The sequence below is a fragment of the Acetobacter suratthaniensis genome, from assembly GCF_017377745.1.
Lineage (GTDB): Bacteria > Pseudomonadota > Alphaproteobacteria > Acetobacterales > Acetobacteraceae > Acetobacter > Acetobacter suratthaniensis.
On record NZ_JAFVMG010000010.1, the window covers coordinates 1 to 95,952 of the forward strand.

The following is a 95,952-nucleotide window of genomic DNA, read 5'->3' on the forward strand; positions in this document are numbered from 1 at the left end:
TGGCTTCGACATCGTGACGGGTGGCACGGACTCGCACCTGCTTCTGGTTGATCTGCGGCCCAAGAAGGTGACGGGCAAGGCAGCGGAACACGCGCTGGAACGTGCTGGCATTACGGCCAACAAGAACGCTATTCCGTTTGACCCGGAAAAGCCCGCGATTACGTCTGGCGTGCGCCTTGGCAGCCCGGCGGCGACAGCTCGTGGTTTCCGTGAAGCCGAGTTCCGCCAGATTGGCGAGATGATTGATGAAGTGCTGAGCGCACTCGCCGCCTCCGGTGGTGAAGGCGATGCGAGCGTGGAGCAGGCGGTGCATGCCCGCGTCAAAGCTCTTTGCGCGCAGTTCCCGATCTATAAACGATAAGAACTCCGCATTTCAGAGTGAGGAAAAGGCGTGGGGGAAACCCCGCGCCTTTTCTGTTTGCAACCTGTGCAAAGCGTGAGGTTGGCGCTGCGCTGCGGCCATAAGGCGGTAGAGGGTGTTCTGTGCACGCCATATTTCAGAGCGACATCTGACGCCGCAGCCTGTTCTTCCGTTATGAGTTTGTGCGCTGTTTCGGCTTCATGGGGCTTGAGCTTGGCAGGGCAGCCCATATGAATGCCTCGCCCGCGCGCCAGTCTGCGCCTTTCGGCGGTGCGTTCACGAAGAAGCGCGCGCTCAAATTCGGCAAAAATGGTCAGGATCATGCGGCCTGCGGCGGATGTCGTATCGGCCCTGTGGACGGGGCGCCTCAGGCTGGCAGTTTTTTGCTGATCAGCCCTGTCGGGCTTGAAGCGGTTAATGGTCTGGGCGGGTGCCATGTCGGGGGAGAGGTGATCTTTCAGGTGGCGGAGCAGTTGCGCCGGGCCTGTCAGGAGCAGGTAAGCCATGTCGGGCGGCTGGAAATCGAAATAACCGGGGCAGCCGCCCTATCTCAGGATGAGGATGTTCTGGCTGATCTGCATCAGGTGCATGCAATGGTGGTGCGCCTTTCGTTAGATGATTTTGGTTCGGGTTACTGGTCTTTTTCGCACCTGCGGGCATTTTTTGTTGGTAAGATCAAGATTGATGCTGCCTTCGTGCGCGATGTCGCAGCAAGGCACGGAATGGGCCGCCGTGGTGAAAGCTGCGGCCGACATTGGTCTACGGCTTGGTATTCCCGTTGTGGCCGAGTGCGTCGAAACAGAAGAACAGTTTCATAGCATTGTATTGGAAGGACGCACGGAGGCGCAGGGGTATTTTATTTCAACCCTGAAGCCCTCTGCCCGTGCTCTGGATACTATAAACATCCTTAATGGAAATGAAAGCAGCGCTTCCTTTGTTAAAGGGGATGAAATGGATATTTATATTTCAGGTTCTGGCAGGTTAAAAGAAATTTACAGCAGGTAAACGTTTGCATTTTGTTTTGAACATGATTAACGTTTTCGTGAAGCAGGAGTGCATATCATGATTGATCTCAAAAAGGCGCTTCCTACGTGGAATAGCGCGGATCAGAAAATCGGCCAAAGTGTATGGAGCGCCGTTAACGGCGATCTGGAAAAAATTCTCCTGCGTGCCTACAGGGCATCAGATTCCAGTCTTCAGGTCATGAAAAGTGATGTTCTGGCCGAAGAAGTGAAGAAATTTTCCTATATCAGTCAGGGGAATTTCTGCGATGATTATTTTGCCGTGCAGGAACATATTGCCAACCGTCTGGCGGGAGAGGTGGATTATATCCGCTATCTCAGTCAGGTTTATGCACAGTATGTGAGCGGCCTTGTTGAGAGTCTTGTAAAGAAAAAGTCCCTGTTTAGTGGTAACAGGAACCAGCTTATCGAGTCACTTATAAAGTCCGTTATGTCAGATATATCCGTTGTGATGTATCATTACTTCATTCAGCTTAATAAAGCGGCGGATGAAGCCCGTGCGGCGGCTCAGGCGGAACGTGAGCAGCGCGCAGCGGAAGACCGTAACGTGATTGCGGTTATTACCGAAGCGCTGGCGGCCCTGTCCGATGGGGATCTGACCTACCGGATCGATAGCGGTATGCCAGAGCGGGTTGAGGTGTTGAAGGAAAATTTCAATGCCATGGCCGAGCGTCTTGAAGATACCATGAAGCGGATTTCTGGCAATACGCAGGATGTCATGGCTAATGCCGATGGCATCCGTCAGAGTAGTGATGATCTGTCCCGCAGGACAGAGCAGCAGGCCGCAACACTGGAAGAGACTTCTGCTGCTCTGGCATTGGTCACGCGCAGAATCCGCCAGACCACGGAAGAAACGCAGCAGGCCCATAAACTGGCCGACGCCGCACGGAGCGATGCCATACAGTCTGCCACGGTTGTGCAGAACACGGTTGACGCGATTAACAAGATTGAGAAATCATCCGAGGAAATCGCGAGTATTGTCGATATCATCGGCAATCTGTCCTTCCAGACTAATATTCTTGCACTGAACGCCAGTGTTGAGGCGGCGCGTGCGGGTGAGGTGGGGCGTGGTTTTGCTGTTGTGGCAAGCGAAGTGCGTGTTCTGGCCCAGCGTTCAGCCGAGGCGGGGAAAGATATTTCCGCTCTTGTCAGCCGGTCTGGTACGCATGTGGCGGCAGGCGTTTCGCTGGTGCGCGAAACGGGAGAACTGTTGCAGCGGATTGTGGCGCAGATTCAGGATATTAATGTGCTGGTCTCGAATATCGCTTCAGCCGCGCAGGAGCAGTCATCCAGTATGAGCCAGATTGGCATTGCCATGACGGACATGGAGCAGACGACACAGCAGAATGCAGCGGTGGCTGAGGAAAGTGCTGCCGCCAGCCATAATCTTGCTACCATGTCCGATGAGCTTGCGCGTCTGGTTGCGCAGTTTAGGCTTGATGGACTTTCGTCGCAGCCCGCCCGCCAGATTGGCAGAGCGGCTTCGCGCAATGGTAATCTGCGATTGCGTTAAATATCCTGCATAGTGCGGGGTGTTGAGATAAAAATCGTTTTGTGACCGGGTGTTTTTCTCTCGGTCACATACGGTTTTCCTGTGCGCCTCAGTCGCTATCGTCAGCGGTTGTGCCGGGAAGCGGCTGGCCTGAAAGCTCGCGCAGGCACATATCAACAAAAGCGGAAACCCTGAGCGGTAGCCTTTGCTCCGTAATGGTAAACAGCCCATAGACAAGGGGTGCGCAACTATCGGTTAACGCCAGATAGGATAATGGCTTGTCATCAAGGGCGCGCTGGTTGCGCGGGCGGGCATTGCCCATGCCAAAGCCAACCCCGCGGGCAGCCAGACTGCGGATAACATCCATGCTCGGATAATGGCCCGCGATCCGGGGCGTGATGCCAGCACTGGAAAAAAGCTGTAAAAAATAATCGCGCGAAAAAGGCAGATCGAGCAGTAGAAAAGGCTCTCCCGCCAGATCCCGCAGGTGAATACGCTTTTTTCGGGCGAAAGGATGATCGGCCGAGGTAAAGACGTAAGGCGGCAAGGCGGAGAGTGGCTGAAAGCTGATGGCGGGCGGCACGGTCATATTATAACTGATCATGACCGAAATTTCGCCCCCACGGAGCTTGTCGCTCAGTTCCTCATGATCTCCCGCGACAACGTGCAGGCGCGCTTCTGGGTAGGTGGAACTGAAACGCTGAATAAGATCAGGGGCCAGAAGCGGGAAAAGCGTGGTCATGCAGCCTACGGTCACATCACCCTGCACACGGCCCAGCATACCATTGAGCGAACTGCCCAGTTCCTGCGCCTGAAGCAGCAGGGTGCGGGCTTCTTCCAGCACAACACGGCCTTCGGGCGTGAGGGCCAGCCCCTGCGCATGGTGCCGGATAAAGAGCGATACCCCGAATACGCTTTCCAGATGGGCAATGGCGGCTGATATGGCGGGCTGCGAAATCGGGATCAGCCGGGAGGCCTGTACGATGGAGCCTGTTTCGGCTGTGGCGACGAAATATTCGATCTGCCGCAGGGAAAACTTCACGTGTGGCACTCCATGCTGAAACCGGGCGCAGAAGGTTTTTTCGCAGAATCCAGAGATTTTTTCAACAGAATTGCCATTTTTGATCTGTGCGGGCAGCGGGAGCGGAGGGGCAATAAAGATCATATCTCGATATATCTTGACGTACGATATATCGAGATATACGTATTGCGATATGAAACACAGAAACAGACATGACAGCGGTCGTAACCGCTGGTTTTTCTCTCCCGAAGGGCATGCGGGTTCCGCGCCCGATGGGCGGCATGGTGGCAGGGGCGGCCGAGGTGGTGGCCGTCATAGGCACAGATTGTTCGATTATGGCGAGATGCGTCTGCTCGTTCTGAGCCTGATTTCGGAAAAACCTACATATGGATACGAACTGATCCGAACCATAGAAGAGCGTTTTGCAGGCAGTTATACGCCAAGCCCCGGCGTAATCTATCCGACACTGACCTGGCTGGAAGAGGCCGGTTACGCAACACCGGTGGAGGAAGATGGGCGCAAGCACTATCACATTACCCCGCAGGGTACAGCGTTTCTTGAGGGTAGCCGTGCGGCAGTGGAGGAAATTCTCTCCCGTGTGGCGCGTGGTGCGCCAGAAGGACGGGGCGGGCGACATGCACCTGTGCCGGTCGTGCGGGCCATGGAAAATCTCAAAACTTCATTGCGCCTGCGCTTTCGCAACGGGGGGATGGATGCACAGACCGAAGAAAAAATCGCTGCACTGATTGACGAAGCCGCAGGCGCGATTTCCCGCCTTTGAAGGCGTGGGTATTCAGGGAAAAGGAGTGCGATGATGCAAAAACAGGTAGACCCGTCTGGGTGCAATGCCCCTGAAATCCACCGTGTGCGGCATGAACTGCGGCGTCGTTGTCTTGAGGTTGTTTCGGTCATTCGGTTGACCCCCCATATGATCCGGGTGACGCTCAGCGGGCCGGATTTGCAGGGTTTTGTCAGTGCTTCTCCTGATGATCACATCAAGATTTTTATTCCCGGTCTCGATGGAGCGCCAGTGCGCAGGGACTATACGCCACGGCGGTATGATCCTGTTGCGGGTACGCTGGTGCTGGATTTCGTCAATCATGAGGGTGGCCCTGCCGCTACGTGGGCGCGTGCTGCCCGCCCCGGAGACCGGCTGGATATAGGCGGGCCAAAAGGGTCGCAGGTCATTGCCGGGCCGGTGGATCGCTGGTTGCTGATTGGCGATGAAACAGCGCTGCCTGCCATTGGCCGCCGGGTGGAGGAACTGCCCGGACAAGCCCATGTCACCACGGTTGTGACAGTGCCGGGCGTGGAGGATGAGCAGGTTTTTGCAACGGCGGCCCATCATCATGCGCACTGGGTACACAGGCCTATAGAACGGGCAGATGAGGCGGATTCAATTCTGGCAGCCCTTGAAAAACTTCCTATCCCAGAAAGCTGTTTTATCTGGGTCGGGGCTGAGGCACAGGTCGCCCGTGCGGTGCGGCTGTATCTTGTGCAGCAGCGGGGCGTGCCAGTGCAATGGATCAAGGCTTCAGGCTACTGGGTCAAAGGCCGCGCTGATTCTTCGGTCAAGGATCTGACGGCAGAAGGTTGAGCGGGCTGCCGTGGTAGTGGTGACGTACCGTCCGGCATGGCCTGCGGGGGGCAAAGCATGATATGCAGCGCACATGGCCATTCCTATTTCCCCCGGACTGTTTCTGGCAGAGAGCGAGCTTGAGTTCAGCTACATTCTGGCTTCTGGCCCCGGTGGGCAGAATGTCAACAAGGTTGCGACAGCCGCCCAGCTGCGTTTTGATGCCGCGCGCTCTCCGTCTCTCCCTGAGAGGGTACGTGTCCGCCTGCTGGAACTGGCAGGGAGCCGTGCCACGCGTGATGGGGTGATTGTGATTACCGCGCGGCGTTTTCGCACACAGCAGCGTAATCGTGAGGATGCGATAGAGCGGCTTGCCGCCTTGCTGCGTGAGGCAACGCATCGTCCGACATTTCGTGTGGCAACCCGCCCAAGCCGGGCGGCTCGCCAGCGCAGGCTTGATGGTAAAAGCCACCGCTCTGCCATCAAACGGGGGCGTTCGGCCTCCTATGATGACTAAATTGAAAAAATTTCTTTGTATGGAATGAGCTTTTAACGGCTCTGCAGCTCCGGGCGGGGTGTGGGGCAACACCGCCGCCGCGGATGGTCTGCTTTTATGCCCTAGAGCAGGGTTTCCACAATGCGTTTGACAAAACATTCGCCTGCATCAAGCTCTTCAGGCAGGATATATTCATCTGCTTTATGGGCGCGATCAATGGAGCCGGGGCCACAGACAACAACCGGCATGTTCAGATATTCATTGAACAGGCCACCTTCTGTTCCAAATCCGATGCGCGATGCCCTGTTGTCGCCCGTAATGCGCATGATGTCGCGCAGGAAGGATTCCTCCTCTGAGGTATCGAGACCGGGATAGGCGTTGAGCGTCTCGATTTCGATGCGGGCATGAGGCCGCTCAACACAGAGCTGTGTGGCGTGCTCTTGCAGGCGGTCAAGCCATGGTTGGGGATCAGCGCCGGGGAGCAGGCGCATTTCAAACTGTACATCGCACAGGTCAGGCACGATATTGAGAGCAACCCCACCCCGGATCAGGCCGACCTGCATGGTGCTGTAAGGTACTTCGAAATGGTCGTCTGCAGCACCATTGGTTTTGAGGTCTTCCTGCAAGTGCTCAATGGTTTTGATCATATCCGCTGCAAGGGAAATGGCATTGCACCCACGATCAGGATTGGCGGAATGGGCGGCAAGGCCGTGGCAGCTAATTTTAGCCGCCAGCTTGCCTTTATGCCCGGAAATGACATGCAGGCTTGTCGGTTCACCAATAACGCAGCCCCGCGCCTTGAAACCCTGCGCCGCCAGGTCCCGTAGCATGGAGTGAACACCCACACAGCCGATTTCCTCATCATGGGAAAAGGCAAGATGCAGCGGTGCGCGCAGGGTTGTGCGGTGGGCGGCATGGTGGGCGGCTGTGAGCATACAGGCCAGAAAGCCTTTCATGTCGCTGGTGCCGCGTCCATACAGCTTGCCGTCACGCTCGGTCATGGCAAAGGGGTCTGTCGTCCATGGCTGGCCTTCGACAGGCACCACATCGCTATGGCCAGACAGCACGATGCCGTCATCCGTTTCTGGCCCGATACTGGCAAACAGGTTGAACCGGCCGGTCTGCTCCCCCGGCACCCGCAGGCAGCGAGCACCAAGGTTGCGTAGAAATGCCTCGATCCAGTCAATCAGTTCCACATTTTCCGTGCGGCACAGTGTTGGAAATGCAATCAGCTTTTCCAAAATGGCACGGGTGGACAGGGGGGCGGGCGCGTTCATGCCAGTTCCGACAGGATCATGTCGGCGGCCTTGTCACCGATCATCATGGTCGGGGCGTTGGTGTTGCCACTGATCAGGGTTGGCATGATGGAGGTATCTGCTACGCGTAGCCCTTTCAGGCCCCGCACTTTCAGGTCAGGGGTCAGCACGCTGGCATCATCCGATCCCATGCGGCATGTACCCGAGGGGTGGAATACCGTGCTGGCGGTGGCACGCAGATATGCCATGAGTTCGGCATCGGTCTGGAGTGCGGCGACAGGCGCCATTTCCTTGCCGCGAATACCATCAAAAGCAGAAGCCCGCAGGATACGCCGCGCCAGCTTGATGCCTTCGAGCAGCACCAGCGCATCGCGCTCATCAGACAGGAAGTTGAAGTCGATTTCCGGCGCACGGCTGCCATCGCGTGTCAGGCGAATACTGCCACGGCTCTGGGGGCGCAGTACGCAGGTATGCAGGGCAAAACCGTGGCCCCACTCAAACAGCCGCCCGCGATGGCTGCGGTAGCCGGGCACGAAGTGGAACTGCACATCCGGCACGCCCTGAGCGTAGCGGGTAGAGGCAAAACCCCCTGCCTCCACGTAGTTTGTTGTCAGCCAGCCCTTGCGCTTGAGCAGGAACTGAAGCGGCGCAGGCAGCACGGAACCCAGAGAGGCGCGTGAAAAACCCAGTGTTGTGGCTGAGCCTGAACGCAGGGTTACAAGCCCGTCGATATGGTCTTGCAGGTTGCAACCGACCTGCGGCAGATCAGCTACCACAGGCACGCCGGATTCCAGCAGTTGCGCGGCATTGCCAATGCCCGAGGCCATAAGCAGGTGGGGCGAGCCAATGGCCCCGGCAGACAGAATGGTTTCGCGGTGAGCACGCAGGACATGAAACTGCCCGTTATGTTCTACGGTTACACCCTGCACACTCTGCCCGTCCGTTACCAGAGAGGCTACCCGGCAGTTGGTCAGCACATGCAGGTTGGGGCGTGAGCGTACGGGCGCTACAAAAGCACGGTAGGCGCTCAGGCGTTTTCCATCTTTCTGGGTAACATTGTAAATGCCAACCCCTTCAAGCTGTGCACCGTTGAAATCGGCGTTTTCTTTCAACCCGACTTCTTCAGCGGCCTGAATGAACAGGCGCGACACACCAAGTGGGTCTCGAGGCTGATCGACAATCAGTTCGCCTCCCGTGCCGTGAAAATGCGGGTCTTGATGCAGGCGGTTGTCTTCCTCACGCATGAAGTATTTCAGCACGGAGTCATAACCCCAACCGGTACAGCCAAGGCTTTCCCAGTGATCGTAATCCGAGCGTGCGCCACGGATATAGATCATGCTGTTCATGGAGGATGAGCCACCGAGCATCCGCCCGCGAGGTACATGAATGCGCCGGTTATCCAGATGTGCCTGTGGGGTGGAATAATACTGATAGGTGTATTTCTGGCTCTTGTAGAGCGAAATGGTGCCTGCCGGTACATGAATGCGCGGCGTGTTGTCTGGCCCGCCCGCTTCAATCAGCGCCACACGCAGGGTGCTGCGTGCACTCAGGCGGTTGGCGAGCACACAGCCCGCAGCGCCCCCGCCCACGATGATGTAGTCGAATTCTGTAGGAAAATCGGCCTGGGTGGTGTGTTTGTTCATTATTCGGCACTCCCGATGGCAGGCTGTCCGGCGCGTTCATGACGCATCATCCAGACATAGAACACGGTGACAAAGATCAGCCCCACGATCCAGGAAATATCGGCTCCCCCCAGCATGTTAGCCACAGGCCCGGTATACAGACCGTTGGAAACAAAGGGGATCTGGATCACGATACCAAATACGTAAGCAATCAGTGCTGGCCAGCAGTAGCGGCCATACACGCCGCCATCGGCCCGGAAGAAGGAGGCCACATCATACTGCCCATGACGGATCAGGTAGAAATCGGCCAGATTGATTGCGGTCCACGGTACCATCACATACAGCAGCAGCAGGATAAAGTTGGTGTATTCTTCCATAAAGTTTGCAGCCGCCCCCAGTGCAATCACCAGCGAGAGACTGGCCAGCACAATGGCCGTGCCAGCACGGCCCATATGGGTTGCTTTCCATGAAGGAATGAGTGTCTGCACAACCGTAATGGCCGAGAGCGCACCACAATACAGGTTCATGGCGTTGGTGCAGGCAATACCCAGTGAAAGCACGGGAATAATGAACAGCGCCAGAGAGCCAACCTGTGTTGTCAGGGTGCTGACAACATCACCCCCGGCGGCGATCACGCCCAGAAGTGCGCCGAGGATCATGGGAAAGAGCGAGCCGAGTACGCAGCCCCAGTAGCTGGCCAGAAAAGCCTGACGGCTGCCTGTGCCGGGCGGCAGATAGCGCGAATAATCCGAAACATAGGGTGCATAGGCGATCTGCCACAGAGCCGCTGTGGAAAGCCCGCCCAGAAAGCCCGAAATGGTGAATGTACCGTGCGAAAGCGTTGCGGAAGAAACCCCATTCACACCCAAAATCCAGATAAAGCACAGAGCGAGCGCCAGACCGGAAATGATGGTCATCAACCGTGTGTAGGCGTGGATCAGATCATGGCCGTAAATGGTGGCCACAAGGCTGATCAGCCCCAGCAGCACGATACAGGCTTTTTCGGGCAGGAAGGTTGCTACCGTGTGGAGCGACTGCCCGCCCAGCACAAGGTTGGAAGCAAAGAAACCGACATACATCACCACCACAAGGCAGATAACCGCCATAGCCCCAATGGAGCCGAACTGGCCGCGGGTCTGCACCATCTGCGGCACACCAAGCTGAGGCCCCTGCGCGGCATGCAGCGCCATGAACAGGCCACCAATCATGTTGCCCAGCACGGCGGACAGCATGGCAGGCCAGAACGGCTGGTCGAACACCGTGGTGGATAGCGCACCGGTGATGATGGTCAGCATCATGATGTTGGAGCCGAACCATACGGTAAACAGGTCGCGCGGGCGGCCGTGCCGCTGGTCGAGCGGAATCTGGTAAATGGTGTGGGCTTCAGGCCCGCGTGCCGTCGCGGTGTCGGTCATGTAGTGGTTCCTTCCAGTGGCGTCGGGCGACGGAGTTCTGTTTGTGGTGATATCGAAACATTTGGCGCCAAAAGAAACCCCGCAGCCGGTCGGGCGGCGGGGCTGTGTGGCAGTTATTCGCGTTCGGCTATGACATCGACTTCAATCAGCCATTCCGGTCGGGCAAGTGCAACAACCACAAGGCCGGTAAAGACGGGAAAAACGCCTTTCATACGGCGGCCCAGCACGCGGTAGGTTGCTTCGCGGTGGCGGATGTCGGTCAGATACACCGTGACCTTGCAGATATCGGTCAGCTTGGCGCCTGCTTCGGTTAGCAGCAGGGTGATGTTGTCCATGACCTTTTCGGCCTGTGCGATCGGGTCGCCCACGCCAATATTTTCACGGGTATCCAGATCCTGCGGCACCTGACCGCGCAGATAAATGGTGTTGCGCGTGATAACGGCCTGACACAGATCGTTGTCGAGCGCCTGTTCGGGATAGGTGTCCTTGGTGTTGAAAGGACGGAGACGTGTATGGGCCATGGTCTTGTGTTCCCTGTATGAGTTGCTGCGGTGTGGCAGGGGTTGGTATGCCATGCCGCGCTACGCGAACGGGGGCGGGCTGGCAGACACCGGTTGAGGGTACCGGAACCTGCATGACAGCCCGCATGATCCTGTTGCGAGTGTGGAATGTTTTATGGGTTCAGAAAAAGAAGTTATTTCTGATGTTCTGCATCCATAAAGCTGAGGTTAGTACTGAATCCATACGGTTTTCAGCGCCGTGTATTTGTCAAAGCTGTGCAAAGAGAGATCCCGCCCGAAACCAGACTGCTTGACCCCGCCAAATGGCGTCATGACGGAGAGCGCATCCACCGTATTGACCGACACGGTGCCCACCTGCAGGCGCTCGGACAGGTCAAGGGCTCGCCCGATGTCACGCGTCCAGACAGAGGCGGCCAGACCGTAAGGTGTATCATGCGCCAGTGCCAGCGCTTCGTCCTCGGTGCGGAAAGTCTGAATGGCCAGAACCGGGCCAAAGATTTCCTCCCGCGCGATCGGGGCGTCGTGCGGGACATCGGCAAAGACACTCGGCTGGATAAACGCATCCGATGCGCCAATGCGCACCCGTTCACCCCCGGCCACAAGGCGCGAGGTGGCCCGGCCAGAGGCCAGAAATTCCGCCACCCGTCCGGCATGGCGGGCATCAACCATCGCCCCCATGCGCGTTGCGGGGTCGAGCGGGTTGCCGGGTACAATGGCCTCGGCGTGCTGGCGCATCCGCTCAATCATCTCTTCGGCACTATCCGCATGCACCAGCATGCGCGAATTGGCTGAACAGACTTCGCCCTGATTGAAGAAAATACCAAAGGCGGCCTTGTTGGCTGCTGCCTCCAGATCGGCATCAGGAAAAATGATGTTGGGGCTTTTGCCACCGGTTTCCAACCAGACCGGCTTCATGTTGCTCTCGCCCGCATAGCGCATGAACAGCTTGCCCACATCGGTCGATCCGGTGAACACGAGGCAGTCCACATCGTTATGGCGGCCCAGAGCCTGCCCGGCTTCCTCGCCAAAGCCCGGCACGACGTTCAGTACACCATCGGGCAGGCCAGCTTTTGAGGCCAGTTCGGCCAGAAGCAGCGCTGAAAGCGGGGACTGTTCAGCCGGTTTGAGCACCACCGAGTTACCGGCAGCCAGTGCTGGCGCCAGTTTCCAGATTGCCATATCCAGCGGGAAGTTCCACGGAACAACGGCCCCCACAACCCCAAGCGGCATACGGCGGATCATGGCGACATCCCGCCCGCCGGTGGGGGCGATTTCGTCATAGATCTTGTCGATGGCCTCGGCATGCCATTGCAGGAAATGGGCCGAACCCGGCACATCCACTGTCATGGTTTCCGTAATGGGTTTGCCCATGTCGAGCGTATCGAGCAGGGCAAATTCCTCGTGATGCTCATGAATAAGGGCGACAAGGCGTAGCAGCGTATCCTTGCGGGCCGTGGGGGTGAGGCGCGACCAGCGGCCATCGGCAAAGGCGTTCCGGGCCGCTTTTACCGCCCGGTCGATATCCTCTGCCCCACCGCGTGCAACCTGTGTCAGCACCTGCGCCGTAGCGGGGTTGATGCTGTCGAAGCACGCACCGGAGGCGGCATCCACAAACCGCCCGTTGATCCAGCAGCGGTTGCGCAGGGTCAGGCGTGCGGCCTGATCAGTATAGTGGGACAGGCTTTGCATCATGCGTCCTTATCGGCTGGTTGATAGGCCATGTAGCCGCGCTGCTTGGCAATGTGATCGGCAATGTATTTCGCATCATGCCACACACCCCAGATAAAGGAGGAGCCACGCCGTGTCTGCCAGGGCAGACCCAGAAAATACACGCCCGGTTCGGTGGAGACACCGCGCTGGTGGCGCGGGCGGCCGGTATCATCCAGCGCTTCAACCTTCAGCCAGCCATAATCCACGCCAAAACCCGTGGCCCAGATAACGGTGCCAATACCGGCTTCCTTCAGGTTCAGTTCCAGCAGCGGGTTTGTCACGCAGGCGGGATCAGGCAGGAAGGTGTGGGCTTCGGGTTCGGGCGGCAGGTCGAGGCCGTTGCGGGTGACATAAGCATCGGCCTCGCCCAGCAGGGACAGGTAGTTGGCATCGCCCCGGGCGATGTTCTGTGCCAGATCGGGGGCAAAGCTCAGCACGCCATCGCGGCAGGTTTCCGTCCGGCCAAGCAGGGTCATGCCTTCAGCCGCAAGGCGGCGGAAATCAACCGTATGCCCGCCATTGGCACCGCTGACGGCAATGGTGGTGTGTTCAACACCCGGCGTTGCTTCTGCATCCCATTTGTTCAGAACACCCAGCCACCAGACAAAATCGCGCCCACGGTAGCTGCGCGGCGGACGGTCATGCGGGCCAACGGACAGGTAGACCTTGCGGCCAGCGCGCATGAGTTCTTCAGCGATCTGCACGCCAGAAGACCCTGCCCCCACAACCAGAACAGCCCCTTCGGGCAACTGTTCGGGGTTACGGTAACTGGCTGAGTGGATCTGAATAAAATCGGAGGTCTCAGGAATAAGGGGCGGAATGACAGGAATCTGAAATGGCCCCGTAGCCGCCACAACGGCTTCGGCTTCGATGATCCCTTGTGAGGTTTCAACCGTAAAGCCCGTGCGTCCGGCATTGCGGCGGACATCCTTGACATCCACACCACAGCGGATCGGCGCCTGAATAACGCTGGCGTAATCGGCCAGATAGTCGGCCACGCGCTCTTTGGGTACGAAATCATCCGGGCCATCATTGGAAAATTCAAGACCGGGAAAGCGATCATGCCATGCCGGGCCGTTGGCCACCAGCGAATCCCAACGGCAGCTCCGCCAGCGTTCGGCAATGCGGTCGCGCTCAAGCACAAGATGGTCGATACCGTAAGCGCGCAGGTGTTCGCTCATGGCAATTCCGGCCTGACCGGCGCCCACAACGAGGACTTCGGTTTTTTCGACGGACATGACCGTCTCCTTTTGCAGGGCTGCGTTTGTATTCAAAAGCAGCTTATTGATGTCATATCGAAACGAATTAGAGCGGGCGGGCGCTTATCCGTTTCACAGGTCAGTGGAGCCGGGGGCTATTCGTCGCCCGGCACACCATAGGAAGGAGCCGCTTCAGGGTTGAGGCAGCGCGTGACGTAGTCGTGCATCTGCGGTGCCCAGACATCCCACAGGGTGTTCAGGCGTGTAATGGGGTCTTCATCCCAATCCACACGCAGGTCGGCCAACGGCCATTTTTCACGATCAACCACCAGCAGTCCGGCTGATTTCACAGGGCCAGCCTCTCCTCCGGCGGCAATACCCGCCTGCATGGCGCGGATCACACGCAGGCCGAGTTCCGCCTGCGGGTCGGACTGGGTAAAGCTGTCTGCAATGGCCTGTGGTACGGCGGTGCTGGCCAGCAGGTTGCCCGCGCAGGCCACGTCCGCGCCATTGAAATGGGCATTAAGCCCCAGCGCTTTTTCACCAGACCACAGGGCGGTGCGTCCATCCCGGTCGATCAGGCTCATCTGGCGATAGGCCGGATAGGTGCAGCGGCGGCTGATGATGTCACGCGCCTGCTCGGCGGAAGCGCCAGCCTCCATCAGATCCAGCGCCCAAGGGCCAAGGCGGGGGTCTGTAACGTTCTGCGTAGTGACAGCCCCAACACCCGCGCGGGCAAAGGCGCAGCGTGCTGCCACAGCCGGAGAGGAGGATGAAACAGCGACAGCAAACTGGCCGGTGCGAGAACAGCGCGCAACAATGGAAAAGGTCATGGTTTCGGTGTCTCTTTAATAAGAAAACAAAGGCTGTCAGGGCAGGAAGCTCCGGCAACAGATAAAACGTAACACCATTATTTTGACACCGGAACATTGACTTTCCGGGGCGCTGGTTCTGTTTTTCTGATGCTAATAAGCGCAAGACATCAGGGAATTATGGGGTGCAGAAAAGGGGCTAAAGTGTTTGCTCGGCAGGCTGTGCCAGACGCACGGCCGTATGCCCACGGCGCACCCGGAAATTGGGCATGACCAGCATGCAGTTATCGTACGGGGTGCGGATTTCATCCGGCCCATCCAGAGCAATGACCGTGCCAGCAGAAGGAATGATCTCGGCGCTGTCATAGGGGCGTACAAAAGCGAAGGCCGCCGTATGGGCCTGAACGCAATCTGTAACGGTTGCTGTTTTCACAACTGTTTTTTTAGACAGAGCATTTTTCATGTCCTGTGTATTGGTGCTTGTGGCATCTGTCAGGCCGGTGAACTGCCGTACGGCCAGCAGCGCCATCTGGGCTGCACTCTGGCTCCAGTGCTGGCCGGTTTCCAGCAGGCAGGCGCGGGCCTGCCCACCTTGCGTGGAAAACCGTTCATAATCAATCAGCCTGCTGCCATCCTGATGGCCGTCATCACGGATCACAAGAGGGGAGGGGGTGAGCGTGTTTGCCAGATGGCAGGCCATGCTGTGGTTACGTTCCTGTCCGCTGTGCAGGAAAAGCGGCGGGCCGGGCCAGAGCATGGAATGCAGATCCAGCAGCAGGTCGGCGGTTTCGATAACGGGCAGCACTTCGCGCAGGCGGCGCATTTCAAGGGAATCATGGTGGGAGTGGATCAGTTCGGGCCGCCACAGGCGGTTCATGTCTTCTTCCACATAGCGTGCGCGGGTGGGGTGCGCGGGGTTGTAGCGTGCATAGGCATCGGGGTTGAGAAAAATCAGACTGAGCCGTCCCTGCCGGGGCTGCGGGCCTTTTTTCAGCAGCGTGTTCAGGGCATAGGCGCCGGAGGGTTCGTTGCCGTGCATCAGGGCGGTTACGACCGTGTGCGGGCCGGGCTGACCGCTTTCAAAGTGATGCACACCGCGCAGGCCACAGTTTCCGGCAAGCCACGGGGTCAGGTCAGGGGGGGGGTATTGGGGAGGGGCTGCGGGGGGTGCGGGCAGGGGCAGGGGCAGGGCGTCTGAGACAGTGCGCACACGCACGCGCCGCCGCCCCGCATGACGGCGTTTGGACGCGCAACTCATATTTTCCCCCTGACGCTAGTCTGCGCACTACCGTCCGGGCCTGTTGGCTTGGGACGTAAGGGGAACAGGGAAAAAGGTCTGGCCCGCATGGGGCGGAAGTATGGTTCGGGTTATGATTCCCTGCAATCCCCCAACCTCTGCCCATGGGCTTTCAGCGGTGATCCTGCTCGGGTTGTTAGCGTGCGCGGCGGGTTTTGGGGGTGTCCTGTTCGGTGGGTAGGGCCTGTTCGGGGCTGAGAATCCGCAGTTTTACTCCCGCTCCGACTTCCACCTGCCGCAGGCGCTTGCGCTCGGTGCCCGCACATAATGTCAGGGCGGAGCCTTTCTGCCCCCCGCGCCCGGTGCGGCCAATGCGGTGCAGATAGGTCTCGGGCTGTTCGGGTACATCGTAATTGATGACCTGCGCTACCGAGGCAATGTCCAGCCCGCGGGCCGCTACATCGGTTGCGACCAGAATGAACAGGCGGCCCGAGCCAAAGCTGGCCAGCGTGGCGGTGCGGCGTTCCTGTGTCAGATCGGCATGCAGGGGGGCTGCGGCAAACCCTGCCTTACGGAGCGTGGCGGCCAGCTGGTCGGCTTCGGCCTTGGTGCGGACAAAAACAATGCTGCGCGTTTTGGGCGCACGGCTGAAGAAGGCTTTGAGAAAAACGGCTTTCTGCGCGTCTTCCATGAACAGGGCGCCCTGACGGATCGGCCCGCGTTTGAGCGGTTCGCGCTCCACGGTAATATCCTGCGGCTTGTACAGAAGGCTGGCCATAAGTCCGGCCTGTTCATCCGGGCGGGTGGCCGAGAAAACAAGGGTCTGGCGTGGTTTGGGCAGATGGTCGAGCAGGGCCGAGGTTTCATCCAGAAACTCGGCGGAGAGCAGGCGATCGCCTTCATCCAGCACAAGGCTTGCACAGTCATCAAGATTGCACTCACCAGCCAGAACAAGGTCCAGCAGGCGTCCGGGGGTTGCAATCAGGATCTGGGTGCAGGGGCGGGTCAGGTCTGATGTCGCATCCACCAGTGCCTGTGCCTGCTCGCTGCGGTCTGTGCCGCCGATAATGGGCACAACCGGCACCGGCGGTTGGGTGGTGGGCTTGCCCCGGCCTGTCGCGACCCCCATGCAGTGCAGGAAGACTTTTGCCGTCTGGAGCACCAGATCGCGCGTGGGCAGCAGCACCAGAACCATGCGCGCCTTGCGGGTTTCGAGCAGGGTCTGGATCAGGGGCAGCGCGTAGGCGGCGGTTTTGCCCGTGCCAGTGGGGGCGGTGGCCAGAATGTCGCGCCCCTGTAGAACGACGGGAATAGCCTGTGCCTGTATGGGGGTGGGCTGTGACAGCCCCGCTTTGGCGGCCATGGCGCACAGAACGGGGGACAGGCCGGTATTTTCGAAGCTGTCAGCCATGCTGTTGCCTTTCTTGTGCTCTCGAATACGGTGTGTAGTTTGGTGGTAAGGCGCAGACTGCCCATATAAAAATAACGGCGCGGCAGACGCGCCAGACGGGGTGTAGCAAAGGAAGGCGCGTGATGGCGAGTGTTGACTATGCCGCGTACAGCAATGACACGCGACCGCCACCGGTAAAGGTGGACCAGCCTGCGGGGCAAACCGCGTCTCCAACCGTGGTTACGGAGGGGCGCTCCTGTCAGGCATTTGTCATGGGGGAAGACTTCGCGGGCATGCGTTCGCAGGCGCTGGGGCTGGCGGCACGGGCAGGATGGAACGGGGTTTTTTGCCCCATCTGTCCCGACCGTGTTGCGCGGTTGGCATTGTCTGGCCCGCGCTGGCTCAGCCATGCTTTTTTGCGCGGCGCAGATGGCCGCCACCTGCATGAGCATGAAGACCTAGCAACATCGGATGTGGTTATCAGCATTGGCGGTAAGGGCGGTGCTTTGGGGGCGGCTCTGGGAGAGCATCCGCTACCAAAGCGCAGGGAGCGCCTGCCAGTTGTGCAGGTGCAGCACCCCCGGCTTGATCTGGGGCGGTTTGATCTGGTGGTCGCCTGCCGACATGATGAAATAAGCGGTGCCAACGTGCTGGTGGGGCGTACGGCCCTGCATGGTCTCACGCGCGAAAGTCTGGAAGAGGCACGGGCACTCTGGGCGCCGCGTCTGGCCCATCTGCCGCGCCCGTTGGTGGCGGTTCTGGTGGGTGGTTCCAACGGGCGTTACACCTTTGGCGTGGCCGAGGCGACACGTCTGGGTCAGGTTCTGGTGGAAACCATGCGCGCGGAAGGCGGTAGCCTGCTGGTAACACCCTCGCGCCGGACAGATCCCGCCGCGCTGCGCGTGCTGGGCGATGCGGTCAAGCAGGTGGATGGTTTTGTGTGGGATGGCGAGGGGGAAAACCCCTATGTGGGTTTGATCGCCTGCGCGGACAGCCTCGTGGTGACGATGGACAGCGTTTCCATGATGTCCGAGGCTGTGGCGGGCTTTGCCCCCGTGACGATCTTTCCGCTGCCCGGCCGTTCACGGCGTATCAGCACTTTTGTTGAGGAAATGGAACTGACCGGACGGGTGAGGGTGCTGGAGGCGGATGAAACCCGTCTGCAACGCCCGTGGGCGGTCACACCACTGGATGATACGCCCGAGTTGGTGGACGAAATGCACCGCAGGCTCGGATTCTGATTAGGCGATTCTGATCAGGCACGGGGCGGGTGTGATGGAGCTTTGAGAGACCCCGCCCCATCGTGGCTGAATGTGGTTGTTCAGATCCAGATTGTACCCAGCAGCAATAGCGTGCCGACAATCAGCGCTGCGATATGGCGCATGACAAACTCGGGCGAGCCGGGGGGCAGCGTCATGGCAAAGTTCAGGCAGTAGCCGACCAGAAAAATGCCCAGTATGACGCATGATGCGCGGATGAACGGATAGGTTGAAACGTCACGCGGGTCGAACTGCATGGTCATGCCTTTCCATTGTGGCACAGGGCTGGTGCCAGTGGGGCTTCAGGCCCAGCCCCGATTCGCTTTGCACAGCCTGACCATTATCTGCCCCGCCTGCACTCAGTCGCTTACGAAAGCCGAAGCCGGATAGCCCTGCGCGAACAGTGCTGCACGCAGCGAAGCATGGTTGATCTGGGCGGGAATGGCCTGCCGCACCACAGGTTTTGCATGGAACGCCAGACCAAGGCCAGCCCTGCGCAGCATGGGCAGGTCATTGGCTCCATCTCCGATAGCCAGAGCGGCATCTTCGGGCAGGTCGTGGCTTTTCTGGAGGGTTTCGAGCAGGTGCAGTTTGGCATCCGGGCCAAGCACGGGCTGGGCGGTCTCGCCTGTCAGGCTTTCGGTTGTCTTGTCCATCAGCAGCACGTTGGCGTGGTGTTCATCAAACCCGCACAGGGCGGCAACCCGCGCCGTAAAAAAGGTGAAACCACCAGAAACCAGTGCCGTTCTGGCGCCAAAGGCGCTCATGGTGCGCACCATTTCAAGTGCGCCGGGGTTAAGGGTGACATCTTTCCATGCGGTTTCCAGCAGGGATGTCGGCAGGCCGCGTAGCAGGGCCACCCGCTCACGCAGCGAGGTGGCGAAATCCAGTTCACCATTCATTGAGCGCGCGGTAATGGCGGCAACTTTTTCGCCCAGACCGGCATGGGCCGCCAGATCGTCCAGCGTTTCATTGGCGACAATGGTGCTGTCCATGTCGGAAATCAAAAGTCGCTTGCGGCGGTTGTCGGCCGGGGTCAGCAGGATGTCTATGGCCTGTCCGTCCAGTGCCGCGCGCAGGGAGGGCAGACTGTCGCGTGCCGTATCCGGGCAGGGAATGTCCACGGCTTCTGCCGGGCTGAGTACGACCGTTTCTCCCTGCGTGCGAACAATATCGCGGGCAAGGGCAATGGACTGGGCGGCGAGTGAGGTTTCCTCACGCCGGGCGACAAGGGTCAGAACAAGGCTCGTCATGGCAGCAGGGTGTGTGGCAGGAATGCGGGCATGAAGCAAGCGGAACACCCCATGACATTTTCTGAAAGCCGTCCTGCCCCTTCGGGTGCGCCGGGCCAGTGCGCACCGTCGGATGCCCGGCCTGTTGCTCTTGTGGTGGCGGGGCCGACCTGCTCGGGTAAATCAGCCTTGGCCCTGTCAGTGGCGGAAGCATTGGCCGCTCTGCCTGCAGGTGGAGGCGGCGGCTGGGTGGGGGCCACCATTATCAACGCGGATTCCATGCAGGTTTACCAAGACCTGCGGATACTGACCGCCCGCCCGAGTATTGCGGAGGAGCAGGTGGTGCCCCACCGTCTTTATGGTGTGCTGCCTGCGGCCAGTACGGGCAGCGTGGCCTGGTGGCGGAGCCATGCATTGAATGCAATGGACGAAGCCTGGCAAGCGGGTCGCCTGCCGATCCTGTGCGGCGGAACGGGCCTGTATTTCCGTGCGCTGACGCATGGTCTGGCAGCGATTCCCGATTGCCCGCCTGCCGTGCGGGATGAGGCACGGCAGGCCGTGGCGCAGGATGGTGCGCCTGCTTTGCACGCCCGGCTTGCCAGTGTGGACCCCCAAACCGCTGCCCGCCTGCAACCTGCGGATTCCCAACGTATTACCCGTGCATGGGAAGTCTGGTGTGCAACCGGGCGCAGTCTGAGCTGGTGGCAGACCCAGCCGGGCTTGCCACCAGCGGCGTGCCGGTTTGTGGCGGTGAGGCTCTCGCCAGAGCGTGCCGCCCTACGCGCCCGTATACAGGCCCGTTTTGAGGCCATGCTGGCCACGGGTGCTGTGGATGAAGTCCGTACGCTGTTGGCTCAGGGGCTTGATCCGGCCCTGCCTGCCATGCGCGCCCACGGTGTGCCGGAACTGATGGCCATGCTGGAAGGCCGTATGACACAGGAAGAAGCCATGCGGCTCGCAGTTCAGGCAACGGGACGCTATACTAAACGGCAGGCGACGTGGTTTGCCCACCATGCTCTGGCTGAGCCAGACCGTACATGCAATGTTGATACGTGTTTTGAGAATGTTGCGCAATTTTCGGAAAGAAAATTGTGTGAAATCATCTCTTTTATTCTGCGTGCAGCTTGACGCCTGTAATCACAAGGCATAAACAAACCCCCTGATCCCACTTCAGGGGCTATTGAGGATACCATGATGTCAACCACCGCCCAGTTCCCAACGGACGCCCAGACCACCACCGCCCTGACCGGCGCGGAAGTGCTCATGCGCGCGCTGGTCGAGCAGGGGGTGGAAGTCATTTTCGGCTATCCGGGCGGCGCGGTGCTGCCCATTTACGATGCCCTGTTCAAGCAGAACCATATCCGCCACGTTCTGGTGCGGCATGAGCAGGCAGCGGTTCACGCAGCCGAGGCCTATGCCCGTTCTACCGGCAAGGTGGGCGTGGTGCTGGTTACAAGTGGCCCCGGTGCGACCAATGCCGTGACCGGCCTGCTGGATGCGATGATGGATTCCATCCCGCTGGTCTGTCTGTCCGGGCAGGTGCCCACGGCGCTGATCGGCAACGATGCCTTTCAGGAGGCCGACACGACCGGCATTACCCGGCCTGTGACCAAGTACAATTATCTGGTGCGTCGTCCTGAGGATCTGGCTCCCGCCGTGCATGAGGCTTTTGCCATTGCGTGTTCGGGCCGCCCCGGCCCGGTGCTGGTGGATCTGCCCAAGAACATCACGGTGGGCGAAGCGCCCTATGTCAGTGCGCAGGATATTCGTCCCCGCACGGCCAAGGTGCAGAGACAGCCTGATCGTGAAAGCGTTGCCCGCGCGGTTGCCGCGATGAAGGGGGCGCGTCGTCCGCTGTTCTATACAGGGGGCGGTATCATCAACGCAGGCCCGCAGGCCAGCGAAGCCCTGCGCAGGCTGGTGGATATTACGGGTTTTCCCATCACCTCCACGCTGATGGGGCTTGGGGCTTTCCCCGGCACGGATAAGCGTTTTCTGGGCATGCTGGGCATGCACGGCACATACGAGGCCAATCTGGCCACGCATGGTTGCGATGTGCTGATTGCGCTGGGTAGCCGGTTTGATGACCGTGTGACCGGTCGCGTCAATGCGTTCTCGCCCGATTCATTCAAGATCCACGTTGATATCGATCCCTCGCAGATCAACAAGATCGTGCGGGTGGATGAAGCGATCGTGGGTGATGTGGGCGTGGTCATTGATATGATGATCGAGGAATGGGAGCGCCAGTCCGCCCCCCCGCAGACGGCCGACCTTGCCGCATGGTGGGCGCAGATCGAAGGCTGGCGCGCGCTCGATTGCCTGCGCTTCACCCAGGATGGTGCGGATGATGCCGTGATCAAGCCGCAGCAGGCGATCAGCCGGATTTACGAACTGGCGCGTGAAACCGGGCGGGATACCTATGTCTCCACCGAGGTCGGGCAGCACCAGATGTGGGCTGCGCAGTTTTTCCGGTTTGATAGCCCCAATCGCTGGCTGACCTCCGGCGGTCTGGGTACGATGGGCTATGGCCTGCCCGCAGCCGTGGGAGCGCAGATTGCCCACCCCGATGCGCTGGTTATGGATATTGCGGGTGAAGCGTCCACCCTGATGAATATTCAGGAACTCGGGACAATCGCTCAGTACCGTCTGCCGGTGAAGATTTTCATCATCAACAATCACTATATGGGCATGGTGCGCCAGTGGCAGGAACTGCTGCATGGTTCGCGTTATTCCGAAAGTTATAGTGATGCCCTGCCTGACTTTGTGAAGCTGGCGGAAAGCTTCCATGCGCGTGGTCTGCGCGTGACCCGGTTGGCTGACCTGGATGACACCATCCGTCAGGCGCTTGCGCATGACGGGCCGGTGATGGTCGATATCTGTGTGGCGGAAGGGGAAAACTGTTTCCCCATGATTCCGTCGGGTGCCGCTCATAATGAAATGATTCTGGGGCCTGAGCAGGAAAGCAGCGGGGCCGAAATCAGCACGGAAGGGCGCATGCTGGTCTGATCTGGCATGTTTTCCATTTTGCGTATTCTGGTCTGTCGTCAGGGAAACTGAACAATGCAGCAGGAAATTTCCGGTTCCGCCGTCATCTCGCTTCTGGTGGACAATGAAAGCGGTGCGCTGGCGCGTATTGTGGAGCTGTTCTCGGGCCGTGGTTATAATATCCAGAGCCTGACCGTGGCCCCGGTTGATGAGCAGGGCAACATCTCGCGCGTTAATATCGTAACCACGGGTACAGCTTCGGCCATTCGACAGGTAAAAGTGCAGATCGAACGTCTGGTGCCGGTCTCGCGCGTGGTCAACCTGTCGGATGCCGGGCCGTACGTTGCGCGGGAAATGGCGTTGGTCAAGGTGGTGTCCTCGGGTGAATCCCGCACCGAGGCGCTGCGGATCGCTGAGGCGTTCCGGGCCAGAGCGGTGGACACAACCGCCACGTCTTTTGTGTTTGAACTGACCGGCTCATCCGACAAGCTGGACAGTTTCATTGATCTGATGCGTCCGCTCGGCCTGGCCGAGGTGTCCCGTACCGGGGTGGCGTCTATTTGCCGCGGACCGAAGACAATTCAGAACTTCTGAAGTATAGCAGGCAGCAACGCCGGAGGGAGTCTCCGGTCTGAAGGAGAAGTAAGAATGGCTATGCGCGTGTATTATGATCGTGACGCCGATGTGAATCTGATCAAATCCAAGAAGGTCGCCGTTATCGGTTATGGCAGCCAGGGCCATGCCCACGCCAACAACCTCAAGGACAGCGGCGTTTCCGAAATCGTGATCGGTCTGCGTGAAGGTTCTGCTGCGGCTGAAAAGGCCCGCAATGCAGGCTTTACCGTCATGACGCCGGACAAGGCTGCCGCCTGGGCCGATGTTGTCATGGTGCTGACGCCTGACGAAGGTCAGGGCGCGCTGTACAAGGAATCGCTGGAAAAGAACCTGAAGCAGGGTGCCGCTCTGGCGTTCGCGCATGGTCTTTCCATCCATTTCCGCCTGATCGAAGCCCGTCCTGATCTGGACGTGTTCCTGATCGCCCCCAAGGGCCCCGGCCACACCGTTCGTTCTGAATATCAGCGTGGCGGCGGCGTGCCCTGCCTCGTGGCTATTGCACAGGACAAGTCCGGCAAGGCTCTGGACATTGCTCTGTCCTATGCTTCCGCTATCGGTGGTGGCCGTGCAGGCACGATCGAAACCTCCTTCAAGGAAGAGGTCGAAACCGACCTGTTTGGCGAACAGGCCGTGCTGTGCGGTGGTGTTGCCGAGCTGATCCGCGCTGGTTTCGAAACGCTGGTTGAAGCCGGCTACGCTCCTGAAATGGCGTATTTCGAATGTCTGCACGAAATGAAGCTGATCGTGGATCTGATCTACGAAGGCGGCATTGCCAACATGAACTACTCCATCTCCAACACCGCGGAGTATGGTGAGTATGTGTCCGGCCCGCGCGTGATCACGGCCGAAAGCAAGAAGGCCATGAAGGACATCCTGACGGATATCCAGAACGGCACCTTCGTGCGTAACTTCGTGCTGGAAAACCAGTCTGGCAACGTGTTCTTCAAGGCCACGCGTGCGCGTAACGACGCCCACCAGATTGAAGCCGTTGGCGACAAGCTCCGTGGCATGATGCCCTGGATATCCAAGTCCCGTCTGGTTGACAAGACCAAGAACTGAGTTCGGTTCATGTTCCGGCCCGCAAGGGCTGGAATGGTTCCGCCAGTTTATGGCATGGCCCCTTCCTGTTTTTTAACGGGAAGGGGTTTTTTTATGGTGCGCGCAGGTGTGCGCAGGCATAAGGCCCAAACAGGATAAGCCCGCCACAGGACATGCAGGAAAAGCCATGAATGTTTCGCCAACAATCGTGTGGTTCCGCGAGGATTTTCGTCTGGCGGACAATCAGGCCTTGCATGAAGCCGTCCGCCACGCGCAGCCGTTGATCTGTCTCGTTATTCTAGATGATGCACAGCCGACAGGCTCTGCGGCGCAATGGTGGCTGGATGGGGCTATCCATGCGCTTGCGGCAGATCTGCGCACAAAAGGGGGAGACCTGCTCGTGCTACGTGGGCCTGCCCGGCGTGTGATGGAACAGGTGGTGTCTGCAACGGGTGCGGGGGCCGTCTTCTGGAATCGGCGCTACGATCCGCAGGGGCGTGAGACGGATACGGCCATCAAGGCGAGCTTGCAGGCGCAGGGCATTACGGTGCGCAGCTTTGCCGGAGCGTTACTGCATGAACCGTGGACTGTGCGTACGCAGTCAGGGTCGCCCTACAAGATTTTTACCGCTTTCTGGCGTGCCGCCTGCACGGTGCCGGTACAGGCTTTTCTGCGTCCGGCCCCTGAGCAAATGGTTTTTGCCGAACCGGGCCCGGCACTGGAAGCCCTACGTCTGGCGCCCGGACAGTATGGCCTGCTCCCCACAACACCGGACTGGGCCGGTGGCCTGCGTGAGACATGGGTGCCGGGCGAGGCGGAGGCCCGTGCGCGGCTTGCGGATTTCTGCCGACATGATCAGGTAGATTATGCCCAGACCCGCGATTTTCCGGCGAAAGAAAGCACCAGCGGTCTTTCGCCCTTTCTGCGTTTTGGCCATGTCAGCCCCGCCCGTGTGTGGGAGGAGGCGCAGAACAGCCCAAGCTCCGAAAAATTTCTGACCGAGCTGGGCTGGCGGGATTTTGCCTGGTCTTTGCTGTTCGAAACGCCAGACCTTGCACAGCGGAACCTCCGGCCCGAGTTCGACGCCATGCCGTGGCGTGCAGACCCCAAAGGGCTGGCAGCGTGGCAGCGTGGGCAAACGGGTTATCCGCTGGTGGATGCCGGTATGCGCGAGTTATGGCATACGGGGATCATGCATAATCGCGTGCGTATGGTGGTGGCATCGTTTCTGGTTAAACACCTGCTGATAGACTGGCGTGAGGGCGAACGCTGGTTTGCGGATACGCTGGTCGATTATGACCCGGCCAGCAACCCGATGAACTGGCAGTGGGGGGCAGGCACAGGTGTGGATGCGGCCCCTTATTTCCGCATCATGAATCCCATTCTGCAGTCACAGAAATTCGACCCACAGGGGGTCTATATCCGCCGTTGGGTGCCCGAAATCGCGCATCTGTCTGACAAGGCCATCCATACACCGTGGGAGACAGGCTGCCGGGGCTATGCTGCGCCGATTGTAGAACACACGCTGGCGCGCACGCGAGCACTGGCGGCGTGGAAGGCTCTGTAGGGGGTTTTTAGCGAATCATCTTGCGGATGATACCCATGAGTTCTTCAAGGGTTTCATCGCCGCCATTATCCTGTACAGCACGGCGCACACAGCCTCTGGCGTGGCTTTCGAGCAGGCGGATGCTCAGTGAATCAATGGCAGAGCGCACGGCGGAAAGCTGGGTGAGAATATCCACGCAGTAACGGTCTTCGCGTACCATGCCCGCAATGCCGCCAATCTGCCCTTCAATCCTGCGTAGGCGGTTGATCAGGGCCGTTTTGTCGGGTTGTACGACCTGTCTGGACGCGGCCTGATCCGGTGTGGAGCAGGTCGCGCATCCGCCAGTGTCGGGTTGGGTGGTGGTGCCGGGCTGTTGAGCGTTCATACCCATCAGTTTAAGCGATCCTGACAGGAATGACAGCCTTCTTGTGCCGTCTGCTTGGGCGGTTGTCCGGTTTAATCTGAGGCAGCTTATCCCTCATTTGGCCCGCTGTGCGGGCGTTTCTTGTAGAGGCGTATCCTGACGCCCAAAGAGGGAGACCTCTTGAGGCTTATGGAAAAGGCTCTCTTGCCAAGGGAGCAGGTTTCTATAATTAAGAACTATTCTTATTTTGACGGGCAGGCGTCATGACGAATGGGCGTGTAAGTGTGGAAAGGTGTTTTTGTGGCGGGCAACAGTGACCTGCTGACATGCTATCTTGCCAATCGCGGTGATCTGCTGAAATACGCAGCCGGGATAACGGGCGACTATGTGCATGCCGAAGACCTTCTTCAGGAGGTCTGGATACGGTGTCAGTCTTCCGAAAAACCTGAAAATCCTTTGCATTTTCTGTACCGGGTTGTGCGTAATCTGGCAGTAGACAAGTATCGTGCGCAGGGCCGTGAACGGCAATGCTTTGTCCAGGCGGATGAGGGCATAGCCATTGCTGTTCCAGCCCCAACAGCCGATGCCGAGACAAATATGTCTGATCGTCAGGAGCTGGATGCGATCATGGCGGCTCTTGATGAACTACCCGAAAAAACAAAACAGGCGGTGCTGTTGTGCCGGTTCGAAGGGTGGAAACTGCGCGAAATTGCGGCCGAACTTGATATTCCCATAGGCTCTGTGCATCGCATTATCGCGCAAGGGCTGGAGCATTGCCGTAAGCACCTTTATGCGTCTGAATGACTGTTTATTACACACGGATTATCCATAACCTGTTCTTTTTGGGGCCTGTTGCAACGCTCCAAGGCGCAACGGCTACCGAGAAGGAAATGGCACATGAACGGGCATGATGGGGTTGAAGATTTTCAGCCTTCCAATGCAGCGGAATGGCTTCTGGTATTGCGCGATGACCCGGATGATACGCACCTTCAGGCGCGTTTTAAAATATGGCTTGAGGACAGGCCCGAGCACCAGCGCGAATGGGCGCAGATTTCGCATACCCTGTCGGTTCTGCAGCGTGTGGAGCCAACACAGGATGCCCGTTCTGCTGTTGTTCTGAAGTATCGGACTACGGCCGCTCGCCGGTGGTTTGCGGCGTCCTTGTCGCTTGCTGCGGCTGTGGCGGGCATTATCTGGGGGCCGGACGTACTCTTGCGTTTGCAGGCAGACCGTGTGACCGGCTGGGCGGAAACGCGCACGGTTACTCTGGCAGATGGCAGTCAGGTGGTGATGGCCCCAGAAAGCGCCATTGCAACAGATTATACAAACGGACAGCGGGTGGTGCGCCTGTTAAAGGGCGAGGCGTTGTTTACCGTCCGGCATGATCCGGCCCATCCTTTTAGGGTGATGGTTGGACACCTGACGATTAAAGATGTGGGCACGGTGTTTGACGTGAAGGCGGACGGAACGGCAATGGACACCATTGCGGTGCGAGAAGGCCGCGTCTCGGTAGAAAATGCGACGGCTCACAATGCGCCTGTGCTGCTGGATGCCGGGCAGGTGTTTCAGGTAACGGCTGGGCAGGGTGTTACAGGGGATATGGCTTCACAGGAAGTCGGCCTATGGGCGCAGGGCTTCTATGTTGCCCATAGCCAGCCTGTTTCTGAGGTGATTGGCACCTTAAGCCACTATATGCGCGGGACAGTGCTCGTGCATGGGCGGGGTTTGAGCACCGAGAAAGTGAGCGGGCTGTATAAGCTGTCTGATGCGCGATCCGCCCTTCAGACACTGGCAGATGGCCAGAATGCGCGTGTCTGGAATGTCACACCCTGGCTGACTATTCTTAATCGTTAATTTTTTTCGATTTTGCGCGATTAAAAACGACCCTTCGTTCGTGTTCACTGTAACGAGGAAAATGCGTATCATTCTCATATTGTGAATCGCAGCCTCAACAGGATGAACATGGCCGAAGGGGCACGCGAATTATGGTGCGGACAGACTGGACGTTTTCTTACTCTCATGCGCGCTGGGTACGCAGAGTTTTACTGCTTGTTTCATCCACTATGCTCGGAGGGGGCGGTATCGGAGCTGTGTCCGCTACGGCAGCGCCTGCTATAGCCTTTGCCGCAAAGTCGTTTCAGATCAGTCCGCAGCCCTTGTCCAATGCGTTGACCACGTTTGGTATCCAAAGTGGCTGGCAAATCTCCGTGCCGGATGCGCTGACTGCCACAATGAACAGTCCGGGTGTTGTTGGAAGCCTTACCCCTGATGTCGCTCTCTCGCGCCTGCTGGCAGGCACGGGGCTGACCTACCAGCTTTCAGGCGCTCATAGCGTTATTATTAAAAAGCCATCCGCCAATATTACGCTCGATCCTGTTCGGGTAAGAGGTGAGAGTGCCGATGCATCAGCAGAACAGGTGATCGTGCATGGCGAAAAAGCATCGACCATTGCTTCATCCGCTACAAAAACCAGCACGCCTTTGATTGAAACGGCTCAATCCGTTACGGTTATTTCGCGTCAGGAAATGGATGTGCGTGGGGTTCTCAACCTCAATCAGGCTGTTCGATATACAGCCGGTATTACGGCAGATCTGCGCGGCGGTGGTGTGGGTACGCGTTATGATCAGTTCCTGCTTAGAGGGTTTCAGGCTCCGACATTTCTTGATGGGCTTAAGCTTCAGTCTGGCCTTCGGTATGGCACATCGCAGACAGATACATCGCGTTTGTCACGTATCGAAATATTGAAAGGCCCAGCATCGGCTCTTTATGGGCAATCAAGTCCGGGTGGGCTTGTGGCATTGTCCAGCAAACTGCCAACAGACCAGAAGTTTTATGGCAGCATCAATACGACCGGCGGTATGTTTGATCTCTATCGGGTTGATGCGGATGTGGGCGGCTTTGCTACAAAAAACGGCATGATACGCTATCGTCTGTATGGCACGGCCAACGGCCAGCATAGTCAGTTGAGCGAAACAGGCAGCAGGCGTTTTAGTATCAGTCCATCCATCATGTTTGGTGGCGATGGGCCGACAACGCTGACACTGTTGGGTAACTATCAGTACGATCCTGAAAATGGCGCTTACGGTGGCGTGCCAATGGTGGGTTCGCTCACGCGGGCTTCTTTTGGATATTTGCCGCGTAATTTTTATGATGGTGATGCCTCTTACGAAAAATATAATCGCCGACAGGGGGCTATTACCTATATTTTTAATCACCGGTTTGACAAAAACTGGAGTTTTTCAACCCGTGGCCGCTATGACGATACGAAAGTTGTCATGCGCAATGTGTATGATTCCGGTTTTTATAGCAGTGCGGACACCTTGGCCCGATCGGCCTATGCCACCAACGAACACACGCACAACCTCGCTTTTGACAGCCAGTTCAAGGGGCATGTGAGTACTGGGCCGGTCAAGCATATGATGATGTTCGGTTTTGATTACATGCAGCAAAATGGCAGTGTAAACGGAACGTTCGGGACTGCTCCCGGCCTGAATGTTTTGCATCCAGATTATCATATGAGCATTCCAAGCCTGAGTCCGTGGTTGGATTACAGTCAGGATTCGCATCAGATCGGTGTCTATGCTCAGGATGAAATCAGATTTGGTAATCTGATCCTGACAGGGAGCCTGCGTAACGACTGGTATAGTTCACATCAGATCAATTACCGGAATGGATCAACGACGGATCAGGATCAAAGCCAGATAACGTGGCGTGCATCAGGTCTGTATCATTTCAAATTTGGGCTTGCGCCTTACATTAGCTATTCAACATCGTTCCAGCCGCAGTCTGGAACATTATGGAATGGTGGTGGCGCGCATCCTCAGGCCAGTCCTTCAATTGGCAAACAGTTGGAAGGGGGCCTAAAGTATCAGATTCCGGGTACATCTGTGCTGTTCAGCGTGGCAGGCTTTCATATTGAGCAGAGTAATGTTTTGGTCTCCTTCGGGAATACGGGTTACTATACCCAGAGTGGTTTGGTGCATTCTGATGGCTTTGAGTTTGAAGCCCATGCTGAACCGTATAAGAATCTTATGCTGACTGCGGCTGTCAGTGTTCAGAATGTACATGATGATTCAACCGGCAAGCCGCTGCTTCAGTCCGGGAAAGGGAATGCGGCCCTGTTTGCGTTCTATACAATTCCTCAAGGACGTATGAAGGGCTTTGGTTTTGGTGGCGGTATGCGTTATTCGGCCAAGGCTTACGGCGGGGATACGACGTCAGGGAGCGTTTGGGTGCCACAATACGCTGTCTTTGATGGTTCCATACGTTACGATCTTGCGAATGCTTCGGCTTCCCTGAAAGGGTGGAAAGTTTCTGCCAGTGTACGTAATATTTTTGATAATGACTATGTCGCCAACTGCCTGAGCTATGCTTCGTATGGCCAGTCATGGTGCTATTACGGAGAAAGAAGAAACGCGCAGGCCAGCATCGGATACTCGTGGTAATTTTAAAAAAATAGTTTTATTCGTTTGTATTTTTGCATTGGTGCCAGTTCTGACACCAATGCAATCCTGCCTTCTTCGTGCCTAGTACCAGGTACGAAGCCCGAAGGTGAAGCGCAGGTCCTCCGGCCCATTGGCAGCGGTTGTGCGCGAAACGGACGGGGTATTTGCCGCAGCGCCGTAATTGCCCGAATAAGTTACGGCAATATAAGGGGCCAGCTTGCGTTTGAACTCATAACGCAGGCGCAACCCGGTATCGATGGACGAAAATCCCTGACTGTCGCCGCGCGCCGGATCAGTGCGGGAATAGAAATTAAGCTCCGCTTGAGGTTGCAGGATCAGCCGGTTGGTAATCAGCAGGTCGTATGATCCTTCGAGCTTGCCTGCCACGCCATCGGCATTGAAATAGGCCGTGGCCGACACATCAAAGAAATACAGCGCCAACCCTTGCACCCCCACGGCCCCCCATGCCCGCACCGGCCCGCTGTCGAGATCCAGCCGGGTGCCTGCCTGCAGGTCAAAATAGGTGGAAATGGCGTGGTCGTAGAGTAGTTCATGATCGCCATCGCTCATGGTGTTGTGGCTGTCTACCGTTCCTTCGGATTTGATCCACAGCTTGTCATGATCGGTGCCGAACCACGCCTGACCGGAGTAGCGGAACAGGCTGCCATCGGCGGCATAACGTCCTTCAAGCTGTTCCATGAGAATATGAAAATAGGTGTTGTGGTCCATCACCGGCGGCATGTTGTGGATATAATGCACTCTGGGCACAGGGGGCGGTGTGGCGGGCCAGCGCGCACTGGGGCTGAGCGGGGGCAGGCTGACATGGGCCGCGCCTGCCATAGCATTGTCGTGCGGCATGGGGGCAGAGGTTTTAGTTATGCCAGAAGGTGCGGCCTGTACGGTTTTTGGCGGATGAGAGAGGGACGGGGTGGGTTTGCCCATATCCTCCATGCCGTCCATTCCATCCATGTCATCCATATCGTCCATATCGGACATTGCATGGCCTGATATGGTTTTTTTAGGCATAGCATGGGTATGTGTGCCTGCCTCTGCCGTCTGTGCATACGGGGGGACGAGTGTTGTGGGCAGGCAGGCCAGCAACCCGGCCAGCAGCCGGGCGGTATGGGTGTAAGGTTTGTTCATGACACCACCACCGTGCGGAACATGCCCAGATCCATGTGGTAGAGCAGGTGGCAATGATAGGCCCATAGTCCCGGTGTGTCAGCGGAAACAAGGTAGCTTAGGCGGCTGCCGGGCTGCACGATCAGGGTGTGTTTGACCGGGTTGTAAGCACCCTGACCATTTTCCAGTTCGCTCCACAGGCCGTGCAGATGTACGGGGTGTTCCATCATGGTATCGTTGATCAGTACAAACCGTACACGTTCGCCCAGACGCAGGGGAATAGGTTCGGCTTCTGAAAACTTACGTCCGTCAAAACCCCAGATATAGCGTTCCATGTTGCCAGTCAGGTGCAGGGTGATCTCGCGCGAGGGCGGGCGTGGGTCACTGGCCGGGCGGGTGGCGCGCAGGTCTGCGTAGGTGAGTACGCGGCGGCCATTATTCCGTAGGCCGTCTCCGGGGTCTGCCAGACGGTTGACGGGCATGGCTGCTATATTCTGGTTTTCAACATTCAGCGGCGGGGTGTCAGCTTTTTTCGTATGGGACATGGCTTTCATGTCCATGCCGCCCATTTTTGCATCAGACCCCATACCCATATCCAGCATGGTGCGTACCGGGCGCGGGTCCATGGGGGGAATGGCGGCACTCATGCCTGAACGGGGGGCCAGCGTGCCGCGCGCATAGCCCGTACGATCTTCGCTCTGGGCGAAAATCGTGTAAGCCTGCGGGGCTGTGGGCGTTACGATACAGTCATAGGTTTCCGCAACCCCGATACGGAATTCGTCCACCAGAACCGGCTCTACGTCATTGCCGTCTGACTGGATAATGGTCATGGGCAGACCGGGAATGCGAATGTCGTAAAATGTCATGGCTGACGCATTGATAAACCGCAGCCTGACACGTTCACCCGGCGTAAACAGGCCCGTCCAGTTGGCATGTGGGGTCTGTCCGTTCATCAGATAGGTGTAGATAATACCGCTTACATCAGAAATATCGGTGGCGGACATGTTCATGCCTGCCCATTGCAGGCGGTTTTTGAGCACGGGCAGTATGCCATCACGTCGCGCATCGGGAAAAAAGGATGCCGCCGTGCGCTGGCGGAAGGTGTAATAATCGCTCTGGAATTTGAGATTTTTAATGATGTCCGATGGCTCCACATCCGACCAGTCAGACAGCACAATCACGTAATCACGGTCGTAAGACCGGGTTTCCCCCTCTTTTGGGTCGATAACGATTGCGCCGTACAGCCCCTTGGCTTCCTGCATGTTGGAGTGGCTGTGGTACCAGTAGGTGCCGCTCTGCCGGAGCGGGAAACGGTAGGTGAAGGTCTGCCCCGGTGCGATGCCGCCAAAACTCAGGCCCGGCACGCCATCCATGTCGGCAGGGCAGCGCAGTCCGTGCCAGTGGATGGAGGTTTCCTCATCCATCGTGTTGTGAACGTGCAGGCTGACTTCATCACCTTCGCGCCAGCGCAGGGTTGGCGCGGGCATGCTGCCGTTGACCGTGGGGGCCATCTGCGGTTTGCCCAATACATGCACGGGGGTATGGCCGACATTCAGCATGAAGGTGCTGGCGGAGTGTGCGGGAATATGCCCAGCGGGCAGGAGAGGGGGCGTATCCACTGCGCTGGCTGCGTGTGTGGGGTTGCGGAGGGCGCACAGGCCCGCCAGCGCACCGGCGCCGGTTATGAACCGACGGCGCGACAGCCCACCGGTAGGGGTGGCGAAAGGTGAAGGCATGGTATCCATCCATCAGGGCCGCCATGCCTGAAGGCACGGCAGAAACCGGAAAAAACGCGAAAGCCATGTCGTGAACACAGCTTCCTGATTCTGATCAGGCGTTGGACGGTCTGGGTGGGGGGAGCAGGGGCGCTACATCTGGCCCGGCAGGCAGGGCGTTTATACGGTGCGGCTGTATGATAACAGCAGACAGGAGCAGCAGCGCCGCAGGTTGGCCAGCATTGATTGTGGCAACAAAGCTCTGTCCGGATTCCGTGCAGCAGGGCATGGCGTGTTCATGGACGGAATGCGCTGCATGTAGGCAGGTTTCTGCCCGGTTTGGCCCGAATATGAGCGGTATTGCCATGGCTGGGTGAGGGAGAGCGCTGACACCAGCGGGCAGGGTGTTGCCCTGATCAGGCTGGTAGGCTGGCTGCATGCCTTCATGGCACGGCAGAGCCATGTGTGCGTTGTGCATGAACATGGCGTGTTCGGCCCGCATGGGCGAGGCATGGGCAATAGCCGGGCCGACTGCTGTAAACAGCAGGCCCAGAATGCTCACGACAAGGCTGATCACAAGGCGGGACATGGGTTGAATATACCCCATGGGGGCATATATAGCAAATGAAAGCGCGCCATAGTTCAAGGCGCTGGCGATTATAGGGAGCGCGGGCAATCATGGAGCACACCATCAGTTTTCCGGTGGAGGGAATGTCCTGCGCCAGTTGTGCCGCCCGGCTTGAAAAAGTGCTCGATCGGCTTGAGGGCGTGCAGGCCTCGGTCAATTTTGCCACGACACGTGCGCAGGTTTCATTGTCTGAGGGGCAGGCAGGCATGGCCGATGTGCTGGCAGCCGTCCGGCAGGCAGGGTTTGCCCCGACCACCCGCAGCCTTGACCTGAGCCTGAGCGGCCTGTCCTGCGCGTCCTGCGTGGGGCGGGTGGAAAAGGTGCTGAATGCGCTCCCATCCGTGCAGGCCAGTGTCAATCTGGCGACAGAGCGTGCGCATGTCACCTTCGTACCGGGGGTGGTGGACGTGCCCACCCTGATCGCCGCCGTGGAAAAAGCAGGCTACGGCGCAAGGCTTTATGAGGAGCAGAGCAGTCAGGACGAAGCCCGCGCCCAGCAGCATCTCTGGCGGCGGGCCGTGTGGGAGTTTGGGCTGGCCGCTGTGCTGAGCCTGCCTTTTGTAGGGCAGATGATTGTCATGATGGTAGGCCTGCCCATGATGGACATGCCCCGCCTGTTGCAGCTTGTTCTGGCAGGGGTGGTGCTGTTCGGGTGTGGGCGCGGTCTGTTTCGGGCCGCGTGGCATGCCGTGCGTGGCGGTTCCGCCAATATGGATGTGCTGGTGGTCATGGGCACAGGGGTTGCGTGGGTTTTCAGCGCGGCTGTAACGCTCATGCAGCTTGATAGTCAGCCGGTCTATTTCGAGGCCAGCGCTCTGGTGGTGACACTCGTGCTGCTGGGCCGCCTGCTGGAAGCCCGTGCCAAGGCCAGTGCCGGGGCAGGTATGGCCAGTCTGCTCCGGCTCCAGCCCCGTATTGCTCATGTAGAGCGTTCCGGTGGTGTTGTGGATGAAAGTGTAGACCAGCTTGCCATTGGTGATGTGTTTGTTGTGCGCCCCGGCGAGAGTGTGCCGGTGGATGGCGAGGTGCTGGAAGGCGCGTCCGAAGTTAACGAAGCCATGCTGACAGGCGAGAGCAATCTGGTGTCCAAGGCGGAAGGTGCGGGTGTTTTTGCCGGAACGCTAAACCAGACCGGAGCCTTGCGCGTGCGGGCAACCAAGGTGGGAGCGCAGACGGTGCTGGCCAGCATCGTGCAGATGGTGCAGCAGGCACAGGGTAGCAAAGCCAGTGTGCAGCGTCTTGCGGACAGGGTATCCGCTGTGTTTGTACCGGCGGTGCTGGCGCTGGCGGTACTGACCTTTTGTGGCACATGGGTGGTGAGCGGCTCTGCCACCACCAGCCTTGTTCATGCTGTATCGGTTCTGGTTATTGCCTGCCCCTGTGCGCTGGGGCTGGCGACACCTACTGCCATTATGGTGGGTACAGGTTTGGGCGCGCGGGCGGGTATCCTGTTCCGTAATGCCGATGCGCTGGAGCAGGCCCGCAGGCTGACCCTGCTCGTAACCGACAAAACAGGTACGCTGACGCGTGGCCAGCCCGGTGTTGTGGCCAGTCAGGTGGCCAAAGGTGTTCAGCCTGACGACTTCCTGCGTCTGGCCTGTTCGCTTGAGCAGAATTCAGAGCACCCTCTGGCCCGCGCGGTTATGGAGCATGCCCGCGCTGCCGGGGTTTCCCCTGTGGCGGTAGAGGCATTCAGGGCTGTGCCGGGGCGCGGTGTGAGTGCGCATGTAGCGGGTCAGGCGGTTTTTCTGGGGTCTCCTGATTTTTTGAGCCAGAGTGGCTGCGCGGTGGATAGCGCACTGGTGCAGGCGTGGCAGGCAGAGGGGCGCACGGTTATTGGCGTTGCGCGTGCGCAGGCGGTGCTGGGGTATCTTGCTATTGCGGATGAAATCCGCCCAGAAGCCCGCACGGCTATTGCTGCCCTGCGCGCGCGGGGGCTGCGCATTGTCATGTTGACAGGCGATAACGAGCGCGCGGCACAGGCTGTGGCCCGTCAGGTCGGGATTGACGAGGTGGTGGCTGGCGTTCTGCCCGATGGCAAGGCTGCTGAAATTGCTCGGCTCAAAGGGGCAGACCAGTGCGTGGGCATGGTAGGAGACGGGATTAACGATGCTCCTGCGCTGGCTTCGGCCGATGTCAGTTTTGCCATAGGGGCAGGGGCCGATGTGGCGCTGGAAACAGCGGATGTTGTGCTGGTACGCAGCGACCTGATGGCCGTGGTGGACGCCATAACCCTCTCGCATGCCACGGTGGGTAAAATCCGCCAGAACCTGTTTTTTGCGTTTATCTACAATCTCTTGGGGTTGCCACTGGCGGCACTTGGTGCGCTCAATCCGGTGCTGGCCGGAGCGGCTATGGCCATGAGTTCTGTCTCGGTAGTCAGTAATTCCCTGCTGCTCAACCGCTGGAAACCGGCCCGGCGTGCGGCCTTGGGCAGAACCCCGGAGGCTTGAGGCGCACGGGCCGGATATGGCGTTCAGCTACGGCAGAGTGTCACACCGGCATCATTCAGGGCATGCAGGGTGGGTGCGGGTGAAGAGTCCAGCCCACGGGTGGCATCTGTCAGAATAAAGGTGCTGAAGCCTTCTGACAGCGCATCCTGCAACGTGTTGCGCACACAGTATTCAAGGGCAAGACCGCAGACAAAAACCCGTTCGATCCCGTTTTGGCGGAGTGTTTCGGCCAGCCTGTTACCATTTTGGGTTTGCCCTTCAAAGGCGGAGTAGGCATCGCGCCCGGCCTCCTGCCCTTTCAGGACCAGCAGCGCAGCCTCGGGCAGGGTCAGGGCATCGGACAGCGCGGCCCCTGGTGTCTGCGCGACACAATGGCGGGGCCACGGCCCTTCGGGGGCAAAGGAGCTGTGCTCATCCGGGTGCCAGTCAAGGCTTGCCACCACCATGCCAAAAGGCTCCTGCGCCAGCGCGTTCACCACAGGCAGAATGGTATCGCCTTCCGGCACGGCCAGTGCGCCACCGGGTAGGAAGTCATTCTGCACATCCACGATAATCAGCGCGTCCTTGGGGCCAATGACGGGCAGTTTTACCGTGGAGAGCGATGTTTGCAGGGCTGTGGCGCTTTGGGTCATGACGAGGCCTTTCCGGTCGTTATGGGGTGGCTGCTCCCGCTGGTGGTGTTGGAAAAAACCGGCGCTTCAGGCGCCGGGGGTAAGGCGCAGGAGCACACGTGCCCGCCCCATGAGGGGCAGCAGGTCGCGCAGTTCAGGCCCCTGTTCCTCGCCCGTCAGGGCCAGACGCAGTGGGTGGAACAGTGCCTTGCCGGAACGGCCGGTACGGTCGCGCAGGGCGATCGTCCAGCTTTTCCATGTTGTCGTATCCCACGGCTCGGGCGGGAGCAGGCTTGCGGCTTCGGCCAGAAATGCGTCCTCACCTTCCTGCACGGGGGGGATAATGTCTTCCATGACCACCTGAAACCACAGCCGCGCTTCGGACAGCAGTTCGATATTGCCACGGATAGCCAGCCAGAAGGCTTCTGTAGAACCCTGCGGCAGGCGGTCGGCCACGGCGCTGAACGGCAGGGTGGCCAGCAGCTTGTGGTTGATGGCCAGAAGCTGGCGGGTATCAAACCGGGCCGCCGAACGGGAGATACGTGCGAGGTCGTACACTGCAGCCTGCTCATCAAACGGCAGCAGAACGGGGTCTTCCGATGAGCCTAGGCGGGCCAGATAGGCCACCAGTGCGTCAGCTTCCACACCGTCCTGACGCAGGGTGCGCAGCGAGCAGGCATCGAAACGCTTGGACAGCTTGCCGCCATTTTCATCCAGCAGCAGCGGCAGATGGGCAAAGCGGAAATGATCCGGCCGCGCACCCAGCGCCTGCGCGATGTCGATCTGCACACCTGTGTTGGTCACGTGGTCTTCACCACGGATGATGTGTGTCACGCCGGTTTCAAGGTCGTCCACCACCGAGGCGAGCGTGTACAGCACCGTGCCATCGGCCCGCACCAGCACCGGGTCGGAAATGGAGGGCAGTTTTACCTGACAGTCCCCCATAACCATATCGCGCCAGCGGATAATGGTGTTTTCCGACAGCTTGAAGCGCCAGTAAGGCGTTTTGCCGTTGGCCAGAGCCTGTGCAAGCTGGGTGGGGGTCATTTTGAGCATTGCCCGGTCATAGATCGGGGCACGGCGCTGGCGAATCTGCTGTTCGCGCTTGGTGGCCAGTTCCTGCTCGCTCTCAAAACACGGGTACAGCCGCCCCGAAGCCTTGAGCGCTGCTATGGCGCGTTCATACCGGTCCAGCCTGTCTGTCTGGCGGAAGGTTTCCGTCCAGTTAATACCGAGCCATTGCAGATCCTGCCGCAGCGCATCGGCCAGTTCCTCGCGCGAGCGAGCTGTGTCCGTATCGTCGATACGCAGTTGGAACTGTCCGCCGTGGCGGCGGGCATACAGGGCGTTGGCAAGGGCAAGACGGGCGTTGCCAACATGCAGAAGGCCGGTCGGGCTGGGCGCGAAGCGAAGTTTCATGACACAGGCTTATGCCCAAAAAACCGCCCGAATACCAGCGCCAACAGCGCGTTCTGGCCCTGTTTAGCTCATAGGCTTATGTCAGATGCTGCTACAGCATACAGGCTGCTTTAACGTGGTATGGCCTGCGGGCAGGGCTACGCCGCAGGCCGTGGTGGTGCTGGTGGGTGTCAGTGCCAGTCCGGGGCTAAAGGCAGGTCGGTGTCGTCGTCATCGTCCGGCAGGGCGTCTTCGTCGTCATCCGTGCCGAGGAGCGACAGTACATCGTCATCCACCACAAGGCGGCGCGGGTCGATCGCGCGCCAGTCGCGTTCCATGGGGGAGGCGGGGGAGGCGGTAAAGTCATCCAACTCGTTGGCGGAGCGCCAGCCATCTTCATCCGCGTCGATCACTTCGGCGTCTTCACCAAAGCTCAGCCAGGCTTCTAGCACGTCGCGCGCGCCAGCACCCGGCACGCGACAGCGCTCAATGCTGTCACGCACATAAGCGCGGGCAAAGGCGTTGGCATGGGCCAGATCGTGGAAAATGCCGACTTCCTCCACGGTATTGTCCTCACCCGCGCCGGAAAGATCCATGATGCGGACTTTCCATTCCTGCGTGGCGGCGGGTTGTGGGGTATCAGTCGTATCGGTCATATCATTCCTGTTCAGGATTGGGCGGTTCTGTCCGTGGTCGCACGGACACGCTGGGCCGCGCGCGTGGAAGGCAGGAGAAACTCCCGCCCCGTTTTGACACGTTCCTGCCCGTTATAGGCGATGATGTCCGCCGTTGCGTAGGTTTCGTTCCAGCGCTCAGGAATATAGGAACCGGTGCCTACAACGTCGAGCGGGGCGCGGGCATCCGCCATGCAGGCGCATTTGGTGACCCCGAACCCCGAAGACCCGATAATTTTCACACGCGGAAAACCGGCATCATCCAGCGCATCGCGCATGGTCCATACAGCGGCGGCGGAAACCCCGGTGCCAATCAGGTAACGCAGTTCCTTGTCCGAGCGGTAGCGGCGCAGGGCCTGCGGCGCGTGCCGGTTGAGAACCGCGTAGGATTCCTGCGGGTTAAGCCCTTCCATGAACCGCCCGCCATGCGTATCCAGCCGCACGGCCATGCGCCCGGCCGCCGCCAGCTCGGGAAAGCGGCGGCAGACGGCCAGTGCGTCCGTAATTTCCTGCCCGAAGTAGTCCACCAGTACCACAAGGTCTGTTTCGGGAAAGGTTTCGTGAAACATCTCGGCTGCCCGCACGGTCGATCCCGCATAGCCGATCAGGGCATGTGGCATGGTGCCAAGCCCGTGAGAGGTTTCAAAAAAACCGGCCACAGCATCGTTGGCGGTGCCGACAAAACCGACCGCCCCATCCCTGCGTGCTGCCCGCCCACCGACAGACGCCGCATAGGCCATGAGTTCCTGCATTTCAAAGCCTGCGCAGTGCCGGGCATCCATGGCCAGAAACTGCGTGCGCGGCAGGGAAAGCGCTATCTGGTATGCCCGCAGGGCGGCTACGCACGGGCTGCCGAGTTTTTGCAGTAATAGCGTTTCCAGATCGGCCAGATGCGTAAAGGAGCCGGTTATGTAAACCAGCGGCTCACCCGCGCCGACCCACTCGCCTTCGGGGTGGACAATTTCAATTTCGCACGGGCTGTTGCGTTCAGCCATGACATTCTCAAGCCAGCGCAGCATGAGGGCCGGAGCTGAAATGACCGGTGTGCGGATAAAGAAAGCGTAGGTGACGGTGCAGTCGCCAAAAGCACCGACAATCTGCCGTGTTCGGTTGAAATAGGAATCCGTTCTGGAGCGGATTGCCGCATCGGGCAGGGGGGCAGCGACCTGAGCCGCATCCACACCGGGGTGGGCGGGCTGACTGGTGGGGGATGTCATCCGTGGTGCTCTTTCTGCCTGTGCGTGGCCCGCCGCTCAGGCGGAGGGGCCACGCATGACCTAAACGGCCCCCAGGTCGTTCCCGGTCACGATTACGAAAAAGCGGCCGGGTTTTTACACCCGTCCGGTCAGTTCCTGCGCGATCAGGAAGGCCAGTTCCAGCGACTGTTCCGCATTCAGGCGGGGGTCGCAGAAGGTTTCGTACCGATCAGCCAGATCGTCTTCCGTCAGCTTATGGGCGCCGCCCACGCATTCGGTTACGTTCTGGCCGGTCATTTCCAGATGCACGCCCCCAGCAGGCACACCCTCGGCAGCGCAGACAGCAAAGAAGCCCTTAAGCTCAGCCACGATGGCATCGAACGAGCGGGTTTTCATTTTCTGCTGGGTCGAGATCGTGTTGCCGTGCATCGGGTCGCTCAGCCATGTAACACTCCGGCCGGTTTCCTTGACCGCGCGCATGATCGGCGGGAGGAACTGCTCGATTTTGTCCGCCCCCATGCGTGAGATCAGGGTAATACGCCCGGCCTCGTTCGTGGGGTTGAGGATTTCCGTCAGGCGGCGGATGTCATCCACACTGGTGGTGGGGCCAACCTTGATGCCGATGGGGTTGCGCACCCCGCGCAGGAACTCGACATGCGCGCCATCGGGCTGGCGGGTGCGATCCCCGATCCAGACAAAATGGGCCGAGCAGTCATACCATTCGCCCGAGGTCGAATCGACCCGCGTCAGGGCCTGCTCGTACGGCAGCAGCAGAGCTTCGTGTGAGGTGTAGAACTCGGTTTCATCCACCTGTGCGGAACTGGCAGCGTCGATCCCGCAGGCCTGCATGAAGGCCAGCGTTTCGCCAATGCGTTCGGCCATGGCGCGGTAACGTCCCGCCAGCGGCGAGCGTTCGACAAAGCCCAGATTCCAGCGGTGCACCTGATGCAGGTTGGCATAGCCCCCGCGCGAGAACGCGCGCAGCAGGTTCTGGATGCCAGCAGACTGGAAGTAGCCGGTTTCCATGCGCACCGGGTCGGGAATACGTTCTTCCGGTGTGAAAGCTGGCCCGTTGATGATGTCGCCCCGGTAAGAGGGCAGGCTGACACCGTTGATCGTTTCCATGTCTGCCGAACGCGGCTTGGCGAACTGCCCTGCCATGCGGCCCATTTTAACAACCGGAACCTTGGCGCCGAAAGTCAGCACCACGGCCATCTGCAGCAGCACGCGAAACGTATCGCGTACAATATCAGCCTTGAACTCGCTGAAGCTTTCGGCGCAGGGGCCGCCCTGTAGCACAAAGGCCTTACCCTGTGCCGCCAGTGCAAGCTGCTGGCGCAGGCGGCGCACTTCACCGGCGAATACCAAAGGCGGATAAGCGCTCAGGCGCCCTTCCACGGCGGCAAGCGCTGCTGCATCTGGATAGGTGGGTATCTGCTTGACAGGAAACGAACGCCAGCTTTCCGGCATCCATGGCGCAGACGTCGGGTTGGGCTGGGTGAGCGTAGCACTCATAACAAAGTTCCCTGTCAATTCTGGTATTATGGTTGAGATGGTGAAGAAACGGGCGAATGACAACCCGGCCAGAACGGCCTGTCGCACTCTCCAAGCGTGTCTTTATGTCCAAAACTCATGGATTAGGCAAATCCCGACCCTGTGCGCAGGGCCGGAGCGCGGGAAGGTAATTTGGAATTTCGGCGGGATGTGCCATAAGGGTTGCACGGTATAAGGTGTCGTGACGTAATGCGCGGTGCTGGAGTTGGCCATCTTAAATTATCAAGTCTTGCGGGAGATGCGCTATGGTGCAGCTGCGTAAATCTGTTGTAAGCGCCCTGTGCGCCGCCGGTATCGGTTTTGTGATGGCGGGAGGTGCCGCATGGGCAGACCCGGCACTAACACCCAATGATTCCATTTCCTTTGCGGAAGGCAATGCCGCGATGGACACCGGCAGTAGCCGAAGCTCCAGCACGGAAAAGAAAACCGTGCATGGACACCGTAACCTGCCGCCGGGTTATCAGGATGCGCCGTCCATGGACTTCCAGCATGGCGATGATCCAGACCAGCTTGCCAAGGTGCAGCGCGATTCCGTAACTGGCGCGGATGTGACCAAATACGGCTCGGCCTATCAGGCTTCCAGCCCGTTTGGCACCGGGCAGGTGGGTGATTCCACCGGTAGTGGCTGGGTTATTCCCCGCTAAAGGATAAAGCCCGACCTGATCGGGCCTGAAAGCTGTCCTGCCCCTATCGTCTCCCCGAGCGGGAGCGCGGCTTCAGGACAGCACGCCTTCTTCCACAATGCGCGTCTCGCTCTGGCCATTGGTCAGGTCTGTAATGCGTGCGCAGATTTCTTCACGGTTTACGGCGGGCAGGGTCAGCAGAAAACGTGCCCCTTCGGCGTCAAAAACCGGCGTTTCCATTGTGGCCCCCCATTCGGGTAGGCGGGCCTGCATAAGCCCCACGAGCGAAAACGGGCAGTGGAATGTCAGACGCACCCGCTCGATCATTTCTTCCTTGGGGGCAGCACGCAGGCATTCCGCCGCTGTGCCCGCATAAGCCCGCACCAGCCCGCCCGCACCAAGCTTGATCCCTCCAAACCAGCGTGACACCACAATGGCCACGCGGTCGATCTTCTGGGCTAAGGCAACTTGCAGGATCGGCTTGCCAGCCGTGCCGGAGGGCTCTCCTGCATCGTGGCAGCGACAGTGTGGCCCAATCTGCCAGGCCCAGCAGTGGTGTGTGGCATCCGGCCCCGCTGCTGCAATCTCTGCTATGAAGGCTTCAGCCTCCGCCACGCTGGCGACAGGCGTTGCACTGGCAAGAAAGCGGCTTTTTTTAATATCCCGTTCCAGCGAAAAAAAGCCGGTCAGCATCTGTGTCATCGTCGCAGGATACAGGGTGATATGGGACCCCGGCAAGCGGTTGCGGTATGCCGGGGCTAGGTTATCCCGCAGGTGGCGGTCTTGTGTTGCTTTGTGCCTGTCCGTGCGGCAGGGACGTGCTAGAAGGAATGCAGAAACAGCGTGACGTCCTGATGGCGTTAAGAGCTGCTGAGGGAAAGAACTGGGCCGTAGCGTTGCTGCGATGGTGCGCTGTGGAAGAACAGGGGAGGGCTGGCGAATATGCTGCCGTTATTTCGTGGAAGATGGTCGCTTCTGGCCGGTTTCGGCGTTCTGGCGCTGTGTCTGGCGGGTGCTCCTGCTCATGCGGAAGAAGATCCGGGCGATGATATTGACGGGCACAGCCGCCCGGATATGCACAAGCTGGCAGGCAAGCCCCCTCTGCCACGTGCGCATAAGGATTTTAGCAAATACAGGTTTACCCCGCCGGGCGATAAGGTCGTTGAACAGGCAGATGCCAACCGCCTGCTGTTCTGGACACCTGATGGCCGGCCCGATGGCTATGCCCAGCGGCGTGGCAGCAGCATTATTTATTACAACGCACAGGGCACCGCTATTCGCGTGCAGCGCCTGACTCCTGCGGAAATGCAGGACGAGTAAAAAAGAACGCCCATGCCGCCAGATGGCGGGCATGGGCGCTTTATGGTGGCGTCAGACCAAATGGGCAGGTCTGGAGCGCACAGTATTCAGCGGGTTTCCATCAGTTCCAGAATGGCGGCCGAGGATTCCTCGATAGAGCGGCGGGTGACATCAATAACCGGCCAGTTATGGCGACGGCACAGCCTGCGCGCCCAGTGTAGTTCTTCCTGCACTTTTTCCAGATCAATATAGGCGTAATCCGCAGCACTTTCCATCGGCCTGCGGTCTGGCATCATCTGTGTCAGGCGGTTGCGCCGGATTTCGATCAGCCGTTCAGGATCAATCGTCAGCCCGATGACCGGCTTGGTCGTTTCAAAAAGTGGGGTTGGCGGCTCTATGCCCATAACCAGCGGCACATTGGCGGCCTTTATGCCCCGGTTAGCCAGATAGAAGCAGGTTGGTGTCTTGGATACGCGTGAAACCCCGACAAGAATGACATCGGCATCGTTCAGCCCGCGCGTTTCCTGCCCATCATCATGCGCAAGCACATAGTGCATGGCCTCGATGCGCTGGTAATAGCTGTCATCCATGATGTACTGGCCACCCGGATGGCGCGTGGCCTGCTGTCCGGTTTCATCTGCCAGAAAGTTCAGGGCGCTATCCAGCACATCCAGCAGGCGCACCTGAAGGCTTATGCAGCCCGCTTCCATATCCGCCTGAAGCGTGGGGTCTGTCAGCGAGGACATGACCGGCCCGCGATCCGCTGCAATATTGCGCAGAACGCGCCTGAGCTGGATCTGAGTACGGATCAGGTTCCAGTGGCGGAGCTTGACTTCCGTATTGGGAAACTGGGCAATGCAGGCGCGTGCGACTGAATCAAGCGTCTGGCCCGTTGCCTCGGAGACAAGATGCAGGGTGAGTGTGTTTTGCATGGCGTCTCATTAAAAATGGCCGCACCCCGAGGGATGCGGCCATTTTTTTCTTCAGGCTTTGACAGCCTTGTTGTTTTGCTTGGCGAGTGCTGACTGAGCCGCCGCAAGCCGTGCGACAGGCACACGGAACGGGGAGCAGGAAACATAATCCAGCCCGACTTCTTCAAAGAAGGAAATCGACAGCGGGTCGCCACCGTGTTCACCGCAGATGCCCAGCTTCAGGTCAGGTTTAGCAGCCCGGCCTTTTTCCACGCCCATACGCACCAGAGCGCCCACGCCTTCACGGTCGATGGAAATGAAGGGGTCCTGCGGCAGCAGGCCTTTTTCCACATATTCCGGCAGGAAGGAGCCGGCGTCGTCACGCGACAGGCCCAGAGTGGTCTGGGTCAGGTCATTGGTGCCGAAGGAGAAGAAGTCGGCACTCTGCGCGATCTGATCAGCCGTGATGGCAGCGCGCGGCAGTTCGATCATGGTGCCGATCTTGTAGGAAAGCGTAGCCTTGCGTTCAGACAGAACAGCCGCGATCACGCTCTCACAGGACTTGCGCACCAGATCAAGCTCAGCCTTTGTGCCAACCAGCGGGATCATGATTTCCGGGATCACGGCCTTGCCCGCCGAAGCGGAGATGTCGAGCGCTGCTTCCGCAATGGCGCGCACCTGCATGGCGTAGATTTCCGGGTAGCTGATACCCAGACGGCACCCGCGATGACCCAGCATGGGGTTGGCTTCAGACAGGGCGGAACGGCGTGCCCGCAGGCTTTCCACGTCCTGACCAAGCGCCTTGGCCACATCCTGCAGTTCGGCCTCGCCATGCGGCAGGAACTCATGCAGCGGCGGATCGAGCAGGCGGATGGTGACCGGCAGCCCCGCCATGATGCGGAACAGTTCGCTGAAATCGCCACGCTGGAACGGCAGCAGTGCGTCAATGGCCTTGGCGCGGGCGGCTTCATTGTCAGCCATGATCATCTGGCGGACATGACCGATGCGATCCGGGCCAAAGAACATGTGCTCGGTGCGGCACAGGCCAATACCTTCTGCACCAAAGCGGCGGGCGGTTTCGGCATCTTCAGGGGTTTCGGCGTTGGCGCGCACACCAAGGCGGCGCACATCGTCGGCCCAGCCCATCAGCGTTGCGAAGTCGCCCGACAGGGTCGGCGGAATGGTCGGAACACGGCCCTTGTAAACGGCGCCCGAGCCACCATCCAGCGTCAGCCAGTCGCCCGCTTTCAGGGTGTGGCCGTCAACTGTCATGGTCTGGGCCTGATAGTTGACTGCAATGCTGCCAGCACCGGCCACGCACACGCGGCCCATGCCACGCGCAACCACGGCGGCGTGGGAGGTCATGCCGCCACGCGTGGTCAGAACGCCACGGGCGGCGTGCATGCCATGCACGTCTTCAGGGGAGGTTTCGATACGCACCAGAATGACATCTTCACCCTTGGCAGCGCGATCTTCCACATCCTCGGCAGAGAAGGCGATAACGCCCGTTGCGGCACCGGGGCTTGCAGGCAGGCCACGGGTCAGCAGCACGCGCTCGGCCTTGGGGTCGAGAACAGGGTGCAGAAGCTGGTCGAGAGAGGCGGGCGGCACGCGGGTAATGGCTTCTTCCTGCGTGATCAGGCCTTCCTTGGCCATGTCGATAGCCACGCGCAGAGCAGCGGCGGCGGTGCGCTTGCCCGAGCGGGTCTGGAGCAGGTACAGCGTGTTGGCCTGCACCGTAAACTCAATGTCCTGCATGTCACGGTAGTGACGTTCCAGCAGGTCACGTACCTTGAGCAGTTCCTGATAGGCGCCGGGCAGAGCCTTTTCCATGGAAATCTGGCCTTCGGCCGCGCGACACTCAGCCATGGGCTGCGGTGTGCGGATACCGGCCACCACGTCTTCGCCCTGAGCGTTGATCAGGTATTCGCCGTAGAAAATGTTTTCGCCGGTGGAGGGGTCGCGGGTAAAACATACGCCGGTGGCGCAGTCGTTGCCCATGTTACCGAACACCATGGACTGGACGTTAACCGCCGTGCCCCAGCTTGCCGGAATATCGTGCAGCTTGCGGTAGGTGTTGGCGCGCGGGTTCATCCACGAACCGAACACGGCACCAATGGCGCCCCAGAGCTGATCCTTGGGGGTTTCAGGGAACGCGGAACCCGTTTCCTTCTCCACGATCTGCTTGTAGGCCTTGACGACTTCCTTCCACTCATCGGCGGTCAGGTCAGTATCGTCTTCCTTGCTGACAGCGCGCTTGGTCTGTTCCAGCAGGTCTTCAAAGCGGTGATGGGAAACGCCCAGAACCACGGAGCCGTACATCTGGATGAAACGGCGGTAGCTGTCCCAAGCGAAGCGGGCATCGCCGGAGGAGCGGACAAGGCCTTCAACCGTGGTGTCGTTCAGACCCAGATTAAGGACGGTGTCCATCATGCCCGGCATGGAAACGCGGGCACCCGAACGGACAGAAACCAGCAGCGGGGCTTCGGCATCGCCAAAGCGCAGGCCCATGACGTTTTCGATCTGGGCCATAGCGGCTTCAAGCTGGGATTCCAGCTCTGCGGGGTATTTGCGTCCGTTGTCGTAAAACGCGGTGCAGACCTCAGTGGTAATGGTAAACCCTGGGGGCACGGGCAGACCAATATTGGCCATTTCCGCCAGGTTGGCACCCTTGCCGCCGAGAAGATTGCGCATCCCGGCGTTGCCTTCACTCTGGCCGGCGCCGAAACTGTAGATCCACTTGGTCATTTTTGCCGTTCGCTTTGTTGATGGAGTGTCATTGGGCCAGCCTGACGACCAAAAAGCATATGAGAGAGACAGGACGACAGGTCAGCCGCGCACAGGTTTTTATTCTTGGTTCTCAACAGCGAAAAGTCACCCCTTCGCCTCGCCCTAGCATGGCGCACTTCTGGCTCTCGGGCAATCCCCGTTTCCCTAAAATTCAGCGGATGTGGCGCTGGAGCCGCGACTGGCGCAGAATGCGTTCCATTCGTTTTCATCCATGGTTTCTATGCCAAGCTCGGCTGCTTTGCGGGCTTTGGAGCCTGCCTTCTCGCCTGTAATGACAAGGTCGGTCTTGCGAGAAACCGTATCGGACACCTTGGCTCCCATGCGCTCGGCTGTGGCTTTTGCTTCCGGTCGGGTCATGGTCAGCAGCGTACCGGTAAACACCACGGTTTTACCTGCGAGTGCGCCGCCACTGGCCTGTGGCGTTTCGTCTGCAATATTCAGCACGGCCTGCAGGGCGTTCAGGGTTTCGAGGTTATGGGTTTCGGCCATAAACGCCACAAGTTCCTCGGCAATGGCGCTGCCGATACCGGTGATCGACCCCAGTTCCAGCCGTTCATCCGAGCCAATCAGGGCAGCAGCACGCATCTGGGTGATCCAGTTGGTGCAAGACCCATAATGGCGTGCGAGCAGGCGGGCGTTACTTTCGCCCACGCGGCGGATGCCCAGCGCATAGATAAAGCGCGAGAGCGTAATGTGCCGCCGCTCATCAATGGCGCGGAGCAGGTTGGCCACGGATTGTTCGCCCCAGCCATCGCGGCTGGTCAGGGTGGCGGCATGGTTATGAAGGTGGAAAATATCCACCGGCGTGTCGATCAGCCCGGCCTCATGAAATTCGCGGATACTCCTATCCCCCAGCCCTTCAATATCGAAAGCTTGACGCGAGACAAAATGGATCAGCCGTTCCACAACCTGTGCCGGGCAGGTTAACCCACCGGTGCAGCGGCGTATGGCTTCGCCTTCGGGGCGTATGGCCAGCGCCCCGCAGGCGGGGCAGTGATCGGGGAAAACAAAAGCTGCTTGCCGCTCCGTGCTGCCCGAAGGGGAGGGCGCAAGCCCCAGAATCTGGGGAATGACGTCACCCGCCCGCTGGATAAACACCGTATCACCCACGCGTACGTCCTTGCGGGTGATTTCATCCTCGTTATGCAGACTCGCACGGGTAACCAGCACGCCGCCCACATTGACTGGCTCCAGATGGGCAACGGGGGTCAGCGCCCCGGTGCGGCCAACCTGAATTTCGATTTCACGCAGGAGCGTGGTGGCCTGCTCGGCCGGGAATTTCCATGCTGTGGCCCAACGGGGCGCACGCCCCGCAAAGCCCAGACGGGTTTGCAGGCTGATGTCGTCTATCTTGTACACCACGCCATCAATATCATAGGCCAACATGGCCCGGTTCTGGCTGATCCGCTCAAAAGCGGCCTCGGCTTTTGCCGCGCCCCTGAGCGTTTCTGACAGCGGGTTGACCGGAAATCCCCAGGCTTTGAGGCGTTCAAGATAGGCTGAATGGCTGCTGTCCATCGGCTCTGAACTGTAGCCGAGCGCATAGGCAAACAGCGAAAGCGGGCGCGATGCCGTGACGGTAGGGTCAAGCTGGCGGAGTGAGCCTGCGGCAGCGTTGCGCGGGTTTGCGAATAGCCTTTTATTTGCAGCTTCCTGCGCGGCATTCAGCTTGAGAAAATCGTCCTTGGACAGAAAAACCTCGCCCCGTATTTCAATCAGGGCAGGGTAGGGGGCGGGCAGGTGGCGAGGGATGTCACGCAGGGTGCGCAGATTGGCTGTAACGTCCTCGCCTTCCGTGCCATCGCCACGTGTAGTCCCACGTGTGAACACACCGTTTTCGTAGGTCAGGCTGATGGACAGGCCATCAATCTTGGGTTCCGCCACAAAGGTAAGGGTCTGTGCGGCTTCAGCCTCAAGCCCCAGAAAGCGGGCGGCCCGACTTACAAATGCCTCGAACTCCGTTCTGTCGAACACGTTGTCCAGAGAGAGCATGGGCACAAGATGCAGGTGTTTGCCAAAGGCGCTGTCCGGCGCGGCCCCTACGGCCTGTGCGGCGCTATCGGCTGGCACGGCCTGTGGATGTGCGGCAGCAAGGCTATCGTAGCGGCGGCGCAGGGCATCGTATTGCGCATCGGTAATATCCGGTGCGGCTTCGCGGTAATAGGCGTTGTTATGATGGGCAATCTGGGCGGCAAGCCGGATCAGTTCCGCGCGGGCGCTTTCGGTATCAAGTTCCGTCGGAGCTGTTTGGGCGGGTGTTTCTGTCATGTCTGTCCCAGCAGGCTTGCCGCGGCAGCGCGGGCTGCATCGGTTATGGTGTCGCCCGCGAGCATCCGCGCGATTTCTTCGGTGCGTTCTGTTGTGCTCAGCGGTGTGGCGTGGGTTACCGTTTGCCCGTTTTGCGTCTTTTTGCCAATCCGCAGATGAGCATGTGCACTGGCCGCTACCTGTGGGCTGTGCGTGACGGCCAGCACCTGCACCGCACCCGCAAGCCTGCGTAGCCGCTCACCAATGGCGGCGGCGGTAGCGCCGCCCACCCCTGCATCAATTTCATCAAAAATAAGAGTGCCGATACCAGATTGTCCCGCCAGAACCAGCTTGAGGGCCAGCATCAGGCGGGAAAGCTCGCCACCCGAGGCCACCCGAGCCAGCGGGCCAGCGGGCTGGCCGGGGTTGGCGGCAATCAGGAACGTGACTTGTTCCATACCCTGTCGGCTCCACTGTTCCTGCGGCAGGTGCTGAATTTCCACGACAAATCGCGCTTTTTCCAGCCGGAGTGGCTTGAGTTCACGCGAGACAGCCTGCTCCAGTGTGCGGGCTGCCTGCTGGCGGGCGGCAGTCAGGGCTGTGGCGTGGGTCTGATAAGCGGCCTGTGCCGTGGCAACGGCTTCCTTGAGAGCATGCAGATGCTGCACACCACTTTCCAGCCCGGCCAGCCGTGCAGCCAGCGTAGCGAGCAGGTCGGCCAGTGCATCGACGGCGATACCGTGTTTGCGCGCCATAGTGCGTAGGGCAAACAGGCGCTCTTCGGTTTCTTCCAGCATGCGTGGATTGGCATCGGTTTCCGCCGCCAGCCGTGAGAGCAGATTTTCGGCCTCGGCCAATGCATTTTCGGCGTTTTCGAGTGCGCAAAGGGCTTCTGTTGCCAGAGCTTCCGATATCTGTGCTTCTGTCTGGGTGCTGTCTGGCTCGGCTGTGTCCATGTTTTCTGCCTGCCGCGTTGCATTTCCCGGTGCTGGGAGCAGGCGGTGCAGGGCGCGACCTGCTGCACGCAGGGCCGTTGCGGGGGCGGCGGTGCGGCGGTCGCGCGGGGTCAGCTCAGCCAGGGCTGCGGCTACGGCCTCGTTACGCCGTTCGGCCTGTTGCAGGCTGTGGCGCTGCCGGGCGAGGGTTTCCTCCTCATCCGGCAGGGGTGCTAATGCGTTGAGCTCGTCTACCGTATGGCGCAGCCACTCTTCCTCGCGGGCGGCCTCTTCCAAAGCGCGCCGGGCGGCGGCCAGTTCTGCTGCGCGTTCTTTCCATAGGACAAAGGCTGCGGCCACGCTGTCCGTGAGGCGGGTTGGGATATTTGACGCATCCAGCAGGGCGCGGTGGGTGGCGGGGTCGGCAAGACCCATCTGTTCATGCTGGCCCTGAATTTCTATCAGGCTGGTGGCGATGTTGCGGAGCAGGGTCAGTCCGACCGGCTGATCGTTGACCCATGCGCGGGATCGCCCTTCACGGGAGATGACACGGCGCAGCACGATGGGGTCTGTGGTGTCGGTGGCCATGCCCTGTTCGCTCAGCAGGGCAAAAACCGGGTGGCCAGCGGGTGCCTCAAAACAGGCGCTCACACGGGCTTCCGCAGCACCTGCCCGGACTAGCCCAGCGCTTGCACGTTCGCCCATGGCCAGCCCAAGGCTGTCGAGCAGAATGGACTTGCCAGCCCCGGTCTCGCCCGTAAGAGCGGTGAAACCCTCATGAAAGGACAGATCCAGCGCTTCAATCAGAACCACGTCCCTGATGGAAAGACTTGTCAGCATCACATCATCCGGCGTTGGGTGTTCTTACCTGCCACGGCAGCACGCCGGGCCGACGTTGGACATAGCCCAGCCACAGCCTGAAAGACCGTGGCGGTCAGGACTGTATGTTCTCTAGGTGTTCTGGTTTCAAGAGAAAAGTTGGTGAAGCTGAATTTTTTGTCAGAGCGGGTTTGCATGAAAGCTGATCCGCGCTGACAGGAGCCGCCCCCTCTCAGGGATGGGCTGCCGCTCCTGTTTTGCCTGCCTGATTCGGGGCGGACTGTCCGGCAACGGGTTCCGCCTTGACCGGGGCAACCGGTGCTGTGCGGATCGCCATGGGCTGGGCGGGGGTTTTCTGGCTGGCGGCAAGGGCCGGTGGCGGCGGGGCGCTATTCTTGTTTATGCCTGTGCCGGGTTCGGACTGATTGAGCTTCAGGCTTGAGCCAGCCGCTTTGCCGGGTAGGGGCAGTTTGCCATCCAGCAGTTTATGATATTTGAGCTTATCGTAAGCGTAGGCGTACCATTCGCTCCCGGGGTAGTTATAGCCCAGCACCACAGCCGCTTTGCGTGCCTGCTCGACCAGACCAAGGTCAAGATAGACTTCCACCATACGTTCAAGCGCTTCGGGAACGTGGTTGGTAGTCTGGAAGTCCTGCACAACGCGCTCATAGCGGTTGATCGCGGCTTCATAATTTTTCTGCACCTGATAGTAGCGGCCTACCAGCATTTCCTTGCCTGCCAGATGGTCGCGGCACAGATCAATCTTGAGCTGGGCGTCACGGGCATATTTGGACTGGGGAAAGCGGGTTACGACTTCTTCCAGGGCATCCATGGATTCGACAGTGCCCTGCTGGTCACGCCGCACATCGGCAATCTGCTCGTAAAAGCACAGGGCGCGCAGATAGTAGGCATAGGCGGCATCTGAACTGGTCGGGTGCAGGCTGATAAAGCGGTTTAGCTGCTGAACGGATTCCGGGTATTTGTTCTGCAGGTAATACGCATAGCCTTCCATAAGCTGCGCATTGGCGATGTAGCCGGAATACGGATAGTTCTGCTGCAGAGTTTCAAACTGGCTGGCCGCTACAGTAAAGCGGCGCGACTGCAGGGCGTCTATCCCGTTATTGTAAAGCGTTTCGGGTGAAGAAATTTTTGGACTCGTCGGGCCGACTTTCTCGCTGTTAAGCAGCCCGCACCCGGCAAGACTGCTCAGGAGCGAGGTTGCCAGCAGGCGCGGCAGAACATGACGGGTCGTGAACGATTTTACAAATGTGTCAGACATACCGGCTCTTCACCTAAGGACGACACCTTATAGAGCATGTGTCCCGGCAAGCAAAGCGAGGATGGGCCTTTGTCGGGCCCCAACCACAAAATAACCGTTCAGGCGGCGGCAACGGCTGGTGTGCGCGCATCGCTATCCCGCCAGGCCTGCGGGTCGGTAAAGAGGCGGCGTAGCAGCAGATTGTTAAGCGTATGACCGGGGCGGTGGCCGCGTACCCGGGCGCGCAGGGCGCCGTTGAGCATCGAGAGGTCGCCCACAGCATCCATCATCTTGTGGCGGATAAATTCATCCGTGCTGCGCAGGCCAGCAGGGTTGAGAATGCTTTCGCCGTCTACAACAATGGCATTGTCCAGTGAGCCACCCAGCGCCAGCCCCATTTTGTGCAGGGCATCAATTTCAGTTTTCAGCGTAAAGGTTCGGCTGCGTGAAAGCTCATTGCGGAAGCAGGCGGGGGTCAGTTCCAGTGAGAGAGTCTGGCGCCCGATAGCCTGTGCGGGAAAGTCGATGCTTAGCGAGAGATCAAGGGCTGCCCCGAGGCCGGATGTGGGGTTGGGGAGCAGTTCCATAAAGGATTCGCCCTGCTCGACCCGAACAGGGCGGATCACTTCGATAACGCGCTGTGTCGCGGTCTGGGACTGTTGACCCGCGCATTCAATCAGGAAGACAAAGTCCTGAGCCGAGCCATCAAAGGCTGGAATTTCGGGGCCATCCACCAGAACAAGCGCATTGTCTATGCAGCAGCCACGCAGGGCGGCCATCAGGTGTTCGACCGTTGCGATACGGTTTTCAGGCCGGGTAGCCTCGCCAATCGTGGTGCTGAGTTTTGTATCCACCACATGGTCGTAACGGGCGGGAATGGGGGCCGCGTTCGGTATGTCGGTGCGCTGGAAGACAATGCCCTGCCCGATCGGCGCAGGCAGTAGGCTGAGCCTGATTTTCTGGCCGCTATGCAGGCCGATACCCACTGCGGAAATCGGTTGTCCGAGCGTGTGCTGGAAAGACCGGCCTACTCCGCGCCCGGCACTGTCCTGACGGAGCGGTGCGGGGGAGCGTTTCTTGTCAGAAGGGGCGGCGGTCAGATCAGTGTTCCTCAGCAGGGTGTCCATCGCTACGGGCATCCTCATAGGTTCAGGTGGCAGTTGCGTCTATCATAACGCTTAAAGCCTGCCTGCGGCTGAGGCGAGTCACTGATTATTGCGTTGTGTTTCAGGTCTTTCGTCCGTCTTAACAGACGGGCGAAAGACCTTGGAGAACCTAGCGGCGAAGGAAGGCGGGAATTTCCAGTCCGGTTTCGCCTTCGCCCGGACGCGTACCATTGTGCTGTTCAGCGGGGTTGATGGTGGGGTGGCTCTGTACCGCCGGTTCCTGCCGCTGTTCATCATGCGCCGGGTTGCGGCGGAAAGCCCCGGTAACGCGCCCGAACAGGCTGCGGGCATTGGGGTCATGCGCGGGCGGTTCGGCCGAGCGCGGTGGCTCGGTAAACAGGTTGGCATGGCGCGATGCCGGGGGAGCCGCCTGCGGGCGCGGGGCCGAAGCCTGCCCCGGAAGGCTGTTGGCGGCAGGTGCGCTGACCTGACCAGCCGGGGGCGCTGCCTGAAAAGCCTGCGGTGCCGGAGCCTGTGCCGGTGAGGGCGCTGCGGCGGCATAGGCAGCAGGCTGCGCCGGGGCGGGAGTTGCCGCCTGCGTGAAGGCCTGCGGAGCAGTCTGCGCGGCAACAGCCGGGCCGGTGCCAGTAGCCTGCACTTCCGGAGCGGCTTCGTTATTGACCGCGACCAGATGCGGGCGTTCGGCTGTAGCGTCGATCCCCGTTGCGACAACGGACACGCGCACGCGCCCGTTCATTTTGTCATCAATAACGGTGCCGAAAATCATGTTCGCATCTTCAGGCACTTCCTGACAGATACGGTTGAACGCTTCTTCTGCTTCGAAGAAGGTCATGTCCTCGCCGCCGGTCACGTTCACCAGCAGACCCTTGGCGCTGTCCATGCAGGTGTCTTCCAGCAGCGGGTTGGAAATGGCCTTTTCGGCTGCTTCCACCGCGCGGTTTTCACCTTCGGCCTCGCCCGTGCCCATCATGGCTTTGCCCATTTCGGCCATGACGCTGCGAATATCCGCGAAATCCAGATTAACGTAGCCGCGTTCAACCATCAGGTCGGTTACGCCGCGCACGCCCATGTTCAGCACTTCATCCGCCAGCTTGTAGGCTTCACGCAGGGTGGTGCGTTCGTTGGCGATACGGAAAAGGTTCTGGTTGGGAATGACGATCAGCGTATCGACATACTGCTGAAGTTCCTTGATCCCCTCATCGGCCACGCGCGCACGGCGCTTGCCTTCGTAGGAAAAAGGCTTGCTGACCACGCCAATGGTCAGGATATTACGCTCACGCGCCATGCGGGCGATAACAGGAGCCGCCCCCGTACCCGTGCCACCCCCCATGCCAGTGGTGATAAACACCATATGTGCGCCATCAAGGTGGCGGGCAATTTCATCGGCGGCTTCTTCTGCGGCGGCGCGGCCCACTTCGGGCTTGGCGCCAGCGCCGAGGCCATGGGTCAGATGCGGGCCAAGCTGGATGCGGTTTTCAGCCAGACTACGTGTCAGGCTCTGTGCATCAGTGTTGGCGACAACGAACTCCACCCCGTGCAGGCTGGATGCGATCATGTTGTCAACCGCGTTTGTCCCACCGCCGCCGACACCGATAACCGTAATCTTCGGTGAGAAGTCAGAATGTGTCTGGGGCGGGACAGTCAGGTTGAGTGTCATGGGCATCTCCCGAAGGGCAACGGGTTGGTGGTGGGGTCGGGCGGGTCTGAAAAGATCCGAAAGAAAATTTGTGTGACTCTACCAGTCTTTGCGCTGACAGATCAAACCCTCTCACGAATAAAAGCAACAAGTTTGCGTAAAAAACCGCTGGGCGGAGCTTCGCGGAATTCAACGTCTCCAAAGGGGCGCTCGGCGCTGGCAGCCCAGAACAGCAGCCCCGCCGCAGTGGCAAAGCCTGCCGCTGCGGCCGTGTTTTCTGGCAGGTTGATAATCTGTTTGGGGCGGCCAAGCCGGACGGAGCGTGTAAAAGCAGCCCCTGAAAGCCGTCCAACGCTGACGGGCGCTCCAAGAATACGCTCGGCCAGCGGGCGGATACCATCAAGCAGCGAACCGCCGCCTGTCAGCACAATGCGCCCGCTCGCAGCCATGCCAAGGCCCGCGCCATCGAGCTTTTCACGCACGAGTTCCAGCGTTTCCTCCATGCGCGGGCGGATGATACGGCCAAGCTGCGCACGCGAAATCTGCTCGAAATGGGGTACGTCATTGCCAAGCAGTTCAACCGTTAGCAGTTCGTCTTCCACATCAGCGGACAGATCAGCACTGCCGTAAACAGTTTTCAGGCGCTCGGCATTTTCGAGCGATGTGCTCAGCCCGCGCGCGATGTCACGTGTGACATGCAGCCCGCCAACCGCGATCTGCGCCGTATGCAGGATCTGACTATCGCCAAACACGGCCAGCGAGGTGGTGCCGCCGCCCAGGTCTACAACCGTGGTGCCCAGTTCACGCTCATCCGCATCCAGCACCGATAGGCCGGAGGCGAGGGGGGAGGAAACAAGGGCCTCCACCTTCAGCTCTGTTCTGGCCAGCACGGTTTCAAGGTTGAGCAGGGCTGTGGTTGCGGCATCAATAATATGCAGGCGCGCCTTGAGTGTTTCGCACAGATGTCCACGCGGGTCGGACACGCCTTCGGTATCGTCCACGGTAAAATCTATGGGCAGCGTATGAATGACCTCGCGCCCCTGTACGGAGGCCTGTAGACGGCCCTCTGTCACAACGCGGCGTATGTCGGCTTCCGTAACCACGCGCCCGCCGATCGGCCAGCGGACATTGAACAGGCGGCTGGCCGGGTGCCCGCAGGAGAGGTTGACAACAACCCGGTCGATCGGACGTTCGGCCATGGTTTCGGCCTGTGCCACGGTCGCGCGGATAGCGGCTTCGGCCTCACGCAGTTCCGTAATGGCGCCGCCTTTCACCCCTTCGGACTTGCGCCAGCCATAGCCGCTGACCCGCAGCGCACCCCCCGGCTCCCCCCGCCCGATCAGACAGGTGATCTTGCTTGAACCAATATCAAGCACCGCCGTGTAACCGCTACGCCATGCGTGCGTGCGGCGGTTTCTATCAGCCGGTGGCAGGGGCAGGGCGCCGCTGATACCCGTGGCCTGACCGCTCTCTACCCGGCGTGATGGGGGTACGGGCTGGGCGCTGTGCACCGGGTCAGTCATTGGGTGGGGTCTCCATGGCGGGGCTGTTGGGCATTAATGTGCGGAAGGTGAGGGCTGCGCGCCTCTGGAGGAGCCGGAGGTCTGGGGGGAAGGTGTTTCCGCTGGTGCAGCTGGGGGAAGTTCGCGGATGGTCAGCCTGTCGGGCAGGCGCATGTCAATCAGCACGACAGGGCGATCCAGCAGGCGGGTTGAAGCCTGAAAGAGGGCCAGCCTATGAATGGCCGGAGCTTCCTCGCTTTCAGGCAGGAGTACGGTTGCGCCATCGCGCAGGCTCAGGTTCCAGCGCCGGTCGCTGACGCGCACCGCAGCGGTAACGCGGCTGCGGACTTCGGGTTCCTGCAAAAGCGTGTCGATCAGCCCTGAAGCGGCCACATTGGCGCCTTCGCCAACGACCAGAGGCAGGTGCGTGAAGGCCGCTGCATCCTTGGTGCTGCCATCCTGTCCGGGCACCGGCTTGCCTTGCCGGTCTATCAGCTCAAAATGTCCATGATGCTGCCACACCGCATAGGGGGGGCGTTCAACCAGCGTTACTTCGATCTCGCCCGAAAGGTGGCGCGACACACTGGCATGATCGACAAACGGCAGCGCGTTAAGCCGCTCACGCGCGGATGAAACGCTGAAATTGAGAATAGGCGCGCCCACCCGCGTGTTCAGGGCTTGCAGAATGGCGCTTTCGTCCGTCAGATTGGCACCAGCGATGTTGATGGCCGTTACCCGCAAGGTGTTGGTGCCCATCAGCCGGTCACGCAGGGGGGAAATCTGTTCCTGCACCGCAGGCATTTTCAGGGCGTACCAGCCACCAGCCGCCAGCCCGCCCAAAAAAACAAGCCCGCCCAGTGGCCGCAGCAGGCGCTTCTGACGCCGTATGAACAGCTTCAGGCGCGAGGGACGATCAGGAGGCGGGGTGGCCTTCATTGGCGGCAGGCAGCCTGTTCCACCAGCCAGCCACAGAGTTCAGCATAGCTGATGCCGCAATAAGCCGCCTGTTCGGGCAGGAGCGATGTGGGTGTCATGCCGGGTTGTGTGTTGACTTCGAGCAGCACAAGGCGCGGTGCGCCGGGCTGCGTGTCATCAAGCCGGAAGTCGGCGCGCGATGCGCCCGCACACCCTAGCGCACGGTGGGCTTCCACCGCGATACGCATGGCCTGTTCGGCCGTTTGCGCGTCAATACGGGCGGGCAGTTCGTGGCGTGAGCCACCCGTGGTGTATTTGGCGGTATAGTCGTAAAAACCTTCGCCATCGCCACAGGGGGTGATGTCGGTCACGGTCAGGGCGCGATCGCCCAGAACGCCCACGGTAATCTCGCGGCCCGGAATGAAGGCTTCGGCCAGAATCTGTGGGCCATAGGCCCATTCGCGGGCAATGCGTGCACGCGCGTTCGATCCTTCACGAATGATGGACACCCCGACAGAGGAGCCTTCGCTGACCGGCTTGACCACATAGGGCGGGGGCAGCGGGTCAGCCTTGGCCAGCGTTTGCGCATCCAGCACCATGCCTTCAGCCACCGGCAGGCCCGCTGCGATAAACACCGCGCGCGCGGCCGCCTTGTCCATGGCGGTGGCCGAGGCGCGCACGCCCGAATGTGTATAGGTCAGCCCCATCCAGTCCAGTATGCCCTGTATGCACCCATCCTCACCAAAACGGCCATGCAGGGCATTGAATACGATGTCTGGCTTCTGGGCGTTCAGGGCCGCTACCAGTGTGGCCAGATCGGTTCCGGCATCGAGTGTGGATACCTTATGCCCCAGACTGGCCAGTGCTGCGGCCACACCCTGCCCGGAGGCAAAGCTGACTTCGCGTTCGGAGGACAGGCCGCCCATCAGAACGGTAATACGGCGGGGCGTTGTCATTGTCCGGAAGCCTTTGTCTTGCCGAGGCGCTTGATTTCCCACTGGAGGGACACGCCGCAATGCTGGGCGACACGCGTGCGCACTTCTTCTCCCAGCCCTTCGAGGTCGGCGGCAGTAGCATCACCGAGGTTGAGCAGGAAGTTGCAGTGTTTTTCGCTGACCTGCGCCCCCCCCACGATCAGGCCACGACAGCCCGCCGCATCGACCAGTTCCCACGCCTTGCGCGAGGAGATAGCCGGATCGGGGTTGCGGAAGGTGGAGCCACCCGTGCGTGCGCGTACCGGCTGTGTGCTCTCGCGTGATGTGCGGATTTCGGCAATGCGTGCGGTAATATCGGCCGGGTTTGCGGGGGTGGCGCGTAGGCGCGCGCGGGTTACGGTCGCCCCTTCGGGTAGGCCGGAGCGGCGGTAGCCAAAACGCAGGGCCGCATTGTCCAGCCGCAGCAGCGTGCCATCACGGGTAATGATTTCGGCCCAGTCCAGAACGCTGGCGATATCGCAGCCATAAGCACCCGCATTCATCCGCACGGCCCCGCCGATGGAGCCGGGAATACCGCTCAGAAACTCCAGACCGCCCAGCCCGGCGGCGGCGGCCTGTTCCGCCACGGTTGCATCAAGGCAGGCGCTGCCCACGACTAGGGCGTCTTGTTCGACCTCGATGGCGGCAAAACCCCGGGCGAGGCGGATAACCAGCCCGTCTATCCCGCCATCGCGGATGATGACGTTCGAGCACGCCCCCAGCGTGGTGACGGGCAGTTCAGGCGGCAGGCGCTGCATGATGGTGGCGAGGTCCTGCGCATCCGCTGGTTGGTACAGCCACTCCGCATTGCCGCCCACGCGAAACCATGTCCGTGCGCCTAAAGGGGCCTGTGGTGTCAGCCGCCCCTGTGCGGGCGCAAAGGTATGGCGCACCATTTCATCCAGTGTGGGCGTCATGCCGCACTACCGCCTTTGTGTTCGGCCTTGAGGGCCGCAAGCTGGGCAGGCAATGCCTGCGCCCAGTTGGTAATGGTACCTGCCCCGAGGCACACGACATAATCGCCGGGTTTAGCAATGGCGTTGATCATCTCGGCCAGATGCTCCGGGCTGGACAGTGGCACCACGGAGCGGTGGCCGCGTTCGCGCAGCCCTTCGATCAGGCGGTCACGGCTGACATCGGGCAGGGGGGCTTCGCCCGCCGCGTAAACATCGGCCACGATTACGGTATCGGCATCGTTCATGCAGGTGCAGAAATCCGCAAACAGCATTTGCAGGCGCGAATAACGATGCGGCTGCATGACGGCGATAACCCGGCTGGCCCCGGCCTGCCGCGCGGCCTTGAGCACAGCGGCAATTTCAACCGGGTGGTGGCCGTAATCGTCGATCACGGTAATACCACCCGTCTCGCCTGTGCGGGTAAAGCGGCGCTTTACACCCCGGAAGCTCGCCAGCCCCGAGCGGATGACATCGTCGCTGATGTCCATTTCCGTTGCCACGGCCACGGCGGCCAGCGCGTTCTGCACGTTATGCGAACCCAGCATAGGCAGGCGGAACGGCCCGGCTTTGCGGGTGCGGCGGGTCGCGCGGTCTGTCAGCGTGACCTCGAACGTCGCTCCCAGCTTGTCGGTAATCAGCTTTTCGGCCCGCACATCGGCCTGAGGAGAGAAACCATAGGTCACCACCCGGTGGTCAGACAGGCGCGGGATCATCTGCTGCACGGCGGGGTGGTCGATGCACAGCACGGCAAAGCCGTAAAAAGGCACGTTGGAGACAAACTGGTCGTAACCGGCCTCCATTGCCTCGGCGCTGCCCCAGTGGTCGAGATGCTCGGGGTCCATGTTGGTGACGACCGAAATGACTGAAGGCAGGCGCAGGAAAGACCCATCACTTTCATCGGCCTCAACCACCATCCAGTCGCCCTTGCCCATACGGGTATTGGTGCCATAGGCCTCGATAATGCCGCCGTTGATGACGGTAGGGTCGAGACGGGCAGCTTCCAGTACAGCGGCGATCAGCGATGTGGTGGTGGTTTTGCCATGTGTGCCACCAACCGCGATCGCCCAGCGCAGGCGCATAAGCTCGGCCAGCATTTCAGCCCGGCGCACAACCGGGATCAGCCGGGCGCGGGCAGCCATGACTTCAGGGTTATCCCGGCCAACGGCGGTGGAAATCACCACTACCTGGGCATTGCCCAGATTTTCGGCGTTATGGCCGATTGCTACGGGAATACCGGCCTCGCGCAGGCGTTTGACATTGGCGTTTTCCGCAATGTCGGAACCCTGCACGGAGTAACCCAGCAGGCGCAGCACTTCGGCAATGCCGGACATGCCAATGCCGCCGATACCGACAAAATGTATCGTGCCGATACTCAGAGGCAGCGCTCTCATGGGCTGGTTTTCTTCTCGCTGGAGGGTGTTGGGGTGCAGGAGGGAAAAGTGTGCAGACATTCTTCTACTACATTGGCCAAGAGTCTGGCCGCATCAGGGCGGGCCAGTGTCGCGGATTGGGCAGCGGCGTTGCTCAGGCTGGCAAAACCGCTGTTCGCGTCGAACAGCTCGCCCAGAAGGGCCGCAAGAGCGCGGGGGGTGAAATCGGCCTGACGGAGCATCCAGCCGGCTTCGGCATCGGTCATGGCGCGGGCGTTTTCGGTTTGCTCGTCGCTGGCCGCGATGGGGAGCGGCACCAGAACGGCAGGACGCCCCGCAGTGGTTATTTCCGCAACGGAAGAGCCACCCGCCCGCCCAATGACCAGATGGGCCGAGCGCAGGAGGTCGGGCACATCATGCAGGAAGGATTCTACCCGCGCCCGTACGCCAGCCTGCTCATAGGCCGCGCGCACGGTGGAAATATCATCCGCGCGGGCCTGCTGGGTAATGATAAGCCGCGCCCGGATGGCTTCGGGCAGTAGCGCTACGGCGGCAGGCACCACATCGGAAAAAACACGCGCTCCCAGAGAGCCACCCCAGACCAGCAGGGCAATATCCTCGGTGGGGGCTGTCCAGCCTTCGCCCGCCAGTGCGGCTATGGCAGGGCGTACGGGCATGCCGGTGAGCACGGTTTTATACCCAAGGGGCAACCGCGCCACAGAGGGAAAGGATGTGGCGATCACATCGGCAAACCGGGCGAGAGCGGCATTGGCTTTGCCCAGCACGGCATTGCCTTCATGGATGACAAGGGCCGGGTGCTGGCGGCCCATCATGCGCGCGCCCAGCAGCGGCGGCACAGAAGGATAGCCCCCAAAACCCACCACGACATCGGGGCGGATTTCGCGCATGAGTGCGCGTGCGCGCCATGCCCCCAGCAGCAGCGTCAGGCCCGCACGCAGCGCCCGCACGGGGCCACGCCCCGCCACGCCCGCGCCGGGCAGGATATACTGCCGGGCTTTGGCGAACACACCGCTTTCGCGCTTACCCGCGCGGGTATCTGTCATCAGCACGAGTGTATGGCCGCGTTCGGCCAGAATATCGGCCAACGCTTCCGCCGGAAAAAAATGACCGCCCGTACCGCCCGCGGCAATGACAATGGTGCGTGGAGTGCTCGACTTCATGCTGACCGCCAGTGTCTGAGTGTGGCCACAAACCCGCCATCGCTGTTTACGTCACCAGCCTGATGGCGAGTGAGCGCCAGCACCATTCCGATAGCCAGAGCTACGGACATGGCGGATGAACCACCATAGGAAATGAATGGCAGTGTCATGCCCTTGGTGGGGATAAGATGCAAGGAAGAAGCCATGTTGACAAAAGCCTGAAGGCCGAACCCCGTCACCAGCCCTGCTGTCGCGACAATGACAAACGGATCATTCTCGCGCATCAGGCGCAGCAGGGTGCGCACGACAATCATCGCGAACACGATGATGATGAGCAGGCATACAACCAGACCATATTCCTCGCCCGCCACCGCAAAAACAAAGTCCGCATGGGCATCGGGCAGCAGGTCTTTTACCCGGCCTTCGCCCGGCCCGCGGCCCAGCAGGCCACCATTGCCAAAGGCGCGCATGGCAGTGTCGATCTGGTAATGGTCGCCCACATCGGGGTGCAGAAAGCGCTCAACACGTGAGCGGACATGCGGGAAAACAAAAAAGGCCGCAACGCCGCCGCCCATCATCAGGCCAACACCCGCACCCACCAGCGCCAGAGGCAGGCCATTGACAAAAAGCTGGGCGAGAAACACGGCGGTAATCACGCTCAGCATCCCGATATCGGGTTGGGACTTCAGCAGCAGGGCAATCAGAACATAGAGCCCGCCCGCAATAACCGTGCCCGGCAGCGGGCCTATGCTGCGTGGTCGGGTCAGCAGCCAGCCTGTCACCACAGCAAAGCAGGGTTTGAGGAATTCGGAGGGCTGGAGCGACATCAGGGGCAGGGCGATCCAGCGCCGTGCGCCCTTGATTTCCACGCCGTGCACAAGGGTGAGCACGGTTGCCCCGAGCATAAGCCCCCCGCCAATAGCCGAAAGCAGCAGCACGGTGCGGCGTTGCAGGGTGGAAATGCTAAAGACGATCAGCCCCGCAATGGTCAGGAACACCACCTGTTTGAGAATGAACATGTTGCGCGATGCGCCGATACGCACCGCCACAGCCGGGCTGGCCGCCAGCATAAGAATATAGCCAAAGCCAATCAGGATGAAGGCGCAGATCAGGGTCGTACGATCCACATTGCGCCACCACCGGGCAAAGGGCGAATCATCAAGGCGGGATGAGCCAGACATTATGGCGTGTCCTGTGTGGCATGCAGGTCTGGTGCCTGCGCCAGAGCGGCAAAGCGCTGACCGCGCGCCTCAAAACCGGAAAACTGGTCAAAACTGGCGCAGGCGGGAGAGAGCAGGACAACGGGGGTCCGGGTTGCCAGCGCTGTGGCGTAGGCTTCGGGTACGGCGCGTTCCAGCGTTTCGCACAGCGTATAGGCCACGCCATGTGCATCGAGTGTGCGTGACAGGGCTTGAGCATCCTGCCCGATCAGGAACGCATGGCGTATCCGCCCGAATAAAGGGGCCAGCGGCTCTATGCCACCGGCCTTGGCAACGCCTCCGGCAATCCAGATCAGGTGCTCATAGCAACTGAGCGCACGTGCGCTGGCATCGGCATTGGTGGCTTTGCTGTCATCCACAAAAGCCACGCCTTCTCGGGTGGTGATGAGCTTCTGCCGGTGTGGCAGGCCTGTAAAACTCAGGAGTGCCGCGGCACACACAGCCTCATCCACCCCGAGAAACTGTGCAACAGCCGTGGCCGCTGCGGCATTCTGGGCATTGTGGCTACCGGGCAGGGCCGGGCCGGGGGTGGCGCAGCGTACGCCATCATGCCAGATCGCACCATCATGGCCGGACCATGTACACCCAGCCTGCGTGCCGGATACGGTTTCGCAGCGGGCCGGGGCATTGTGCAGCGTCTTGGCCAGAAGGCGGCTGGGTTCGTCATCCATGCCGATCAGGGCAAGATCGTGTTCTGTCTGGTGGTCGAAAATATGTGCCTTGGCCCCGATATACCCTGCCATGTCGCCATGGCGGTCGAGATGATCGGGGGTGAGGTTGAGCAGGCAGGCAACATCAAAATGCAGGCTGTCCAGCCGTTCGAGCATGTAGGAGGACATTTCCAGCACGTAAATGCCGTTATCGGGCAATAGCGGCAGGGCGAGGGCGGCGGGGCCAAGGTTGCCACCTGCCGCCACCGGCACACCTGCTTCAGTCAGAATATGGGCTACCAGCGTTGTGGTGGTGGATTTACCGTTGGTGCCGGTAATGCCCACAAACCGCGCGGCACTGCCCGCCTTGCGCACGGCGCGGTAGAGAAGCTCGGCATCGGACAGAACCGGAACCCCGGCCGCAATGGCCTTGGTGGCGATGGGGTGCGGCTTGGGCAGGATATGCGGGATACCGGGCGAGAGTACGAGCGCATCGTATCCGGCCATCGTATCAAACGGGGCTATGATGATGTTATGGGCCACACCTGCGCGTTCGGCCTGTTCGGCTAGTGCCTGCCGGGTGGCGGCACCATCATCCCATGCCTGCACCTGTGCGCCACAGCCTGCCAGTGCGAGAACCGCAGGCAGGCCGTTGCGCCCAAGCCCGAGCACGGCATAGCGCTGCCCGGCAAACAGGGTGGGAGGAAAGCCGTTCATCGCAGTTTCAGCGTTGCCAGGCCACACAGGCCCAGAATGATGGAAATAATCCAGAAGCGGATGACGATGGTCGGTTCCGTCCAGCCCTTCTTTTCAAAATGATGATGGATCGGCGCCATCAGGAAGACACGCCGCCCGGTGCGTTTATACCAGCCCACCTGAATGATGACGGATAGTGTTTCGGCAACGAACAGCCCTCCGACAATGCACAGCACCAGCTCATGCTTGATGGCGACAGCGAGCGAACCCAAAGCCCCCCCCAGAGACAGAGAGCCGGTATCCCCCATGAAGACGGCGGCAGGCGGGGCGTTGAACCACAGAAAACCAAGTCCGGCTCCGACAAGGGCCGCACAGAAAACAGTCAGCTCTCCCGTGCCCGGCACCGCATGCACCTGAAGATAGTCCGCAAAAACGTGGTTGCCTACCAGATAGGACAGAATGGCAAAAACAAGGGCTGCCGTGACCACGGGGCCAATGGCCAGCCCGTCCAGCCCATCGGTAAAGTTAACCGCATTGCCAAAACCCGTAATGACGATCATGGCGAAGAGCGGATACAGTGGCCCGAGTGGCAGCAGGAAGTCTTTGGCAAAAGGAAAGGCAAGCTGGTTGGCCAGTTCTGGCGGCATGAGGTATTGCAGCCATAGCCCGCACAGGAGCGAGAGTGTGAACTCGCCGCCCAGACGCGCTTTTTTGGACAGGCCATCGGTATTGCGGCGGGCCAGCTTGCGGTAGTCATCCGCAAAACCAATCGCGCCAAAACCCAGCGTGGTCAGCCACACAGCCCAGACAAAGCCGTTTTCCAGATTACCCCATAACAGCATGGAAATGCTGAGTGCGGTCAGGATCAGCACGCCGCCCATGGTGGGCGTGCCTGCTTTTTCCACCAGATGGCGCTCCGGCCCGAGAGCACGGATAGGCTGCCCCCCACGCTGGATACGGCGCAGCATGGCAATAAAGGGGCGGCCCAGCATGAGGCTGACACCCAGCGCCGTTAAACAGGCGCAGCCCGCCCGAAAGGAGATGTAGCGCAGCAGGTTGAGCAGGGTGATATGCCCGTCATGAATCGCGTGCGAAATCAGCAGGTAAAGCATTAGACAGCCCCTTCGCTTGCGGGGGCAGGCATGGTTTCCAGTGCGGCGATGATGTCACGCATACGGCTGCCCAGACTGCCCTTGACCAGAATGGCATCGCCCGCGCGCAGGGCAGCGCATGCCAGCGGGGCAAGAGTGGCGGCGGTAGGAGCCCAGGCACCTTGCCGGGCTGAGGGCAGAGCCTCAAAAAGAGTTTTCATATGCGGTCCGCAACAAAAGACAAGGTCGGCGCACATGGCGGCCGGTTCCGCCAGCGCGCCATGTTCGGAGGTGGAAAAATCGCCCAGTTCACGCATGTCACCCAGTATGGCAATGCGGCGTTGGGCGGGGATGTGCCGTAGCACGTCCAGTGCCGCCCGCACAGAAGCGCTGGACGCATTGTAGCTTTCATCCAGCAGGGTCATGCTGCCGTCGCACAGGGTGCTGAGCGCACCGCGCCCGCGTCCGGGGCGGAAGGCGGCCAGAGCGGTCGCAGCGGAGGTAAGGGGGGCTCCTAGTGCCGCGCAGGCAGCCAGAGCACTGGCGGCGTTGCGGGCAAGATGCGTACCGGGTGCGGTCAGATGCACCGATACCATTTCCGGGGTCCTGCCCTGCGCCAGATGCAGGGTGAAATCAGACCCATCAGGCCCGGTCTGCAGGTCGGTAATCCGGGCGGCACTTCCGGCGTGCAGGCCGCTGCGCCATAGCGTGGCATGGCTTTGCCCAGCGGCCTGTTCGATCAGTTTCATACCATGCGCATCATCCGGCACGATGGCGATAGCGCCTGCGGGCAGGGCCAGCAGCAGCGAGGCTTTTTCGTGCGCAATGGCGTCCAGACTTCCCATATGGCCCAGATGGGCAGAGCCAATGGTGGTGATAACGGCGCAGTCGGGGCGCACCAGTGTGGCCAGTGGCAGGATTTCGCCCGGATGGTTCATCCCGATTTCGCTGATGCAGAAAGCAGCATCACGCGGCAGGCGGGCAAGGGTAAGCGGCACGCCCCAGTGGTTGTTGTAAGAGGCTTCGGCCGCATGGGTGGGGCCGCAGGCACTCAGGCACAGGCGTAGCATGTCCTTTGTGGTGGTTTTGCCAACGCTGCCGGTTACAGCCACCACGCGGCCACCAAAGCGCGCACGCGCGGCGTGTGCGAGTGCACGCAGACCGCTCATGGTGTCACGCACCAGCAGAATACGCGGGTCGGGTGTGGCGGGGGCATCATGCGCCAGAACGGCTACGGCCCCCTTATCCAGTGCCGCGCGAATATGGGTGTGGCCATCGCTGTTATCGCCCATTAGGGCGATGAACAGATCGCCCGGCTGCAAGCTGCGCGTGTCGATGGAAACGCCGCTGATGCTGTGCGCGGGAGGCTCATGCAACGGCCCCGCCGGCATAAAGCGGCCTCCGGTCGCCTGTTCCAGTTCCTCGCGTGTCCACAGACTTGTCATGCCGGGCCTGCTGCCTTCCGTGCTGTGGGCTGCGCGTGTGCAGATGCGACAGCCCCGTTGTTGGTTATGCCTTCAGCCCCTGTCAGGGCACGGAGAACGCTGGCATCATCAAAAGGCAGAACGGTGTCCCCTACGATCTGGCCCTGTTCATGGCCTTTGCCCGCTACTACCAGAACATCCCCCGGCCCGAGCAGGCTCAGGGCTTCGGCTATGGCGCTGCGTCGGTCTGCGATTTCAAGTGCCTGTGGCGCGCCTGTGCGCACAGCCGCACGGATGGCTGCCGCGTTTTCCGTGCGGGGGTTATCGTCGGTAATAATGGCAATATCAGCGCCAACCGCTGCTTCCTGCCCCATAAGGGGGCGTTTGCCGCGATCCCTGTCTCCACCGGCCCCGAATACGACCACCAGCTTGCCCAGAGCATGCGGGCGCAGCGAGGCCAGAAGCCGTGCGAGCGCATCGGGTGTGTGGGCGTAATCGACATAGGCGCTGGCCCCGTTGGGCAGCACGACTGCGCGCTCCATGCGCCCGCGTACACCCTGCAACTGGGGCAGGAGTGCCAGCAGGGCGGGCAGGTCTGCATCGTTTTGCGCCGCAAGGGCGGTCGCCAGTAGGGCGTTATCAGCCTGAAAACGGCCGGGCAGGCCCAGTGTCAGCGTCTGGATGTGGCCTGTGCAGGACAGGCGTAGTTCCTGACCATGCGGCAGGGCGCGGTGCTCAAGCAGGCGCAGCGTATCGCCCTGTTCTCCTACAAGGCGCAGGCGCAGGTTCCGGGTTTTGGCAATACGCCTGATGGCATCCAGCGTGGGGCTGTCCATGTCCGCATTGGCGGCCGCCAGCCCACCGGGGGGAAGAATATCGCTCAGAAGATGCAGTTTGGCCTGTCGGTAGGCGTCCAGCGTGCCGTGATAATCAAGATGATCGCGCGTGAGGTTGGAAAAACCGGCCGCACTCAGGTGCAGCCCGTCCAGCCGCCCCTGTTCCAACCCGTGGGAGGAGGCCTCAAGGGCGACATGATGCACGCCTGCCCGTTCCAGTGTGGCCAGTGTATTGGCCAGTGTTACCGGGTCTGGGGTGGTCAGCGGGGGCAGGGTTATGCCCGTGGGGTTGGCGCCCGTCAGGCCCAGAGTGCCGATGGCCGAAGCGCTGAAGCCCTGTAAAGCCCAGAGCTGGCGTATGAAATCCGCCGTGCTGGTTTTGCCGTTGGTGCCGGTTATGGCGGCCAGATATGCAGGCTGTGGCCCGGCAAGGGCTGCAGCCATGAGGGCCAGTGCGCGGCGGGGGTTTTCGCATTCCACCAAAGGACAGGGCGCTACACCCTGCGGCCATGGCGTGCCGGGGGGGGCGAGCACGGCGCAGGCACCGGCCTGCACGGCTGCGGCAATAAATGTGCGGCCATCTACATGGGTGCCGGGCAGGGCGGCAAACAGCGTACCGGGGCGCACGGCGCGGCTGTCTGCCGTCAGGGCGCTGACAGACAGGGTTTCTGGCACTATGCCGCCCGGCAGCATTGGCGGCAGGCCCGCTGCGGCCATCAGATGGGAAAGGGGCTGGCTCATTCGTCCATCTTTTCCGGTGTGGTCTTGCGGCGTTCAGCCAGAAGGTGCTTGTGGGCCGTGGCGGTGTTCTGCCCCTGTTGCGCCGTCAGGTCGCGGGACTTGCGTGTGGCGCTTTCAAGCAGGCGTGGGTCTCCGGGGTCGTTCCCCGGCCCGAGAGGGCGCACGCCGCGCGGCACGGCCGGTTGCATGGGAATGGCCATCTGGGCATCAATCTGGGCAGCATGCTCGGTATCAGGAAAAATCTGAAGCATGGGGCCAATGCGTGAGACAATGCGCGAAACCGTGGGGGCTGCGTTCCAGCCTGCTGTTGTCCAGCCATGGGTCTGTGGCGTGGCCTGAGGGCTGTCGAGCATGACATACACGGCATAATGCGGCGCATTCATGGGAAAAATGCCGGTAAAGGCCGAGATATTCACATGCTTGAGGTAGCCGCCGTGCGGGCCGATTTTTTCTGCCGTGCCGGTTTTACCGCCGACGAAATAACCCGGTGATTCCGCCGTGCGACCGGTACCCTGTGTCACGTCGAGCCGCAGAATGCGCCGCAGCAGGGCCGAAACATCACGCGGGAGCACGCGCGGCCCCTGTGGTTCAACCGGGGTTTCGGCCTCGCCAGGGGCTGCGGCCTGCGCCACGGAGGGCTGCAAAGGTGCCGCGACCGAGGCCAGACTGCCTTGTGGAGGGGGAGCTTCTTCGCTGTTCCGGCTTTCCGCATCCAGCAGGGTGGGCGAGACGAGAATACCGCCGTTGACCGTAGCGGCCGTGCCGCGCACGATTGCCAGCGGCGGTTCCGCCACACCATGCCCGAAGCCGACAGTCATGGTGGTGGCAAGCCCCCACTGGTGGGGTACCAGCGGGCGGGCGGTTTCTGGCAGTTCTACGGGTACGGGGGCAAAAAAGCCCATGTCGCGCAGCCATTCGGCCTGTCGCTTGCCACCGACATCAAGCGCGATATGCGCTGCTGCCGGGTTGGAAGAGTAGGCCATGACCTCGGGCAGCGTCAGCCACGGCGAAAAGTGATCGTTCTTCATGTCGCGGATGGTGAAGCGACCGATCTTGAGCGGCACGGAAGAAAAACGATCCCAGACATGGATGGTGCCGGTTGCAAGCCCCATTGCCGCTGTCTGGAGCTTGAAGGTGGAGCCGGGTTCGTACAGCCCCGTCACCGCCCGATTGAAGCGCTCGTCGTTGGAGGCGTGGGAGAAGGCGTTGGCATCGTAGTCGGGCAGGCTGACCATGGCGATAATCTCGCCCGTGCGGACATCCATGACAATGCCGCAGGCGCCGATAGCCTGATATGTCTGCATGGAGGCCGCAACTTCCTCACGCACGGCAGACTGGATGCGAATATCCAGTGACAGGCGCAGGGGGCGGCGGTCTGAGAGCAGGCGGGCATCAAAATGCTTCTCGACCCCGGCAATACCGTGATCGTCAATATCGACAGCGCCCAGAATCTGCGCGGCCATGCGGCCCAGCGGATAATGCCGCTGTTCACCCGGTTCAAAGTAAATGCCCGGAATGCCAAGATTGTTGATAGCCAGTTCCTGCTGGGGCGAAATATTGCGCGCGATATAAACGAACTGTTTGGGCGAGGCCAGTTTTCGGGCCGTTTCCTCCTCGTTCAGCGCGGGCAGGATATGGTGGAGCTTGCTGGCAATGTCCGCGGGGTCGATCAGTTCCTGCGGGTTGGCGTAAACCTGCGCCACGGGCAGGGATAATGCGAGTGTCTGGCCGTTGCGGTCCATGATGGGCGCACGATGCACCTGCGGCAGGGAAAAATCGCCCGCAAGCGCTCCTCTGGGGTCCACTTTGGGGATTTCAGGCACCTGTGGTGCAATCTGGCGCTTTTCGGGCGCCATTGGCCGTATGATCGTGGCAAGCGTCAGCTTGCCCGCCACAACAGTGAACAGAAAGCAGAAAATACTCGCCGCCCCCAGAAGTCGGGCGTGCATCTGTTCCCTGCGGGCCTGCGCGCGCAGGGTGTCTCCTGGTGTGCCTACCGGTCTCGCGCTGTTGGACTCATGGGGCGGCGGCTTCATGGCAGGCGGAAAACACTTTCGGTTCGAGGAACATCAGCAGATCAGGTCAGTTCGTGACAGGAACTGGCGGCGGCAGGCTGTCGCCCCCGCCTCCCAGCAGAGAGCCTCCCATATATCTCGAACTCGCCCGTGCTTCCATATAGCCACCGCCTGCTGCCGGCGCGGCCCGGTGTAGATGCGGGTGCCACGAGGCAACGGTTGCGGGCAGCGGGTGCCGGATGGGGGCGGGTTCATCCGCTGTGTTGCCGCGGGGTGCGGAGGCTACGCGAACGCGGGCTTTCAGGCCTGTATCAGCCTGTTCTGATGCTGTTTCGGTTCTGGCCGTGGCGCGTGGGGCTTCGGCAGGTTGCGTATGGTGTGTGCCAGCAGCCTGAATGGCGGCTAGCAGGGATGTGCCATTACCTGCATCAGCCACCCGCACGTGCGCGGCAGGTGCCGGAGCCGCAGACGCTACACTGACATGCTGCACGGGGGCCGGAGCTGGATGGGTGACGGGTGTGGCACTCGCCACGCTCACGACCGGGCGTTCAGGCTGCGGCCGTGTAACAGGCGTTGCAACCGCGGTGGCGTTGCTGGCGATGCTCACATGCTCGGGCTGCATGCGCTGTGCCGTGGTGGCGACAGGTGCTGCAACCGGCACAGGTGCTGGTGTGATTGTTACCCCACGCTGCGGGCTGGCCGGTGCTTCCGCCAGAGCGAGAGGTGCAACCGGAGCCGCGTTTTCTTTCACGGGTGCAGGCAGGCGGCTGCTCAGATCCGCCATGCGGACAAACTGTGTCGGCTCCATGATACGCAGGTACGCGGCATGGTGTGCGGCAAGGCCCGTCAGCCGTTCGGGCTGGTTTTCCAGTGTCCATTCCGTCCGCAGCATGGCGGTCTGGGCCCGCACGTGCTCGGTTTCATGAACAATCCCGGCAATCCGCTGATCCAGCAGGGTTGTCTGATGTTTCTTGGCGTACAGGAAAAACCCCGAGGCGATCGCAAGAACAGCACAGCAGCAGGTAAAGGGGCGGGGTAGCATGATCAGCTCTCTACGACCGAAGAGGGTGCGGTGTCGGGCCGCCGGATAAGCGCGCGCAGCCGGGCGCTGCGTGCGCGGGGGTTAATACGGCATTCCGTCTCGCCGGGGCGAACGGCCTTGCCTGCAAGGGTTTTGAATGCGGACTCGGTGCCCTGACTCATGGCGGCACGCGGGTCATGGCGGGAGAAAGAGACATCGCGCCCGGTTGCCCGCTGGAAAGCGCGCTTTACCAGTCTGTCTTCCAGCGAGTGGAAGGACACCACCACCAGACGGCCACCGGGTGCGAGCAGGTCGAGAGCTTGTGTCAGACCGCGTTCGATTTCGCCCAGCTCGTCATTGACCGCAATACGCAGGCCCTGAAACGTGCGGGTGGCTCCATCCAGTCCCGAGCGGTCATGTGGCACGGTGGCGCGCACGAGTTCTGCCAGTTGCAGCGTGGTGGTGAAAGCGTCCTGCGCGCGGGCGGTTACAATGGCGCGGGCCACGCGGCGGGCGTGGCGTTCCTCACCATAGAAATGGATGATGTCGGCCAGTTCTTCTTCGGTAGCCGTATTGACCAGATCGGCCGCACTCCGCCCGGATTTTTCCATCCGCATATCCAGCGGGCCGTTATGACGGAACGAAAAACCCCGCTCGGCTTCATCAAGCTGGAAGGAGGAAACCCCCAGATCCATGACGATACCGTTGAAAGCCGGAGCATCCGCAGCCTGCGCCAGTGCGGTCATGCTGCCAAACCCGCCGTGCAGCATGTGCAGGCGTTCGCCCATGCCATGGCTGTCCAGTGCGGCGCGCAGGGCGTTGCCTCGGGCGATGGCATCGGGGTCGCGATCGATCGCCCAGACCGTGCACGCAGCGGCGTCCAGAATGGCGCGGGTATAGCCGCCTCCACCAAAGGTGCAGTCCAGTATGGCCTCGCCATCGGCAGGGGCCAGAAAGTGCAGCACTTCGGCCAGCATGACGGGTACATGCCCGGCCTGAGGCAAAAGGGTTGCGGTAAGTGGGAGAGACTGGGCGTTCATGGCGTGCTTTCTCCCGCTCCGGTTGCCGCATGGCCCGCGGCGGGGATGCTGACTCGGCGGGATTTCTGGCGGGCATCGGCACGGCGCTGCCGGGCGGCCTCGGGTTCCCATATCTGGAAAATGCGGCCCAGCCCCATGAAAGAGACCATTGGGCTGCTCTCCAGCCCTGCATGTTCGCGCAGGAAGTCGGGCAGGATAATCCGCCCTTCGCGATCAGGGTCCATGGGGTAGGCATCGGCGTACAGGGCGGCGGCGAGGTCGTCATGTTCATCGGAGAACATGTCCAGCCGGTCGAGCGGTTCTGTCAGTCGGGCAAAAGCTGTGGCGGGCCATGCCTCGATGCAGGGCAGGGTGTGCGACGGGCGGAGAATCATCAGTGTATTGCCCTCCGTCTGCTGGTCTCTGAGAACGGTGCGGAACCCGGCCGGAATCGAGACGCGCCCCTTGGCGTCAAACCGATTCTCATGTGTGCCGAGAAAGACGCCCACAGCGATCAGAAATCCTTCCCCACCAATAACTTCCGCGCCTGTGTCGTGGGACGGGCAGAGCGGGTGATCCACACCATATGGTCATGCGTGGGATAGCATGGGATAGCGTGGGAAGTAAATCAAAAAGGAAGAAAAAACACCGGAAAACAGCCATTTATTAAGTATTGTTAGGCTGATTTTGAGGGCGGTCAGGTAATGTGTTCAAAAAGAGGCCGCGTTTGTTGCGGCGTGCGGCGTTCCCTGTCCGTTCAGCCTTGGGGCTTAAACGGCGGACGGGCGCGGAGCTGATAGAAAATGAAAATGCCAGACGGTCTGTAAGCCGGGTTCTGTCTAGCCCCCGAAGGGGCCTGGACGGTCATTCCTCTGGGACCCGCCTTGCGGCGTGCCTCACGCAACCAACCCGAGCGACGGGGCGGGAGAACCCCTGAAATCCATGCGGATTTCGGCCGCTCCTATTCGGTCTTGCTCCCGGTGGGGTTTGCCCTGCCTCCTCTGTTACCATCGGAGCGGTGCGCTCTTACCGCACCGTTTCACCCTTACCTTCAGCCTCCCATGATTTCCCATGGCAGACCCGGAAGGCGGTCTGTTTTCTGTGGCACTTTCCCTAAGGTCACCCTCGCCGGTCGTTAACCGGCACCGTTCTCCCGTGGAGCCCGGACTTTCCTCCATCGCGTATTTGCATACGCCACAGCGACCGTCCGACCGTCTGGCCCGCGCACCCTGCGGCGGCAGGCAGCGCAGGTCAAGGGGGTAGGTACGGGATACTGGTTTTTGTCTGAAAAAACGGTAGGCTCGGCCTATGTCTGAGTTGCAGCAAACCTCCGTACCTGTGTCCGGTATGGCTTTGGCCACTCCGGTGCCTGCACCGCCTCCGGCCCGGCCCAATCTGGCATCGCGCCTTCTGCTTCGCTGGCTGGCATGGCGTAAGCACCGCCGCGCACAGGGCGCAAAACATCATGCGCTTCCGACCCATAACGGGGTGGGTGGTGTGCCGCACGGCGCTGTTTCCCATCAGGATGTGCAGGCGCATTTTCTTCAGTCCCTGCGTCGGGGCATGGATACGCCGTCCTTTCCTAAAAGACTTTCCTCGCTCCCATTGCGCCGGGTGGTGGATCTGATGGTGCCGGGGGGTGAGGGCGCTTTGCCCGCCCGCCTGTTTATTCCACGCGGGTCTGTGCGGGGTGCCGTGCTGTACCTGCATGGGGGCGGGTTTGTGCATTGTGGGCTCAATTCGCATCATGGCATGTGCTGCCGTCTGGCGCGGGCTTCGGGGGCGGCTGTTCTGCTGGTGGACTATCGTCTCGCGCCTGAGCACCGTTTTCCTGCGGCGGTTGAGGATTCTCTGGCGGCTTTGCGCTGGCTGGCGGCTCTTTCCGCCCGGCGGTGGGGTGGGGGGGTAGCTGTTGCAGGGGATAGTGCGGGGGGTAATCTGGCGGCTGTCGTCGCGCAGCAGGCGCGTGAGGGGGGAGCACCCCAGCCTGTCCTGCAGCTTCTGTATTATCCGACGTTGTATGGTCGGCAGTTGTTTCCCTCGCACCAGACCTATGGCAGCGGGTATTTTCTCTCACGCAGGTCCATGGAGTGGTACGCGGATCAATATATCAGCGCCGAGCAGGACTGGGATGATACGCGCTTTGCACCCGGTGCGCATCCCGATCTGTCGGGCCTGCCTCCGGCCGTCATTATCACGGCGGAGTGCGATCCCCTGCGTGATGAAGGCGCTGCCTATGCACAGGCTCTGCGGCAGGCAGGAGGGCAGGCGTTTTATCGCTGCTACCCCGGCGCTCTGCACGCTTTCCTGAACTTTTATGCGTTTATGCCCTATGGCAAATCAGCCCTGACGCTGGGGGGCAGGGCTTTGCGGCGTGCGTTCAGGCGACAGGGCCAAAGAACGCGTTAAGGAATGGGGTGGAACGTACCCGGAGAGTTCTGATCAGACAGAACGGTGCGCTCCATCCTGTTCACCTGAAGGGTAAACAGCTTGGGGAGTTCCCCCTTGGGGCCGGGGCAGGAGTCGGTGTGCTTTTGCATGACGTCCATGCGGGTTGCCGTGGGGGCATCATTCCCGTTGACGATAAACAGCAGGCACTCCGGGCGGTCATGTGTCATGCCGTTATGGGTCACGACCAACCGCAGGTGGCGGATCAGGGCCGTATCATCAAACCAGCTTTCGGGGCGGAAGGTGTAGCGGTCCACAACCCGATCCATGATGCCGCTTTTGCTCAGCCCGATCATGAGCAGGGCCAGCGGTAATACAAAGACCAGTCGGCGCAGGGCATGCTGGCGTAAGGTGCGCTTGCCCAAAGGCCCGCGCGGCCCGCTGGCCAGCATGGAGCGGAGCGCCTTTGCCCAGCGTGGGCCAGAGGGTGGTGTGGTGTTTTCAGGGGCGGTCATGTCAGCATATCCTCGTGCCATAGGGCGCCGTCTCGCGCCAGCAGCGCGCGGGTGGAGGGGGGGCCCCAACCGCCTGCCGCATAAGGTTCAAGTGGGGTGAGGCCTTGCCGCCATGTTTCCAGAATTGGCTCCACCCATTTCCATGAGGCTTCCACTTCATCGCGGCGGATGAACAGTGCCGGGTCTCCCCGCACTGCATCCAGCAGAAGGCGTTCATAGGAATCCTGATACGAGATGGAAAACTCATGCTCGTAGGACATTGATAGCGTGGCATTGCGTACGCGCAGCCCCCCAGCGCCGGGGTCACGCACACCCAGAACCAGCGCAAGCTCTCCATGCGGGTCGATCCTGATCACCAGCCTGCCAGAGGACGGCATGTTGGTGAAAATCGGCCAGGGCTGCGGGCGGAACTGAATGACAATTTCCGTTGCTTTGGTGGCCAGTCGTTTGCCCGTGCGGAGATAGAACGGCGTATTGCCCCAGCGGGCAGTGCGGATTTTTGTACGGATAGCGACAAAGCTTTCCGTATTGCTGGCACGACCGGTGTCCAGATCCTGCACATAGCCCGGCACATCCGTGCCTTTCAGGCGACCGGCGGTGTACTGCCCGCGAATAACGTTCTGGCGCACCATGTCTGGAGTCATGGGGCGCAGGGCGTTTAGCACCTTGAGTTTTTCGTTGCGCAGGTCATCCGCCCGGAGCGACGCCGGAGCGTCCATGGCCACCATGCAAAGCACTTGCAGCAGGTGGTTCTGCACCATGTCACGCAGGGCGCCAGCTTCATCATAATATCCGCCGCGCCCACCGATCCCTACGGTTTCGGCTGCGGTAATCTGCACATGCTCAATGGCTTCCGCCGACCAGAGCTTTTCCAGCACCGGGTTGGCAAAGCGTAGCGCCAGAATATTCTGCACCCCTTCCTTGCCGAGATAATGATCAATTCGGTAAATCGATTCCTCGGGAAAGAAGCGGCCAACCCCACTATTTACTTCGCGCGCGGTAGCCAGACTGGTGCCGATAGGTTTTTCCAGCACAACACGCGCATGCGGGCTGATCAGGTCGCGTGTCGCCAGAGCCGCACAGATATGGGCATAGAGCGAAGGCGCTGTGGCCAGATAGAAAACGCGGATCCGCTCGGGGTCAGGCAGGGCCTCATGTAAAGGCTGCCAGTTGGCCTCCGGGTCGGTTGCATCAAGTTGGACATAGTCCAGTAGGGCGATAAAATTGCCCAGCAGTTCCTGATCCGCCGCCATGTCCGGGGCGAATTTATGCAATTCACCGCGGATATACGCCCGGAAAGCCTCTGTCGTGTATTCTGATCGCGCGATGCAGATCAGTCGCACATCATGCCCGAATTCCCCGGCATGGAACCGGCGCAGAAAGGCCGGCAGCAGCTTGCGGCGCGTAAGATCGCCGGTAGCGCCGAAAATAACATAATCAAAAGGGGCGGTGCGGTTGACGAGCGCCATTAAGCAGAGTTCCGGCAGGGCAGGCGGGGGATAGCCGCCAGCGGAGTGGGACGGATGCTGTTCGGAAGGGAACGCGCACAGTATGCTGTGCTTATGGGAGAGGCATTGCCCGTTTGCAAGAGCGGCCTTGTGTGGGATCATTGACCCCATGCCCGCGCCGCGATAAGCCCGCGCCTTCGTGGCGCGTCTGTGGCGCGGAAAGACATGATGCAAACGAGAGGGCTGCTAGATGGACGGCGAACATTTTTCCGGTGATGAAGATCCGGCGGCAGGGGGCATCGCGGCTGATCGGCTGCGGAGCATTATCGAGCGGGTCGAGCGTCTGGAAGAAGAGCGCAAGGCGCTTGCGGGCGACATCAAGGACATTTTTACAGAAGCCAAATCCGCCGGGTTTGATGTAAAGGTCATTCGACAGATCATTCGCATTCGCAGGCAGGAGCCAGCGGAAGTGGAAGAGCAGGAAACGCTTCTGGATATCTACCGCCGCGCGCTTGGCATGTAGGCGCGCTAAAGCACGGATCGGCTTGCCATGACATCACTCTCCTTTCCCGAGTGGATGCCCCTGTGGGGCCAGTTGCTAATGCTGGCCGGAGGAATCCTGTTCGGATTGGCGTTCATGATGATGCCTTTCGCCGTATTCGGGGTGAAAGGCAGGCTGGCCGAACTGTCGCTGCAGGTTGGGGAGCTTCAGGCACAGGTGCGTGCGCAGGGCCTGCGTGAGCCTGTTGCGCAGGCAGCGCCTGAACGCCCGCGTGGCGATAGGGATTACGCTGCTTCACCCACCGGTGTTGTGGTGGAGGAAGTGCGGGCAACGGCTTTCGCGCATGAAGGGCGGCAGGATAATACCCCGCCGCAGACAACACCCACCCACACAACCAGAGATGTGCCGCAGCAGGAGTTCCCGGTCAGGGAACCACCAGTGCTGGTGGCGTTGCAGACACCGCGCGTTTCTGATGCGTATGAACCAAGGCAGAGCGCTCCGCCTGCTCCTGTTCAGTCACCCCGTCAGGAAGGCTGGCGTGAGCAGCGTATGCCGTGGCATGAAGCCGACCGAACGCAGGCTGAAACAGCGCCGGAAACCGCAGCCCAGATCATGCGCCGCCAACATGCGCCAGATGCAAATCAACCCGCATGGAGGCCTGATTTTTCACAGGAAACCGCAGGCTATTCCACACAGCGGGATACGCGGCCGGAGGGTGCAGGCATGAATCCTCTCTACCCTGTCCGTGAGGATGATCGTTCGGGCCGGGCGGAGCCTGTGCTGAACTGGCCTGTCAGAGAACGACGAGATCATCACGATGGATGAGCACGTCCCGGCCTGAACGGCCCAGAATATCAGCGACTTCTGTGGATTGATGGCCTGCGATACGCCGGGCATCTTCCGCATCATAAGCGGCGAGGCCGTGGGCAAGCACCCGGCCTGATGTGTTGAGCACTTCAACCAGATCACCCTGCGAAAATGCGCCGCGCACCTCCACCACTCCGGCCGGTAGCAGTGAGCTGCCATGCTGTAGGGCTTTTGCCGCTCCGGCATCAATCACAATTTCACCGACCGGGTTCAGGCTGCCTGCAATCCACTGTTTGCGTGCGGTATGCGCATTGGCCTGCGGCAGAAACCACGAGCATCGTGCGCCTTCCATTAAGGCCCGTAGGGGGTTGAGTGTCTTGCCCAGCGCGATTGCCATGGCACAACCAGAGCGTGTGGCGATACCTGCTGCCAGTAGCTTGGTGCGCATGCCACCCGAGGAATAGCCGGGTGGGGGTTCCCCTCCCATGGCTTCAATCTCTGGGGTCAGGTTTTCAATGACGGGCAGGTGCCGGGCATCGGGGTCTGTGCGGGGGTCGGCGGTGTACAACCCATCGATATCCGAGAGCAGGATAAGCTGATCTGCTTCGGTCATCTGCGCGACGCGGGCGGCCAGCCGGTCGTTGTCACCAAAGCGGATTTCCGCAGTGGCGATGGTGTCATTTTCATTGATGACGGGAATGCAGCCCAGATCCAGCAGGGTCGTCAGTGTCGCGCGGGCGTTGAGATAACGGCGGCGGTCTTCCGTATCATCCGGTGTGAGAAGCAACTGGGCAGCCGTCAGACCCTGAGCGGAAAGCGCATTGCTCCAGGCCTGCGCCAGTCTGATCTGCCCTACGGCGGCCGCAGCCTGTTTTTCGGGCAGGCGCAGGGCGCCGTTTGTCAGGCCCAGACTATGCCGGGCCAAAGCAATGGCACCAGAAGAGACCACACTGACCGCCGTGCCCTGTCGGCGCAGCATGGCGATGTCCTCGGCCACACTGGCCAGCCATGCCTGACGCGGGGCGGCCTGCTCTGCATCAACAACAAGTGCGCTGCCGATCTTGATAACCAGCCGTTTGGCATGGGCGAGAGAAGGGCTGGTGGCATCGCTCATTGGAGGCTCCCGTGCGTGGTCTGTGGTATCGGGCCGCCCATGCCCACCATACAGGGGACATGGGTAAGGTTGGGCTTAGTCTTCGGCGTGCCGGGCTTCCTCGCGCGCATGTGTCACCGCGTCGAGCATCATGCGCAGCAGTTCGGGCACGCCTTGATGGGTCGCGGCGGAAATCAGCACCACAGGCGCGCCACTGGCCTTTTGTAGTGCTGCCCGGCGTGCTGATGCTTCGCGCGGGGTCATCGCATCATTTTTGTTCAGGGCGATGATTTCGGGTTTTTCATCCAGCCCGCCGCCATATGCTGCGAGTTCGTGCCGGATCGTGCGCCATGCCGCCACCACATCGCCCGCAGCACCGTCAATCAGGTGCAGCAGAACCGCGCAGCGTTCCACATGGCCCAGAAAGCGATCTCCCAGCCCTGTGCCCTCATGAGCGCCTTCGATCAGGCCCGGAATGTCGGCCAGAACGAATTCTTCCGTCATGGACAGGCGCACAACCCCGAGTTGAGGGTGCAGTGTGGTAAAGGGATAATCGGCGATTTTTGGCCGCGCGGCGGAAACAACAGACAGGAACGTGGACTTGCCAGCATTGGGCAGGCCCACCAGCCCGGCATCGGCAATCAGCTTCAGGCGTAGCCATACCCAGCGTTCCTCACCGGGCCAGCCCTTGTCAGAGCGGCGCGGGGCGCGGTTGGTGCTGGTTTTGTAATTGGCGTTACCGTAGCCGCCATCGCCACCGCGACACAGCGTTATCCGCATGCCCGGCTTGTCCAGATCCGCCAGCAGGGTTACGCGGTCATCATCCATGATCTGGGTGCCAATCGGCACTTTGATGACAACGGCACTGGCGGCAGCGCCCGTGCGATCCGAACCCGCGCCATTGCCACCCTTACGGGCACGAAAGTGCTGGGTGTAACGGAAGTCGATGAGTGTATTGAGGTTTGGCACCGCCTCAAAAATAATATCGCCACCGCGACCGCCGTTACCGCCATCGGGGCCGCCGAATTCAATATATTTTTCACGACGGAAAGCCGTTACGCCATCCCCGCCGTCGCCCGAGCGGATATAGATTTTTGCCTGATCAAGGAATTTCATGCCTAATCTCCAGCCCGGACACGAAAAAGGGCCGACCCTTCCGGTTCGGCCCTGTTCCTGTTTTCAGTCTGACCGGGTAAAGGCCAGACCAGAAAAGTGCCCTGTTTATTCAGCGGCCAGCGGCAGCGCGTCAACAGAGACATGCACCCGGCCTTCTGCACGGCGCTCAAAGCGCACGTTGCCGTCAACCAGAGCAAACAGGGTGTGGTCGCGGCCAACGCCGACATTGCTGCCAGCCTTCATCTTGGTGCCGCGCTGGCGGATAATGATGTTGCCAGCGATAACCTGCTCGCCACCGAATTTCTTGACGCCAAGGCGGCGCCCGGCGCTATCGCGCCCGTTGCGGGATGAACCGCCGGCTTTCTTTTGTGCCATGACCTAAACTCCTCCGTGGGTCGTAACCAGCCTGTCCCTATCGGGATCAGGCGGCGTTGATTTCCTGAATGCGCAGAACAGTTACCGGCTGACGGTGACCGTTTTTACGACGGCTGTTCTGCCGACGGCGCTTCTTGAAGATAATGACCTTCTTGAGGCGGTCCTGAGCGATGACGGTGGCCGTAACCTTTGCGCCAGCGACGGTGGGTGCGCCGATCTGCGTGCCGTTCTCGCCGCCAACGGCCAGAACGTCTTCAAAGGTGATGGTGGCGCCAGCTTCGACTTCCAGCTTTTCAACTTTCAGTACCATGTTGGGTTCAACCCGGTACTGCTTGCCGCCGGTGCGGATGACTGCGAACATAAACTCTACTCTCTTTCCGATCTCTGATTCGCGCGGTGGATCACACAGGCGCAGAATCTTCTCGCTTTTTCGTCTTTGGCCGTCCGGCTTGGCGCGGCATGGTTCCATCTTTGTGGATCAAGGTGGGCTTTTAAGGGGAATCTCTCTCCAGCGTCAAGCCAGAAACTGAAAATGCAGACAGGCTCTTGCATGCTCGGTCAAAGCATGCGTATAAGCCCGACCTACGGAGAGGTGCCGGAGCGGTCGAACGGGGCGGTCTCGAAAACCGTTGTGCTAGCAATAGTACCCAGGGTTCGAATCCCTGCCTCTCCGCCATAGACCTGAATGGTCAATTCCATACTAAAATCTTGTGACGATAGGCAGTGTAATACAGTCATGTGTTGCGGCGGCTTTGTCGCGCGTGTCGAATGTGTGGAAAGAAAAAACCCTGCCGCCGTCTCAGGCAACGGCAGGGGGAGTCACTTAAAGAGCGTCTTCAGTTGGGCCGTCTTCCAGTGCGCCTTCCCATTTGGCGGAAATCGCTGCGGCATAGCCATTGCCCAGCACATTGGTGGCCGTGCGGGCCATATCAAGAAAATGGTCGATGCCAAGAATAAGCGCCATCCCGGCTTCAGGCAGGCCAAACTGGGGTAAAACGGCAACCAGCGTTACCAGTGAGGCGCGCGGGACACCTGCAATGCCCTTGCTGCTTAACATCATCACCAGCACCATTAACATCTGCTGGCTCCAGGCCAGATGGATGCCATAGGCCTGAGCGATGAACATGGCTCCAAAAGACTGGAACAGAATGGAGCCATCAAGGTTAAAGCTATAGCCAAGTGGCAGCACAAAACCGCCAATACGCGCAGGCACACCAAAATCTTCGAGTTTCTCCAGAAGAAGCGGGTAGGCAGCCTCGCTGCTAGCTGTGGAAAAACCCAGCAGAACAGGCTGAACCAATGCCTGAATCAGTTTTCGGATCCGCTTGGGGCCAAGGAACAGGAGGGTGGCTGCGGTTAGCATGCCCCACTGGAACAGGATTGTGCCATAAAACTCCGCGAGAAAACGGCCATACTGCAGCAGCATGCCTAGACCGCTATGGGCCAGACTGCCCATAATTGAGCCAAAAACAGCCAGAGGTGCAGTTATCATGACCATATCGGTCATGCGCAGCATGATTTTGGCCAGTTCTTCTGACCATGTCAGCATGGTTTTACCGGTTTTGCCCACGGCTGGCAGGGCGAGGCCAAACAGAACCGAAAAAACAACAATCTGTAGAATGTCATTGCGCGCCATGGCGTCCATGACGCTTGTGGGCACTATGTGCAGAATGAACTCGACAGGCTGGAAGGGATGCTTGAGCGCTGAGACATCGGCGGCCTGCGGTGGTGTGAAACCGACACCCGGTTGGAGCAGGTTAGCGCCCAGTAGTCCGATACACAGCGACAGAAAAGACATGCCGATAAACCAGAGCATGACTTTGCCACCCACCCGCATGACAAGGCTTTGATCGCCCATTTTGCCGATGCCACACACCAGAGTGGCAAACACCAGTGGGGCGATAACCATGCGGATAAGCCGCAGGAAAAGACCTGTCAGGAGCGAGGAAAGCTGCTCGGCCGCGCCAATATAGGCAGGAAAGAAGGAATGCACGGTAAGGCCGACTATAATACCCAGAACAAGTCCAGCAAGAATAGCCAAGGTTCGTTTGCGTGTATTGCCCGGGTGTACAGAAGCGCCCATACGTGGTCCCTCTTGTTGTTCGATACGGAATGTTCCGAGTAAAGACCGAATATATAGACAGAAATACCCATCGGGTCAAAAATGCTTTTTATTGCCGCCGCTGCGCCATGCTTGAGCGGTTTGTGTAAAATCGGAATTGCTTTTATAATTTTTAATATTTAAGGGCGTATGTTCTGTAGAAAGCACCTAACGGGCGCCCACTATACTTTGTTCGGAAACCAAAACAAAAATGCTTTTCTTTTCTCTTTCTGTTCAAAAAACAAAACATACGCTGTGTTGTAGTGCTGCGCTGCTTTTCTGTGCGATGTTTTCCTGCTCTGCTCAGGCTCAGCAGTGGTATACAGGGTCTTTGCTTTCTCCTGCTCCTGCCAAAGACCGGGCGGGGCAGGGTACCATAGAGCCGTATTTTACGTATTCCTTGCCCGTCGGGTATTTTGACGCCACAGGCACCAGCCACCCCCAGCACCCACGGCAGCAGCAGTTCAGCAATTCTACCTTGTGGAAATACGGGCTGACAGACACGCTCAGCATACAGGCGCATACCGTGGTGTCTTACGGTTGGAAAAAAGGGGCCGGTCATACTGGCGGGCCTAAATTTGGTGATTTGCCGATAGACCTGATCTGGCGTTTTGTGAATGGTAATCCCAAACGTTATATCCCCACCTTCAACCTGTTTGCGGGGGTAGTGTTTCCAACTGGCGATTATTCCAACCTGTCCAATGCACAGGACGGTGTGGGCAATGGTACCTATGTATTCCGTACTGCCTTGCTTAGTCAGTCCAGCTACTGGCTTCCCGGCCACCATCCCCTGCGGCTGCGGACATGGGGTTGGTGGCGGCGTTCGCTTAATAGCGTCGATATCTCAGGTATTTCATCCTATTCTACACAGGCTGGATTCCACGGGCGTGCACGACCGGGCATGAGCGGTCAGGCGGGGTTTTCGCTTGAATATGGGGTGACGCAGCGCTGGGTTCTGGCGGTGGATGTCGCACGCGACTGGGCCAATGGCGCCAAGGTCTGGGGCGTTAATGGTAATGGTCAACGTGTCAATCGTATCAGCGCCGCATCGGGTGACTGGCAGGTGGATCCTGCTGTGGAATATAACTTTACGTCCCGTATCGGGATGATCGCCGGGGCCTCCGTTTATTATGCCGGGCATAATACCGGGGTGCGTATTGCGCCGCAGTTTGCCGTCAACACGGTTTTCTAAAACCTTCGAACCCTCGGCTCAGTGATGGTGCCCCCCCAAAAAAATAAAAGGGGGGTTTTGCGTGATTGCCTCTGGCAAGGGGAGGGGCATCGGCACTCCGTGTTGTGAAGGATATTGCTCTGGGAGGTATCTCCGTTTACAATTGCGATAGATTCTCAATTTATCCCGGGCGACCGTATGAGCCAAGGCCGTTCGAAGGAAAACACGTTGCCCACCGATCCCCTGTCGCACCGTCTTTATAAGACGCATAGAAAGACCCTTATATCCTATGCGGGGCGGGTGTGCGGCGATAAGGGTCTGGCTGAAGATCTGGTGCATGATGCGTGGCTGCTGTTTCATCGCCAGAATGCGGCTGAAATTACCTCGCCGCTCAGTTACCTTAAAACGATCATTCGCAATCTGTCTTTTGATCGGCGTAGGCGCAGCACGTTTGAAAGCACGACTGAGACGCCGTTTGAAGACACTCTCGAGCATGTTGAGACTGTAGCAGCCTCACCCGAGCAGGATATAGCGGCCCGTCAGATCATGGGTAAGGTTATGGATGCGATTGATGCCATGCCGGAGCGCCAGAATGCGGCCATGAGGATGTATCATTTTGAGGGGATGAAGCTGCGGGAAATAGCGCAGAAACTCGATATTTCAATCGGCCTTGTTCATAAGCTGATTTCAGACGGTATGAAAATATGTATTCGGATACACAAAGAAGAGCCGTAAGGTTGTTTTTCCTGCTGTTAGGCACAGGAAAAACGCGATGTTTTTCATGATGGGGCGTAAAGGGGCAAGCAGCATGGATGATGCTGAAGATGCCGCCATTGGCTGGGCTCTGTTTTTGAATGAAGAGCCGGACAATAAGGAACTGCGCGCGGAATTTGAGCACTGGCTGCACGAAAACCCACTGAATGCTCAAGCTTGGCGGCAGGTTACGGCGGTTTCGGATATCATCCAATCAGCTCCAATAGAAAGACGCAGTGTCCGTAAGCAAAGTATTATGGGGTGGCAGCTTGTGCAGGGCTGGCGATCTGTACCCCGGGCATGGCGTTTAGCATCCGGCTTGGGGGGGGCTGCGCTCGCATGCTGTCTTGCGCTGTTGCTTGCTGTGCCTGATTTAAAAGTGCGTTTTCAGGCGGATCAATACGCACCGTTGGGGGAGACACGCATAGTACAGCTCGCTGATGGCAGTGAAGTTGTTCTGGCTCCGCGCTCTGCAATAGCAATCCATATGACAGATGCGGAACGGCATGTTGAGCTTGTGCAAGGAGAGGCCTTTTTTACCGTTCATCATGACGCAGCAAGGCTGTTTACCGTGCAGATCGGGGCCGTTAGTGTAAAAGATATTGGCACTGCCTTTGATGTGCAGAAAGCTGAACACCAGATAACCGTTCGGGTGCGTGAAGGGGCTGTACATCTTGCATCATCCGCACACCCGGTATTCGACCGTGACCTGCATGCAGGCGAGTGGTCGAGCATAGTGGATGGGGATATTCAGGCAGGTTTTTTGCCGCCTGAAACCATAGGGGCGTGGAAAGATGGCTTGCTGATTGCCCGCGATGAGAGTGTGGCTGATCTTATCAAAACTCTTGCTCCGTGGATGCGTGGCCAAACCGTGCTTTTACACCACGCTCTTCTGAAAGAACGGGTGACAGGTGTTTATGATCTGCACCAGCCAGATGAGGCGCTAAGGCTGATTATGCGTCCTCTTGGGGGCAAGGTTGTGGCCGTTAGCCCATGGGTGCATTTGGTGATAGCGCGGTAAAAAATAAAATTGTTATATATCAATGAATTAATTTAAAAATCCGACTGCTGCACGTAATTTTCTTCTTAAATTTTTGAAAAAAAACGCCCCTCGTTTCTCTCATTAACAGGATTAAATGCGAATGCCTTGCATTCGTTGTATTGGGTGAGAGAGCGCATTCGGCAATGATTTACACTCGTTCTGTATCAGGGCGCATGATCGCGTCTTTATTGTTTGTGACCACCACAGCACTGACATCATTTACATGCAGGTCGGCCATTGCCCAGTCCGTTCAGACACAACAGAAAATATCCTTTCATATTAAGGCAGGTTCTTTATCTGATGCGCTGGTATCATTCAGCACGCAATCACATGTGCTTATTACCTCCACGGCGGTCTCATTAAATGGGCGCATAACACAGGGGTTGTCCGGGCAGTTTACGGCTACAGAAGCGCTTCAGCAGCTTTTGCAGGGGAGTGGCCTGTCCTATGTACCAGCAGGAAACGGCGCGTTGCAGATTATTGCGCCATCCAAAACCGCCAGTATCATGCTTGGCCCGGTACGGGTGGCAGGGGTTTTGCAGGATCGTGTTCCTTCAACGGCCATGATTGGCAATCTTCCGCCGGTTCTGCCAGGCGGAGAGGTCGCGCGGGGTGGGCAGCTTGGTATGATGGGTAACCGGGATATTATGGATACCCCATTTAACCAGACAAGTTACACCGATGATTTCATAAAAAATCGGCAAATACGGAATATTCGAGACGTCTTGAAAGATGATCCATCAGTAAGAAGCACCTTTACAACCGGAAGCCCCGGATATGAGGCGATGAGTGTCCGTGGTTTTAATATGCTTAGTAGCGATATGTCCTTTGGCGGTCTCTACGGCATAGTGCCGTCTCCGGGAACAGTGGCGGAAATAGCAGAGCGTGTGGAGGTTCTGAAAGGGCCAGCCGCCTTGTTAAATGGTATGGCTCCGGGTGGTTCGATCGGAGGTGTTATCAATATCGTGCCCAAACGTGCGCATGACACGCCTCTGACCGAAGTTGAAACGGATTACACTTCTGATAGCCAGTTCGGCGGCCATCTGGATCTTGGGCGTCGTTTTGGCAAGGGTAAGCATTTCGGCCTGAGAGCCAACGGCATGATCCGTTCTGGGGATACTGCCATAGAGCGTAATAGTATGAAAACCGCCCTCACATCTTTAGGGGCGGATGCTATTTTCAAGCATGCAAGATTTTCCATGGATTTTGGCTATCAGTATCGAGAAGTAAACGGGGCTGTGCCGTATTTCTCTTTGCAGGACAGCACGCCAGTGCCTCAGGCTGATAAAGTCAGCAGAAATCTTGGGGCGCCCTGGAGCAATTACTGGAATCAGGATTTCTTTGGTGTTTTTAGAAGTGAAGTGGATTTGTATCGCGATGTCACCGCTTACGGCAGTGTGGGGGTAAGCTCGGATCAGTCGCGTGGTCTGGAAGTGAAGTCCATCAGTAATGTCGATAGTAACGGGTTCGGTAATGGTAGCGTCAATGCCACAGGTAATGAAAGCATGAGTGTTACGGCTAGTCTGGGCGTAAGAGCAAAAGTAAAAACACGATATTTTCTGCAGGAAATGGCGTTTTCGGCCAACAGATACCAGTCTGATTCTGGCAGCGTCAATCAATATGAAACAATGAACCGGGGGAGTGTGCAGATTGATGGTACGCCCTCTTTCAGTTTTCCTAGTATTGTTGCTCCGGGTCGTGTGCCGCATACAGCATCATCCACACTATCCAGTATCGCCTTTGCCGATACAATCTCTGCATTGGATAAGCGTATTCAGATAACCGCTGGTTTGCGTGTACAGCGTGTCCAGTCCGCCAATTTCAATGCCTCTACCGGGGTCAGAACAAGCAGTTACGACAAAACGGCCTTGAGCCCGGCTGTTATGGCGGTTTTCAAACCATTGAAAAAAATGACTGTCTATGGAAACTGGATACAGGGGCTTCAGCAGGGTACAATCGTAGGGTCTACCTACGCGAATGCAGGAGAAATTTTTTCTCCTTATCAATCAACACAATATGAAATTGGCATTAAAGGCGATCTGGGACGATTTGTTGCTACACTCGATGTGTTTCAGATTTCGCAGCCCAGTACGATTTATGACACCAGTTCAAATATATTGTCTCTGAATGGCGAGCAGCGTAATCGTGGTCTGGAGATAAATATTGCTGGTCAGCTAATCAAAGGTTTGCATGCGACGGGCGGATTGATGCTCATTGACCCCCGTCTGACAAAAACGCAGGGTGGCAAGACCGATGGCTGGAAAGCTCCCGGAGTTTCTACAGTTAATTTCAATATCGGGCTTAATTATGATTTGCCTTGGGTTAAGGGGCTCTCTTTTACAAGCGATGTCATTTATACCAGCTCACAATATCTGGATACAGTAACACCGCGCAGGAGTTTCCCCGGTTGGGTCAGGCTTGATCTCGGTACGCGCTATACGATGAAAAACCCGGTTTCTGACACAGGAGGGAAGCTGTCGTTTTATCTCAATGTCGATAACGTTGCTGACACGCGCTACTGGAATAGCATGGGGCCATATGCAGCATATTTTTTGACGCTTGGCTCTCCTCGGACGTTTCGTTTTTCTGTTGCAGCTGACTTCTGAAATGATTCGTTATTTTCATGTATTTTCCCGTGTTATTTTAGCATTATGTGGCGGCTATTTTGCGGCCTCAGCTATTTTGGCGCTGTTTTGTCGTTTTTTGGTGGTATCAGGCATGAACAGGAGCGAAACTGTTCTGCTTGGTGAGATGATGGTTTTTATTGTCTATCTGCTCTTAATACTATGGGCTTTCTCCGCACCAAAAATCTTACCAGTGTGTGCGTTATTGATAATGTTTGTGATCATAAGCCATGGTGCAACAATTCTTTTAGGGAAAGTGTAGAGTATGGAGCGAAGTTTTCGTCGCTCCATGGGGTGGTTGCATAGTTGGGCAGGTGTTGTTCTGGGGGGTATTCTATTCGCTGTTTTCTGGACAGGAACATTATCCGTTTTCGATCAGGAGATTGACTTGTGGATGAAGCCTTCCACACGTGTTCCGGTTATATCTTCTCCCGTATCATTTTCAATTTTTCAGAAAAGTCTTAACGAGGCTGGGCGAATACACTCGCCAGTTTGGAGGCTCAGCCTGCCGAGTGATCGTCAGCCCCTTGCAAGGTTAAGTTATCGTGAGGGTGACGTTTTTATAAACCGCCTTGTTAATCTAAAAACAGGCCAGCGTCTGCCTGAACCAGAGACGTTGGGAGCCAGTGGCTTTCTTTATCCATTCCATTACTCTTTGCACATCAGGTTCATGAATATCGGCATATGGTGCGTTGGGCTGGCGGCCATGTCTATGCTGGTGCTTTGTGTTTCGGGTGTTGTCATTCATCGTAAAATTTTTTCTGACTTCTTTACGTTTCGGCCCGGTAAAAATGCACGCAGGCTGTTGCTTGACCTGCACAATCTTTCCGGTGTTCTGGGGTTGCCATTTCATATTATTTTTGCATTTACGGGTCTGGTTATTTTCGGGAGTGTCTATTTTCCGAGCGGTGCAAAATCCGTTTATCCTACTTTGCAGGCTTATTTTGATGATATGTCTGGATCTTCCTTTTTTTTAAAACCAAAAAAGTATGACGTACCGGCTGTACTGCTGGAAATAATGGCTATACAGGCGCGGGCTATTCTTGGAGAGCCTCTGGGTATTGTTGTTGTTTTTAATCCAGGGAGTGATGTTGCTCGTGTAAGGTTTATTGGCAGTGAAAGTCACAGTGTTAGTGGCTCTAATAATACTCTGACATTTGATGGTGTGACGGGCGTGTTGATCGGGCAACCACTCGAACTGAAGCCGGTCATGCATGTACAGCGTTTCTTGAGCGGTTTGCACCTTATCCGCTTTCATCATTGGGGTTTGCGCTGGTTATATTTCCTACTTGGTTTGAGTAGTTGCCTTATGATTGTGTCCGGTTTTCTGTTCTGGCTTGCGGCGCGCCGCAAGACGCAAGGGGGCACTTTCGGCTTTCGTATAGTGGAAGGCCTGACCATAGGGTGTGTGAGCGGCATTATCCTTGCTACACTGGCATTTTTTATTGCCAATCGTTTGCTCCCCGCAGGAATAATATGCTTTGGTCAACCGCGTGCGGCGTTGGAAGTCTGGGCGTTTTATCTTGTCTGGTTTGTGGCCAGCCTGCATGGCTGGTTCTGCCCGCAAAGGGGCTGGGCCTGTCAGATGATTATAATAGCAGTGGGCGCCTTTACTGCTGTGCTGCTGAACTGGGTTACAACCGGGGATCACCTTCTGTATAGCCTTATGCACCGTTGGCTTTGGCCTGTGGCAGCGATGGATATGGTCTTACTGGCGTCTGGCACGGTGGCTCTCTGGATGTCTTTACGCTTATCTGTAGGGGCGGGGGAGCGTATTGTGGGCAGTTCAGTAGAGCAATCGCTATGATTCTGGCTGTATTGTTTTATACAGGGCTTGTCGGAGTGCTGTATGGAGCTTTCGCCCTTCTGGCGCTGACACAGTTTCAGCATCGTCGTGCAACCGGAGGCAGGACATTACTATCCCGGCGAGTCGTTTATATAAGAAGTGTTGCAACTCTTCTTTTGGTATTGGCCTTATTTTTGGCCATAATGCATGACGGTAGTGGTTTTGGTGCGTTGCTCTGGATTACGCTTGCATCAGGCACAGCCTGTATGGTGGCGCTTAGAATTGCGTGGCATCCGGGTTTATTAATCCCCTTAACCCGTATTATGGAGTGGCGTTTTGGCTTAACAGGTGCTTGGCTGCGTTGCCTCTAGTAAGGCTGAACTGAGTTCAGTATGCGATGTGGGTTTCTGGCATATTTTTGCATCAGGGTAGAGGCGTAAAAGTTCGGCTGTGTTGGCATGGGCTGAATGAAAAATAATAGGTATTTTTTTGATTTTCAGATGGTCAGCAAGGGGAAAAACGTCCCCATCAGCCAAGCGGACATCCAAAATGGCGCAGGAAGGTAGTCTGGATGTAGCGGCTTCAATTGCATCTTTAACCGTGTCGTAGGAACCGTAAAGGTTCATCCCGCAATTCAGGACTATTCCTTCAAGATCGAGAGCGACCAGAAATTCATCTTCAACAATCATGATCATTTGAGTTTCTCTTCAATTTTATGAAGGGGAATTTCTATGAAGATAGTGAAGTTCTTATCATCAATTTCTTTAAATAAATCAGCGCCTAGTTGTTTGGCTGATGACCTGATTAATGTTGTCCCAAAACCAACATCATTGGTTTCCTCCACCGGCGTATGATTTTTTTCATGCCACACAAGTGAGAGATTTTCTGGACCCAGATCCCACGAGATTTCAAGCTCTCCACCTTTTGGGCCTAAAACGCCGTATTTTGATGCGTTGGTTGTAAATTCGTGCAGTATCATGGCTAACGGCGAAAGTGCGTTAGACGGTAAAAAAACTTCTGGCCCCTGAATGGTTATTTTGTTTTTTGTACCTTCATGCGAAATGGTCATTGTTTTGACTATTTTCTCCAAGGAAATAACATCCTTGTCGCCGGAAGGTACACTCAGGGAATGAGCTCGACCGAGAGCGATAATACGATCTCTAAAATCCTGAGCATATATATTAATATCGGTATGTGAACGGGCAGATAATGTGACCATACTGGCTATAATGGCGAACAAATTCTTTACCCGATGATTCATCTCCTGGAGCAGAATGGAGCGGGTTTCCGCCAGAGTATGCTCAGGCGTAATATCAATGGTCGCACCAACCAGTAAACGCTCATCCTCACGGATGGACATATGGGCGTAGCTTTTGAGTTTCTTTATATCTCCATTGGAGAGGAGAACTTTATAGCCAACCTCCAGCTTTCCTTTTCCTGCCAGTGCGTCATTGATTGCGTTTGAAAAAATATCACGATCGTCCGCATCAATGATATTCCTCCAGACTTCAAAATTAATCTGGCTGATATTGCTTAAACCCAGCATTTCCTGATGGGTTTTATCAAAACGAAAGCTGCATGTTCTCGGGCAATATTCCCATATTCCGATATGACCGGCGTTAACAGCCACCCGCAAACGCTCCTGCTCTACAATAAGAGCGCGTTCCAACGTGAGGGCATCAGTAATATCGGTCATAACGATTGTGGCGCCACTGATGTCGCCACTGCTGGTTTTGTAGGGGAGAACCCGCATGGAAAAAGTTTTTTTTCCATCTTTGGTGTGCACCCTGCGCTGTAATGTTTGCCCGGTTTTTGAGACCGTTAAGGAATCATCTAAATACTGCAGATCATCCAGTTTGCAGGCAACATCGGATAAAAGGCGACCACGGTCGCTGTTTTGTAATGGAAAAATAGACTTTGTAGCGTCTGTAAAACTTCTAATGCGTAAGTCGCTGTCAACAACCATGACAGCTAGCTCGGTTGAATCAAAAAAGTTTCTGACATCGGTATTGGCTACGGTTAGCTGATCGACTTTATGTTTCAGTTCATCATTAACTGTCGAAAGTTCTTCATTGGTGGATTGAAGTTCTTCATTCATTGACATCATTTCTTCGTTTGAACTTTTTAGCTCCTCATTAGCTGTTTCAAGCTCTTCAATGGTTGCGCGTAATTTATGGCGTGTTACACGCAGTTCTTCTTCAAGAATATCTACATGATCTGTAACTGGCTCAAAGTCATCGGAATCCAAATCAGCCAGTATTTCAAAGGGGCCAGCATCTTTAAAAACGAATAAAAAGGAATTTCCTGATAAGGGATCGCAGGTTACATCCACAGGCTGCACACCGTAGTCACCTTCGATATGAATCTGACGTGCGATAACAATCCGTCTTTTATGTCTGGCTTGCCGTAGCAGTGGGCCAATAATTTCGCGCAGACCGGGGCGTGCCAGTGTAAATGCACTGGTTCCCCCTTGTCTGGTTACCGGAAAATCAAAATAACGACTGAGTTTCCCATAGGCGGCAATAACCGTTCCATCATCCCCGACGACCATGGAGGGTGGGGCATATCGTTCCGCAAGTTTCTGTATGGCAGCATCATCTTTGTGAATATGATTTCTGGCACTGTCTTTTCTTTCATCCATTATGGTGCGCTGGAAACTTTGCGGGGTAGATGGAAGGTTGAGTGGATAGCGTGTGGTGAGGCCGCTATGTTGGAATATGCGTGCATGATGATCTATGGATGAAAAAAGATTTTCAAAACGCCCAATTGTTTCCGATGGACCAAGAAAAAGATACCCCCCCGGTGATAGGGCATAATGTATGAGCGGCATAACCTGCTGCTGCAAGGAATCATCAAAATAAATAAGAAGGTTTCTGCAGGACACCAGATCAATGCGCGAGAAGGGTGGGTCTCTTATTATACTGTGGTTTGAAAACCGTATTGTGTCACGTATGGTATTGGATATGCTAAAATACTGCCCGTGACGGACAACCCAGCTTTCGACCATTTCTTCTGGGATATCTATCAGAGCCGAGGCGGGGTACAGGCCCTCGCGTGCTATTTGCAGCATCTGTTCATCTATATCGGTCGCAAAAATCTGGATATTATTATCTATGCCCAGTTTTTTAGCTGAACTGGCGAAAATCATCGCAAGAGTATAGGCTTCTTCCCCGCTGGAGCAGCCTGCAACCCATACACGAATTTCGCTGTCAGTCGGTTTTTCTTTTAAAAGGGGTTCAATCACTTTTTCCCTAAGTAGATCGAACATATCTGAGTTTCTAAAAAACCGTGTAACGTTAATCAGAAGATCGCGAAATAAAGCCTGACATTCATTCTGGTCATTTCTAATCTGATCCAGATATACGGCGACTGTATCCAGCCCCAGCACGTGCATCCTGCGTTCAACACGGCGGATAAAGGTTGATCGTTTATATTGTGAAAAATCGTGTCCGACCGTCTTTTTTAGAATTGTGCAGATATTATCAATATAATCAGAGGTCAGAGAAATAGTGCGTGCAGGTGAATCCAGATTCTGACGTTCGAAAAAAGATTTCAGGCAGTCAATAATTTCGCCCGGTGGTTTGATAAAATCGACAAGGCCGCTGCCAATCGCGGCGGATGGCATACCATCATATCGGGCAGTTGACGGTTCCTGCGCAATGCAGATCCCCCCATTTTCCTTGATAACACGCAGCCCCATCGAGCCATCGGCTCCGGTTCCCGAGAGAATGACGCAGGCAGCATTGGCTTTTCGGTCGCGTGCCAGAGAGGCGAAAAAATCATCAATCGGGCGGCGTAATCCACGTGGTTGTGTAAAGTCGGTCAGTTGCAACCGGCCATTATGAATGGCCAACCCTCGGCCGGGAGGGATGATATACACGCGGTCGGCATGAATATCCTCTCCCCCTTCGCATTGCAGTACATCAAGAACCGTGGTGCGGTTAAGCAATTGTGCCAGCATGCTCTCATGCGTGGGGTCTAAATGCTGCACCACCACGAAAGCAAGATGAGTAGGGGGTTTTGCAACCGCCAGCATATCCCTTAGGGCTTCGAGCCCACCGGCTGAAGCGCCAACAGCCACGATAGTTTGTGGCCTGTCTTCTGGGGCCATAGGTGGCAGAGATTTGCTGGTGGGTGTTGGCATTAAAAAATATGGTTGGCAGATTGTAATTCTGCCAAAGTTAATTTTGCCTGTGCAATCATGGCCGTTGAGTTGGCAAGAGCTGTTATTGAGCCTTCAAGAATAATACCGGCCTGATGGGCTAAGGGCGTAATTTTTTTTAGGGTGTTCCCCAGCACTACACCATAATGATTTAGATTTTCTGTATGGGTATTGCTGATGTCAAACTGGGAAGCCAGAATGAACTGGGTATTGCCTATGCCATCGCATAAACGTGACATATAAAGAAGATTGATAAATGGTGTGCCGTCGGCTTTGACATTAATTAATGGCTGCCTGATGCTCAGACCAGCATTGCCATTTAAAAATTGATGAATATTTTTCTTTGCATCGGTATTATCATAATTTCCTTGCAGAAATCGGCAGTTTTTTCCGACTATTTCTTCAATATCGTAGCCGGTCAGTTCGCAGAATTTTTTATTCGCTGCGATCAGAGGTTTATCACTTCCGGCGGAAGCTAATGATAGGGCAATACTTGATTTATCAAATAATTTTATGATTTCTTCTGGAATGGAAGGTGCAGAGTTCATTGTGGTATGAATCCCCAAATTCAGTATCATTCAGAAGACGCATCTTTATGGAATGATGTTAAGATTTCCCTAAACATTACATTGATTTAATAATGTGTCAACGCGATCGCATCTGGGGAAAGCGATCGTGAAAAGCACATGGCGGGCATGTTTTAGGCATGCCCGATCTGGCGGTTTTCAGGTGTTTTTCAATACCCGACGGTAAGTGAGAGTGTACCGAACCCACCCTTATTACCGAAGCCGTTCTGTTCCCGGATGGCTGAGACGCCATGGAGGCGCCAGCCGACATTGAAGACGAGACTGACATAGCGATCCACAGCA

The 95,952-nt window shown here is 58.6% G+C and carries 80 protein-coding genes, 1 tRNA gene, 1 other RNA gene and 2 pseudogenes; 29 read left to right on the plus strand and 55 right to left on the minus strand.

Translation table 11 applies throughout. The features are described from left to right. The 3 genes and pseudogenes from glyA to J2D75_RS09800 all read left to right on the plus strand — a co-directional run. Nucleotides 1-361: pseudogene (gene glyA, locus J2D75_RS09785) on the plus strand (serine hydroxymethyltransferase); the annotation flags it as partial. A gap of 230 nt (nt 362-591) precedes the next feature. Further along, nucleotides 592-1,179 (plus strand): EAL domain-containing protein, encoded by a 588-nt coding sequence (locus J2D75_RS09790; RefSeq protein WP_207854647.1) that lies wholly within the window; start codon nt 592-594, stop codon nt 1,177-1,179. A gap of 244 nt (nt 1,180-1,423) precedes the next feature. Next, on the plus strand, nt 1,424-2,896 hold the full coding sequence (locus J2D75_RS09800; protein WP_207854649.1) for a methyl-accepting chemotaxis protein: 1,473 nt from the start codon (nt 1,424-1,426) through the stop codon (nt 2,894-2,896). Between the two features lie 88 nt (nt 2,897-2,984). Here the strand turns inward: J2D75_RS09800 and J2D75_RS09805 are convergent, their stop codons facing one another. Then, complete coding sequence (locus tag J2D75_RS09805) at nt 2,985-3,917, minus strand: LysR family transcriptional regulator (protein ID WP_265782888.1); 933 nt, start codon at nt 3,915-3,917, stop codon at nt 2,985-2,987. Nucleotides 3,918-4,089: 172 nt separating this feature from the next. On the opposite strand from J2D75_RS09805, the gene J2D75_RS09810 reads away from it, so the two are divergent. From J2D75_RS09810 to arfB, 3 genes are all read left to right on the plus strand, one after another. Continuing rightward, nucleotides 4,090-4,677, plus strand: a complete 588-nt coding sequence (locus tag J2D75_RS09810) for a PadR family transcriptional regulator (RefSeq protein ID WP_207854651.1) — start codon at nt 4,090-4,092, stop codon at nt 4,675-4,677. Between the two features lie 30 nt (nt 4,678-4,707). Beyond that, nucleotides 4,708-5,493, plus strand: a complete 786-nt coding sequence (locus J2D75_RS09815) for a siderophore-interacting protein (protein ID WP_207854652.1) — start codon at nt 4,708-4,710, stop codon at nt 5,491-5,493. Between the two features lie 73 nt (nt 5,494-5,566). Continuing rightward, complete coding sequence (arfB, locus tag J2D75_RS09820; RefSeq protein ID WP_207854653.1) at nt 5,567-5,989, plus strand: alternative ribosome rescue aminoacyl-tRNA hydrolase ArfB; 423 nt, start codon at nt 5,567-5,569, stop codon at nt 5,987-5,989. Between the two features lie 101 nt (nt 5,990-6,090). Here arfB and argE read toward each other — a convergent pair whose 3' ends face one another. From argE to J2D75_RS09865, 9 genes are all read right to left on the minus strand, one after another. Beyond that, a complete protein-coding gene (gene argE, locus J2D75_RS09825; protein ID WP_207854654.1) occupies nt 6,091-7,245 on the minus strand; it encodes an acetylornithine deacetylase in 1,155 nt (384 codons plus the stop codon). Continuing rightward, entirely contained in the window at nt 7,242-8,867 is a 1,626-nt protein-coding gene (locus tag J2D75_RS09830; protein WP_207854655.1) for a GMC family oxidoreductase, read from the minus strand. Before J2D75_RS09830 ends, argE begins: the two co-directional genes overlap by 4 nt. Further along, complete coding sequence (locus J2D75_RS09835; protein WP_207854656.1) at nt 8,867-10,261, minus strand: purine-cytosine permease family protein; 1,395 nt, start codon at nt 10,259-10,261, stop codon at nt 8,867-8,869. The genes J2D75_RS09830 and J2D75_RS09835 overlap by 1 nt, the downstream gene beginning before the upstream one ends. A gap of 113 nt (nt 10,262-10,374) precedes the next feature. Continuing rightward, entirely contained in the window at nt 10,375-10,782 is a 408-nt protein-coding gene (locus J2D75_RS09840; protein WP_207854657.1) for a RidA family protein, read from the minus strand. Nucleotides 10,783-10,989: 207 nt separating this feature from the next. Next, nucleotides 10,990-12,474: an aldehyde dehydrogenase gene (locus J2D75_RS09845; protein ID WP_243428668.1), complete on the minus strand. Its 1,485-nt coding sequence runs from the start codon at nt 12,472-12,474 to the stop codon at nt 10,990-10,992. After that, a complete protein-coding gene (locus J2D75_RS09850) occupies nt 12,471-13,730 on the minus strand; it encodes a flavin-containing monooxygenase (protein WP_207854658.1) in 1,260 nt (419 codons plus the stop codon). Before J2D75_RS09850 ends, J2D75_RS09845 begins: the two co-directional genes overlap by 4 nt. 116 nt (nt 13,731-13,846) lie before the next feature. Next, nucleotides 13,847-14,524, minus strand: coding sequence for a DUF1028 domain-containing protein (locus tag J2D75_RS09855; protein WP_207854659.1), 678 nt, complete (start codon nt 14,522-14,524; stop codon nt 13,847-13,849). A gap of 178 nt (nt 14,525-14,702) precedes the next feature. Continuing rightward, on the minus strand, nt 14,703-15,761 hold the full coding sequence (locus J2D75_RS09860; RefSeq protein WP_207854660.1) for a M14 family metallopeptidase: 1,059 nt from the start codon (nt 15,759-15,761) through the stop codon (nt 14,703-14,705). A gap of 175 nt (nt 15,762-15,936) precedes the next feature. Further along, nucleotides 15,937-17,151, minus strand: coding sequence for a DEAD/DEAH box helicase (locus J2D75_RS09865; RefSeq protein WP_207854661.1), 1,215 nt, complete (start codon nt 17,149-17,151; stop codon nt 15,937-15,939). Nucleotides 17,152-17,402: 251 nt separating this feature from the next. On the opposite strand from J2D75_RS09865, the gene J2D75_RS09870 reads away from it, so the two are divergent. After that, nucleotides 17,403-18,371, plus strand: a complete 969-nt coding sequence (locus tag J2D75_RS09870; protein WP_243428677.1) for a mitochondrial fission ELM1 family protein — start codon at nt 17,403-17,405, stop codon at nt 18,369-18,371. Nucleotides 18,372-18,451: 80 nt separating this feature from the next. On the opposite strand, the gene J2D75_RS09875 is transcribed toward J2D75_RS09870, so the two are convergent. Both J2D75_RS09875 and serB read right to left on the minus strand, forming a co-directional pair. Next, nucleotides 18,452-18,652, minus strand: coding sequence for a hypothetical protein (locus J2D75_RS09875; RefSeq protein WP_243428669.1), 201 nt, complete (start codon nt 18,650-18,652; stop codon nt 18,452-18,454). A 96-nt stretch (nt 18,653-18,748) separates the two neighbouring features. Then, complete coding sequence (serB, locus tag J2D75_RS09880; RefSeq protein ID WP_207854717.1) at nt 18,749-19,642, minus strand: phosphoserine phosphatase SerB; 894 nt, start codon at nt 19,640-19,642, stop codon at nt 18,749-18,751. Between the two features lie 51 nt (nt 19,643-19,693). Here serB and miaA point away from each other — a divergent pair, with 51 nt between their 5' ends. From miaA to J2D75_RS09905, 5 genes are all read left to right on the plus strand, one after another. Then, the gene (miaA, locus tag J2D75_RS09885; protein WP_207854718.1) at nt 19,694-20,749 is read left to right on the plus strand and encodes a tRNA (adenosine(37)-N6)-dimethylallyltransferase MiaA; all 1,056 of its coding nucleotides are present in this window, start codon (nt 19,694-19,696) and stop codon (nt 20,747-20,749) included. A 63-nt stretch (nt 20,750-20,812) separates the two neighbouring features. Then, nucleotides 20,813-22,627 (plus strand): biosynthetic-type acetolactate synthase large subunit, encoded by a 1,815-nt coding sequence (ilvB, locus tag J2D75_RS09890; RefSeq protein ID WP_207854662.1) that lies wholly within the window; start codon nt 20,813-20,815, stop codon nt 22,625-22,627. 54 nt (nt 22,628-22,681) lie between these two features. Further along, nucleotides 22,682-23,200 (plus strand): acetolactate synthase small subunit, encoded by a 519-nt coding sequence (gene ilvN, locus J2D75_RS09895; protein ID WP_207854663.1) that lies wholly within the window; start codon nt 22,682-22,684, stop codon nt 23,198-23,200. Nucleotides 23,201-23,260: 60 nt separating this feature from the next. After that, nucleotides 23,261-24,280, plus strand: a complete 1,020-nt coding sequence (gene ilvC, locus J2D75_RS09900; protein ID WP_207854719.1) for a ketol-acid reductoisomerase — start codon at nt 23,261-23,263, stop codon at nt 24,278-24,280. A 166-nt stretch (nt 24,281-24,446) separates the two neighbouring features. Then, a complete protein-coding gene (locus tag J2D75_RS09905) occupies nt 24,447-25,826 on the plus strand; it encodes a cryptochrome/photolyase family protein (RefSeq protein WP_207854664.1) in 1,380 nt (459 codons plus the stop codon). A 7-nt stretch (nt 25,827-25,833) separates the two neighbouring features. Here the strand turns inward: J2D75_RS09905 and J2D75_RS09910 are convergent, their stop codons facing one another. Further along, nucleotides 25,834-26,196, minus strand: a complete 363-nt coding sequence (locus J2D75_RS09910) for a metal-sensitive transcriptional regulator (RefSeq protein WP_243428670.1) — start codon at nt 26,194-26,196, stop codon at nt 25,834-25,836. A 273-nt stretch (nt 26,197-26,469) separates the two neighbouring features. Between J2D75_RS09910 and J2D75_RS09915 the strand changes: the two genes are divergently transcribed. The 3 genes from J2D75_RS09915 (at nt 26,470) to J2D75_RS09925 (ending at nt 30,614) form a co-directional block, all read left to right on the plus strand. Next, nucleotides 26,470-26,973 (plus strand): sigma-70 family RNA polymerase sigma factor, encoded by a 504-nt coding sequence (locus J2D75_RS09915; protein WP_207854665.1) that lies wholly within the window; start codon nt 26,470-26,472, stop codon nt 26,971-26,973. Between the two features lie 93 nt (nt 26,974-27,066). Beyond that, nucleotides 27,067-28,023 carry a FecR family protein gene (locus J2D75_RS09920; RefSeq protein WP_207854666.1) on the plus strand — a complete coding sequence of 319 codons (957 nt, stop codon included), beginning with the start codon at nt 27,067-27,069 and terminating at the stop codon, nt 28,021-28,023. Nucleotides 28,024-28,154: 131 nt separating this feature from the next. Beyond that, nucleotides 28,155-30,614 carry a TonB-dependent siderophore receptor gene (locus J2D75_RS09925; protein ID WP_243428671.1) on the plus strand — a complete coding sequence of 820 codons (2,460 nt, stop codon included), beginning with the start codon at nt 28,155-28,157 and terminating at the stop codon, nt 30,612-30,614. 81 nt (nt 30,615-30,695) lie between these two features. Here the strand turns inward: J2D75_RS09925 and J2D75_RS09930 are convergent, their stop codons facing one another. The 3 genes from J2D75_RS09930 to J2D75_RS09940 form a co-directional block, all read right to left on the minus strand. Next, on the minus strand, nt 30,696-31,640 hold the full coding sequence (locus J2D75_RS09930; RefSeq protein WP_408736760.1) for a copper resistance protein B: 945 nt from the start codon (nt 31,638-31,640) through the stop codon (nt 30,696-30,698). Between the two features lie 113 nt (nt 31,641-31,753). Next, nucleotides 31,754-33,472: a copper resistance system multicopper oxidase gene (locus J2D75_RS09935; RefSeq protein ID WP_207854668.1), complete on the minus strand. Its 1,719-nt coding sequence runs from the start codon at nt 33,470-33,472 to the stop codon at nt 31,754-31,756. A gap of 94 nt (nt 33,473-33,566) precedes the next feature. Then, entirely contained in the window at nt 33,567-34,040 is a 474-nt protein-coding gene (locus tag J2D75_RS09940) for a hypothetical protein (RefSeq protein WP_207854669.1), read from the minus strand. An 89-nt stretch (nt 34,041-34,129) separates the two neighbouring features. Between J2D75_RS09940 and J2D75_RS09945 the strand changes: the two genes are divergently transcribed. Further along, entirely contained in the window at nt 34,130-36,532 is a 2,403-nt protein-coding gene (locus J2D75_RS09945; protein ID WP_207854670.1) for a heavy metal translocating P-type ATPase, read from the plus strand. A gap of 23 nt (nt 36,533-36,555) precedes the next feature. On the opposite strand, the gene J2D75_RS09950 is transcribed toward J2D75_RS09945, so the two are convergent. From J2D75_RS09950 to J2D75_RS09970, 5 genes are all read right to left on the minus strand, one after another. After that, on the minus strand, nt 36,556-37,164 hold the full coding sequence (locus tag J2D75_RS09950) for a nicotinamidase (RefSeq protein ID WP_207854671.1): 609 nt from the start codon (nt 37,162-37,164) through the stop codon (nt 36,556-36,558). A 66-nt stretch (nt 37,165-37,230) separates the two neighbouring features. After that, nucleotides 37,231-38,562, minus strand: a complete 1,332-nt coding sequence (gltX, locus tag J2D75_RS09955; RefSeq protein WP_207854672.1) for a glutamate--tRNA ligase — start codon at nt 38,560-38,562, stop codon at nt 37,231-37,233. Nucleotides 38,563-38,732: 170 nt separating this feature from the next. Next, nucleotides 38,733-39,197, minus strand: coding sequence for a hypothetical protein (locus tag J2D75_RS09960; RefSeq protein ID WP_207854673.1), 465 nt, complete (start codon nt 39,195-39,197; stop codon nt 38,733-38,735). Between the two features lie 11 nt (nt 39,198-39,208). Continuing rightward, nucleotides 39,209-40,432, minus strand: coding sequence for a beta/alpha barrel domain-containing protein (locus J2D75_RS09965; protein ID WP_207854674.1), 1,224 nt, complete (start codon nt 40,430-40,432; stop codon nt 39,209-39,211). A 114-nt stretch (nt 40,433-40,546) separates the two neighbouring features. Beyond that, on the minus strand, nt 40,547-41,926 hold the full coding sequence (locus J2D75_RS09970; RefSeq protein ID WP_207854675.1) for a class II 3-deoxy-7-phosphoheptulonate synthase: 1,380 nt from the start codon (nt 41,924-41,926) through the stop codon (nt 40,547-40,549). Between the two features lie 284 nt (nt 41,927-42,210). On the opposite strand from J2D75_RS09970, the gene J2D75_RS09975 reads away from it, so the two are divergent. Continuing rightward, nucleotides 42,211-42,609, plus strand: coding sequence for a hypothetical protein (locus tag J2D75_RS09975; RefSeq protein WP_207854676.1), 399 nt, complete (start codon nt 42,211-42,213; stop codon nt 42,607-42,609). Between the two features lie 72 nt (nt 42,610-42,681). Here the strand turns inward: J2D75_RS09975 and J2D75_RS09980 are convergent, their stop codons facing one another. After that, the gene (locus J2D75_RS09980; protein ID WP_207854677.1) at nt 42,682-43,290 is read right to left on the minus strand and encodes an IMPACT family protein; all 609 of its coding nucleotides are present in this window, start codon (nt 43,288-43,290) and stop codon (nt 42,682-42,684) included. Nucleotides 43,291-43,530: 240 nt separating this feature from the next. On the opposite strand from J2D75_RS09980, the gene J2D75_RS09985 reads away from it, so the two are divergent. After that, nucleotides 43,531-43,908, plus strand: coding sequence for a hypothetical protein (locus tag J2D75_RS09985; protein ID WP_207854678.1), 378 nt, complete (start codon nt 43,531-43,533; stop codon nt 43,906-43,908). A gap of 86 nt (nt 43,909-43,994) precedes the next feature. Here J2D75_RS09985 and J2D75_RS09990 read toward each other — a convergent pair whose 3' ends face one another. From J2D75_RS09990 to rnpB, 23 genes and pseudogenes are all read right to left on the minus strand, one after another. Beyond that, a complete protein-coding gene (locus J2D75_RS09990; RefSeq protein ID WP_207854679.1) occupies nt 43,995-44,819 on the minus strand; it encodes a pyruvate, water dikinase regulatory protein in 825 nt (274 codons plus the stop codon). A gap of 51 nt (nt 44,820-44,870) precedes the next feature. Continuing rightward, nucleotides 44,871-47,546 carry a pyruvate, phosphate dikinase gene (gene ppdK / locus J2D75_RS09995; RefSeq protein WP_207854680.1) on the minus strand — a complete coding sequence of 892 codons (2,676 nt, stop codon included), beginning with the start codon at nt 47,544-47,546 and terminating at the stop codon, nt 44,871-44,873. Between the two features lie 186 nt (nt 47,547-47,732). Further along, a complete protein-coding gene (ligA, locus tag J2D75_RS10000) occupies nt 47,733-49,856 on the minus strand; it encodes an NAD-dependent DNA ligase LigA (RefSeq protein ID WP_207854681.1) in 2,124 nt (707 codons plus the stop codon). Beyond that, complete coding sequence (recN, locus tag J2D75_RS10005; protein ID WP_207854682.1) at nt 49,853-51,610, minus strand: DNA repair protein RecN; 1,758 nt, start codon at nt 51,608-51,610, stop codon at nt 49,853-49,855. Before recN ends, ligA begins: the two co-directional genes overlap by 4 nt. Nucleotides 51,611-51,821: 211 nt before the next feature. After that, nucleotides 51,822-52,868 carry an outer membrane protein assembly factor BamD gene (locus J2D75_RS10010; protein ID WP_207854683.1) on the minus strand — a complete coding sequence of 349 codons (1,047 nt, stop codon included), beginning with the start codon at nt 52,866-52,868 and terminating at the stop codon, nt 51,822-51,824. A 98-nt stretch (nt 52,869-52,966) separates the two neighbouring features. Then, entirely contained in the window at nt 52,967-53,974 is a 1,008-nt protein-coding gene (lpxC, locus tag J2D75_RS10015) for a UDP-3-O-acyl-N-acetylglucosamine deacetylase (RefSeq protein WP_207854684.1), read from the minus strand. A 148-nt stretch (nt 53,975-54,122) separates the two neighbouring features. Next, entirely contained in the window at nt 54,123-55,631 is a 1,509-nt protein-coding gene (gene ftsZ / locus J2D75_RS10020; protein ID WP_207854685.1) for a cell division protein FtsZ, read from the minus strand. 101 nt (nt 55,632-55,732) lie between these two features. Then, on the minus strand, nt 55,733-57,133 hold the full coding sequence (gene ftsA / locus J2D75_RS10025; protein ID WP_207854686.1) for a cell division protein FtsA: 1,401 nt from the start codon (nt 57,131-57,133) through the stop codon (nt 55,733-55,735). A gap of 36 nt (nt 57,134-57,169) precedes the next feature. Then, nucleotides 57,170-58,048, minus strand: a pseudogene (locus J2D75_RS10030) (cell division protein FtsQ/DivIB); the annotation flags it as partial. Then, nucleotides 58,045-58,983, minus strand: a complete 939-nt coding sequence (locus tag J2D75_RS10035) for a D-alanine--D-alanine ligase (protein ID WP_207854688.1) — start codon at nt 58,981-58,983, stop codon at nt 58,045-58,047. The pseudogene J2D75_RS10030 and the gene J2D75_RS10035, both read right to left, overlap by 4 nt. Then, nucleotides 58,980-59,918 carry a UDP-N-acetylmuramate dehydrogenase gene (gene murB, locus J2D75_RS10040; RefSeq protein ID WP_207854689.1) on the minus strand — a complete coding sequence of 313 codons (939 nt, stop codon included), beginning with the start codon at nt 59,916-59,918 and terminating at the stop codon, nt 58,980-58,982. Before murB ends, J2D75_RS10035 begins: the two co-directional genes overlap by 4 nt. Further along, nucleotides 59,915-61,348 carry a UDP-N-acetylmuramate--L-alanine ligase gene (gene murC / locus J2D75_RS10045; RefSeq protein WP_207854690.1) on the minus strand — a complete coding sequence of 478 codons (1,434 nt, stop codon included), beginning with the start codon at nt 61,346-61,348 and terminating at the stop codon, nt 59,915-59,917. The genes murB and murC overlap by 4 nt, the downstream gene beginning before the upstream one ends. Next, nucleotides 61,345-62,508, minus strand: a complete 1,164-nt coding sequence (gene murG / locus J2D75_RS10050) for an undecaprenyldiphospho-muramoylpentapeptide beta-N-acetylglucosaminyltransferase (protein WP_207854691.1) — start codon at nt 62,506-62,508, stop codon at nt 61,345-61,347. The genes murC and murG overlap by 4 nt, the downstream gene beginning before the upstream one ends. After that, nucleotides 62,505-63,668, minus strand: coding sequence for an FtsW/RodA/SpoVE family cell cycle protein (locus tag J2D75_RS10055; RefSeq protein ID WP_207854692.1), 1,164 nt, complete (start codon nt 63,666-63,668; stop codon nt 62,505-62,507). Before J2D75_RS10055 ends, murG begins: the two co-directional genes overlap by 4 nt. Beyond that, entirely contained in the window at nt 63,668-65,074 is a 1,407-nt protein-coding gene (gene murD / locus J2D75_RS10060) for a UDP-N-acetylmuramoyl-L-alanine--D-glutamate ligase (RefSeq protein WP_207854693.1), read from the minus strand. Before murD ends, J2D75_RS10055 begins: the two co-directional genes overlap by 1 nt. After that, nucleotides 65,071-66,165: a phospho-N-acetylmuramoyl-pentapeptide-transferase gene (mraY, locus tag J2D75_RS10065; RefSeq protein WP_207854694.1), complete on the minus strand. Its 1,095-nt coding sequence runs from the start codon at nt 66,163-66,165 to the stop codon at nt 65,071-65,073. Before mraY ends, murD begins: the two co-directional genes overlap by 4 nt. Continuing rightward, complete coding sequence (locus J2D75_RS10070) at nt 66,165-67,589, minus strand: UDP-N-acetylmuramoyl-tripeptide--D-alanyl-D-alanine ligase (protein ID WP_207854695.1); 1,425 nt, start codon at nt 67,587-67,589, stop codon at nt 66,165-66,167. The genes mraY and J2D75_RS10070 overlap by 1 nt, the downstream gene beginning before the upstream one ends. After that, nucleotides 67,586-69,145, minus strand: a complete 1,560-nt coding sequence (locus J2D75_RS10075) for a UDP-N-acetylmuramoyl-L-alanyl-D-glutamate--2,6-diaminopimelate ligase (protein ID WP_207854696.1) — start codon at nt 69,143-69,145, stop codon at nt 67,586-67,588. Before J2D75_RS10075 ends, J2D75_RS10070 begins: the two co-directional genes overlap by 4 nt. After that, entirely contained in the window at nt 69,142-71,181 is a 2,040-nt protein-coding gene (locus J2D75_RS10080) for a peptidoglycan D,D-transpeptidase FtsI family protein (protein ID WP_207854697.1), read from the minus strand. Before J2D75_RS10080 ends, J2D75_RS10075 begins: the two co-directional genes overlap by 4 nt. A gap of 46 nt (nt 71,182-71,227) precedes the next feature. Further along, nucleotides 71,228-72,202 (minus strand): cell division protein FtsL, encoded by a 975-nt coding sequence (gene ftsL / locus J2D75_RS10085; protein WP_207854698.1) that lies wholly within the window; start codon nt 72,200-72,202, stop codon nt 71,228-71,230. Nucleotides 72,203-72,204: 2 nt separating this feature from the next. Then, nucleotides 72,205-73,221 carry a 16S rRNA (cytosine(1402)-N(4))-methyltransferase RsmH gene (gene rsmH, locus J2D75_RS10090; RefSeq protein WP_207854699.1) on the minus strand — a complete coding sequence of 339 codons (1,017 nt, stop codon included), beginning with the start codon at nt 73,219-73,221 and terminating at the stop codon, nt 72,205-72,207. Further along, nucleotides 73,218-73,709: a division/cell wall cluster transcriptional repressor MraZ gene (gene mraZ, locus J2D75_RS10095; protein ID WP_207854700.1), complete on the minus strand. Its 492-nt coding sequence runs from the start codon at nt 73,707-73,709 to the stop codon at nt 73,218-73,220. Before mraZ ends, rsmH begins: the two co-directional genes overlap by 4 nt. Before the next feature lie 299 nt (nt 73,710-74,008). Continuing rightward, nucleotides 74,009-74,419: RNase P RNA component class A (gene rnpB / locus J2D75_RS10100), an RNA gene on the minus strand. Nucleotides 74,420-74,508: 89 nt separating this feature from the next. On the opposite strand from rnpB, the gene J2D75_RS10105 reads away from it, so the two are divergent. Beyond that, nucleotides 74,509-75,609: an alpha/beta hydrolase gene (locus J2D75_RS10105; protein WP_408736759.1), complete on the plus strand. Its 1,101-nt coding sequence runs from the start codon at nt 74,509-74,511 to the stop codon at nt 75,607-75,609. On the opposite strand, the gene J2D75_RS10110 is transcribed toward J2D75_RS10105, so the two are convergent. Both J2D75_RS10110 and zwf read right to left on the minus strand, forming a co-directional pair. Beyond that, the gene (locus tag J2D75_RS10110) at nt 75,606-76,040 is read right to left on the minus strand and encodes a hypothetical protein (RefSeq protein WP_207854723.1); all 435 of its coding nucleotides are present in this window, start codon (nt 76,038-76,040) and stop codon (nt 75,606-75,608) included. The two genes, J2D75_RS10105 and J2D75_RS10110, sit on opposite strands and share 4 nt — an antisense overlap. Before the next feature lie 59 nt (nt 76,041-76,099). Then, a complete protein-coding gene (zwf, locus tag J2D75_RS10115) occupies nt 76,100-77,572 on the minus strand; it encodes a glucose-6-phosphate dehydrogenase (RefSeq protein ID WP_207854724.1) in 1,473 nt (490 codons plus the stop codon). Nucleotides 77,573-77,801: 229 nt separating this feature from the next. Between zwf and J2D75_RS10120 the strand changes: the two genes are divergently transcribed. Both J2D75_RS10120 and J2D75_RS10125 read left to right on the plus strand, forming a co-directional pair. Beyond that, the gene (locus J2D75_RS10120; RefSeq protein ID WP_025859889.1) at nt 77,802-78,074 is read left to right on the plus strand and encodes a DUF2312 domain-containing protein; all 273 of its coding nucleotides are present in this window, start codon (nt 77,802-77,804) and stop codon (nt 78,072-78,074) included. 27 nt (nt 78,075-78,101) lie between these two features. Continuing rightward, nucleotides 78,102-78,878 carry a hypothetical protein gene (locus tag J2D75_RS10125; protein ID WP_207854701.1) on the plus strand — a complete coding sequence of 259 codons (777 nt, stop codon included), beginning with the start codon at nt 78,102-78,104 and terminating at the stop codon, nt 78,876-78,878. On the opposite strand, the gene proB is transcribed toward J2D75_RS10125, so the two are convergent. The 4 genes from proB to rplU all read right to left on the minus strand — a co-directional run bounded on the left by proB (nt 78,847) and on the right by rplU (nt 81,805). Next, nucleotides 78,847-79,974, minus strand: coding sequence for a glutamate 5-kinase (proB, locus tag J2D75_RS10130; RefSeq protein ID WP_207854702.1), 1,128 nt, complete (start codon nt 79,972-79,974; stop codon nt 78,847-78,849). The two genes, J2D75_RS10125 and proB, sit on opposite strands and share 32 nt — an antisense overlap. A gap of 75 nt (nt 79,975-80,049) precedes the next feature. After that, nucleotides 80,050-81,069 (minus strand): GTPase ObgE, encoded by a 1,020-nt coding sequence (gene obgE / locus J2D75_RS10135; RefSeq protein ID WP_207854703.1) that lies wholly within the window; start codon nt 81,067-81,069, stop codon nt 80,050-80,052. Between the two features lie 105 nt (nt 81,070-81,174). Continuing rightward, a complete protein-coding gene (gene rpmA, locus J2D75_RS10140) occupies nt 81,175-81,444 on the minus strand; it encodes a 50S ribosomal protein L27 (protein WP_207854704.1) in 270 nt (89 codons plus the stop codon). Nucleotides 81,445-81,490: 46 nt separating this feature from the next. After that, nucleotides 81,491-81,805, minus strand: a complete 315-nt coding sequence (gene rplU, locus J2D75_RS10145) for a 50S ribosomal protein L21 (protein ID WP_025859892.1) — start codon at nt 81,803-81,805, stop codon at nt 81,491-81,493. A 225-nt stretch (nt 81,806-82,030) separates the two neighbouring features. Here rplU and J2D75_RS10150 point away from each other — a divergent pair. Then, nucleotides 82,031-82,120 (plus strand) — tRNA-Ser (locus J2D75_RS10150). 147 nt (nt 82,121-82,267) lie between these two features. Here J2D75_RS10150 and J2D75_RS10155 read toward each other — a convergent pair. Continuing rightward, nucleotides 82,268-83,527: a dicarboxylate/amino acid:cation symporter gene (locus tag J2D75_RS10155; protein WP_207854705.1), complete on the minus strand. Its 1,260-nt coding sequence runs from the start codon at nt 83,525-83,527 to the stop codon at nt 82,268-82,270. Between the two features lie 349 nt (nt 83,528-83,876). On the opposite strand from J2D75_RS10155, the gene J2D75_RS10160 reads away from it, so the two are divergent. From J2D75_RS10160 to J2D75_RS14695, 7 genes are all read left to right on the plus strand, one after another. Next, nucleotides 83,877-84,737: a hypothetical protein gene (locus J2D75_RS10160; RefSeq protein ID WP_243428672.1), complete on the plus strand. Its 861-nt coding sequence runs from the start codon at nt 83,877-83,879 to the stop codon at nt 84,735-84,737. Nucleotides 84,738-84,944: 207 nt separating this feature from the next. Continuing rightward, nucleotides 84,945-85,451 (plus strand): RNA polymerase sigma factor, encoded by a 507-nt coding sequence (locus J2D75_RS10165; protein ID WP_243428673.1) that lies wholly within the window; start codon nt 84,945-84,947, stop codon nt 85,449-85,451. A 37-nt stretch (nt 85,452-85,488) separates the two neighbouring features. After that, entirely contained in the window at nt 85,489-86,490 is a 1,002-nt protein-coding gene (locus tag J2D75_RS10170; protein ID WP_243428674.1) for a FecR family protein, read from the plus strand. A gap of 164 nt (nt 86,491-86,654) precedes the next feature. After that, nucleotides 86,655-89,117 carry a TonB-dependent receptor gene (locus J2D75_RS10175; protein ID WP_207854708.1) on the plus strand — a complete coding sequence of 821 codons (2,463 nt, stop codon included), beginning with the start codon at nt 86,655-86,657 and terminating at the stop codon, nt 89,115-89,117. A 1-nt stretch (nt 89,118) separates the two neighbouring features. Beyond that, on the plus strand, nt 89,119-89,397 hold the full coding sequence (locus J2D75_RS10180; protein WP_207854709.1) for a hypothetical protein: 279 nt from the start codon (nt 89,119-89,121) through the stop codon (nt 89,395-89,397). A 3-nt stretch (nt 89,398-89,400) separates the two neighbouring features. Beyond that, nucleotides 89,401-90,942 carry a PepSY-associated TM helix domain-containing protein gene (locus tag J2D75_RS10185; protein WP_243428675.1) on the plus strand — a complete coding sequence of 514 codons (1,542 nt, stop codon included), beginning with the start codon at nt 89,401-89,403 and terminating at the stop codon, nt 90,940-90,942. Beyond that, entirely contained in the window at nt 90,939-91,292 is a 354-nt protein-coding gene (locus J2D75_RS14695; protein ID WP_207854710.1) for a DUF3325 family protein, read from the plus strand. The genes J2D75_RS10185 and J2D75_RS14695 overlap by 4 nt, the downstream gene beginning before the upstream one ends. Here the strand turns inward: J2D75_RS14695 and J2D75_RS10195 are convergent. The 3 genes from J2D75_RS10195 to J2D75_RS10205 all read right to left on the minus strand — a co-directional run bounded on the left by J2D75_RS10195 (nt 91,263) and on the right by J2D75_RS10205 (nt 95,631). Next, entirely contained in the window at nt 91,263-91,616 is a 354-nt protein-coding gene (locus J2D75_RS10195; protein WP_207854711.1) for a response regulator, read from the minus strand. The genes J2D75_RS14695 and J2D75_RS10195 overlap by 30 nt on opposite strands. Then, nucleotides 91,613-95,002: a CheR family methyltransferase gene (locus J2D75_RS10200; RefSeq protein ID WP_207854712.1), complete on the minus strand. Its 3,390-nt coding sequence runs from the start codon at nt 95,000-95,002 to the stop codon at nt 91,613-91,615. The genes J2D75_RS10195 and J2D75_RS10200 overlap by 4 nt, the downstream gene beginning before the upstream one ends. A gap of 62 nt (nt 95,003-95,064) precedes the next feature. After that, nucleotides 95,065-95,631, minus strand: coding sequence for a PAS domain-containing protein (locus J2D75_RS10205; RefSeq protein WP_207854713.1), 567 nt, complete (start codon nt 95,629-95,631; stop codon nt 95,065-95,067). Nucleotides 95,632-95,952: the final 321 nt, after the last annotated feature.

Excerpts from the sequence above, each read along its gene's own strand:
- J2D75_RS09790 (WP_207854647.1), top strand. The coding sequence starts at position 592 with ATGAATGCCTCGCCCGCGCGCCAGTCTGCGCCTTTCGGCGGTGCGTTC.
- J2D75_RS09800 (WP_207854649.1), top strand. The coding sequence starts at position 1,424 with ATGATTGATCTCAAAAAGGCGCTTCCTACGTGGAATAGCGCGGATCAG.
- J2D75_RS09810 (WP_207854651.1), top strand. The coding sequence starts at position 4,090 with ATGAAACACAGAAACAGACATGACAGCGGTCGTAACCGCTGGTTTTTC.
- J2D75_RS09815 (WP_207854652.1), top strand. The coding sequence starts at position 4,708 with ATGATGCAAAAACAGGTAGACCCGTCTGGGTGCAATGCCCCTGAAATC.
- arfB (WP_207854653.1), top strand. The coding sequence starts at position 5,567 with ATGGCCATTCCTATTTCCCCCGGACTGTTTCTGGCAGAGAGCGAGCTT.
- argE (WP_207854654.1), bottom strand. The coding sequence starts at position 7,245 with ATGAACGCGCCCGCCCCCCTGTCCACCCGTGCCATTTTGGAAAAGCTG.
- J2D75_RS09830 (WP_207854655.1), bottom strand. The coding sequence starts at position 8,867 with ATGAACAAACACACCACCCAGGCCGATTTTCCTACAGAATTCGACTAC.
- J2D75_RS09835 (WP_207854656.1), bottom strand. The coding sequence starts at position 10,261 with ATGACCGACACCGCGACGGCACGCGGGCCTGAAGCCCACACCATTTAC.
- J2D75_RS09840 (WP_207854657.1), bottom strand. The coding sequence starts at position 10,782 with ATGGCCCATACACGTCTCCGTCCTTTCAACACCAAGGACACCTATCCC.
- J2D75_RS09845 (WP_243428668.1), bottom strand. The coding sequence starts at position 12,474 with ATGATGCAAAGCCTGTCCCACTATACTGATCAGGCCGCACGCCTGACC.
- J2D75_RS09850 (WP_207854658.1), bottom strand. The coding sequence starts at position 13,730 with ATGTCCGTCGAAAAAACCGAAGTCCTCGTTGTGGGCGCCGGTCAGGCC.
- J2D75_RS09855 (WP_207854659.1), bottom strand. The coding sequence starts at position 14,524 with ATGACCTTTTCCATTGTTGCGCGCTGTTCTCGCACCGGCCAGTTTGCT.
- J2D75_RS09860 (WP_207854660.1), bottom strand. The coding sequence starts at position 15,761 with ATGAGTTGCGCGTCCAAACGCCGTCATGCGGGGCGGCGGCGCGTGCGT.
- J2D75_RS09865 (WP_207854661.1), bottom strand. The coding sequence starts at position 17,151 with ATGGCTGACAGCTTCGAAAATACCGGCCTGTCCCCCGTTCTGTGCGCC.
- J2D75_RS09870 (WP_243428677.1), top strand. The coding sequence starts at position 17,403 with ATGGGGGAAGACTTCGCGGGCATGCGTTCGCAGGCGCTGGGGCTGGCG.
- J2D75_RS09875 (WP_243428669.1), bottom strand. The coding sequence starts at position 18,652 with ATGACCATGCAGTTCGACCCGCGTGACGTTTCAACCTATCCGTTCATC.
- serB (WP_207854717.1), bottom strand. The coding sequence starts at position 19,642 with ATGACGAGCCTTGTTCTGACCCTTGTCGCCCGGCGTGAGGAAACCTCA.
- miaA (WP_207854718.1), top strand. The coding sequence starts at position 19,694 with ATGACATTTTCTGAAAGCCGTCCTGCCCCTTCGGGTGCGCCGGGCCAG.
- ilvB (WP_207854662.1), top strand. The coding sequence starts at position 20,813 with ATGATGTCAACCACCGCCCAGTTCCCAACGGACGCCCAGACCACCACC.
- ilvN (WP_207854663.1), top strand. The coding sequence starts at position 22,682 with ATGCAGCAGGAAATTTCCGGTTCCGCCGTCATCTCGCTTCTGGTGGAC.
- ilvC (WP_207854719.1), top strand. The coding sequence starts at position 23,261 with ATGCGCGTGTATTATGATCGTGACGCCGATGTGAATCTGATCAAATCC.
- J2D75_RS09905 (WP_207854664.1), top strand. The coding sequence starts at position 24,447 with ATGAATGTTTCGCCAACAATCGTGTGGTTCCGCGAGGATTTTCGTCTG.
- J2D75_RS09910 (WP_243428670.1), bottom strand. The coding sequence starts at position 26,196 with ATGGGTATGAACGCTCAACAGCCCGGCACCACCACCCAACCCGACACT.
- J2D75_RS09920 (WP_207854666.1), top strand. The coding sequence starts at position 27,067 with ATGAACGGGCATGATGGGGTTGAAGATTTTCAGCCTTCCAATGCAGCG.
- J2D75_RS09925 (WP_243428671.1), top strand. The coding sequence starts at position 28,155 with ATGGTGCGGACAGACTGGACGTTTTCTTACTCTCATGCGCGCTGGGTA.
- J2D75_RS09930 (WP_408736760.1), bottom strand. The coding sequence starts at position 31,640 with ATGCCTAAAAAAACCATATCAGGCCATGCAATGTCCGATATGGACGAT.
- J2D75_RS09935 (WP_207854668.1), bottom strand. The coding sequence starts at position 33,472 with ATGCCTTCACCTTTCGCCACCCCTACCGGTGGGCTGTCGCGCCGTCGG.
- J2D75_RS09940 (WP_207854669.1), bottom strand. The coding sequence starts at position 34,040 with ATGTCCCGCCTTGTGATCAGCCTTGTCGTGAGCATTCTGGGCCTGCTG.
- J2D75_RS09945 (WP_207854670.1), top strand. The coding sequence starts at position 34,130 with ATGGAGCACACCATCAGTTTTCCGGTGGAGGGAATGTCCTGCGCCAGT.
- J2D75_RS09950 (WP_207854671.1), bottom strand. The coding sequence starts at position 37,164 with ATGACCCAAAGCGCCACAGCCCTGCAAACATCGCTCTCCACGGTAAAA.
- gltX (WP_207854672.1), bottom strand. The coding sequence starts at position 38,562 with ATGAAACTTCGCTTCGCGCCCAGCCCGACCGGCCTTCTGCATGTTGGC.
- J2D75_RS09960 (WP_207854673.1), bottom strand. The coding sequence starts at position 39,197 with ATGACCGATACGACTGATACCCCACAACCCGCCGCCACGCAGGAATGG.
- J2D75_RS09965 (WP_207854674.1), bottom strand. The coding sequence starts at position 40,432 with ATGACATCCCCCACCAGTCAGCCCGCCCACCCCGGTGTGGATGCGGCT.
- J2D75_RS09970 (WP_207854675.1), bottom strand. The coding sequence starts at position 41,926 with ATGAGTGCTACGCTCACCCAGCCCAACCCGACGTCTGCGCCATGGATG.
- J2D75_RS09975 (WP_207854676.1), top strand. The coding sequence starts at position 42,211 with ATGGTGCAGCTGCGTAAATCTGTTGTAAGCGCCCTGTGCGCCGCCGGT.
- J2D75_RS09980 (WP_207854677.1), bottom strand. The coding sequence starts at position 43,290 with ATGACACAGATGCTGACCGGCTTTTTTTCGCTGGAACGGGATATTAAA.
- J2D75_RS09985 (WP_207854678.1), top strand. The coding sequence starts at position 43,531 with ATGCTGCCGTTATTTCGTGGAAGATGGTCGCTTCTGGCCGGTTTCGGC.
- J2D75_RS09990 (WP_207854679.1), bottom strand. The coding sequence starts at position 44,819 with ATGCAAAACACACTCACCCTGCATCTTGTCTCCGAGGCAACGGGCCAG.
- ppdK (WP_207854680.1), bottom strand. The coding sequence starts at position 47,546 with ATGACCAAGTGGATCTACAGTTTCGGCGCCGGCCAGAGTGAAGGCAAC.
- ligA (WP_207854681.1), bottom strand. The coding sequence starts at position 49,856 with ATGACAGAAACACCCGCCCAAACAGCTCCGACGGAACTTGATACCGAA.
- recN (WP_207854682.1), bottom strand. The coding sequence starts at position 51,610 with ATGCTGACAAGTCTTTCCATCAGGGACGTGGTTCTGATTGAAGCGCTG.
- J2D75_RS10010 (WP_207854683.1), bottom strand. The coding sequence starts at position 52,868 with ATGTCTGACACATTTGTAAAATCGTTCACGACCCGTCATGTTCTGCCG.
- lpxC (WP_207854684.1), bottom strand. The coding sequence starts at position 53,974 with ATGGACACCCTGCTGAGGAACACTGATCTGACCGCCGCCCCTTCTGAC.
- ftsZ (WP_207854685.1), bottom strand. The coding sequence starts at position 55,631 with ATGACACTCAACCTGACTGTCCCGCCCCAGACACATTCTGACTTCTCA.
- ftsA (WP_207854686.1), bottom strand. The coding sequence starts at position 57,133 with ATGACTGACCCGGTGCACAGCGCCCAGCCCGTACCCCCATCACGCCGG.
- J2D75_RS10035 (WP_207854688.1), bottom strand. The coding sequence starts at position 58,983 with ATGACAACGCCCCGCCGTATTACCGTTCTGATGGGCGGCCTGTCCTCC.
- murB (WP_207854689.1), bottom strand. The coding sequence starts at position 59,918 with ATGACGCCCACACTGGATGAAATGGTGCGCCATACCTTTGCGCCCGCA.
- murC (WP_207854690.1), bottom strand. The coding sequence starts at position 61,348 with ATGAGAGCGCTGCCTCTGAGTATCGGCACGATACATTTTGTCGGTATC.
- murG (WP_207854691.1), bottom strand. The coding sequence starts at position 62,508 with ATGAAGTCGAGCACTCCACGCACCATTGTCATTGCCGCGGGCGGTACG.
- J2D75_RS10055 (WP_207854692.1), bottom strand. The coding sequence starts at position 63,668 with ATGTCTGGCTCATCCCGCCTTGATGATTCGCCCTTTGCCCGGTGGTGG.
- murD (WP_207854693.1), bottom strand. The coding sequence starts at position 65,074 with ATGAACGGCTTTCCTCCCACCCTGTTTGCCGGGCAGCGCTATGCCGTG.
- mraY (WP_207854694.1), bottom strand. The coding sequence starts at position 66,165 with ATGCTTTACCTGCTGATTTCGCACGCGATTCATGACGGGCATATCACC.
- J2D75_RS10070 (WP_207854695.1), bottom strand. The coding sequence starts at position 67,589 with ATGACAAGTCTGTGGACACGCGAGGAACTGGAACAGGCGACCGGAGGC.
- J2D75_RS10075 (WP_207854696.1), bottom strand. The coding sequence starts at position 69,145 with ATGAGCCAGCCCCTTTCCCATCTGATGGCCGCAGCGGGCCTGCCGCCA.
- J2D75_RS10080 (WP_207854697.1), bottom strand. The coding sequence starts at position 71,181 with ATGAAGCCGCCGCCCCATGAGTCCAACAGCGCGAGACCGGTAGGCACA.
- ftsL (WP_207854698.1), bottom strand. The coding sequence starts at position 72,202 with ATGCTACCCCGCCCCTTTACCTGCTGCTGTGCTGTTCTTGCGATCGCC.
- rsmH (WP_207854699.1), bottom strand. The coding sequence starts at position 73,221 with ATGAACGCCCAGTCTCTCCCACTTACCGCAACCCTTTTGCCTCAGGCC.
- J2D75_RS10105 (WP_408736759.1), top strand. The coding sequence starts at position 74,509 with ATGTCTGAGTTGCAGCAAACCTCCGTACCTGTGTCCGGTATGGCTTTG.
- J2D75_RS10110 (WP_207854723.1), bottom strand. The coding sequence starts at position 76,040 with ATGCTGGCCAGCGGGCCGCGCGGGCCTTTGGGCAAGCGCACCTTACGC.
- zwf (WP_207854724.1), bottom strand. The coding sequence starts at position 77,572 with ATGGCGCTCGTCAACCGCACCGCCCCTTTTGATTATGTTATTTTCGGC.
- J2D75_RS10120 (WP_025859889.1), top strand. The coding sequence starts at position 77,802 with ATGGACGGCGAACATTTTTCCGGTGATGAAGATCCGGCGGCAGGGGGC.
- J2D75_RS10125 (WP_207854701.1), top strand. The coding sequence starts at position 78,102 with ATGACATCACTCTCCTTTCCCGAGTGGATGCCCCTGTGGGGCCAGTTG.
- proB (WP_207854702.1), bottom strand. The coding sequence starts at position 79,974 with ATGAGCGATGCCACCAGCCCTTCTCTCGCCCATGCCAAACGGCTGGTT.
- obgE (WP_207854703.1), bottom strand. The coding sequence starts at position 81,069 with ATGAAATTCCTTGATCAGGCAAAAATCTATATCCGCTCGGGCGACGGC.
- rpmA (WP_207854704.1), bottom strand. The coding sequence starts at position 81,444 with ATGGCACAAAAGAAAGCCGGCGGTTCATCCCGCAACGGGCGCGATAGC.
- rplU (WP_025859892.1), bottom strand. The coding sequence starts at position 81,805 with ATGTTCGCAGTCATCCGCACCGGCGGCAAGCAGTACCGGGTTGAACCC.
- J2D75_RS10155 (WP_207854705.1), bottom strand. The coding sequence starts at position 83,527 with ATGGGCGCTTCTGTACACCCGGGCAATACACGCAAACGAACCTTGGCT.
- J2D75_RS10170 (WP_243428674.1), top strand. The coding sequence starts at position 85,489 with ATGTTTTTCATGATGGGGCGTAAAGGGGCAAGCAGCATGGATGATGCT.
- J2D75_RS10175 (WP_207854708.1), top strand. The coding sequence starts at position 86,655 with ATGATTTACACTCGTTCTGTATCAGGGCGCATGATCGCGTCTTTATTG.
- J2D75_RS10180 (WP_207854709.1), top strand. The coding sequence starts at position 89,119 with ATGATTCGTTATTTTCATGTATTTTCCCGTGTTATTTTAGCATTATGT.
- J2D75_RS10185 (WP_243428675.1), top strand. The coding sequence starts at position 89,401 with ATGGAGCGAAGTTTTCGTCGCTCCATGGGGTGGTTGCATAGTTGGGCA.
- J2D75_RS14695 (WP_207854710.1), top strand. The coding sequence starts at position 90,939 with ATGATTCTGGCTGTATTGTTTTATACAGGGCTTGTCGGAGTGCTGTAT.
- J2D75_RS10195 (WP_207854711.1), bottom strand. The coding sequence starts at position 91,616 with ATGATCATGATTGTTGAAGATGAATTTCTGGTCGCTCTCGATCTTGAA.
- J2D75_RS10205 (WP_207854713.1), bottom strand. The coding sequence starts at position 95,631 with ATGAACTCTGCACCTTCCATTCCAGAAGAAATCATAAAATTATTTGAT.